The sequence below is a fragment of the Legionella santicrucis genome (assembly GCF_001468135.1).
GTDB lineage: Bacteria > Pseudomonadota > Gammaproteobacteria > Legionellales > Legionellaceae > Legionella > Legionella santicrucis.
Genome location: NZ_LNYU01000085.1, coordinates 42,919 through 155,397, shown reverse-complemented (window position 1 = coordinate 155,397; position 112,479 = coordinate 42,919). Strand labels below are relative to the sequence as shown.

The window sequence follows — 112,479 nt, the reverse complement described above, 5'->3', positions numbered from 1 at the left end:
TATATGAAATACATTTAAAATCAGCGAGTTATTTCTTATCCTTTCTTCCTTTATTTATTTTTTCAAAGTTTTTTGTCCCGTACAAAGGCGTCGTATTTTGTATTGGAAGACTGATAATACTTACTTAAGGTATTTGAATTATAATTGGTATTATAAGTAATTTTTTATTCATTTATAAAGTACTTTTGCGTTGGGTAAAATTAAGTTAATAAGTTAATAAGTTAATAAGTTAATAAGTTAATAAGTTAATAAGTTAATAAGTTAATAAGTTAAAAGGATTAAATATGTTTGATAAAACAAGTCCTATAAGTGATAAGGGTTTTCAAAAATATAAACAGGATTTTCAACAAAAATTTCTTTTAAATTTGGAAAATCATCTAAAGTTGCCATATGATCCCAAAGGCGCGGACAATCAACCGTATAAAGTCATAGAAAAAACCAAGGGTACAGCAGCTATTTTTTCTCGTATATTTGATGAATACAAAGTTCCTTTACCTTCTTATGATGAGTTTAAAAAATATATAAAAGCACCAAGTTGTATTGGGGCGTATATGCAATCTTTAATAGATGAACTTTTACCTGAGCTTTTAAATGAAGATAAAACGGCTTTAAATCCCAGAATAATTGACGCAATTAATCACAATAATAAAGAAAATTACCGCCTCATGCTGCAAAAAGCAAATAATGACCCTCAACAACTTGCAAGATTCTTTATACAAGCAATAGTTGTTGGTTATAGTCAGCAAATGTTAGACAAAGTTAAGAAAGACCCGGACCCAGAAGTACAAATGGCATGGTTCAATAATGAGGGTGCTGAGTTTACAATAGTAAGTGGACTAGTGACTATTGATGGACTTAGTGAGTTTGCGCAGAAACCCTTACCCATAGATGAAGAAGAACAAAGATCCCGTATGCAGAAGTTAATGAATGTATATGGAGGGAATGAGAATGCTCCTCAGGGACTCAAGAATAAGTTTGAGAGATTTAATGATTCTTGTGAAATTAGTAAGATAAAAGCTCTTGAAGCTTATTTAGATGCATTAAACTGGGCATTAAAAGAAGAGAATTTAAAAGGATTATCTGAAGAAAAAGTCCAAGAATTATATAAGCTAGTTGAAGAAAATATTTCCCTTGTTCCATTGGATGAGAATTTAGAAGCTCGAGTCAATTTCAACAAGGCTTATAAGGATTTAGAAAAAATTAGTTCATCTGATAAAAGAGTTGGAAACCTTTTAAGTGCTGTTAAAAATGTTGATTTGAGTACAGAGGATTTGCAAAGAATAACTACCTACCTTAATGATACAAAAGCTTTTATCGAGAATCCTACCAAGGAAACCCGTGAAAAGCAGCATAATAATATAAGAGATGCAATTGGAAAAAACCAATCGTGGGGACCCATTATTGGTGGCGCACTACTCTTGGATAAAGTAGTTTATCACTCTCTGGATTTTGATGGATGTTATAGCAACGAGGCCTCAAGCTTTAAGCTTGGTAGAAACTGGATTACAGAACGCACACTTGAAGAATCCAATAAAGCCTACCTAGAGGCAAATCGTAAATTTCTAGATTCTTTGAAAACAGAAGATAAAACAGTTCTTTTCATTGGCTCTAATCGCCAAACACCTGATATAGATTTTAAAAATGGAACTGGCACGGACTATCCTCCTGGCTCCGTTTACCCGAGAATGGCCGCTATTGCTAAAGAATTGGGAGAAAATGCTACATTTAATCCTTTTCTACTTCCGGATTTAGAGAGTGATGTAGTTGTGGCAGGAGAAACGTTTGAAAAATTCAAGGAGAAGGGATACTTAAATGAGAATGGGAGTTATAAAGAGGAAATAATATCAACTAAATTTAATGAGGATGGATTTTTAGAGTTAATAGATGATGAAAGTAAGGTCTCCTTGGCTCTGGCTCAAATGCATTATGCTGCCATGGAAAATCCTGATGATATCATTGAATTTAATTTTTACGACGATCGTAAAGACATCGTCGAAAGTATGGAACATTTTTTTAAAGAACATCCCGAATTAATTCCTAAGAATGTAATCTTAAACTTAAGGGGATATTCCGGCCCCCAATTAACTCAAGAACAAGCCAATGAGAATCTCCTTAATTTTCTAACACACACAACAACAGATCTTGAAAGTGAAGAAACAAAGAAGGCAATATCAGAAGCCCAAAAACATAATATTCCTATCCTCATTAAAATTCCAGGTGAGGAGGAAAAATTTAAAATATATTGCCGTGATGCTAATGGAAATTGGGACTTCGCTGACTTTAATAGAAATATAGAGGGATTAGAGGCTTCTAAATTTGATGACGTTTTTCCGGAGCTTAAAGGGATTAAAGGACATAATACATCAAAAAACATGGAAATTTTTGATGAGTTAAAAAAGCATCATTTCTTGCCTATCCCAGTAACAAGAAGAGATAAAGTCTATAATTATGGAAGCCCAACATTAATAGCTTCAATACCAGGCGAGGGTAGTATTCCAAAAGACGTAGCTGATTGGAAACCTCTTTATAGAGCAGTTCGAGAAGCTTCGATGAGTCCCGATGCGAAGCAATGGAAAGCAATGAAGGTTGCTAGTGAGTTCAGTTTTACAGAACTTATATCGCAATCCTACTCCGAAAATCGCTTACCTGCTAAAAGGGTGAAAGAATTTATTGATCACAATCTTTCAAAAATGGGAAATAAAGAGATTGCTGAAGTACTTTCTAAGAGCAAAATAAGTAGCCAAGCAGTAGTTCAAATCCTTAATGGGAATGAAAATAAAGATAATATAATTAAACAAATCATAGAGAACAAAATCAATCAGCTTAAAGAAGAATTAAGTAAGGAAGAACGTCAGCAGATAGAATCTTTTCTTAAAGGGTTTAAAAAGACTATTAATACCATAATAACTGAAAAATTATTGGAATTGCGCAATGAGAATGATCTTGAAAAGAGAACTGCAATAGAGTCTTATTTAATTGATCTTTATAAGCTAAAAATTCGCGATGGCAATCAATCTTTAGCCGAGATGAAAATAAATCCCGAGATAAAACAACCAAGAGATGCACTGTGTAGCACCATTAGTGATGCATTGAACTCACCTATATCACTACAAGATTGTCAAAAATTGAATAGTTTAGTAGGAAATGCGAGAATTGCTGCGGATCCTAATGGAGACCCTAGAACTCAATCAAAATCCCTTTGCGCACTTGCCTATCTTTCAGACGAGCTTGTTGGAGCAAAATCTGAGAAGTTGCAGGCAGCCTCTTTAGCATGTGGATTATTTGCTGTTATTGCGACAATAGCAGCATTTGCTCTTGCTCCTACAGGTATTGGGTTTATTGTTGGTATGGCTGTAGCTGGGGCACTGGCAGCGGCTAGCATTGGAACGGGAATAGCGGCAAAAGTTAAAAAATCCGATTTGTCGGAAAAAACTCAGGACTTCAAGAAGGCGCTCGAGGAAACGAGAGAAGCTCAAGTGAAAGAGGAGCCAGAGCATTCTCAATTTAACTTTTCGTGACCTAAGAAAGAGCCTTAGTCGAAATTTAGATGCAAAGAAGCCGGGCTGTAGCAACGTGCCAAATTGCTTTTTGAAATTGGATTCGTTGTTGTGATGCTGAGTTGGTGTAATGTCCGACTGCTAAGCGAAGAGGTTTCTAGTTTTTCCTATGACCTTGGAGATTCATTGTAGCCTGGGTTTCGCTATGCTGCACCCAGGTTACCAATTCATTTAATTAATGATCTATTCGTGACTAGTAAACTTCATCTCTTCATCTTGGTAAGTCACATCAATTGTTTCACCTGATTTAAATCTTCCGGTTAAGATTGCTTGAGCCAGAGGGTTTTCCAATTGTTGCTGTATGGTTCGCTTCAAAGGTCTAGCACCATATACTGGATCAAATCCTGCTTCAGCTAAATGCGTTAATGCCTCTTGAGTCACTTCAAGATGAATGTCTTGTTGTTTTAGGCGTTTTTGTAAATAGCTAATTTGTATGGCAGCAATTTTTGCGATTTGCTCTTTAACCAAAGCATGGAAGACAACTGTATCATCAATTCGGTTAATAAATTCAGGACGAAAATGTTGTCTAACCATTTCCATGACAGCTTCTTTGATTTGCTCGTATTTGAATTTATTACCCATTTCTTGAATTAGATTCGAGCCAAGATTGGACGTCATGACAATAATCGTGTTGCGAAAATCTACAGTACGACCTTGGCCGTCAGTTAAACGACCATCATCCATTACTTGGAGAAGAATATTAAACACATCAGAATGTGCTTTTTCCACTTCATCCAGTAAAATGACTGAATAGGGTCTGCGACGTACAGCTTCGGTTAAGTAGCCACCTTCTTCATAACCAACATAACCTGGGGGTGCACCAATTAAGCGCGCAACAGAATGTTTTTCCATAAACTCAGACATGTCGATACGTACCATTGCTTCTTCTGTATCAAAAAGAAATGTTGCTAAGGCTTTACACAACTCTGTTTTGCCGACACCAGTAGGCCCCAGAAACAAAAATGATCCAATAGGACGATTAGGATCAGATAGGCCTGCACGTGAACGCCGAATGGCGTTAGATACTGCCTCTATGGCTTCATTTTGTCCTATGAGACGATGATGCAGTACTTCCTCCATCTTTAGTAATTTTTCTTTTTCGCCTTCCATCATTTTAGCTACAGGGATACCCGTCCATTTAGAAACAACTTCTGCAACTTCATCCTCAGTGACTTTATTACGCACGAGTTTGGTTTCATGTGATTCCGCAGTTGCTACTTGGGTTAGGCGTTTTTCAAGTTCTGGAATACGCCCGTATTGTAATTCGGACATCCGACTTAAATCTCCAGCTCGACGTGCGGTTTCCATTTCAAGCTTTGCTTGCTCAAGCGCTTCTTTAATTTGAGTGGCTCCTTGCATGGTTGCTTTTTCAGCTTTCCATACCTCTTCTAAATCGGAATAATTGTGTTCCAATTCGTCAATCGCATGTTGTAAATCTTCAAGTCGTTTTTTAGAGGCTTCATCATGTTCTTTTTTGAGTGCTTCACGTTCAATTTTTAATTGAATCAAACGTCGCTCTAATTTATCCATACTTTCGGGTTTTGAATCGATTTCCATACGTATCAAGCTTCCTGCTTCATCGATTAAATCAATTGCTTTATCAGGTAGCTGCCTGTCTGTAATATACCGGTGTGATAAAGTAGCAGCTGCAACAATCGCAGGATCGGTAATTTCAACACCATGATGAACTTCATAGCGTTCTTTTAATCCACGAAGAATAGCTATGGTGTCTTCAACACTCGGTTCATCAACCAAAACTTTCTGAAAACGTCGCTCTAAGGCCGCATCTTTTTCAATGTATTGTCGGTACTCGTCTAACGTAGTTGCGCCAATGCAATGCAGTTCACCCCGAGCTAAAGCAGGTTTAAGCATGTTTCCTGCATCCATTGCTCCTTCTGCTTTTCCGGCACCAACCATGGTATGGAGCTCGTCTATAAAGAGTATGATTTGACCTTCTTGTTTGGCTAAGTCATTGAGTACTGCTTTAAGTCGTTCTTCGAACTCACCCCGAAATTTTGCTCCGGCAATTAATGCGCCCATATCTAGAGCAAGTAATCGTTTATTTTTTAGGCCTTCAGGAACTTCGCCATTAATAATGCGTTGTGCCAATCCTTCAACGATAGCAGTTTTACCTACTCCAGGTTCACCAATCAAAACTGGGTTGTTTTTAGTGCGTCTTTGCAGGACTTGAATGGTTCTACGGATTTCATCATCGCGTCCTATGACGGGGTCTAATTTACCTTGTTCTGCACGTGCTGTTAAATCTAAAGTATACTTTTCAAGTGCTTGTCGTTGTTCTTCAGCATTAGGATCAGTAACTGTTTCTCCACCTCTTAGCTCATTTATGGCTTTTTCTATGGCTTTAAGTTCACCACCAACTTGTTTGAGCATGCGAGAAAGAACACCCTCTTCACTTATTGCAGCTAAAATAAAAAGCTCACTGGAAATAAAGTTGTCTTTTTTTTGTTGGGCTAATTTATCAGTAAGATTTAATAAGCGATTTAAGGCATTGGAAATATGAACATCTCCTCCCATACCAGCTACTTTAGGAAGTTTATCCAAAGCTTGATCGAGTAAAGTTCTTAATAGAGGGATATTGACTCCAGCTTTACTGAGCAAAGGCCTGCAGCTGCCTCCCTCTTGATCCAAAAGCGCTTTCATTAAATGTTCCGGCTCTATAAAACCATTATCTCTTCCTAAAGCTAGAGACTGTGCATCTGCTAAAGCTATTTGAAACTTTGATGTTAGTTTATCCATTCTCATAACGATTCACCTTATTTAATGGGTGTTAATTTTCTTTTATCTACCGTAAAATGAGGTTTAATTAAATAATTTCAAGTGATTTTAATATGACAAATGATATTTCTTCTAATTCGAGTCAGGATTCACAAGCTTTACTGAATCAAATCATCATTGATTATATGAAAGAAGCGAAAAGAAAGCGTAGATGGAAGTGGTTCATGCGCGTCATTTATTTATTAATTATTGCTTATATTGTTTATCAATTTTCTACGAGCTCCAATGAAGAGGCGGGTACCAATACCAAGCCTCATGTTGGAATTGTTGACATTAATGGTGAAATGGCGGATGCAAAACCTGCTAACTCCGATGATTTTGCGAAGGGCATTGATGCCGCTTATAAAAATTCGGGATTAAAAGCACTAATTGTTCGTATTAATAGTCCTGGAGGTAGTCCGGTACAGGCTGAATATATGTACAACACGATAAAATATTATCAAAAAAAACATCCTGATATAAAAATTTATTCGGTTTGTGTCGATGCTTGTGCTTCTGCTGCTTATTATGTCGCTGTTGCTACTGATGCTATTTATGCAAGCCCTGCAAGTATGGTCGGTTCGATTGGAGTTTTATACAATGGATTTGGAGTAGTTGATTTGATGAATAAAATCGGGGTTTCACGCCGCTTGCAAACATCTGGTGTTAATAAAGGATTTTTAGATCCTTTTTCTCCGCAAACTGATTTTGAAAAACAAAAGTTACAAACGATGCTTGATATAGTGCATCAGCAATTTATTAATCGTGTGAAAGAGGGCAGAGGAAGTCGTTTACACATTGATGATGAAACTTTTTCAGGACTTTTTTGGACTGGTGAGCAAGCCCTAACTATGGGATTAATTGATGGATATGCCAGTAGCGGACAATTAGCTCGTGAAATTATTAATGTTCCAGAGGTTATTGATTACACTCATAAACAAAATATCTTTGATCGCGTCACTAAAAATATTGGTACGGCTATGGCAGATGAGTTACCTTTAAGTTTTGGGGCAAGGCAAGGATTTAAGTAACATGAGTTCGACATAAACGACATAAAATGTCTTTTATGTCGTTAAACAAACGTTATCCCGTAAAATGCGCAGTATTTAATCGACAGTAAAGCTTTCTCCACAACCACATTGACCTGTTTGGTTGGGATTATTAAATACAAATTTATGATTTAATCCTTGTTTTACATAATCAACGTCCATTTTTTTTAAAAATGGATAGCTGGCTTTATCAACACAGACAACGTATTCTTCAGTTAAAGGTAGAATTAAATCTCCTTCTAATGGGGCTAATACATAATCTACTACATAGGATAAACCCGAACACCCCGTTTTTTTTACTGATAGGCGAATTCCTGCATGTCCAGGCTTTTTTTGTAAATAAGATACTACATGTTTTAAAGCTGCATCAGTAAAACTGATTTCAGGTGTTTTATTTTCTGCATGATGCATGATGACGCTCATGATACTTCCTCTCAATTTTATTTATAGACTTCTTCATATCACATTTTTATCTGATTGTTCACAATCAAGCAAAATTTATTGATTATGTAAGAAGTTTATTTTTTATTAAAAACAGGACTTCTTTATAAATATCTATAATCCTTAATGCTATAGGGTATTGGGCAATAGGAATATCCAAGTCGTTAATAATTAGTAGATGATCAATTTCTGGCACGTCATCTATAGTTTTTCCCTCTAATTGTCTGCATAACCATTCTAAACTGGCAATCACGTAGGGATTGCCATTTGTTTTAAAACAAACACGTATAATTGCACCCTTTGAGTCACATTGCATGTAGAGTTCAATAGTCCCCTGATTTTTTTGATTATTTTTTACCATCACTGCGAGAGCATGATTGGTATCAATGATCCCTACATGTTTTGGTAAAAAAAAATAATCTTGTACTATTTTATTATACATCATGATGGTGATATTTCGTGTAATCGAGTGATTTGAGTGCAAATTGTATTAATTGCATATTCAATTTCTTCTTCTTTAGTAAAACGTCCAATAGATAATCTCACCGTACTTTGTGCAAGATCATCACTTAATCCCAATGCTTTAAGCACATAAGAGGGTTGGATGCTTGCAGAGCTACATGCTGATGTAGTAGATACTGCTAATTCATTTAATGCTAAAAGCAAAGAGTCGCCATCCAATCCTGCGAAACTCATATTCAAATTTCCAGCGATTCGTTGATGTTCATCGCCATTAAGCTGGATGCCCGGTAAATGCTTTATACCATTCCATAAGCGTCTGCTGTAACTTAAGATACGTGTCTGTTCTTCTTTACGCAAGAGCTCAGTTAATGCGAATGCCTCTCCCATACCTACTATTTGGTGAGTTGCTAATGTTCCTGAGCGTAGGCCTCCTTCATGTCCTCCGCCAAAACTTTGGGGTTGAAGACGAATTCTAGGTTTATGTCTGACATATAATGCACCGATGCCTTTGGGGCCATAATTTTTATGTGCTGAAAATGCCATTAAATCTACAGATAGCTGGGTTAAATTAATCGGAATTTTTCCTGCACTTTGTGCTGCATCAACATGAAAAATAATTCCTTTATGACGTAATAAAGAACCTATAGCTTCAATATCTTGGACAACTCCAATTTCATTATTCACATGCATAATAGACACTAAAATAGTGTCGCTTCTTAATGTTTGAGCTAATTGTTCAAGATCTAATAAACCATTAGATTTTGGCTGTAGATAGGATACTTCAAAACCATTTTTTTCTAGGCGGTTAAAACTATCGAGTACTGCTTTATGCTCTGTACTCATAGTAATTAGATGTTTTCCTTTGTTTTGGTAAAAATGGGCGGCACCAATGATTGCTAAATTATTTGCTTCAGTTGCTCCCGATGTAAACACAATATCCTGGGGCGACGCATGAATTGTCTCTGCAATTTGTGTACGAGCATGTTCAACAGCACGTGCAGCGACTCTACCGTATTCATGAGTAGTTGATGAAGGGTTACCATAATCTCCATCGGGTCCTAAATAGCAGAGCATACGCTCTACAACACATGGATCAACTGGTGTTGTTGCCATATAATCAAAATAAATTGGTTTTTTAATGATCGTGTTCACTCCTGCCTCTTTTGCTTGCCCATTCAATTGATTTTTGTACTTGACTTAACATCCCTCTTAAAAGATTTACCTCCATTTTCTCTAAGCTCACACGATTAAATAATCGTCGTACGCGTTGCATTAAACGTCGTGGATTAGAAGTTTTTAAAAATTGAATCTCAATAAAAACTTCTTTGAGATGTTCGTAAAATTGTTCGATATCTTCTGCAGTTGCATATTCGTCTTGTCGTAATGCTACTTCTGCTTTAGGTGCTAACAATTTCATACGTAATTCATATGCAATAATTTGTACGGCTTGAGCCAGATTTAGCGAACTGTACTCAGGATTACTTGGAATATTTATATGATAATGACATTTTAGCAGTTCTTCATTAGTAAGGCCTGCATGTTCTCGCCCAAATACAATAGCAATTTGAGTTTTATCGGCTTGCTGATAGACTAAATCAGCACAAGATGAGGGAATTAAACCAGGTAAAGAAATTCCTCTAGGTCTTGCACTGGTGCCTAAAATGAGCTGACATCCCACCAAAGCCTCATCTAAAGACCCTGTAACTATAGCACTTGCTAAAAGATCATCCGCCCCAGCCGCCATTTCTTGTGCGCGCAGATCAGGAAAAGATTTGGGATTAACCAAATAAAGAGATTTTAACCCCATAGTTTTCATTGCTCGAGCTGTTGAACCTATATTACCTGGATGAGAAGTTGCTACTAAAATGATACGAATAGAATTTAGATTCATAAAAAATAATAATTAATGCATTTCGATCATGCGATCATAACATTTAACTCTCTTTGTGCAAAAAAAGTATGATAGAATCGCCAGTTTTGTAGATTACTATAGAGTATATTCATGGAACCACTTTTAAATATAGCAGTTAATGCAGCGCGACAAGCCGGTGATATAATAATTCGTCATATGGAGCAAGTGGATCGTCTTAAAATTACCGCTAAAAATAACCATGAATATTTTAGCGAAGTAGACATCAAAGCAGAACAGACTATTATTAATACCATTTATAAGGCGTATCCAGAGCATGGAATTTTAGCTGAGGAAAGCGGGATACAAGAAGGGGACGGAGAAACAATTTGGATTATTGATCCTTTAGATGGAACATCTAATTATTTACATGGTTTTCCCTTTTTTTCAGTTTCTATTGCAGTACAAATTAAAGGAAGAATAGAGCATGGAATTATTTATGATCCATTACGACATGAATGTTTTGCCGCGAGTCGTGGGCGAGGGGCTCGATTAAATGATCGAAGAATTCGTGTTTCGAAACAAACTCAACTCACGGCCGCATTATTAGGAACAGGATTCCCATCCCGAGATATTAATGTTGCGCAAAGATATTTACCTACATTAGATGCATTGTTGGGTAAGTGTGCTGGAATAAGAAGAACAGGATCTGCTGCCCTTGATTTAGCGTATGTAGCTAGTGGACGGTTGGATGGTTTTTGGGAGTTTGGTTTACGCCCTTGGGATATTGCTGCAGGTTCACTATTAATTAGAGAGGCTGGTGGATTAATTAGCGATTTACAAGGAGGAGATGATTTTATTAAATATGGAGATGTTGTTGCAGGAACACCCAAAGTATTTAAATCTTTGCTGCAAACTATTTCTCCTGCTTTGAAATAAGTGGGAAAGACAAGGTAATATCTCTGAAGCTTTTATACATCCTAATATTTTCTCAGAAGTGACGCAAAATTTGAATGATCTGGCGCACGACAGTGCGCTTTGTTCTTATTTTTTGAGTGAGCATAGAAACTTTAAACATTAAGTCAATCAAAAGGCCTAGCCTCAAGAGCACTAGTATGCTGCCCAGAGTATTTCATTATTTGATCAAAATATCTTTAGGAGATGCGTGTTGAACACGTATTTATGTCTAATGAGCGAACTTCAAACTGTAGTGAATTTAATTAATTAATAAATTCACCTGTCCATTTAACAGTTAAAATGGTAGAATTTTTTAACTTAATATTTCCTTAATAAATGAATATCATTAAAACAATATTTACACTCTTTGAGATGTTTGGTACTATATAGACCATGGTGTTCGGTGAGTGTATGTACTGGGCATAATTTCACTTATTAATTTGTACTAGGAGACTTAAATGAGCACAGAAACAATGGTGCAAAGCAGCGAAGCACTTTCACATCAAGTAGTTCGTGCTGTTAAGGGGTATTTGACGAGTATTAACAATAAAGACTCTAATTTGAATCTATATCAATTAATCGTTGAAGAGGTTGAAGCACCTTTATTTCGAACTGTTATGGAATTAACTCGCTATAATCAATCAAAAGCAGCACGTGTTCTTGGTGTAAGTCGTGGAACTTTACGTACTAAGTTGAAGCGCTATTTTGACGATGAATTTATTGGAACTCGCGATTTTTAATTAATTTAACCTCAAATTTTCAATAGTATTTTTCGATTAATTACCCCCAAATAGTGGTCTTTCGGTAGGCACTCTGCTACTATTGATAACAGAGTTGGTCAGGCAATCGCTCTTTGCTGCTGCAAAGGGAGGAAAGTCCGGGCTCCAAAGGGCAGAGTGCCAGGTAACGCCTGGGAGATGCAAATCTACGGAAAGTGCCACAGAAAATATACCGCCTTTTTAAGGTAAGGGTGAAATGGTGCGGTAAGAGCGCACCGCGCGATTGGTAACAGTCGTGGCAGGGAAAACCCCACTCGGAGCAAGACCAAATAGGAATCCATTTGGCTGTAAGGCTAATACGTGTGGCCCATACGGGATTCGGGTAGGTCGCTTGAGGCGTGTGGTGACACACGTCCCAGATGAATGATTGTCCACGACAGAACCCGGCTTATCGACCGACTCTTTTTCTTCCTAGTTTTCATCTTCAAAATAAAATAAAAGTTTTCATTTTAGTGTTTGCTAGTGTTCATTTTAATTTGGTCATGTATGACTAATTTCATTAATTATGGACTTTCAGCATGAGCTTGCTAGTGTTTTCTTTGTCTTACCTGAAATTATTTCTTCCATAAAATCCCCCTAAAAACAGCAAGATAGCATTTGAGAAAAAAAATCATACCAAATGGCTAAAGAAGTACATGCAATACTTTCAGAATTAGACGATAAATTATCGAAAAAAGATAATATGGCCAGTGCCAATATGAGTTTTAAAGAGCGATTTCAACAGCTTAGAGCACCAGCAATAGAACTCCAAAAAGAAGAAGATGGAATTGCGTCAGAGAGTTTGATGGGTTATAAGCCAAATTAGTATATAAAAATAAAGTAAATAGGCATTTCATAGATAATTAAATTAGGATGTGTTTCCAATTCATCCTCGACCTAATTTAAATTAAATCTGCAACCCCATTTGCAGGGATGATAATTTATCTGCATATTTTTTACTTAGTGTTTTTTTTCAGTATAAAGTAGCTAATGCCTAATACAGCACCATACACAATATGGCCTACCAAAGCAGGTATATTTTGTTTGACGCCTTCAATAGTCCATTTGGCAAATAAAGGTGCACCTGATGAAAGTGCGGGTAGCAGAGTCATAGGACCTCCTATCCACAAAGCAAAACCAAATAGTACACCAAGACCTACAGCAGAAATCCAGGAGTTGATTAACCATCCTAAAATTAAAGCAAAAGCTATCCCACCTCCTATACTTACGACAGTATGGACTAATAAACCACCCGCCATACTAGGAAGATTGATGATATTTCCTAATGTCTCGAGCATTCCAGCATGAACAAGAAAAAAAGCAAACACAATACCTGCAATTATTCCTGCAACGGCTCCTTGCCAAATCCAATTGATATTTCTCATGGAGAATTCCTTATTAAATAAATCTTGAGCAAATATATTTGTGATTTCATCTATGATGAGCTAATGACTCATCGTGCAAATGCATATCGTATAAAACCGCTCCTACGTCTTTGGGTATGGGTTTAAGCCAGGGAGATTTCTTAAGAGCCGTCATTGCTTGTTCGTATCCCATTTCAATACCTTCGCGTATCGAAGTGGGTGAAAAAGCATAATCTTTGGAAGAGAGATCAGTTGATGTATGATGGCGATGAAAACGTACCATCAGCATTGTTGATTTACATCCTAACGCTCTTAATTTTCGAGCATGAGGATCTTCTTTCACTTTATCTGGAAGCATATCATAAAGAGCAGAAATTGCATGTCGCATTTCGTGAGCTTCACTAAAGGACTTTATTACTCGTTTATAATTACTCGCATAACTAATATCTTTATGTCTTAATAAGACTTGGTCTAAATTAGAAGGCAAATCTCCATCAGGATCAAACAGATGTACCATAAAGCACAATGTATTTTTGCGAGGTAGATCATTCAAAATTACCTCAATTGGTGTATTGTTAACAATTCCACCATCCCAATAATATTCTCCATCAATTTTTACTGCTGGAAATCCAGGAGGTAAGGCACCACTTGCCATAATATGTTCGGGATATATCTTTTGGTTTTTTGTATCAAAATGGACTTCTTGTCCATTATCCACTCTTACCGCAGATAAAGTTAGGCGGGTTTTACCACTGTTCAAAAGATCAAAATCGATTAGACGTTCCAGAGTATTACGAAGTATGGATGTGTCATAAAAACTGATCTCCTCGGGAACAGCCTGATGAATAAAATGAGGAGATATCATGCGTGGCTGAAAAAAACCAGGTTGACCTAAAAGTAATGTGGCATGGGCATGCCATTGATTATACAACTTCCGTAGACCTTCTTCTGAACTCAAATGATGCCACCAATTCAAAGATTCAGGGGAGCTAATTATTTGCCAGAATTCTTTTAGTTTCTTCACGCGATCTTCTGGTTTATTTCCAGAAACAATAGCTGCATTAATTGCGCCAATTGATATACCACTCACCCAATCAAAATGATATCCAGCTTGTTGTAAGGCGTCAAAAACTCCAACTTGAAAAGCGCCTAAAGCACCGCCTCCCTGAAACAAGAAGGCGACTCTATCCCATATTGGTTTTCCTTGCATCTTCTTAGTCATCTTAACCTCTATTCCTAAATTAATTACTAATCCATATTAAAAAGATACAGCACTTTCTCTGAAAACTAATTATTTCAATTCATGGTTACTTGTTTTTATCAATTTATTGTTGGGTGGGTAATTAATAATATTTAGTATTAAATTTTTATTATTTCAAGAAAATTACTCGTCATTAGTGTGGATAAAATATTCTAATAATTGTCAATCTACAAGATTATTTTGTTGTTAAAATTTAATCAATAAGATTTTATTTGATAATACATGGTTAATAATCGTTCGACCAATTGGAATAGCGGTAGTATGTAGTAGGAGCCTGAATATGCCAAAGAAATTGAAAAACTATTCTCCAATTCTAGAAAATAAAAAAATACAAGAAAAATTAGATCTAAAATTAATACAAGCTAATGAGTGGGGCGAGGAGCAACTTAAGACAGCAGGTACAAAAGATCATTTGTCTGCTGGCATTATTAATGCTGTAAAAGAGGCTGTTCTAGTTCAAGAAAAATTTAGTGCTGATATGCAGCATGTGAAAAATTTACTAATTACTTTAGCAGGAAATAGCTCAATAAATGACAAAAAACAAAAAATTATTGATAGATATGTCGAAAAAATAGATAAATTAGTTTAATTATACAATGAGTTAAATCATAGTCACTTTTACAAAAGCAAGTAGAGCTCCTAACTGTGGCATTAACGAAGAATGATCCGAAATCGAAAGATGCAGAAAAAAACAATGTGGCTAGTGCCAATACGAGTTTTAAAAAACGACTTCAACAGCTTAGAGCACCAGTAGTAGAACCCAAAGAAAATGTACATGAAATTGTTTCAGAACAAGTTATGTTTTCAAAGCCAAATTAGCATACAAAAAATAAAGACATTTCATAAATAAATTAAGTTGTGTTGACGAATTGTAAACACGACCTAATTTATTTTTTATTGAAAAAAAATCCAAACTGATACTAAGTAAAGGAGACAAAATCTAAGTTAATTTAAATCAAATTTGCATTCAGAACTTGCTTCTTTAGATTCTTTATCAGTGATACTAAAACATTTAAATAAACTAAAGCGCATAGGAGTAAATGGATTTTTATTCGCGTTCCAAGGTACAAATTTTTCCATATTTTTGAAATAAGATAATTGTGGTGCATTCAATGTAATCAATGGATGCTCATCAAAAATGCGTTGAATTTCTTCTTCAAGATATTTTTTGAGTTTTTCTCCATCAGACCCTGTCACCAATTTATATTGATAGGCTAAGGTAATATGCATCTCTTTAGGAATTTTATGGAGAATATTAAAGGATTCTGCAATTCTTTCGATTAATTCTCTTTGTTCTTGAGGTATTTCAACCTGAAGCTGGATTACGCTAGATGCACGAATAGATTTAAGCTTAATCTGGGGATAAATTTTGTTTTCTTCTAAAACAGAATGTAATTGTCTCAATGTACTTAATCGTTCAGTTATAAATTTTCCCCAGTTATCGCCTCCGTCAGCCATTTCGGTATAGAGATCTATTGCAGTCATATGATAACTATTTGGAGGGAGAGGAGCAAAATAGCTAGATACTAAGTTTGAATTAAGAACATTATGAATTTTACTCCAAAAAGCAGCATCGCTTTTTGATGTATTTGCAATTACTGTGACTCCGGGAAATTCCGTATATTGACCTTGGGAATTGATTTTATCTAAATATCTTTTCATCACATTAAATTCCGTTAAAATTGAATATAAAATTATAATACAAAATGCTTAAATATAAAACTATTTTTTGAAATGATAAATGTTTACGAAGCATGTATATCTCGTCTTTGCGAGCATGACCACAGAGATTATCTGCAACAACACTGATGAAGCGAAGCCTATCCAATTAGGCAGATAATAGTTTCTGCGCGCAAATATCCATTCTGCATATTAATCAATTAGTTTAAAGTGGTAAGATAATGAATTAATTTCAATCAACTTCCTATCAAATGCTTCTTCAAAAGAAGATTAATTTGTTCGGGGTTTGCTTTTCCTTTAGTTTGTTTCATTATTTGCCCAATAAAAAAGGCTAATAATTTTTCTTTTCCTGCTCGGTAATCAGCAACTTGCTCGGGGTATTGTTCTATTAATTGAACAATCATATGCTCCCAAAGAGCGGTATTATCTGACTGATGAAAACCTTCACGCTCAATGATTGCTTCAATATCTTTTTCGCCGGCCCATAGTAAAGTAAAAATGGTTCGTGCATTATTTAGAGAAATAATATTGTCATGTAACTTATTAAGTAGACTAGCCATAGTTTTTGCCGGTACGCGAGGGCTATCGAAGGTAAGATTTTCTTCATTTAAAGCAGCTATATATTGTCCTTTTAACCAATTAATGATCATTTTTTCTGTGGCATGGCTTTGTCTCTTTATTTCTTTATAAAAATAATAGGCTGCTGGCGAAGAAAGAATAAAATGAATGTCTTCCTCATTTAATGAGGGTATATTTTGTAACTCCAGATGGATTTTATCAGGGAGATCAGGTAGGTTATTTTTAACTTCAGAGATGAGAGAAGCGGTGATTTGAATGGGTAATAAATCAGGATCGGGAAAATAACGGTAATCGTTTTCATTTTCTTTGCTACGCATCGCATGAGTAGTATGTGTGTCGGGATTATACAGACGAGTTTCTTGAATTACTTGTTGTCCATTTTCCAATAAATCCATATGGCGTGCTTTTTCATACGCGATTGCTTTTTCAATAAAACGAAAAGAGTTTAAGTTTTTTAATTCAGTTCGTGTCCCTAATGCAGCAGAGCCCTTGGGTTTTAATGAAAGATTCACATCGCAGCGAAAATTACCTTCTTGCATGTTCCCATCACAAATATCCAAAAACTGAACCAATTGATGTAATTTTTTGAGATAGCTAACCACTTCATGGCTGGAAAATAAGCAGGGGGTTGTTACTATTTCTAGCAATGGGGTGCCCGCACGGTTCAGATCAATACCACTATAGCCAGAATGTACACCATGCAATGATTTACCTGCATCCTCTTCCAAATGGGCACGTACAATCAAAACTTCTTTTTCACTACCATCATTCAAAGTAATGGTTAATTTACCGTTACTGATAATTGGTTTTTGAAATTGACTGATTTGGTATCCTTTGGGTAAGTCTGGGTAAAAATAATTTTTGCGTTCAAAAATGGATTGATCCTGGATTTCTGCCTGGATGGCTAAACCAAATCGAATTGCCATAATTACAGCCTCTCGGTTTAATACGGGCAAGACTCCAGGAAAGCCTGCATCAATAAAGCATGTTTGTGAATTAGGAGTGGCGCCAAATGTGGTGGATGCACCGGAAAAAAGCTTAGATTTTGTTTTAAGCTGAATATGTACTTCAAGCCCAATGACTGTATCCCATTCCATAGTTCACCCTTATTGATTTGGATTGGCTAAATGCCAGTTAGTCTGTTGTTGATAATGATGAGCAACCTGAAGCAAACGGTGTTCGCTAAAATGTTTGCCCATAAGTTGCAGTCCTATGGGTAATCCTTGAGCAAATCCTGCTGGTATGGAAATTGCAGGTAGTCCAGCAAGGTTGGCAGCTACAGTAAAGACATCAGCTAAGTAATTTTTAATGGGATCCGCAATTTTTTCCCCGATTTTAAAGGCGCATGTTGGAGTGGTTGGTCCTAAAATTACATCTACCGTTTTTAAGGTAGTGACAAGTTCTTCTTGGATTAAGCGACGAATTTTTTGTGCTTGCAAATAATAAGCGTCAAAATAACCCGAAGAAAGTACATGCGTTCCAGTAAGAATACGGCGTTTTACTTCAATACCAAATCCTTCACTACGTGTATTGCGAATAAGATCTGTTAAGCTTGTTGCTTTATTACTGTGATAACCAAAACGTAGCCCATCATAACGTGATAAGTTAGACGATGCTTCAGCGCAAGCAACTACATAATAACAAGGCACCCATAATGGTTGTAGTTGCAAATCCAACTCAATAATTTCTGCGCCCATTCCCTCAAAAACGCTCACTGCTGTACGAATTGCCTGTTGTACTTCTGGTTCTACTTGGGGTTGAAAGAAACATGAAGGTAGGCCAATTTTTAGTTTGGTTAAGGGCTTATTGAGTTCTTCATAATAATTAGGGATTGCAGCTTCAACGGAGGTTGAATCTTTAGGATCATGTCCGGTCATAGATTGGATCACCAGAGCTAGATCTTCAGCACTTCGGGCCAGAGGTCCTGCTTGATCAAGGCTGGATGCATAGGCAATCATTCCATAACGCGAAATAAGGCCATATGTGGGTTTTATTCCACTGATTCCACATAAAGCAGCGGGTTGTCTTATCGATCCACCCGTATCGGAGCCTATCGCAAAAGGGACTAGACCTGCAGCTACGGCTGCTGCGGAACCTCCAGAAGAGCCTCCTGGAACTCGTTCTTTATCCCATGGATTTTTGACGATACCAAAGTAACTGTTTTCATTGGATGAACCCATGGCGAATTCATCCATATTGGTTTTACCAAGAAGAATGGAGCCATGTTCTAAAAGTTTATTCACCAGAGTTGCTTCATAAGGAGCTCGAAAATCAGCAAGCATTTTAGAAGCACAGGTCGTTGTCATTCTTTTAGTACAAAATAAATCCTTCAGGGCCATTGGAATTCCAGTGAGTGTTTTTCCTTGGCCATTTTTTAATTCCTGATCGGCTTTTTGGGCTGCAAGCAGGGCGTATTCTTCATCAATACTAATAAATGCATTTAAATCGCTTTGTTTTGCAATTTGTGTCAGACAGTGTTGTGTTAATTCAACGCTAGAAAGTTTGCCTTGACGCAAAGCATGGGAGCATTGTTTTAGAGATAAGATGTCCATAGTTATTTACTCTGTTCTATCACTTGAGGTACTAGATAAAGTTCATTTTCAAATTTGGGTGCAAGTACTGCTAATTCAGTCACGCAAGTTTCTTCCGTAACCCGATCAGGTCTAAGATATTGATTTAGAGCAAGGGGATGAAAAAGTGGTTCTATTCCTTGAGTATTAACAGCACGCAATTGATCTACAAAGTTCATAATGGCATTCATATCTTCGATAAGCTTAGGTGAATGTTCTATATCTGTATCGAGATAGGCTAGTTGAGAAATCTTTTCTAACTCTTTTACTGAGATGGTCATAGATTAGGTACCTTACAAGTTGAATCCTTATTATATCTAGGATGTAGTAACTTACAAATATTATTGTATTTTGGGTGAAGCGGGCTAAGTAATGTAATGGTAAGGTATATCCACTCATCTTTTTAAATAAGGAAACTCATCGTATAACAATTGGACTACATTAGGTAGCAGCTCCTTATTTTTTACAATAAGAAGCACTGTATCATCACCCGCAATAGTCCCCAAAATGCCGGGGTTTTGTGTATTCTGAAGCGAAAAAGAAACATATTTTCTATCAATGTAAAAAGCAAGACTGTTTGCGTTTCCGGGATGGGTATGGAGTATTATTAGCCCATAATCCGAAATTTGCATGTTCAAAACTAAGGGTAAATTGGGTAGATTAAAATCGATTACTTGATAAGTGCCGCCAATTTTCGCAATTTTTAGTTTTTTGAGTCGACGCGATAAAGTTGCCTGGGGAATCGTGTAGCCTCGTTTTTTTAAAGCGTTTTGTAAATCAATTTGTTCTTCAATTTGTTCTGTCTGCACAATATTTAATATATGTCCATCCAGAGCTGGATCTTGGCTCATTAATATCTCCCTTTTACTTGATATTTTGAATACATAATCACTTTTAAGAAATTATATTCACAATTCCTTGACAAAACAATAGTGTGTTGTTAAATTTAAAAAACGCATAAAAACTGGATTTAAATTCAAATGAAAATCATATATTCTATTATTTTGGCAAGCTTAGCTTTTGTTATATCTTTAAGCTATGCAGATATATCTGAGGAAAATACAAATACAATTCATTTTGCCACAGCCGCAGAATATCCACCATTTGAATATAATGATTATGGGGAAATTAAAGGGTTTGATATTGATCTTGCTCGTTTGATTGCTAAAAAACTAGGTAAAGAAGCTTATTTTGATGCCATGCAATTCAGCGGTATTTTACCTGCATTAAGCTTGGGGCAGGTTGATGCAGCGATTTCTACAATGACGATTACTGAACAGCGAAAAAAGAACTTTGATTTTACCGAGCCTTATTATTTCGAAAGCATGGCGGCAGTATTTCCAAAAGAAAAACCAATTAAGAATACAAAAGAATTAATTGATAAAAAAATAGCAGTCCAATTGGGGACTACTATGGAAATTTGGTTAAAAAAGAATGTGCCTAATACCAATATATTAGTGATGGATAATAACAATCAAACTATAGCGGCATTAAAAGCAGGGCATGTGGATTTAGTATTGGTAGACGGGATACAAGGGGCTGTTTATAGTCAAAAAAATCCCGGATTATCTTTTGCGGTTATTGCTCAATCAGCAGATGGTTACGGTATTGCACTAAAAAAAGGCTCACCTTTGACTCAGCAACTCAATAATGTTTTACACGATTTGGAGCAAAGTGGTGAGTTATCCAAACTGAAGAAAAAATGGTTGGGAGACGCCCAATGGCAGAATTAAATCAAGATATTCTTTATATTGGTGAAGGGATTTTAGTGACGTTAATCCTGTTGTTTGGTGGTTTGTTGATAGGAACCTTCTTGGGAACCTTGCTGGCATTATTACGTTATCAAGGAATAATGAAACCTCTTATTAATGGATTTATTTCGATTATGCGAGGTACTCCAGTAATTTTACAGTTGAGTTTTATTTATTTTGCAGCGCCAGCATTAATTGGAATTAAAGCAAATATTATGGTAGCGGGACTAATCACGTTTGGTTTGAACAGTTCTGCATATATAGCTGAAATTTTGCGAGCAGGTATCGACCATTTACCAAAGGGGCAGTTTGAGGCGGCAAAAACACTACACATCCCTAATTTTTATTTATGGAAGGATATTGTTCTACCACAAGTAATTAAAAATGTTTTGCCTGCTTTTATTAATGAAATGATCGCGTTACTCAAAGAAACTGCTTTAATCGCGACTATTGGGGGTATGGATTTGATGCGTAGAGCCCAGTCTGTTGCCGCTGAGCAATTTACCTATTTCATCCCTCTTTGCATTGCGGGTTGTTATTACTATGCGTTGGTTCTCTTAATTGAATCTTTAGGTAAAAAAATAGAACAGAGGGGGCTTTATGTTAACCATTAATAAAGCATGCAAGTACTTTGGTGAGTTATCGGTATTAAACAATTTAGATCTTCATATTAAAGCACACACAGTACTTGGTTTGGCGGGACCATCAGGAAGTGGAAAATCTACATTATTGCGTTGTATCCAACAATTAGAAACTTTGGATTCTGGGACAATTGAAGTAGTAGGTAAAAGTGGTTTCATGTTCCAAGATTTTCAACTTTTTCCGCATATGACTGTAATGAAAAATTTAGTATATGCGCCACAATTACACCACAAAAACGTAAACCATGAGGGGCAAGCACATGCTCTTTTAAAGAGTTTGGGTATTAGCGATAAGGCATATGTTTCTCCCCAAAAGTTATCGGGAGGACAAAAGCAGCGTGTTGCCTTAGCACGAAGTTTGATGATGAAACCCCAGCTTCTACTTTGTGATGAACCTACATCAGGTCTTGATTTAGCAACGATTGATGAGGTGATTAGTTTATTAAATTCAGTAAAATCTTTAGGTGTTACGATGATCATTGCGTCGCATGATCTTGATTTCTTAAGCAAGATGGCTGATCGATTAATTATTCTTAAAAATGGCCAATTAGTCGCAGATGTAGTTCCTAAAGAATTAGCTGAACCAATAGCACATTTAAAACAATATTATCAGGAGTAAACGATGACTGAATCCATAAAAAAAATTGTTCTTGCTTATTCAGGTGGCCTTGATACATCAGTGATGATTCCCTGGCTTAAAGAACATTATCAACAAGCAGAAATTATCGCGATGGTTTGTGATTTAGGACAAAATGAAGATTTATCTGCAATTAAAGAGAAGGCAATTAAAAGTGGTGCTGCAAAAGCCTATGTGATGAATGTTCAAGAGGAGTTTGTCAGTAATTATCTATGGCCTTTAGTAAAATCAGGAGCGCTTTATGAAAATCAATATGTTTTAGGCACTATTTCCCGACCTTTAATCGCGCAAAAATTAGTTGAAATTGCATTACAAGAAAATGCAGATGCAATAGCTCATGGAGCAACTGGCAAGGGTAATGATCAGGTACGCTTTGAATATACGATAAAAGCTTTGGCCCCAGAACTTAAAATTATTGCTCCATGGCGAATTTGGAAGATTAAGTCAAGACAAGAAGCGATAGAATATGCCCAATTGCATGGAATAGAAGTACCGGTAACGCCTAAATCTCCTTATTCACGAGATCATAATCTTTGGTATATTTCGCACGAAGGAGGTATGTTGGAGGATCCAGGACAACCCAAGCCGAATGATTTGTTGTTAATGACAACTGCTTTGGAGCATACACCCAATCATTCAGAGCTCGTACATATTGATTTTGAACAGGGTATCCCTGTTGCTCTAAATTCTAAAAAAAGATCCCCAGTTGAATTGCTGAACGAATTAAATCAAATAGCAGGTGCACATGGAATAGGTGTGGCTGATATTGTAGAAAATCGATTAGTTGGGATGAAAATCAGAGGCGTGTACGAAGCTCCTGCAGCAGCAGTGCTTTATAAAGCACATCAAATGCTAGAAAGTTTATGCTTAGATAGAGCAACATTGCATTTAAAACAATCTTTACAACACACTTATGCCAATTTTGTATATGAAGGACGTTGGTTCTCTCATGCTAAAAAAGCATTGGATGCGCTAATCGATGTGACCCAACAGCATATTACAGGCACAGTGACATTGCAGTTATTTAAAGGGAATATAATTCCTGAGAGTATGCATTCACCTTACAGTCTTCATGATCCTGCTTTAGCTACTTTTGAAGAGGATAGTGTTTATAATCAAAAAGATGCAGAAGGGTTTATTAATTTATTTTCTCTGTCAGCACAAGTCTATGGCAAGGTACATAAAAACAAGGAGAATTGTAATGAGTCATAAAACTTGGGGCGGAAGATTTAAGAAAGCACTGGATCCTAGAGTAATGCATTTTAATGCCTCATTGCCTTTTGACAAGATACTTTTTAAGCATGATATATTGGGAAGTCAGATACATGCAAAAATGCTTGCTCGCCAAGGGCTTGTTACTCAGAATGAGGCGGACTGTATTTGTAATGCTTTAACAGAAATTGGTCATGAGCTCGAAAACAAAAACCACGAGTTTGATGAGTCTTGTGAAGACATCCATATGCTCATTGAACAATTATTGATTGCTAAAATTGGTGAAGTTGGTAAAAAGCTGCATACAGGCCGCAGTCGTAATGATCAAGTTGCTTTGGATCTAAGGTTGTATTCTCGTGAGGTAGGGGAGCACATCAGTCAGCTTTTAAATCATTTGCTCCATGTTTTAGAAGACCTCGCAAAATGCCATGCTCAGGATAAAATGCCTGGTTATACCCACTTGCAACAAGCTCAGCCTATTTATCTAGGACAATTTTTTGCCGCTTATCGTGCGATGTTTCATCGAGATTTGGAACGTTTGCACGATTGGCAAGAAAGGATGAATTATTCCCCTTTAGGGGCTGGAGCTTTGGCAGGAAGCTCTTTACCGCTTGACAGAGCATGGGTGGCACAAACTTTGGGATTTAAAGGGATTATTGAAAATACATTGGATGCGGTAAGTGATAGAGATTTTATTATTGAGTTTTGTTCTGTTGCCGCAATAATAATGATGCATTTATCGCGTTTGGCTGAAGACTTAATTCTTTGGTCGACACAGGAATTCGGTTTTATCACACTTGATGATGCATTTGCTACAGGCTCTTCTTTGATGCCCAATAAAAAAAATCCGGATGTTTTAGAACTTATTAGAGGAAAAAGTGGCCGGGTTTATGGGCACCTAATGGGCATTTTAACCGTAATGAAAAGTTTGCCTTTGGCTTATAATAAAGACATGCAAGAAGACAAAGAATGTTTGTTTGATACTGTAGATACATTGAGTGCTTGTTTGGAAATCATGACTCCTTTTTTACAGAGTGTGCAATTTAATACAAATGTGATGAAAGAAAGGGTGGGAAGTGGTTATTTAGATGCTACGGCACTTTTAGAATCATTGGTATTGCAAGGAATACCTTTTAGGGACGCGCACCATCAAGTTGGATTGTGGGTCAAAGAAGCAATAGAGAATAACTGTTCTTTGAGTGAAATTATTAAAAATCAATGAGATGCTGTTTGAATAAATCTTCGTCTTATTTATATGAGAAGCGATGATCTGCCTGTATATCGCGCCTAGTGCGTGATATACAGGCTCTAGATGTTCTGAAAAATGGTTCTATTAGGTTCGCGCTTTTGAGAATGGGTTACTGAAATCTTGGTTGAATGAATTGAGGTAGTTTCCTTCATATCTTCTTCGACCACTTTTTATATTTTTATAGTCTTTATTAAGGATATTTCAATGCACCAATGCTGAGCGGATGATGCAGAGAGGTTCTACAAAGTATGCCAGACTGAGCTGCACGAAGATAAATTGAGGGAATAAAAGAAATGAATAATTGGATGATTTATGGAGCAAATGGATATACTGGGGAATTAATTGCAAGAGAAGCAAAAGTTAGAGGGCTGAATCCCATTCTCGCAGGGCGTAACGAGAAAGCAATCCGATTATTAGCAAAAGAACTGAGGTTTAATAGTCGTGTTTTTAACCTAAGTGATCAGAAAAATATAATAAGTCAGCTTTCTGATGTTCAATTGGTTTTAAATTGTGCTGGACCTTTTTCTACCACAAGTCAGCAAATGATAACAGCATGTATTCGGTCTGGTACCCACTACATCGATATTACTGGCGAAATTTCAATTTTTGAATACGCCCATAATCAAAATCTGCTAGCAGAAGAGGCTAACATTGTTCTTTGCCCAGGAGTTGGATTTGATGTCACACCAACGGACTGTATTGCAGCTCAATTAAAACAAATGCTTCCTGATGCCAATTATTTGGCTCTTGGATTTGATTCGAACTCAGCCATGTCCCCTGGTACAGCAAAAACAGCAGTAGAAGGTTTGGTTCTTGGAGGAAAAGTTCGCATTAACAGTCAAATAAAAACAGTCCCTCTGGCCTGGAAAACCCGCGTCATTGACTTTGGTAGGGGAGAAAAATTAGCCACTACTATTCCTTGGGGAGATATAAGTACTGCTTTTTACACCACGGGCATACCTAATATTGAAGTATATATCCCAATAAGCCCTAAAAGATTATCTATTTTGAAACGAGTCAATTATATACGATGGCTTTTAGGTTGGAGTTTTATACAAAATTTTCTTAAAAAGAAAGCTGCTGAGCAAAAGGGGCCTAATATAGAACAATTTAAAAGCCAGCTAACGTATGTCTGGGGTGAGGCAAAGAACGCTCAAGGCAAAAGCAAAACAGTTCGGATTATAACAGCTAATGGTTATGCTCTCACTGTAGCCAGTAGCCTAGAAATTGTTGAGCATTTGCTAAAAAACAAAGAAAAAGGTGGTTATAGAACACCTTCGCAATTAATGGGATCAGATTTCATTACTAGACTACAGATAAATAAATTCAATTCTGAGAGTCTTAATAACCGTGCTGCCGACTTATGATGATAACCATGCGTTTCGCAAAATTCATCAATATACGTCAGCACGATTGCCACGGAGATAACGCAAACACCGTGTTTTAAATATAAATCCATTCTCAACTCCCCCATGCTGGTTCCCTTTTTTCGGCAACAGCAATATTGAGGCAACGATGCAATTTACATACTTAGTTGGGCATGGCTTCGGCAACAGGTAATTTGAGGCCATTCGGAATAGAATGGTTTTAAAACTTATTAATCTTTATTTAATCTTCATGACCTATAATTAATCAATAGCATTAAATACAGGCCTGAATATGAACATACACGCATACGTAGATGGTAAATACTTATTTACAATTAAAAGTGATGTAGCCCATGAAAATGTGCAAAATAAGAAAGATACTAGAGATTATATAGGCGTTCGTGGTTCCGAAGAAATTGTATCGATTTACAAAGAGGTAGAAAAGAGACTCTCTGGCGGCAATTATGGGATAACTCCCAGCACTCAAGATGAGCTTGATAGTAAGTCTTTGGACAAGACAAACATCAGTGAATATTTAGCAAAAAAATATCCTAATTTGGAGCGATTAGAACTTAGAGCAGATGACGATAGTTACACCTCTAAAATATCAAACACGATGGGAAAACAATATGGTTATCCTTTAGTATGGTTAAATTGTAATAAATATAATTTTAATAACCCTAATGGGATGCAAGAACATCAGTGGGAGCGCTGTCTTTTTCAAACTACAAATGATTTAGATAAAATGAGTTCTTTAATTGAGTATTTTAAAGAACATAAGCAAGAAAATGAACAAGTTTTATATCAAGGAGGACTTTCTTCAGTTCTAGACAGCTTGAAAAATTCAGCAACAGATAATCTATTACTTAAAACCCGAAGAATTCCTACAACGGTACCCTATGAAATAAGGCTTATGGAAAAATACGACAGTCAAAAAGGGTTCGCATTTTATGAGAGCTCCTCACAAGATACTTATATAACAAATAATATAGAGTCTTGTTTAAATGATATTATAGAACAGGGACTTTTTGATGATCACATACTTCAACATTTTGGTGAAGATGGTGAAGTAACTGGCGGAGTATCAAAAACCATAAAAATTTTATCCCCGGTTACAGTAAGAAATCCCAACTACAGCCACGTAACCATGCAAGCCATTACCTTGAGCATGGTGGATAATAAAATAAACTGTGATGTCACTTTGTATGAAGGATTATTAAGTGCCCCCTTTAAAGATCAAGAACTAGAATGTGTAGCAGAAACGAAACAAAGTATTAGCGATTTCTTCGCTAAAAAAGGCTTACAGATGGAACCTATTTCAACCAATGTTCATAACTTAAAACTTCAATTACCCTTACAGACTCATTGTGGACGATTTGTAATGACTTGGATGGCTGCAGAGGTAGCCGGCGTTGATATTACCAAGTTAAGTAATTACAGCGAGCCATTTAACCAAATTTTTGGAAAAATTGATAAAGATGGCGACAAGATTTTTCGTTCTGGAGATACGCGGGTTCCTCCAGAAAAAGCGTTTAGCCATTTTCGCGAAAATTTAGAAAATTTTTTACAAGTGCGACAAGAAGAATTTAAAAAACAATACCTTAATACAGGAAAAGAAGAGATTGCACTCACTAAAGAATTAATTGCCTTAGTCGATAAATTACAAAATGCCAGTACACCCGACAACTTACTGGCAATAGAACAAAAAATGTCGTATTTGAGCGACAGTCGCTTGAAAAAAATCATTAATGAAGGAATGGCGAATCTTGGCTATGGATCGCTACAAACTCTAATAACTCAGAATAAATTCCCGGAGAATCTTGAAATTGTTGAAATTGAAGATGACTTTTTCCTCGTAGAGGATATCACTGGCGATCAACTGGCGCAAAACAGACAGTATGCAATGAATAATCCAGTAACAACCCAAGACATGAAAGATAGATTAACAGAAATCAAAAAAGAACAAGAAGAAGTGAATCTTACAGTCATACCAGTGAGTACAGGGAAATAAGTGTTATTGTTGTATCAAGACTAATTTCTTGAAGAAGCCAGAGGCGTATTAGGTTGTAATTTACTGTAGTAAATCTTAAGAGTAGGGGCAGGTTTTCCAGAACCCCGCCTACGTCCCATTTCGCTAGAAAAACCCTACTTAGTAAAACTTTTTCAAGCATAGCGAAGAGGCAAATTTCTCCAATTTAACTCATTTTTGGAGTAGTAGTTTTTTCAAAACTTTGTTTCAACATCTCTTCGAGAACATCTTTTGCTTTCTCGGGTGAATCAAGACCAAAAGAATTGCTAAAACCTAGCCCTTGACCAAAACTGGCGTTATGAATTGAATATTGACTTTTATCTAAATATTTTGTGGCATTATCGCAAGAAGCAATAGCTGCTTGTAACGCACGACGATAGGTAGTAATACTTTCATGCTCTTGGGCCCATTGAGCATATTGATAATATGCTTCAGCCAATAACATATACGCATAACTCCCATAAAGTTCCAATAGAGATTTGGCTTGTTTAATGGCCTCCATGAGCAATTCTTTAGCGCTCTCTCCCTCTTCTAATTGCCCATGAGTCACTTTATCGAATAAAACAATATTATATCGTTGTACTGCATGAACCGAATTAAAGCGCATAGCTTCCTTCAAAAAGCGAAGTTCACTGAATGAAAGTTCATTTGGCAATGCAGCTTTTACTTGTTGAGACAGATAGAAAAAATAAGTGCCTCGCAGCAAATCAAAACTATTAATATTCTCATGCTCGTAAAAAGTGATTCGTTTTCCGGTAAAAGCAGATACAGAAAACCCGAGTTGAGAATATAAATTACTCCATAATTGTCGATATAGATCTTTTTTACACATTGTCGCAAATTCAGAACTTGCATACGACATTTTGGTGATAAAACCAATATCTGCTACAGATTTTGTCGAGGAGAAAAAAACTGACTCTTCAAACGAACCCTGTTTAATCTTCTTAAGAGTCATTTCTTCTAAAAAATTCAACTTTAAAAAATCACTTAAAGTAAGAAGAGTAAAAATAGTTGTTCGTGCATGGCTCATACTGTATTCGTATTTTATTTAATCATATAGTACTTTATCAAGTCAGTGCGAAAAAATCAACATCATTTGTTATGAAAAAGAGATAATTGATCAAACTTTTTTTAACCTAGAAAAAACAATTGAATTATTCAGTTTTTTCTAGGTTTACGATTTGAGTACCATAAGCATTCAAATTCGATTTTGTAATTATGGAAAACATTTCATATCATCACTAACTCGCTCTAAAGGAGTGGTATCTTTAATTTGCTGATGTGGAGAAGTAAAAAATCGACTACCATGACTTGCTGTACCTACAGAGGGACTTACTTGTGAATCTACAGACGGTAGAGAAGCTACGAATCTTTTGACAAGTGCGCGTTCAATAACCTGCTCATAATTTGATGGCAACAGAGTCACTGAACTGAGATTCTCTCGGGGTTCAGTACGAAAACGGTATATAGGATATTCACAGGGCGCTTTTCCCCAAAGGATGTCTAAATCTTTTTGCCAATTAAATAAACCACATCCCGTTGCTGATGGTGCAAATGGATTGAGTTCTATCACCATGAGGATATAAGTGCTTTCGCCTATTTCAATTTTATTTTCATCGGTTACTTCACCATGATATTCGCTTATAGGAATTAGAGCTAAATCAACAATATATTCACGAGTACAATTTATCGAATTATCATCATCTTGTTCACTTGAAAAGTTTAAAAATTTCGCAACGGCAGGATCGATGGACTTAAGAACATAATTTTGAAATTTTAAAATAAGACTCTTCTTGATCGCCTCATCTAAAAAATTAAAGCAATCTCCAGGTGCTTTATCAAAATACAAAAAGTGAAAATATTGGGATATAGCAGTAACAATACTTTCTTGACGACAACGTCTTGATACAAAAAGCCTAAACTCATGATCGGGACGAATATTATACCATTCACGCAAAACAATATTCGTTTTACAATCAGGAGGTGACTCTGAATTAAGAAGTGCAAATAAATCATTTTGGACTCTAGGACTTTCTTGGATCATTTGAATTATTTTTTTGCCGCTGGTAATTTTCATTGATTTTGCCATCGAGGCAACAAAAGAAACGAGTTGTTGATTCTTGTTGTCGGTATTTTTCCAATAAGAGTAATCATTACTCATCATGGTTTCTGCTTCATCAAATAAATATCTAGAATCTTTAGGGCTTCGAGTAGACAACCTCATAAATACTTCTTGATTCTTGAATTGAGAAAGGAGCTTATCAAACGTTTGTTCTAACTTGATACTCTGGTATTCTGAGGAGCTGTTACCGATTAAAAATTGAATGTCTTCATGGTCGAGTGAGAAAAAGCAAGATTCGAATGTATACTTTTTCAAATGAGGATACCAATTTTCTACTGAAAACTTATCTACTGCTTCCCATCTAGTTGATGAGGTCGGATTAGTGGTTTGAGTTGCGGGAAAATACAAGGGATGGTTTGGATCCAACCACGGATAGCTTTCGTAATCAATCTCTTCACCTTGCTCACCATTGCTGTCGATGAGGATAAAATCATCAATGTCAGTAAAATCTTCATCCGCTTCATCGAGTAACGTACTTATTTGCTCAGGGTTTTGTATTTCAGTCTTATTTGGGGTGAAACTTTTCACGTACTCTTCAAATTGAGGAAAAATTGTCTCCGATAGGAATTGATCACTCAGCTCTATTCTGTTTTCGATTGGCACAGTACTCTCTGGAAGATTAAAAAATAACAACAGCTTCTTTAGATCAGTTTCTGATAAGTGACTCACATTCAATAATATTTTATGAGATGCTTGCTCAGCAGTCATAGCATTTTCATCAAGTTCCAATTGAACCTGTTTCATAACCCAATGCATAAAAAGATTCTGATCCTTAATTCCGGCATCTTTTAAAAGTAAGTCTAATTTATCAAAAAAGTTCATTATTGCCTGCCTCTCAAAAAAGTATAAATCAGCGTTCATATCATGAGCCACCTATTTGTATGGCCAGACTCGACTAATGATTCGGTCTTTAAACTTTATAACAGAAAAAAATCTGACTTACAATTTTTTAATCTATGTGGCCTTTATTTGCACTCGAGTGCAGCTAAAACTTCAGGCAGAGTTGGGGAAAATTTTTGCATATAAGTGATTAAATTAGATACAACATTGAGATTCTTGCAGAACAGCATTTTTAAAGTACAATGATAAGTCATCCTAATCATTCTTTGAGTTTGCTATTTATGTTGCAACAATATAAAACCCAAGGCGGTGTTGAGATTGAGTGTACTCAACAAAGCTTAGATTACGCCCAAGGTATAGGAAATCTTCTTGAACACTTAGATACGCAACGAGGCGCTTTATTTGCTTCAAGTTTTGAATATCCTGGACGTTATACTTGTTGGGATATAGGTTTTTATAACCCTCCCTTGGCTCTTGTATGTCGAAAAAATTTGGTGCAAATCGATGCATTGAATCAACGGGGTCATGTATTGTTGGCTTTTATTAGTCCTTTGTTGGAAAAAGAAAGCTCTTTGGAACTCGTGACGCAAAATGATTCTTCCCTTCAAATTAAAATTAAAACCTCTGAGCAGGTGTTTCGTGAAGAAGAGCGCAGTCATCAACCCTCTGTTTTTACAGTTATTCGTTTACTATTGGCTTTTTTTAAAATGGAAAATGAATCTTATTTGGGATTATATGGATCTTTGGGTTTTGATTTAATTTTTCAATTTGAAGACTTGCAAAAACATAAAGAGCGAGAGTTATCGCAACGAGATATGGTTCTTTATTTTCCTGATGAAATTTTTGTTGTCAATCATCAAAAAGAAGAGGCCTTTGTACGTCGTTATGAGTTTCAATTTCAAAACTTATCTACTCAGTCCTTAGCCAGAGAAGGGAGGGCTGTAGCGTATGAAGCCCTTCATAAACCCGAAAAAACTTGTGATCATTTGCCTGGAGAATACGCAAAAATAGTTAATATTGCTAAAAGTCGTTTTGCTTGTGGTGATTTATTTGAAGTAGTGCCAAGTCAAACTTTTTATACCCATTACACAGAGTTGCCTTCTACTTTATTCAAACAAATGAAGCAATTAAATCCTTCTCCTTATGGTTTTTTTATTAATTTAGGCGAAGGAGAGTATTTAGTTGGTGCTTCTCCAGAAATGTATGTGCGTGTGCAAGGAAGAAGAGTGGAAACATGCCCTATTTCTGGAACCATTAAGCGTGGTGCTGATGCGATTGAAGACGCTCAGAATATTCAGGCCTTACTCGATTCAAAAAAAGAAGAATCTGAATTGACGATGTGCACCGATGTGGATAGAAATGATAAGTCGCGGATTTGTGAGGCAGGTTCAGTGAGGGTCATTGGACGAAGACAAATTGAAATGTATTCTCGGCTCATTCATACTGTAGATCATGTGGAAGGGGTTTTAAGACAAGGTTTTGATGCTGTTGATGCTTTTTTAACTCATATGTGGGTGGTAACGGTTACAGGTGCACCTAAAATTTGGGCGCTTAATTTTATTGAAGAACATGAAAAATCACCACGCAAATGGTACGCGGGGGCGGTGGGATGGTTTGGTTTTGATGGCAACTTAAATACAGGCTTGGTATTACGAACCGTTCGCATTGAAAAAGGAATTGCAGAAATTCGTGTAGGTGCTACTTTGCTTTATGATTCAGTACCTGAAGCCGAGGAACAAGAAACTCGTTTGAAGGCATCCGCTTTTTTAGATATCTTGCAAAAAAAAGGAATCAGTTCACAAGGTAAACCTTCTTTACCTTTAACGGGAAAAGGTAAGCGTGTTTTGCTTATTGATCATCAAGATTCTTTTGTTCATACTTTGGCAAATTACATTCGTCAAACGGGAGCTGAAGTAAGTACCATTCGGTTTGATAAGGCCTTACACTATTTACAAGAGCAAAAATATGACCTTGTTGTTTTGTCTCCTGGCCCAGGTAAACCCTGTGATTTTCATGTTTCAGAAACAATAGCCGCAGTAATTTCTCGAGGTATTCCTTTATTTGGTGTTTGTTTAGGCTTACAAGGTATTGTTGAACACTTTGGCGGTATTTTAGATGTACTTGATTATCCTATGCATGGTAAACCTTCAATCGTTAAGGTGACACATGCTACTCGTTTATTTTCTGGTTTAGGTGAGCGTTTCAAAGCGGGTAGGTATCACTCACTTTATGCACGTTTAAAAACTATGCCTGAAGTGTTGAATGTTACGGCAGTAAGTGATGATGGTATTGTGATGGCAGTTTCTCATCAGAGTTTGCCAATTCATGCAGTGCAGTTCCATCCTGAAACAATATTATCTTTAGTAAACCAAGCAGGAATAAAAATTATAACAAATTTGATGGGGATGATTTAGAAGGATGCGCAATAAAATATTGATACTCTATATTGTATCTGTTGTATTGGGTATTGTCGTTGGTTTAGTGGGATCAACTTTTCGTTTATCCATCGATGTATTGAGTGCATTATTAGATAACTTTTATCATTTTCTAAGTCTCAATGGATGGCCATCAGGACTTATTTCTGGATTAGTCTCTATGATTATGGTTTATGCTGCTTATCTTGCAGTGAAACATTTTTCCCCCGAGGCCTCAGGAAGTGGAGTTCCAGAAATAGAAGGAGCATTACTCCACGTAAGACCTATATTTTGGCGACGTTTATTACCTGTAAAATTCTTTTTTGGTATTTTAGCACTTGGTGCAAAAATGATTTTAGGTCGAGAAGGACCTACTATTCATATTGGTGGTAATTTAGGAGAAATGCTTGGTAGTTTATTTAATTTGGCTCGACGTAGAAAAGATAGTTTGATTGCAGCAGGAGCTGCTGCGGGTTTGGCTGTTGCGTTTAATGCTCCGTTAGCAGGAGTAATTTTTGTTATGGAAGAAATGCGTAACCAATTTAACTATTCTTTCACAAGTTTTAGTATGGTGGTTATTTGTTGTATTACAGCCACAGTAATTTTAGATTTTATGATTGGACCACAGCCAACTATTCCAATGAATGTTTTCGAATTTCCACAACTTGATGCTTTATGGTTATTCGCTTTATTTGGTATTGTGGTTGGTTTGCTAGGACTTTTGTTTAATCTTTCTTTAATAAAGACTCTAAAACTTTTAGATAAATTAACCTCAAGACAGAAATCATATTATGTTTTAATTGTTGGGTTTTTAGTTGGTTTTTTGGCAGTACATCATCCTGCATCAGTGGGTGGTGGAATGGACATTATTCATCAGGCAATAACATTATCCCCCAGTTTTGGTCTTTTGTGTTTTTTATTGATTGTCCGATTTATAGGTATGATGGCTTGTTATGGGACTGCTGTACCAGGAGGAATTTTTGCCCCCATCCTTTCTTTGGGTACACTTCTTGGATTAGCGATGTTTCGTATATTAGAGTTTATGCACATTGATTTTTTAACTCAACCAGGTATGTTTGCTATCGCAGGAATGGCCGCACTTTTTGCTGCATCGACTCGTTCGCCTATCACTGGGGCAGTATTAGTAGTTGAAATGACTCATAATTATTATCTCATATTTCCTGTAATGATGGCGTGTATTACTGCAACAATTGTGCTGCAGCTTGCTCCCAATGGCCCAATCTATGAGCAGTTACTGTATCGGACTCTTGCAAATAAAAAGTTAAGATAGCATCTGTTTAAGGAGCTGCGATAATTTTAATTTATAAGCACAATAATTTTACCAAAGTGGGTGCTTGATTGCATGTGTTGATGAGCTTCCTCAATTTGTTCCAGATTAAATTTAGAATCAATAATTGGGGTGAGTTGTTTTAATTTGAGAGGTTCAAACCACATTTTATGGGCATCATTCCACAGTTTTGTTTTTTCTTCGATACTTTGAGCACGAAGCACAAACCCAATAATTTTCAGTCTCTTACGCATAATCAGTGCAAGATTGCATTCAACAGTACTGCCTTTAAGACAAGCAATCTGAATTAATTTACCTTGGGGTTTGAGCAGATGCAGATGCTTATTAAAATAATCGCCGCCAATAAAATCAATGACTAAATCAAGACTGTGATCGGCAATTAAATCTTCGAAATCGTGTTTATTATAGTTGATGACTTGATTTGCACCTAATGTGACTGCTTTTTCTACTTTGTCATCAGTTCCTACAGTCGTGATTATATTTCCATGAGCAAGTTTTGCCATTTGAATTGCGAGTGAGGCAATACCACTTCCTGCTCCATGAATAAGTAAATTTTGTCCAGATTGAAAATTTCCTAGATCAAATAGGGTGGCATAAGCGGTTGTTAAGGCTTCAGGAAGGGCAGCGGCGAGTGTGTAATCCCAATTCTCAGGAATGTGTTGTGCAAGCGAGGCTTCCACAGGACAAAACTCAGCATATGCCCCACTACCTACTAAGCCATAGATTTTATCCCCAGGTTTGAATTGGCTCACTTTTGCGCCTACATCGATTACATCTCCGGCTAATTCCAAGCCAGGAATTTCAGATTCTCCAGGAGGAGGCGGGTATTTTCCATATCGTTGCATAATATCAGCTCGATTCAGAGCGGTTGCTTGAACTCGCACCAGAATTTGTGAGTCGCTGTATTTAGGTACGATGCTATTTTCAATAATTAAACGATTGTGTGACCCAGGATTTTCTATGTGTACGTAGCGCATATGTTCCTTTTTATTATAACCCGGGTGCAGTGAAGCGAATTCCGGGAGTTCTATGCCAATTAAGCCTAGGTTTTGTGTGCTACACCTAGGTGACGAGTTATTTATTAGCTTGTAAATTGTATTAATTTACTGGCGCTGTTTCTATTTTATTATCTCCGCAAAAATGAGCAGGTTTTTGATGTTCCAATTCTCGCATAGTGTGTCTTGCTGTGCGTCGGTGTTCGAAAATCAACCCATTTTGATTAGGGCCAGCGAAATGTAAACAGCCCCTACTTTACTTCAATAACTATCCCTATATAATGCTTGCACCTACCCTTTTATTTGTTGGGCAATGGCTAAATTCAATCATCAACGTCTTTATGCTTGGTTTTTTATAATTCCTCAACTGATTGTAACCCTGATGTTTTTTATTTGGCCTGCATGCAATGCATTACTGCACTCTTTTTTTTATACGGATGCTTTTGGCCTACACAAACGATTCGCAGGTCTTGCCAATTTTTTAGATCTTTTTCGAGATCCAAGTTACAGCAAAGCAATTGGGGTTACGTTTAGTATCGCTTTTAGTGTCACTTTTCTTACTATGAGTTTAGGTCTTTTTATTGCCATATTAGTGAATAATCGAGGTAAGACGCAAGGGGTTTATAAATCTTTGTTAATTTGGCCTTATGCTGTTGCTCCAGCAGTTGCTGCAATTTTATGGCGTTTTTTATGTCACCCTACCTTGGGTTGGGTGACTCATTTTTTACAATCAATGGGAATAAATTTTGATTATATCAATCACGTAAACCAGGCGCTTTTAGTAGTTATAATTACAGCGAGCTGGCAGCAATTTAGTTATAATTTTTTATTTTATTTTGCAGCCCTAAAAGCGATACCGTCATCATTAGTTGATGCAGCAATTATTGATGGTGCTTCTGTATGGCAACGCTTCTGGCAGATTATTTTTCCGCTTTTATCGCCAACAACATTTTTTCTACTCATTATGAACTTAATGTATGGTTTTTTTGAGACTTTTGGCATTATTCAAGTGATGACTCATGGTGGTCCTGGTAATAGTACGACTAATTTAATTTATAAAGTATATCAAGACGGATTTGAAGGAATGGATTTGGGAAGTTCATCTGCACAGTCGGTACTACTAATGGTTATTGTCATCATTATTTCTTTACTGCAATTCAAATACCTTGAAAAGAAGGTTCATTACGCATGAAACGTTACTTCGCATGTGTTTTATCTCATGGATTTTTATGTATTTTTGTTCTTTTAATGTTATTGCCTGTGTATTTGGCACTTGTAGCTGCCAGTAATGACGGCAGTATCATGATGCAATCTCATATTCCTATGGTTCCTGGGTCTTTATTATTTAAAAATCTAAAGGCAGTAATGACCGAAGGTCTATCCGTTACAGGGGGGGAACCAATTACCTTCATGTTGCTTAATAGCTTATCTATGGCTTTAGCTATTGCTTTTGGCAAAATTATTTTTGCTTTGGGGTCTGCGTTTGCTTTGGTTTATTTTGATTTTCCCTTTAAAAAACTTTGTTTTGCATTAATCTTTACAACAATGATGTTACCCATTGAGGTCAGGATAGTACCAACATTCCAGGTAGTGGCTTCTTTTGGATTGTTAAATTCATTTACAGGATTAACTTTGCCCTTATTCGTTTCTGCAACAGGTACATTTTTATTTCGTCAATTTTTTAAAACCATCCCTTCTGAACTAGTTGATGCGGCAAAATTGGATGGAGCAGGGGCGATGCGTTTCTTTTTTGATATTGTTTTACCTTTATCCAAAACTCAAATCGCATCCTTATTTGTGATTTTATTTGTGTATGGTTGGAATCAATATCTTTGGCCATTAGTGATTACTACAGAAACGAAAATGGCTACTGTAGTCATGGGTATTCGTTATCTTGCTGGAGTAGCAGACCAAATTCCTCAATGGCATTATATTATGGCTATTGCATTAATTGCTTTAATTCCACCATGTTTGGTTGTGATATTGATGCAACGCTGGTTTGAAAAAGGGTTAAAATAAATATGGCAACAGTCAATTTGATTGAGGTATCAAAACGTGTTGGACAAACAACTATCTTAAATCACGTCAATGCAAGTATTAAGAAAGGTGAATTTATGGCAATTGTTGGTCCTTCCGGATGTGGAAAAACAACCTTACTGCGTTTAATTGCTGGTTTAGATGATGTAAGCTTCGGAAAAATATTAATTAATAATCAATGTGTTAATGAAATACCTGCTGCTAAACGAGATATGGCTATGGTTTTTCAAAATTATGCACTTTATCCGCATATGACTGTATTCGAAAATATGGCTTATGGGTTAAAAATGAGAGGATTTAAGAAAACAGAGATTCAAAAAAGGGTTATCGAAGCAGCTCAATTATTGCATTTAACTTCTTATTTAGATCGTAAACCACAAGCACTCTCTGGAGGGCAAAAACAAAGGGTTGCGATGGGACGTGCGATGGTTCGATCTCCTGCTGTTTTTTTATTTGATGAACCTTTATCTAATTTGGATGCAAAATTGCGCACTGAAATGCGACATGAAATTCGGCGGTTACATCAACAGTTAAATACAACGAGTTTATATGTGACGCATGATCAAACTGAGGCTATGACTATGGCTGAACGGGTGATGGTGCTCAATCAAGGACTCGTTGAGCAAATAGGAACACCACAGGAGTTGTATCAAAATCCTGCAACATTGTTTGTAGCAGGATTTACAGGCCATTATCCTATGAATATTGTACCTGGTTGTTATGATAAGAACAGTCATTGCGTACAAACAGAACTAGGATTGAGTGTTCCTGTTCCAGATTTAGCTTCGAATTTGCAAGATAAAGAAGAGGTTATTTTAGCGATTCGTGCGGAACATGTATTACTTTGCTCGGAAAAAAAACCACAAGCCATATCAATCCAGACTGAGTTTGTGGATGATATGGGCGCTGATAAATTAATAAGAGCTAAAGCGAATAAAAATGGATTGATTTTGAATTTACGCATTACAGCAGATCAATCTCTTCCTAGTGGACAATTGCATGTGGAGCTACCTAAAATAAAGATACATCTATTTCAGCATCAATCGGGAAAACGAATTGGAGATGTAGTATGAGTAAAGAAAAAAACAAATTAAAATCAATTGATACGCCTAATTATCGTTATTGGTCTGCATTGTATATGTCTTTTTACTCTAGACTTCTTTATGTTGATGTAGGAAAGCGTTGGCGAGGACTAGGTCTTCTTTATCTTTTATTGGCTATCGCTTTATTCTCAATTCCATTTGTTATAAGAATGGATTTAAGTTTCAATAACTCTTTTAAGGAACAGCTTATTAAGCCTTTAGAAGAAATCCCGGTTTTTTATATACAGGATGGAAATGTTGTTTTTGACAAACCTATGCCTTATTTAGTAAAAAATGACAAAGGACAAGTGAATATTATTATTGATACTACAGGACAAGTTAATGACTTTTCTAAATATCCTTCGCTTGCTATTTTGGTCAATAAAAATAAAATTTCTTTAAAAATACCCAACTTACAATTATTTAATATGCCTCAAGCTCAATTTAGCAATGGCCCTCCGATGGTGCAAAAGTTTAATAAAGAAGATAATGCTGTGTTTGATGGTAAAGTCATTGCAAAAGAAAAGACCATAACTAATATGAAATATTTTGCACAAATATTGATGTATCCCATGATTGTTGCGATATTTTTTTCAATGTTTATTACGGTTTTTTTAGTATTTGGATTTTTAGGGCAAGTTTTTTCTAGTGTATTCTTTTCTTTTAGTGTTACCTTCAAGCAATCTTGTCGGCTTTTAATTGTTGCAGGAACACCAATGTTGTTATTAACGATGCTTTTATTAACATCTAATTATATATTCCTTGGCTCGGGATTCATTTTATTATTTTTGCTTATTGGATATTTCAGTTATGCTCTATATGCCTTGCGTGCGGAGAGCAAGAAAGTTGTCAAGACATGATTGAGTTAAAATGGTTCCACAAGAATAATTGTTGCGTTTTAGAGGAACAGTAACTTAACGTCGGTTATAGATAAGCGATCGACTTATGTCTCGGTTCGTAGTAAAACCATGCTCTCTTATCCGTTAGAGAGTTTGCGTTGAACTAAGAATAAGGGTGACTTTATGAAAGAGTTGATTCATTTTGCTCATGGAAATGGCTTCCCAGCTTTATGTTATAAGCAAATGCTGGATTGTCTAGAGAATCAATTTGATTATTGCTATATAGATAGAATTGGACACAATCCATTATTTCCAGTCAGTGAAAATTGGTACAATCTGGTACTGGAAGTTATTGCTAGTGTTAAAGCACAGTCCACTCGCCCTGTGATTGCAGTTGGCCATTCTTTAGGTGGTGTTTTAAGCTTATTAGCTGCGATAGAACAACCCGAATTATTTAAAGCAGTAATTATGTTAGACTCACCACTAATTGGTACTTTTAAATCAAGTATGGTTCGTCTTGCAAAAGCGTTGGGGATTATTGATCGGATAACACCAGCACATAGAACTCGAGGACGTCGTATGTACTGGAAAGATCATGAACAATTAATTAGCTATTTAAAAACAAGAGACTTATTTAAAACGTTTACTGATGATTGTTTAAATGATTATATTAGTTATGGACTGGAACATACGGACGATGGCTATTATTTACGCTTCGACAGACATATTGAATATCAAATTTATCGTACGATTCCTCATGTCATTCCTAATTTTGAAGGCAAGTTATTCATTCCAACAGCATTAATTTATGGTGACAAAAGTACTGTGGTTGGTAAAATGGATGTGCGTTACATGAAAAAATATTTCAATGTAATCAGCCATAGGATTCAAGGGACTCATTTGTTTCCTATGGAGTATCCTGAATTGGCGGCAAAGCAAATTATAAAAATTGTTTCTTGTTTTAATAGACCTTTACATGTGCCAAATAAAATCAGTTTGGTATAAAAGCAGCATGTTATTTTTATATCAAACGTTACATTCATTAAGGAGAATACTGTGCTACATGCTATTTTAGTGCTCATAATCATTGGAGCAGCAGGAATTTTACTCACGAGACAGGCAGCCATTTCGGTTTGGGCTATTAGTTTTGCTCTATTTAGTGCCCTTATTTTCTCCTATGGTTCTCCAAGTTTATTCACTAAAATTGTTCTTGTTCTCATTGAACTCATTTTAATTGTCAGTTCTATAAAGCCTTTAAGAAGAGAATTATTATCTAAGTATTTTTTTAGAACAGTCAGCAAAGCAATGCCTTCTATGTCTGCAACAGAAAGGGAGGCTCTAGAAGCCGGTACCGTGAGTTGGGAGGGTGATTTGTTTAGTGGTACTCCTAATTTTTCGTCACTTAGAAATGCTCCAATTGTGCATTTGACTGATGAGGAGCAAGCATTTCTTGATGGGCCTGTGAATACTTTATGTTCCATGATTGATGATTGGAATATAACACATAATCTTACCGATTTACCTCCTGAAATTTGGCAATTTATTAAAGAAAATCGTTTTTTAGGTATGATCATTCCTAAGAGTTATGGTGGTCTTGAGTTTTCTGCCACAGCACAAATGTCAGTTTTAGTAAAAATCTATGGGCGTTCGATCACTGCAGCGACAACTATTTCTGTTCCTAACTCGCTGGGTCCAGGTGAGCTGTTACTTAAATATGGAACCGACGAACAAAAAAATTATTATTTACCGCGCTTGGCTGATGGACGAGAAATTCCATGTTTTGCTTTGACTGGCCCTAATGCAGGCTCAGATGCAGCATCGATTCCAGATAAAGGGGTTGTTTGTCATCAGGAATTGAATGGTCAAAAAGTATTGGGAATACGCTTAAATTGGGATAAGCGTTATATTACTTTATGTCCAGTAGCTACAGTAATAGGTTTAGCTTTTCGATTATTCGATCCTGAAAACTTGTTAGGCCGTGGTGAAGATGTGGGAATTAGTTGTGCATTAATACCAGCAAATACACCAGGAATTACTAAAGGACGCAGGCACTTTCCATTAAATACCGGGTTTTTAAATGGACCAACTCAAGGTAAAGATGTATTCATACCTATGGATTACCTAATTGGTGGCGCAACTATGGCAGGATGTGGTTGGCGTATGCTTATGGAGTGTTTAAGTGCCGGAAGAGCAATATCCTTGCCTTCAAGTGCTAATGGCGGTGCTCAGGCAGTTGCTTTGGTCTCAGGAGCATATGCACGTATACGGAAACAATTTAATCAACCTATAGGAAAATTTGAAGGAATCGAAGAACCTTTAGCGCGCATTGCCGCGAATACTTATATTATTGATGCTGCATTAACAATGGCTGCCGCAGCGATTGATCATGGAGCTAAGCCATCTGTAGCTGGAGCTATATTAAAATATCATACAACCGAGCGCGCAAGACAGGTTGCATTCGATGCTATGGACATTCATGGTGGTAAAGGAATTTGTCTTGGTCCTAATAATTATTTAGGTCGAGGTTATCAAGGATCTCCTATAGGGATTACTGTTGAAGGTGCAAATATATTAACTCGTAGTTTAATTATTTTTGGTCAGGGCGCGATACGCTGCCATCCTTATGTGTATCATGAGCTTGAAAGTATTAGAAATAATAATCTCGTTGATTTTGATCAGGCTTTTTTTGCACATGCAGGTTTTTTCCTGGCTAATTTTACTAAGTCTATTATTTTTGGCTGGACGGATGCTTATTTATCCAAAGCACCTGTAAGTAGTGCAAAGCGATATTATCAATTAGTCCATAGGTACAGTACTCATTTGGCGTTTCTTGCGGATTTTTCAATGACCGTTTTAGGTGGAGCATTAAAACGTAAAGAAAAATTATCTTCGCGTCTTGGTGATATGCTTAGTAATTTGTATCTTGCTTCTGCTGTTTTGAAACGCTTTCATGAGGATGGAGAACCGGAAGCTGATTTTCCTTTGGTTGAATGGAGTTGTCAGCAATTATTGTATGATTGTGAGACAGCAATGCAAGGAGTGATTGTTAATTTTCCTGCGCGTTGGGCAAGAGTTATTTTACGATTGATTATCAAACCATTAGGTAATCGTAGAAATAAACCCGATGATCAATTAGGTCATAAGTTAGCGCGAATTTTAATAGAGCCCAATGAAACCCGGTCGCGTTTAACTCGTTTAGTTTATAAAAAATCAGGGGAGAATTGTCCCTTAGGCCGTACGGAGGAAGCATTCCTTAAAATTTGTGCTGCAGAAGAGTTAGAAAGAAAAGTAATGCGTGCGGTCAAAGAAAATGTTTTAAAATCACTTACCTTGCTTGAACAGATCGATGAGGCTTTGACTTGTGGTTTACTCAGTGATAAAGAAGCAAAACAATTAAAAGAAGCTGAATTGGCCCGCCAAGAAGTAATCAAAGTAGACGATTTTAATGATGAAGATCTTCGTCGGCCTATACCAACAAAATCAGTAAAAAGTAAAAAGATTAAGGATGGCATAGAGTCAGAAATAATTTAAGCTACTTTTGCCTGACTTGTTAAAGTGACAGAAAATTTTTTGTAGATTTTCTAAGGTGTGTTAGCGATTGTAACACACCTTAATCCTTCCCACTTATATCCTTTCATAACTATCAAACTGTTTAATCCTCTTGAGAAAACAATTCATCAATAAATGAGGTAATTATGACTAAATTTACAAGAGCCATGGGCACTTATTGGGTGATGTAATTATAAAATTTCCCTGTTATTGTGCCCATCATTATCCATTTCCAGCTTGAGTTTTCGGCAAGTGTAATACGGAAAATCAATTTCGTACCGATAATTAGGATATCTAAGTTCATGCTTGATGTTATGGGGGTAACGATGCCTAAAGACCATTCTCGAATTATATCCAGAAAATCAACGTTTAGAGACGGTGATGCTTCAAAACAAATATGGCACTACAGTATTTCATGATGCTGCTAGGAATGCTGAAAGCTTAAAGACTATTCTAGCGTTATTGCCGAAAAATCAACGTCTAGAGGTGGTGATGGTTCAAGACAAAGATGGTACTACAGTACTTGATCGTGCTGCTAGGAATGCTGAAAGCTTAAAGATTATTCTCGAATTATTACCAGTAAATCAGCGCTTAGAGGTGGTGATGACTCAAGACAAAGATGACAATACAGTGCTGCATTATGTTGCTTCTAGCCCTGCAATACAGAAAATAATTCGGGAGTTATTGCCTGCAAAAACGGATTATAATAGTGAAAATATGCAGCCAACTGTATTGTCTTCAAATAAGAATATTTCAAGAGCATCCCAAAATAGGCACTCATTTTTCTTGACTGCTAAAGAAAATAATACTGACAAAGATGTGCTGCATAACCCAGCTCCTATCAAGGAAATAGATTCTTTATCCGAAGCTTGTGTGAATTTAAGCTATAATTAATGGATAAAGGATAGATCAGTCTCGAGTCATGTTGCTTCAGGAGGATAGCATGGAAAAGAGATCAACAAAAAGCACTACCATGCTAGCCATTCTCCTAGGTTGTTTTATCTATTGTGTATCCACTTTTATTTTTGCAGATCCTCCCTCTCAAGTAGCAAGGCTTAGTTATATTAATGGAACGGTAAGCTTTTTGCCTGCCGGAGAAACTCAATGGGTAGATGCGACACTGAATCGGCCTTTAGTTATAAATGATCAAATATGGTCTGATCCCAGTTCACGAGTTGAAATGCAGCTTCCCGGGGCTGATATACGTATAGGAAATAACAGTGATCTAAAAATCTTAAATCTTGATAACGATATAGCACAATTTCAAATGACACAGGGGAGCCTAGTATTAATCATTAAGAGGGTAAACTCTGATGTTTATGAAGTTGATACCCCAAATTTGGCTTTTACTATTAGTGAGCCAGGGTACTATCGTTTCGATGTGTCGGCTGAAAATAATACTACTGTAGTTAGTGTACGTGTAGGAGAGGGAATGGCTTATGGAGAAAGTACATCTAATGTTATTAATGCCGGTCAATCGTGTCGTGCTACAGGAACAGATTTAGATAATTATCAATGTAATGAAACAAGCGCACCCGATGATTTTGATGCCTGGAGTTTAGAACGTGATAAAAATTTAAATGCACATGCTACTCAATATGTATCACCAGATACTATAGGATATGAAGATCTAGGTAGCTATGGTACATGGATGGAAGATGATCAATATGGTCAAGTTTGGTTGCCTAATAATATTGAGCCGGATTGGGCTCCTTATCAAAATGGACAGTGGGTTTGGCTGAGTGAGTGGGGGTGGACTTGGGTGGATAGTCAGCCTTGGGGGTTTGCACCTTTTCACTATGGAAGATGGGCTTTTATTAAGAGTCATTGGTGTTGGATTCCAGGCCCAGTTGATGTGCGACCTATATATGCTCCGGCATTAACTGTATTCATTGGTGGTGATAACTCACAGCTAATAATTAATGGCGGTGGTTATGGTATTGCATGGTTCCCACTTGCTCCTGGGGAGATATACATTCCTCCTTATTATGTGAGTAAACAATATTTTACGGCACTAAATATAAGCAACACTGAGGTTAATGTTGCTTATATTAACAATATCTACACTCATAAGAACATGAAAATTAATTATAAAAATGTTCAGATGGCAAATGCAGTGACTGTAGTGCCTATTGCAGATTTTACTAATTCTATGATGGTGAACAACAAGAGTACTCTTGTTTCCAAGCAAGTGCTACTTAGTGCTCCAAAAAACTATACCGCATCTGTGGTGCCTAAGCCTGTTAGTGTCTTTGGTGGTAAAAAATTTACAGGAACAATACCGCCTGAAAAAATTACATCAAAATTAGTCGTGATGAAGACAAAACCATCGGCACCTACACCTTCTTTTAAAGAAGGGCAACAGCTTCTTTTAAAAAATGGGAATAATCCTTGGAGTCCTTTGCAAATTCATAAAATAAATACTAAAAAAAGTATTAACGATGTCTTTCAACCCGTTGCGCCAAAAACTAAAAAAAATATCAACGATATATTTCAACCCGTTGCGCCTAAAAATACAAAAAATATCAACGATATATTTCAACCCGTTGCGCCTAAAAATACAAAAAATATCAATGATATATTTCAACCTGTTGAACCTAAAAATACAAAAAATATCAACAATATGTATCAAAAAGTTGAGCCAAATAATCCTATTCAACAAACACCACCTATCATAAAACAAACGCCACCAGTGGTTGTCCATCCTTTACCCGGTGCTCCTCAAGTCCCAAGTGTATCACCTAAACCTAAAGTGGTACCGAGTACCAATGTGACTCCAACGCCTGCTACTCAGCCAGGTTCCAATATTTATCACCATCAACAAGGGAATCCTAAGCCTAATGTTCAGCCTGAGGTAATCCAAACGGCGCCTACTACTCAACCAGGTTCCAATATTTATCACCAACAACAAGGGAGTCCTCAACCTAATGTACAGCCTGGGGCAATTCAAACGACACCTACTACTCAACCCGGTTCCAATATTTATCACCAACAACAAGGGAATCCTCAACCTAATGTACAGCCTGGGGCAATCCAAACGACACCTACCACTCAGCCAGGTTCCAATATTTATCACCAACAACAAGGGAATCCCAAGCCTAATGTTCAGCCTAATCCATAGGTTTATCCTGAACGTAAAGTGAGCTTCTAACGTCCAATCAGACTTGATGGTTGATTTTTTATCACCTAAGGGTGATTTTTATCCTAATAGCGAGATAACGCTTCTAAAGTTTTATACATTAAAGCGGGTGAGTTTGAAAATTCTTTTGAAGACTCATCAGAATTTTGCGTGATAATTATAAATGGTTGTTATACGCTTTCTAAAGCATCATCTGGCATAGTAATATTTAATTCAAGCACGGAATTATCACCCATACGCTCAAGATTGACACTGACCTGATCACGTGTAACATGAACATATTTGGCAATAACCGCTAGAATTTCTTCTTGAAGTTTTGGTAAATAATCAGGCGTATGTCTTTGTGAGCGCTCATGAGAAATGATTATTTGTAACCGCTCTTTAGCAACTGATGCTGTAGCACTCCGTCTACGCAAATAATTAAAAATACTCATACGGTCACTTCCTCCTTGTTTTTACCGAATAAGCGACGCAATAATCCTTTACGATCATTATTTATAAAGCGCATTGGTTTCTCTTCACCGAGAAAACGAGCAATTGCATCTTGATAAGCAATGCCGGCATCGCTGGTTTCGTCAAGTACTACTGGCGTACCTGTATTTGAAGCTTTAAGAACTGATTTTGATTCAGGGATGACGCCAATTAAGGGAATAGCCAATATTTCCTTTACGTCATTAACGGAAAGCATATCACCACGTTCAACGCGTTCTGGATCATAGCGGGTTAGCAATAAATGTTCTTGAATTGGCGTTGTATTTTCAATGGCTCTTTTTGTTTTGCTGGCAAGTATTCCTAAGATTCGATCAGAGTCACGTACGGAAGAAACTTCTGGGTTAGTTACCACAATTGCATGATCAGCAAAGTACATAGCCATTAATGCACCGGCTTCAATTCCAGCAGGGGAGTCGCAAATGATAAAATCAAAATCTTTAGATAGATCATTAAGTATTTTTTCAACGCCCTCAATAGTCAATGCATCTTTATCTCGAGTTTGAGATGCGGGAAGAATGTAAAGGTTTGCGATACGCTTATCTTTAATTAATGCCTGATTAAGACTGGCTTCACCATTGATTACATTAATAAAATCATAAACAACACGGCGTTCACAACCCATAATGATATCAAGATTTCTTAAACCAATATCGAAATCAATGACAACTGTTTTGTGTCCCAAAAGAGCAAGACCTGAAGAAATAGCGGCAGAAGAAGTAGTTTTTCCTACTCCACCTTTACCTGATGTAATAACAATTATCTTAGCCAACGCTGAACCCATCCTATTTTTTGATTCAACACAATATTTAACCAACAGTGTACACGTTAATCAATAACTAATTCAAGTGCTGTAGGGGAATCAATGGGAAAAAACATTTTCCAATGAATGAAGTTAAGACGATCTTATGATCTTAATGATTTTTGTTAGGGCAACTTACACTTTTGAGTTAGGTGGCGTGTTAAATAATACACAAAATGCATCTAAAATGCACCATAAAATAGTGGAGGATAAATCTATTTACTGTAAATTATCTGTTTAATTTGTCTACTATTTATGGTAAACTATTCGGTTAATTTAACTCCGTAGTGATGAGAATAAAATGGCTCTTTCTATTGTGCAACAATCATTAACCTTTGATGATGTTCTTCTTGTTCCCGCCCATTCTTTAGTGCTTCCTAAAGATGTTTCTTTAAAAACGAAACTAACTCATGGACTTGAGCTAAATATCCCCCTTGTTTCAGCAGCTATGGATACTGTAACTGAGGCACGTTTAGCAATTGCTTTGGCCCAAGAAGGGGGGATTGGCATTATTCATAAGAATATGACAATTATGGCTCAGGCTGATGAAGTTCGAAAAGTGAAAAAATTTGAAAGTGGTATGGTTAGAAATCCAATTACTGTTACTCCTAATATCACTGTTAGAGAATTATTGGATGTAATGGAAAGATATAATTTTTCAGGTGTGCCAGTAGTCGATGGTGAGGATTTAGTGGGTATTGTAACCAGCCGCGATATACGTTTTGAAACGAATTTATCTTTGAATGTTGGACAGGTTATGACTCCTAAAGCGAAACTGGTTACTGTTAAAGAAGGGGCCAGCCGTGAAGAGGTTTTGAGTTTACTGCATAAGCATCGTATCGAGAAATTGCTTGTGGTTAATGATGCTTTTCACTTACGAGGATTGATTACAGTAAAAGACATACAAAAAGCCAAAGAAAATCCTTATGCATGCAAAGATGAAGCAGAACAATTGCGTGTTGGTGCTGCTGTTGGAGTGGGGGAAGGAACAAATGAGCGTGTAGAAGCATTAGTCGAAGCGGGTGTTGATGTTCTTGTTGTCGATACTGCACATGGACACTCCCAAGGTGTGCTTGATCGTGTCAAATGGGTAAAAAAGCACTTCCCTAATGTGCAAGTAATTGGTGGTAATATTGCTACTGCTGCTGCTGCGCGAGATTTGTATGCCGCAGGTGTAGATGCTGTAAAAGTAGGCATAGGTCCTGGTTCTATTTGTACCACAAGGATTGTAACAGGAGTTGGTGTTCCTCAGATTAGTGCCATTGCCAATGTCGCGCAAGAACTTAAAGGAAAAATTCCGATTATTGCTGATGGTGGTATCCGTTTTTCCGGAGATGTTTGCAAAGCACTTGCAGCTGGGGCGGATACTGTAATGTTAGGCAGTATGTTTGCTGGAACAGAGGAATCTCCCGGAGAAATTGAATTATATCAAGGCAGAACATACAAAAGTTATAGAGGAATGGGATCAATTGGTGCGATGGCCTTATCACAAGGCTCAAGTGATCGTTATTTTCAGGATGCGTCATTAGGCTCCGAGAAACTGGTTCCAGAAGGAATTGAAGGACGTGTTCCTTATAAAGGATTAGCTCAAGCGATTATTCATCAATTGTTGGGTGGTTTACGTTCTTGTATGGGTTATACAGGATGTGAAAATATCGAACAATTGCATACTAAGGCTGAGTTTGTGCAAGTGACAAGTGCTGGGATGCGAGAGTCGCATGTTCATGACGTCAATATTACAAAACAAGCACCAAATTATCAGGTGGATAATTAATCATGAAAGATTTAAAACAGCATCCTTTATTAATTCTTGACTTCGGTTCTCAATATACACAACTGATTGCACGACGTGTTCGTGAATTGGGTGTTTATTGTGAAATTCATCCCTTTAATATTGAACAAGTAAAATTTATTGCACTAAATCCATGTGGTGTGATCTTATCTGGAGGCCCTGCAACAGTAACCTATGATATGAATCCGCGTGCACCTGAATGGTTATTTACCACCGGGATACCTATCTTAGGCGTTTGCTATGGAATGCAAACAATGGCAGTGCAATTGGGAGGGGAAGTTCAATCTTCTTCGCTTAGAGAGTTTGGTTATGCAGAATTAAAATTACATGGCCATAGTCAGTTATTTTCGCAAATTGAAGATCGTATCAATTCTGATGGTTGTGCTTTATTAGATGTCTGGATGAGTCATGGTGATAAGGTGACGAAATTACCTCCGGGTTTTAAGATTGTTTGTGAAACACGCAATGCCCCTATTGCTGGAATGGCAGATGAAAGTCGTCAAATGTATGGGGTACAATTTCATCCAGAAGTAACACATACCTTGCAAGGATTGCGTATTTTACATCGTTTTGTGGTGGATATTTGTAAAGCTTCGACTAATTGGACTTCTGATCTTATTATTGATGAGGCAATTAGTAAGATAAGAGCTCAAGTAGGCACAGAGAAAGTCTTACTGGGATTATCGGGTGGTGTGGATTCCTCCGTTGTTGCTGCTTTATTACACAAGGCAATTGGAAAGCAATTGATTTGTGTTTTCGTGGATACAGGGTTATTACGTATTCATGAAGCAGATGAAGTTATGAATATGTTTGGCAAGAACATGGGAATACAGATTATTGCTGTGAAAGCTGAAAATAAGTTTTTAAATGCGTTAAAAGGTATCACCTGTCCCGAAGAAAAACGAAAAATTATTGGCCATACCTTTATTGAGGTATTTGATGAAGAAGCCCATAAAATTCCTGGCGTTTCTTGGCTTGCTCAAGGAACTATTTATCCGGATGTTATAGAATCCGCAGCAACAAATACAAATGGTGCTTCAATGGTTATTAAATCTCACCATAATGTGGGGGGATTACCTGAGACCCTAAATCTGAAATTATTAGAGCCTATACGTGAATTATTTAAAGATGAGGTTCGTAATATAGGTCTGGAGTTAGGTTTGCCGCATGATATGATCTATAGACATCCATTTCCAGGTCCTGGTTTAGGCGTGCGCATTCTTGCTGAAGTGAAAAAGGAATATGCTGATATTTTACGTCAAGCAGATGCCATTTTTATCGATGAACTGAGAAAAGCTGATCTTTATTATAAGGTGAGTCAAGCATTTGCAGTATTTTTGCCTGTTAAAAGCGTGGGCGTGATGGGGGATGGCCGTAAATATGATTATGTCATTTGTCTTCGTGCTGTAGAAACAATTGATTTTATGACGGCACATTGGGCACAGTTACCTTGGGATTTTCTTGGTCGGGTCTCTAATCGTATTATAAATGAAGTAGAGGGTGTATCACGTGTCACTTATGATATCTCAGGTAAACCACCGGCTACTATTGAATGGGAATGATATATATACTGTGCGCACACCCATAATTTGCGTTTTTTAAAGTTATCCAAATTGGCTTTATAAAATGAATGATCAATACTGGATGCGTAAGGCTTACGAACAGGCAATTCTCGCTCAAACTGAGGGAGAAATTCCTGTAGGCGCGGTATTAGTGAATAAAGAGAATCAGTTATTAGGAGCAGGACGAAACCTCATCCAAAAGAGCCATGATCCATCGGGTCATGCCGAAATTCATGCCATCAGACAGGCATCACAGCTCATACAGAATCACCGCTTGTTGGATACAACTCTATATGTCACTCTGGAACCTTGTGCTATGTGTGCAGGACTTATAGTTCATGCACGCATTAGAAGATTGGTTTTTGCAACACGTGATTTTAAATCAGGAGCAGCGGGCTCTGTTTATAATCTATTGCAAGGTTATCCGCTAAATCATAAAGTTCAAGTCGATGAAGGAATAATGCAAACTCAATGCGCTTCTTTATTAACTGAATTTTTTAAAACCTGTCGATAATTTATATCTGCTGCGGTCCGTAGAGTGCCGAGATGAGTGGGATTTAGTCAAAACAGGTTTAATTTAGTTAATAAATATTAAAATTCTAAGCCTATACTTAAAATAAAAAGATGTATTCGCGCTTCAAAGTTACTACCATATATTAAATATAATTGGAGCAAATTCTTATGAAGTTTCAATTGATTGTATTATTTTTTCTTATCATTTTCTTTGCATTTATTTTATTATTTTTGTATTTAGGTATTTATAGTGCACAACGTAATGCTAAAAATAAGAAAAAAAGTACTGGGCCGGGTTTACAAATTGTAGAGGGAGCAATTTTTACTTTACTAGGATTAATCGTGGCCTTTACATTTTCTACGGCTAATCAACGATTTGATGATCGGCGCTATGTAATCATTCAAGAAGCAAATGCAATTAGAACGGCATATTTCAGAGTAGATTTAGTAAGCCCAGAAATACAAAAAAGCTTACGCCAAGTACTTAAACAGTATTTATTTTATCAAATCTCTGACTATAGAAACGTATCCGATCTAGGTATTTTTAGAGCAACTCATGAGAAAACCCAAGAGATGCAGCGCAAAATATGGAAATTAGCATCAAAAGGATGTGCCTCTAAAGAGCAACAGTATGGGTGTTCTCTTCTTCTATCTAGTTTAAATAATATGTTTGATGTTGCTAATACTCGATACGAAAATTCCTATATTCATCCACCATTGATTGTTTTTATATTACTTGTGGGACTTGCTTTGCTTGGAGCTTTAATTGCAGGGTATAATATTGGAGAAAAAAATGACGGAAGTATTTTACACTTTATAAGCTATGCATTCGTTATAGCAATCACCGTTTACATTATTATTGATATGGAATTCCCTCGTCTTGGTTTTATACGTGTTGATTCGTTTGATACAGTGTTAACGCAACTTTATCAAGAAATGACTTGAGCAGCTTTAATATGCATTGGAAAGTTCCTCAATAAGCTTTTCACGTAGCACTTCTTTTTCCTCAGGAATTAATGCTTGATTTTTTTGATTTGTAATATAAAACGTATCTTCAGCGCGTTCTCCAGCGGTTACAATTTTAGCATTATGTAAATGAATTTTTAGTGTTGAAAATACTCTGCCAATTGTTGCTAGAAGTCCTGGTCGGTCCCCCGTGACTAAAAATAAGCGAGTTTGGTTATTTGCAATTTCATCGTAGTAATGAATTTGAGTTTTAACATTAAAATGTGCTAAAGCACGAGATAGTCTTCTTTTTACTACAACTGGCAATTGATTGCTTTGAGCTAAATGAATGCATAAGGCTTCTTGGATATCGATGGAACGTTGTGTATCAAAAAATGCCTGATTTTGTTCATCTAAGATAATATAGGTGTCTAAATCGTATTGATTATCACAGGTTAAAATCATTGCCTCTTGAATGGTTACATTGTGATTATTTAAGACTGTTGTTGCAATGGCAAATCGATCCTCGCAATGAGGCATGTAGATAAATACTTCAGTTCCACCCTGACTATGATGAGGCATAATCATGACTAAAGGGAAATGAGTACAAGCCAATATTGCTTTGGTATGACGTGCGATTATTTCAGAAGATTCATGCAAAAAATATTTATCTTTAAATTGAGCCCATAAATGCTCGACTGTTTTAGAGGCTATACCTTCAGCAATTAATGCGGATAATGCATATTGCTTTCGTACTTTAATGAGCATGGATTCATCCATTAATTCCTGCTCTTTATGGAGCATGTGTTTTGCTGCATGGTATAGTTCTTTAAGAAGTGAATCTTTCCATGAATTCCATAAAGTAGGATTAGTACCGCAAATGTCTGCAACCGTAAGTAAATATAAATAATCCAAATAATAGGGTTGGGGTAATAGCTGACAAAAATTTTTTATTGTATTTGGATCGTAAATATCTTGTCGTTGAGCTGTTTGTGACATGATTAAATGATTGCGTACAAGCCAGACAAGTAAATCACAGTCCTCTTTTTCAAGATGATGATTTTGTGCAAAATGAAGTACTTCAACAGCCCCCAATTCTGAATGGTCACCTCCTCTACCCTTAGCAATATCATGAAATAATGCACTTAAATAAAGAAGTTCTGGTTTGTTTAAAGAAGGCATTATTTGAGCACAAAGAGGAAATTGCTTTGCATATTTTTCTTGTTTAAAGCGAGAGAGATTACGGATTACAAACAACGTATGTTGATCAACTGTATAAACATGAAAAAGATCATATTGCATTTGTCCAGTAACCATAGCAAAGCACTCAAGATAATGAGCTAAAACACCATAACGGCTCATTCTATGTAGCGCTTTATAAGGATCATTTTCTGTTTTAAGGATACTCATAAAAAGGTCTGTTGTTTCTTGGGAGGTTTTAAAGCGTTTATTCATAAGATAGAGCGATTCTCTGATTAATCGAATTGTATTTGCTCTAACTCCTTCAATATCAGTTCTTTTGGCAATCCAAAGAAATAATTTTAAAAGTGCTTGGGGGTGTTGGTTGAAGATACGGGAATTTCTTACTTCAATATAATTATTGGAAAGTTGGAATTCATTATCTAAGTGAAACAGTTGTTGCTTAGGGGCATGCATAATCGTTTCATCAAACCATTGTAATAACATTTCATTAAGTTCTCTATTACGTTTAATGATCTTAAAGTAATCTTTCATGAATTGTTCTATAGCTAATGAATGCGATTTATCTTTATAACCAAAAAATTGCGCTAGTTTAATTTGATAATCAAAAGATAAACGTTCTTCTGCTTTTTCAGCCAATACATGTAAAGCAAAACGTACGCGCCAAAGAAAATGTTGGCAATACATTAGATTTTCATATTCTTTATCAGTAATAAATCCGTAGCTTATGCCATCTGCTAATTTTTTAATATTAAAATGACGCTTACCTATACTCAGTAAAATTTGTAAATCGCGTAATCCTCCCGGGCCATATTTAACATTGGGTTCTAAGTTGTATGCTGTTTCACCATATTTAGCATCACGTTTTTCCTGCTCTTGACGTTTTGCTAAAAAATAATCATGACTGGTCCACATATGTAAAGGATGAATTTGATAAATTAATTCCTCCATCAGTGCACCTCGGCCACACAATAAAAACATGTCCATAAGACTAGAGATGACGGTAATATCTTGTCTGGCTAATTCTGCACAATCAGAAACACTCGTAATTTGATGACTTAGATTTAAGCCTACGTCCCAACAATCTTGGATGAAGTTTTGCGCATAGTGCAATTGTGATTTTGAAACTTTATCAGTATGTATTAAAAGTAAATCAATATCGGAATAAAGGAGCAACTCTCGGCGCCCATAACCGCCTAAGGCTAGAAGACAAAAAACATCATGATCCAGTTTGTTTTTAATGAAAAGAGTGATCACCAGCTCATCAATAAAAGCAACCAATTTGCGAATGATTGTAGTAACATTAGTTTTATAATCAAACTCTTCCCTAAGTTTTTCTTTAAATTCCTTAACCGTATTTTTAAGTTGATGTAAATTTACTGACATCCCTGATAAAAAGGGATGGGCAGCATTGGAAAGTTTATTTTCGTTCTTCATTGCGCAGAGTTAAAATTTCTACACCGTTATCTGTTACCAATAAGGTATGTTCCCATTGGGCTGAAAGGCTGTGATCTTTGGTGACTACCGTCCAATGATCAGGCAATAATCGTGTATGATGTTTTCCAACATTGATCATTGGTTCAATTGTAAAGGTCATTCCTGGCTCTAATCTTATTCCAGTTCCAGGTACTCCATAATGTAATACTTGTGGGTCTTCATGAAAAATACGGCCTATGCCATGGCCGCAATAGTCGCGTACAACGGAGCAACGGTTTTTCTCTGCGTATTGTTGAATTGCATGGCCTATATCTCCTAAATGAACGCCTGGTTTTACCATCTCAATTCCAATAAATAGGCAATCATGGGCTACTTGGACTACGTGCTTTGCTTTAACTGCTGGACTGCCAATAAAAAACATTTTACTGGTATCACCATGATAGTCATTTTTGATAACAGTCACATCGATATTAATGATGTCTCCATCTTTTAGAACTTTTTTTCCAGGTATGCCGTGACACACGACGTGATTCACTGAAGTGCAAATGGATTTCGGAAAACCATTATAATTTAAAGGAGCAGGAATGGCTTTTTGTGTATTTACAATGTAGTCATGACATAGAGTATTGAGCTCATCGGTTGTGATCCCCTCTTGAACGTGAGGGCTTATCATTTCAAGAACTTCCGCGGCAAGTTTGCCAGCGATACGCATTTTTTCTATTTCGTCAGGAGTTTTTATTATAACCGCCATTATGCATCCAAAAAGTGTTATTTGTTATGTTCCAAAGTATATAGAGTGGCTAATTAAAGAAAATTTCTGGCATTATCAATCACACATTCACAGGTGGTTTTTTTGTTAATCTTTTATTAAAAAAATGATTTTCCGTAGCTTATTTTATTGCTTCGACAAAAAATACCCTCAATTGTGAAATATGAAATAAATGATGTTTTTTTGGAACGTCATCGATTTTAGCATAATTGATTTTGTATGTCATCGAATTGCTTTTGCAATCAAAGTTAACTATCAATCAATTCGGCTTATACTTAATTAAATAAGGCCCACGCATACTAAGGAAAGAAAATGAAAATATATGTCTCTTCTATCATTTTTTTGTTGTTTTTTTTCTTAAATACCTCCGTTTTTGCTTATGAATATAGTGGTTATCATTATGGTAATGGTTACCATAGCGGTAATTATGAACATAACGGATATTATAATGGCTATCATAATAACGTCTGGTATGGAGGCACTATAGATGTCAATTCATGGGATGATGGAATTTGGTATGATAATAATTTAAATGATGATACAAATGGAGTAATAGGGGTGCCTGATGAGGGGTATTATGATCCTTCATGTCAAACAATCGATGATTGCAGTACAGGTACATGCATGTTAGTAAATACGTGTGAATAAAGACGGATTATGCATAATAATAAATTTCAATGGGCAGTAATAGGGGCAGGACCTGCTGGAATTGCAGCTGTGGGTAAATTATTGGATCATGGTATCTTACCAGAGCATATTCTTTGGTTAGATCCTCATTTTAAAGTGGGCGATCTGGGTCTTTTATGGCCGAACGTTTCGAGTAATACTAAGGTAAAACTCTTTAAGAATTTCTTGTTAGCAGTGAATTCTTTTCATTATAAAGACGCCACTATTGATTTTAAATTAAACCACTTACCAGAGGATGAAACATGTACTTTAGGTTATGTGGTTGAACCACTGCAGTGGGTTACTGATCATCTCCTAAAAAAAGTTCAGAGCATAAAAACCATAGTTCATACTATGTTTTTGTCGGATCGGTTATGGTCTTTAAGCTCAGAAACAGAAACCTATTATGCTAAAAATGTGATTTTAGCTACTGGTGCATTGCCTTCCTCGCTTAATTATCCTGGAGTTAATGTCCTTCCTTTTGATATTGCAATTGATAAAGAAAAATTATCTTCAATGTTTCGTCCTGATGAAACTTATGGGGTATTTGGTTCGTCTCATTCTGCAATCATTATCTTAAAACATCTGGTCGAATTAGGCGCAAAAAAAATCATCAATTTTTATCGTTCACCTTGTTGTTATGCGATTGAAATGGATGATTGGATTCTTTTTGATAATACTGGGCTTAAAGGGCAAAGTGCGGCATGGGCCCGGGAAAATATTGATGGAGTCTTACCTCCTAACCTTGTTCGTTATAATGTTAGTGAACCTAATATTGCACGTTTTTTACCCGAATGTGAGCATGTTATTTATGCAGTAGGTTTCGAGAAGCGTAAAGCGATTGTTATTGGTGATTACGAGTACTCCCATCATAATCCCTATGTGGGTATTATTGGCCCTGGATTATTTGGTTTGGGTATTGCATATCCTGAAACAAAGGCTGATATCTATGGTAATGTGGAATCTCAGGTCGGATTATGGAAGTTTATGGTGTACCTTAATAAAATTATACCTATTTGGTTTAAATATCCTGCTTGAATCATATGAATGTATCTGTGCCTCAGTAAGTGGAAAAATCCTTACTGAGAGTTACGACTTTCATTCTAATCATTAAGTAGTGAGATTGAGGTCGCACAAAACTTACCCCGGTTTTCTTGGTGTAATTGGGTGCTACTATCTAATTAATAAAAAAATTTGTAAACTATGCTCCCTTTTGAGGAGTAAACCATCATATTGAAACGTACTAGTTATTGGTCTAGTGAATTAATCACTTTATTGTGTAGCATTTTTTTTACCTTAGCATGTAATACCTCTTTTTGGACCGAATTATTACGTGATAAGGAATTAGTGAATGCTCATACTTGGTTTGTGATTTTTGGTACAGCAATCGCAATCACTGGTTTACAATGGTTTTTGCTCTTATTAGTGATTAATCGTTGGACTTTTAGGTGGGTTACTATTTGTCTTTTTTTGATCACATCTATTGCAGTTTATTTCATGAGTACTTTTCATGTGTACATTGATTCAACAATGATCACTAATATTGTGAGTACTGATTATCATGAAAGTAGAGAGTTCCTGCAATGGCGAATTCTTCCTTATTTTGTATTATTGGGTGTCCTTCCTTGTTGGATTGTATGGCACATCGAAATTTATAAAAGAAGTCTTACTTCGTATTGGATTGGGCGATTAGGAACAATTTTTTTATCACTATGTATGGTTTTTGGTGGTGGATGGGCAGTGTTTCATGATCTTGGTCCGGTTCATCGCGAGCGAAAGGAAATTGCTTATTTAATTACTCCATTAAATTTAATTTCATCTTCTGTAAAAGCATATTGGAAAACCCATCAAGTTCATGTGAATAAAACAAAAATCAAAATTGGTGAGGATGCCTATCAACTTCCACGCGCAGAAAACAACAAACCTCGGGTTATAGTGCTTGTTGTTGGCGAAACGGTTCGAGCATTAAATTGGGGATTGAATGGTTATCAAAGGCAAACAACACCAGAGCTTGCAAAGCGTCAAGTCGTTAATTTTAGTCAAGTAACTAGTTGTGGCACCACAACTGCGGTTTCACTACCCTGTATGTTTTCTCCTTATGGAATCCATGATTATGACAGTCAAAAAATAAATCAAACAGAGTCATTGTTGCATCTCCTCGATCGAGCTAATATTTCAGTGTTATGGCGAGATAACCAATCAGGTTGCAAGGGGGTATGTGATGGTTTACTCCTTGAAAAATTAGAGACAGATGCTTTATGTAAAAATGGACGTTGCTTTGATGAAATTCTTTTGCATCAACTTCAGCAACGTATTGTCAGTAATAAGAAAGATCAGTTAATAATATTGCATATGCTTGGTAATCATGGTCCCGCATATTACGAGCGATATCCAACACAGTTTAAACATTGGCAACCTACCTGTGAAACCACAGATTTATCCAGTTGCTCGCCAAAAGCCTTGGTGAATACTTACGATAATGCCATTTTATATACCGATACGATGTTAGCTAATACTATTGATTTATTGGCTACGATTAAGTCCCATGATACAGGCTTAATTTATGTATCTGATCATGGAGAATCACTGGGAGAACATAAGTTGTTTCTACATGGATTACCTTATTTTATGGCTCCGGATGAACAGAAAAAGGTCCCAATGATTTTATGGATGTCTCATGGACTTGCGAAGCAGTTAGTAATAGAAGATGATTGTATACGCAATAAACAATCAGATTCCCTATCCCATGACTATTTGTTTTCTACATTATTGGCTTTTTTTGATGTGAAAACAAAAGAATATAATCCAAAATTTGATTTGATTTATTCGTGTCGAAATTTGAATAAGACCGCATAATGTGTTTATTCGGAAACTCTTTTTTTCGTTCGGGATGACTGGAGAGTTACGTTTGCTCTTAATTTTAATTATAAGTTCTTGGAAGGTGCTGTATGAGATTGGTAATGCCAAAATTTAGGTAATAACAAACAGCATGCGGTTACTCCAACAAGGCACAATATACCCCCTGAGATCAATGCTGTAGAAATACCAAATAAAGAGGCGATAAATCCGGCGCGTGTATCACCTAATTTAGGTCCGCTTAAATAACTAATCATTTCAATACCAGCCAACCTGCCTCTGTATTCAGTTGGAATAGTATTATTCCATAGGGTAGTGCGAAAAATACCGCTTATGGCATCAAATGCACCGGATAGTGCTAAGAAAATAAGCGCTAACCAAAGTGAGCTTGCTAACCCAAATCCAATAATTGAGACTCCCCAAAGTAGAGCAGCTATTGCAATTGCTTTACCGTCTTGGTTTATTTTTGAAGTCCACCCACTAAAAAATGAAATAAATAGCGCGCCAATAGCTGGGGCAGAATAGAGCAAACCTAAAGTTTTTGCACCACCAAATGATTGTGCCAGAGCAGGAAGCAATGCATTGGGCCAAGCAAAAATCATCGCAAAAAAATCAACAAAATAACTTCCTATTAATTCTTGTCGGTTAAAAGCAAAAGAAATTCCCTGTTTTAGAGAAGATAAAATGGATGGGTGTTCTTGAATTTCTGGTTTAGGCAAAGCATGCATTCTTACTAAAGTAATTAGTGATAAGAAAAAAGTAATCAAATCAATGAAATAAGTAACCACAATGCCATAATGGGCAATTAGTAGTCCAGCAATTGCAGGTGCACAAATCATACAAAAACTAAATTTAAATGTAGCGAGTGCCCCTACTTTTTTATAATCACTTGGATTTACGATCTGCTGGATAACACTGTCAAAAGCGGGGCGATGTAATCCATTAATGGCTGACATTGCAGCCGAAACAATAAAAATTAGCCATACAGATGGAGCTGCATGATAAGAATTCAAAGCCAGTAAGAAACAGCCAATGGTCAAAAATAGTTCACTGATAATTAATAATCTTTTACGATTATACCGATCAGCAAATACCCCTCCGATCAGTGCAGTGATTAATAGTGGTAGTAATTGCACAAGACTTAATAGTCCAACCATAAAGCTCGAATGGCTTATTTGATAAATCTGGTAGGGTAGGGCAACACTACTGATCATGGTACCAATAAATGAAATAAATTGTCCTGAATAGAGCAATCGAAAGTCACGATTTTTTTTTAGTAGAGAAAAATCTAAGAACTGACTCATTTTGAAATACCCAAAATTGATGAAAAACTTAGGTTTATTGAAAATTATTTGTCACGTGTCGCGAGTTGAGAGATGTTACATCTTTTATTATATTACCTGCAAATTACATTTTATACATGGTTGGATGCTTAATACTAAATTTTATTAGCATTTAAGCATCATCGATAACCATGTTAGCTCCAATTCATAATTTTTGGGGAGAGGAGCATAGGTGAATTATAAACAATCCTTAATAGAACAGTAAACATTAATTTGTGTATTTTTATTTGTTTCATGCAGTGCTTGGTACTATGAAATGAATTTTTTGGTAATAGTGGTAGCTAAGGATTAGTACTAAAAAGGAGTTATAATGATTATAATGCATTGAAAATACATTAATATTCGAAATTTTCGTATAACATATAAAAACAATCAATTGGATATTAATTTAACTTAATGTTTAAATTAAGTGAAAATAAGCCATGGCAAGATAATGGTGAAAATTTGCATCTATTGAAGAAATTGGTGCGTAATTAAGACAAGTTGGGTATAAAAAAATGAGTTGTTTAGATACCTTAAAATACATAATTCAAGAAATAATTAAAGAAAAAAATAAACTGCATCAAGAGTATATAGAGGATAAAGTTTATTTAGAGCGAACATGCTGTACTTTACACGAAAAACAAGTAGTAATTGATAGTCTAATTAAAAACCTCGCTTTTGAGATCGCCGTTAAAAATGAGCTTTTCACAAATAGATTCCAGATCCCAGAGGTCGATATACAACCCTATTTAGAAAGAACAAGCAATAATTTGATAAATATAGCTGTTGCTATGGATACTTTAAATAAAGCATCCAATTCTGGAATTAAATTTTCTGAGAAAGGTCTGGAGGATATACTTTTTAAATTTGGAAAAAAAGCAGAAAGTTATTTAAGTCATCCATTTATAAAACAATATATTGTTCACGATGGAAAGTTTCAGTTATTTATAGGAAGAACTATAAATACGATAAATAAAGTCTTTTTACAAAAATACATCTTCTTGTAGGATTGTATTTTGTTATATATAGATACTTTACTACAGTTTTAAAAATCGCGGTTGTCATTTATGATTTTTTTTAATTTTTGAACCTTTTTCTTTTGCTGGATATACATCTGCTAAGGATACAGAAGTGCCGTGCTCCGAGACAATGCGAGCATGGTGTCTCCTTAATTCACGGGGTTCTTCTACACCACAGGAATGGCAAATGACTCCTACTTCATAAGTGAGGTTTTTTACATAGTGATATACGCGGTTCGCTTTAATTTTGGGATTTAAACCCCTAACAAGCCATTTATTGTGGGTTGTAATTCCTGTAGGGCAAGTATTTTTATGACATTTTAATGCTTGAACACAGCCGAGAGCAAACATAAAACCACGAGCTGAATTTACAAAATCAGCACCGACACAGAGTGCCCATGCAACCATGCCAGGGGTTATTAATTTTCCTGAAGCTATAATTTTAATTCGTTCACGTAAATCATATTCAACAAGTTTATCAACAAGAACAGGGAGACTTTCTGTTAAAGGTAACCCCATATAATCTGCTAAAGTAAGTGGAGTAGCTCCTGTCCCCCCTTCTGCGCCATCGAGGGTAATAAAGTCAGGTGCATATTCAATTCCCCTTTTAATAATTTCTTGGCAAAGTTCATCGAGCCATTCATAATTTCCCAAAACGACTTTAAATCCTGTAGGTTTACCAGTTACTTCTCTTATATGATGAATCATGTTGAGCAATTCAAATGAGTTTGAAATTTCAGGAAAACGGTTAGGGCTTATTGAGTCTTGGTGAGGTTTAATTCCTCGAATTTTAGCAATTTCTTGAGTTACTTTTACTGCAGGTAATAATCCTCCTTTGCCTGGTTTTGCTCCTTGACTTAGTTTAATTTCAAACATTTTAATTTGAGAGTGTGCTGCAGCCTCTTTCAATTTTTCATCAGATAAGTTGCCATGCTCATCAAGATAACCATATTTTGCAGTACCAATCTGGGCTACTAAATCACAACCTCCATCCAAATGATAGGGGGATAATCCACCTTCACCTGTATTAAGCCAGCAACCTGCTTTTTGAGCTCCGTGTGATAATGCTAAAATTGCATTTTTCGAAATGGCTCCATGACTCATTGCGGAAATATTAATTAACGAACTGGTTGTGTAAGGAAATTCACAATGTTCTCCTATTGTAACCGACCTGGCTTTTACGACATCACGCTTAAGTACGGGAAATGGAGAATCTACAAAATATATTGTATTGATCGGCTTGCGATCGCGAGTAGTTCCAAATCCTATAGTAGTGTCTGTGTTTTTGCTTGCTTCATAAACCCATGTACGTTCAGTGCGATTAAAGGGTAATTCTTCTCGATCTTGAGCGTAAAAGTACTGTCTTAGGTATACCCCCAATGCTTCGGCAATATAGCGTATATAACCAATAATAGGAAAATTCCTCAATATGGTATGTTTTTTTTGGAATACATCCCATATCGCTACAAGAATGATTAATGAGATTAAAACAATGACTAATAATTCTAAAAAGCTGGTGTATCCTTTCATAAATGAGCATCCAAGCTAGAAACCTCCTCAGAATACAATACAAAAGTGTTTGTCGGCAAGGTTAGAAGGTAGTAGAACTCAGAATTAAGAAAATCAATTTATACCCTATTAGCGCTTATTGATTGGATGATGACATAAAGATATTGCATATATCATTTTGATCGTATAAATTGCATTTTATGCTAAATAAAAACTAAAGGATTAATGTTGTGTCAACGTGTTTCGATCTCATCATACAAATAGGCACCATGGACGAAAACGTTAACGTTTACTTCACAAGAATCAATGCTCCATTTAATGTCAAAAGAATCTCAGAATTAGAGATACAATGTTACAACCTAATGGCTTATATGACTGATCAATATCAGCATCTCACTATTAAAATAAAATAAACGTCAATACTCATTATTATATCAAGGAGGATAGAAAAAAAATTAGTAACACAGAACAAAATCAAGGATTAGCACTTTGCACCGGACAAACTTTAAACCCTATATGTCTTGTCCATAGCCTTTATAAGTGATCTAGGTACTATGGTTAAGCCGATGTATATCGGGAATTAGTCCAAACACCAAATTGTCTTGTACGAAGGGATTAACAATTTCCAAAAAGGAGTAAATATGTTTCAAGTGGATAATAGTGGTAAAGGCAATTGTATGTATTATGCTTATAGTATTTCTTTAATGTATTTTCTACGAGCCAAGAATATTCCTGATGTAGCTGAAGCTGTTTTTAATACATTAAAACTTGGAGAAGAGGAAAAAGTTCGTCTGCGAGTCCTATTATCTAAGAAGTCAGAGCAAGAGTTTTCCTCTTATGAGATTAAAAACATCATTGAACCCATTCTTGGAAAAGCCGCTCGAAATTTAGCGGCAGAATATACAAAAAAGGAATTTAAATCGTCTCCTCAAGATGCTCCTTTATTTTCTTCTGCTCATTATGGGTTAGAGTTTTGTTTTAAATGCTCTATGCGGATTAATGGCTCAGAATTATCCCATCTTATTGAGCATGAGTTTGATAATCCCGATTATATTGGAGCAGAAATCTATAAGGTCAAAGGCATGGATATAGCAATGCAAGAATATTCTTTAGCTCGATTGCCTTATGTTATTGAAAAATTTAATCGTCAGTGGAGTATTAAAGAACGAGAATGCATAGAACAGAAAAAAGAACTCACTGAACGCGAGATTCAATCTCAAAAAAGAATTCTTTTAGATAATATTCTGAGAAATGAAACAATCGAGTTTTTTTTAGGAGAAGAAGACAAGCATCTGGATCAATATGTTCATCATCTCCAACAAGAAGGCGTTTGGGGCACAGAAGAAACGCTTTTCGTACTACATCGTGCGATTCAGGGAGAACATTTGGTTCGGAATCAAGAGGGGAAAGTTCATATTTTATATGATAGAGAGATTATTTTACATCTGTATCGAAATGATGGAGTTTCCTACGATCAATCTGGAAGTCCAGAAATGATTGTGAATAATAAAGGTAATGCTCATTGGACTTCGATAATACCTGATTCAACATTTGTATTAAAGTATACGCCTCAAGAACAAAAACTTTATCAATTACTTGATGACATGCAGATGGAGTATGAAAGTATACCTCAAGGCTCAGAAAAGCATGTCATTGTTTCAAGCGACTGGATTCATACTTTAAGGGCTCAATTGGGGACCATGAAAGATAACCCTAGTCGAGAAGCGAAAGAGAAAGCAATGGGCGATTCGATGCAAATTCTTGGTAAGATGATGCCAACATTAGGTAACTATCCCTATTGGAGAGTTTTACTCGCTCATTTTTTCTCTGCTTTGCTCGAATGCATTCCCACCTTTATGGCGGAGAAGAAAATAAGTTCGGGATTGAGCCAATGTGAATCATTGCTCACTACACAACAACGTTCTACTCCAGTAACTTCAGAGAGAAAAGAATTATCACCAGTATCTGAGAATAAAGAATTATTACTTTCAGATATTACCAATAATGAAGAAAATTCAAGCCCATCTCAAAAAGGGTTGGTCAGTAAGTTTTCTCAACATACTCTGTTCAAACAACCTTCTACAACAATTCAGAGGGCATATCCTGAGGAAATTACCAAGTATACTCGAGAAAACAAACAAACAGGACCAAGGGTAGCAAAAGCGTTGCGACAAATGTATCAAGAAGGACTTAGCGGGAATGAAGAGTATTCTCCAGAAAAGTGTAGAGAAATAGCTCAACGCTACATTGGTTATGTCAAATATCAAGGACGGCATTTTGTTCTTGATGATGTGGTTAATTTTATAAAAGAAATGGATGAAGTGATAAAACAAAAAGAGGAAAACCTTGAAGAGTTTATTGAGCATGTTGATGGCATGACGTTTAAATAATTCATGAGCTCTATTTAATTAGTTATTAGTATAATTATTCCATCTCGATATTTTGTGGCCCAACCATAATATGCCGAGATGGAAAACTTATTAATTATTCATACTCAACCTTATATCCATAGGTTCTTGAGAATGACGAATGAAATCTGCAATTAATTGCGATTTACCTCCTGCGATATTCTTTTCAACCATGTTGTTTGCAACAAACAGCACAAGGTCATTGACAACATTCTCTTGTTTTTCATTATTGATACTTAAAAAAGTTTCAATCTGAATCATATTTTCTTCAATGGCAGTATTAAAAATACTGATAAATGACCCTTGAGTTGAACTTGAGTATTTAGTGGCTCCAGTATAGTGGCGATGTTCATCGATCATACGTTTATTTGAATGGCTTCTGTTGTAAATTTCACATAATCGAGCATGAGCTATAGAATGTTGTCTATCTAAAAGTAAGACCGTTTCATAAATTTCAAAAGAAATTAAGGGAATATTTTTGAAAGGTAATGAGCGCGATTTGTAATAAAAATCACCTATAAGTGATAATAGATTAGCTAAGAATTTAGGATCTCTATAATGGTTAGATATTTCTTGCATCACTTTGACAAATGCGTCAGTAGGATTTCTCTGCGGCAAAATCGTCAATGTATTTGGCGTTGATGGAGGAGCAAAAAAAGTTGCCTTGTTTGACATTGAAAAATTTGAGGATGGTGATGATGTTGGTACCAAAGGATTAAAATGAGGCGCTACTGTATGGAGCTGTTGGCTTATTGTCGATGTTTGAATTTCATCAATATTCATATCAGAAAGGAGTGAATCTTCACTTAAGGACATATCCATATCCTCACCAATTTCGTCTATTCTTTTGGGGATCGTAGAAACGTCCATCGATGTTGCTTCTAATTCCTCGTCCGATTCTTCGATGATTATTTGTAGAGGTTTTCTTGAGCGGTTTTTTAAGTTCTTTGTTTGAGTAGAGTTTGTTAGTTTACTGATTAATGTGTTAATGTCCTCAATAATTAAGCTTTCATGATCTATATGATCGGAGTCTTCCATAAGTTTTTTACAGCGTTTCACATATTTTGCAGCACTATCCTCATCTTTATTTTCAGTCGCTACTAAAAGTTGATAACTTAAAATTTCAAGTTCTTGCATAGGCCATAATTCTTGGTGGATTAGCCTGTTTTCTTGGATGTATGCAGTAATTTGCGTAAGAAATTGTTTCTCATGATTACATTTATATGCCCTTTCTAAGAGATTTAAATATCCTACATGTAAATCCATTGCGATCGGTAATTTTGCGTTCTTACGATAATTTATCGCCTGTGTCAGCCAGGTCAACGCAGAGGTAACTTGCTCAAAAATGGGAGCCTCGTTTTCATTAAGAGAGTCAATTAATGCATCACTTATTGATTCACAACAATTCGCTACGGCTTTGTAAGTAATGTTAATTTTTTCTTTTTTGGTTTCTCTTAGCTCAAAAAAACGAATTTTTTCATAAATAATATTCATTTCATGAAGCAGACTTGGAATGTCTTCCCATAAGTTTTGTATGTGATTATAGCTAAATGGATCATCAAGTGATGCCATGATGTGATCTGCTTTTGTGATAGTAATTTCACTAAGAACATAGGCCAGTGCATCATAAAAAGGTTTATTGGGCTTAAAATTTCTTTGTGATGCAATTTGATTTAATAGGGATAATGCTTTTTTGTAATGAACAAGTGCTTGTTCAAAATTTTTTTCATTGTATGCTTCATCACCTTGTATTTGTTCTAAAGTATTAAAGTAATATTTCATGTTCGTTTTAGGCAAAAGGCAAGATAGTAGCATAGCCTATTTTTTGCGCAACCTTTTTCTTAACTATTCAATACATTTTTGCTGAAGTATCGATTTTAATTATCAAATGGAGTTACATTTTAAGTAAAAAAATGATTATTTTTCGATGCTATTATTCACTGTTTATTCCCCATAGAAGGTGATACCATCATCAACGATTAAGCATGAGCTAAGGACAGTAGTACTTATGAATAAGGGAGTAAATTCATTTATTTTTTTTGTCGCCTCGATTGCTGGGTTTGGAGGCTTTTTATTTGGATTTGATTCCAGTGTCATCGCAGATGTTAAAGATCAGGTTATGGTGCAATTGTCTCTTTCAGAGTGGCAATGGTCTCAGGTAGTCAGCATTAGTTTAATTGGATGTATTCTTGGTATTCCAGTAAGTGGTTTTTTTGCGGATAAGATAAGTCGACGCTGTCTTTTAAAAACAGTTGCCTTGGGCTTTATTATAGGAACGATCTTATGTGCTTTGACCAATTCTTTAATCGTATTATTAGCAGGACGGTTTATTATTGGAATTTGTATCGGCATTGCTTCTTATGTAGCTCCATTATTTATTGCAGAAATCGCTCCCCCTAACAGAAGGGGAACATTAGTTTTGATCAATGGCTTAACGATTACCTTCGGCCAGGCTATAGCGTATTTAATTGGCTATTTTCTTCATGATTATTCTATAAACAGCTGGAGATTTTTATTCGCAATAGGTGGTATTCCTGCATTGGTATTATTTATAGGAATGTATTTTGTGCCTCATTCACCTCGTTGGATAATGAAAAAATATGGAATAGATGAAACAATAAAAATTTTAAAACGCATTCGTCCATCAGGTTATAACATTCAACAAGAAATAGAAGAAATTTATAGTCACCTAAAGAAAACTCAGCCAGGCTATAGTTTATTACTTAAACCACCAATTGTTTGCGTTTTAGCAATTGGGATTATTTTAGGAGTATTCCAGCAACTTTCAGGTATTAACGCCGTAATGTACTATGGGCCAGTTATCTTTGAATCAGCTGGTTTTTATCCAGTTTCTAAGGCCATTTTGGCAACTTTTTGTATGGGAGTGGTTAATTTTTTATTTACAGTACTGACTTTGTTATGTGTCGATAAATTAGGACGACGTTTTTTATTATTAAGTGGTACTCTGATTGCTGCATTTAGTCTCTTTATCGTTGCCTTATTATTTAGTTCAGTCATACCAGGGCAAAAGTTCTGGGTATTAGGTTTCTTATCAGTCTACATCATGGGTTACTGTATTAGTGTAGGATCTTTATTCTGGGTTTTAATCTCTGAAATTTACCCCTTGCATGTACGTGGCTTAGCTATGAGTATTGCTACAGTAGTGCAGTGGGGTGCTAATTTTTTAGTTTCCATATCTTTTTTAGCTATTTACCAAAATTTAGGGCAAATGCTTACTTTTGCTTTATTTGGTTCATTATGCTTATGCGCTTTTTTCTTTATTTACCATTTTATACCGGAAACCACCGGTGTTTCTTTGGAGAAAATAGAAAAAAATTTGATGTCAGGTAAAAAAATGAGGGCTATTGGCAAACAATTATCGCACCCAATAAAAACTAAAAAATTTGAATTAATGAGAGAGTAAAATGGATTGTATCAATCAGCAAAGAAGATGTCGTATTGGTATCATTGGCGCAGGACGTATTGGAAAATTACATGCAGAAAATATTAAATATCATTTACCAGAATATGAATTGTCCGCCATCGCAGACCCTTATTTAGACAGAGAATGGGCAAATCAACTGTCAATCCAAGGTCAGTATAATCATGCTGAAGAAGTAATTTTTCATCAAGATATAGATGCTGTTCTTATTGCTTCCCCCGCGAATTTACATGTAGCGCAAATTAAAGCAGCTAGTGAAGCAGATAAGGCAGTATTTTGTGAAAAACCTATAGGCTTGAGTGAAGCAGAAATTGTAGATGCCTTAAAGACAATTGAGGCTAACAATACTTTATTGCAGATTGGTTTTAACCGGCGCTTTGATCCAAATTTTTCTTATCTGCAGAAACAGGTGCAAGCGGGTGAAATTGGTGCTGTTCATGTAGTTAAAATTACCTCTCGTGATCCTGCATGTCCTACTCAGGAGTATTGTAAAAACTCAGGTGGTATATTTATGGATATGAGCATTCATGATTTTGATATGGCGCGTTTTTTAACACAATCAGAAGTTGTTGAAGTCTATGCCACAGGTGCAGTGCTTATTAATCCTGATTTTGAAGCCTTGGATGATGTGGATACTGCAATAATACAAATGCGGTTTGCGAACGGTGCCATGGGGGTTATTGATAATAGTCGTCAGGCTGTTTATGGCTATGATCAACGTATAGAGGTATTTGGTAATGAAGGAATGTTATTAGCTACGAATCAATTAAAACACTCCGTATTTTATTATTCCAATACGGGTACCGAACAAGCGAATCCAAAATATTTTTTTCTTGAACGTTATCATCAAGCTTTTATAGCAGAGTTACGTTCGTTTTATGATGCCTGGTTGAATAATAAACCCAGTCCGGCTTCTGGAAAAGATGGCTTGCAGGCTTTGCGAATAGCGCGAGCAGCAAAGCAATCTTTAGCGACTAAATTGCCTGTTTTTTTGAGTTGAGGATAGATATGACTTACCCACCATTTTATTTTGATGCTGAACGACCAATAGATTTGATTTGTATGGGCCGTGTTGCAGTCGATCTTTATTCAGAACAAATTGGGGCTGCATTAAGCGATGCAGAAAGTTTTAAAAAATATTTAGGCGGTTGTGCTGGGAATATCGCTGTGGGTGGAGCTCGTCTTGGCCTTAAATGCATGATGTTTTCTTGTATTGGTAAAGATGAGATGGGATATTTTCTGAAAAAGGAATTAGAAGCTGAAGGGGTAAATACAGATTTACTCCAAGAAACTGAAAATCATTTAACCGGACTTGTACTATTAGGTATAAAGCCCCCTAAAGAATTTCCTTTAATGTTTTATCGTACTGATTGTGCGGATATGCAAATTAAGGCGCATCATATAAACAGTGAGGTACTCCAGAAAGCAAAAGCCATTTTAGTGACTGGAACAGGCTTATCTACAGCCGCTATGTTACAGACAACTGAAGAAGTGATCCAACGTGCCAAACACGCTGAAACAGCCGTAATTTTTGATCTGGATTATCGTCCTGTTCTTTGGGGCTTAATGCAGGTAGGTGATGGGGAAACGAGATATGTTCAGAATCAAAGGGTAAGTACTACTTATCAACGTATTTTAGCGTTTTGTGATTTAATCGTAGGCACCGAAGAGGAGATTTGTATCGCAGGTGGTTGTGATGAGGTTGTAAAGGCATTAGAGAAAATAAGAGCATTGACTCAGGCACCTATAGTTGTAAAGCTAGGTGAAAAAGGTTGTGACGTTTATTTTGCAAATTATATTCAACCTTTAAAGACTAAACCATTTCCGGTGGAAGTACTTAATGTACTTGGTGCAGGAGATGGTTTTATGGCTGGTCTTTTATCCGCTCTTTTGTATGGTAAGGCTTGGGAGATTGCTACTACTTATGCAAATGCAAGTGGGGCATTAGTAGTGACGCGTCATGGCTGTGCTCCTGCTATTCCCTATAAAGAAGAGTTGGACTATTTCATTCAACATTTTGATGAACAGCCGCAGCTTTGGAAGAGTGCTTATTTGATGCAAATGCATCAAATAAGAGAGGCGCAAAACACACATTGTCTAATTAAGAATTCACAAGGTTTTAATCAAGGATGTAATACTATTGTGGCTATGGATCACTTAGCGCAGGACAGCATGAGTTTTAGTGCTTTAAAACTGATTGCTGGGGAAAAGTATTCATTTAATGAACATTATGAATTCGCTGCTTTATTAATGACTGGGAAGGTAGTATTTCGTTATGCCGAACAAAGCCAAGAAGTGTATCGATATGATTATTTTCTTCAGGAGCCTATAGTTTTACATTGCGCTGCAGGTCAAATAGCTTCAGTTGAGGCCCTGACTGATTGTGAGATTTTATTGATCGAAACAGAAAATAATGCTTCATTTGCTCCTTTATTATTTGATAAATCGAACCTTCTGGAGTTAGATAATCGAGGAAAAAATCTTTTAAATGACAGTTCATATCGTATTGTGAGAACGGTATTCGATAAACGTAATAGACCAGAGTCTAATTTAGTCGTTGGAGAAATTATTACTTTTCAGGGGCGCTGGTCAAGTTATCCCTCCCATTATCATGATCAACCTGAAATTTATCACTATCGTTTCTCAGAGCCACAAGGTTACGCGTTTGGTGAAAATGGGAAAGAGGTTTTGCGTATTGAGCATTATGATACGTATCAAATTGCTCCTGGTCAGACTCATGCCCATTGTACGGCGCCAGGATATACTCTTTATACGCTTTGGTTTATTCGTCATTTAACAGATAATCCTTATAGTACTCCAACTTTTCTAAAAGAGCATGAATGGACAAGAACAAGTAAAGCAAATAATAGGGTATGGAAAAATAAGGATTAGCATTGATGAAAATTCGATTAACTATGGCTCAGGCATTATTGCGATTTTTGGCCAATCAATACGTAGTAATGGATGGCAAAGAACATCAGTTTATTGCAGGAGTATTTGGAATTTTTGGGCATGGCAATGTGACTGGTTTAGGTGAGGCTCTTGAATATGACAGTTATGGTTTGACTTATTATCAAGGCCATAATGAACAAGGAATGGCACATGCAGCAACAGCTTATGCAAAACAGAAAAATAGATTAAGCATTTTTGCCTGCACTTCATCTATAGGTCCTGGTGCTACCAATATGATTACTGCTGCGGCAACGGCAACCACAAATAGAATCCCTTTATTACTACTGCCGGGAGATGTATTTAGCTGCAGACAACCGGATCCCGTCTTACAACAACTTGAGATATCACATGATTATACCTTATCGGTTAATGATTGTTTTAAACCAGTGAGTCAATATTGGGATAGAATTGTTCGACCAGAGCAATTAATGACTGCTTGCATGAATGCGATGAGGGTGTTAACCGATCCGGTCGAAACAGGTACGGTTACTTTATGTTTACCCCAGGATGTACAATCAGAAGCATATGATTACGAAAATTCCTTTTTTGAAAAACGTTTTTGGCACATTGATAGAGAGCCAGTCAGTGAGCGTGCGTTAGATGATGCGACTCAACTTATTCTTAAAGCAAAAAAGCCATTAATTATAGCAGGAGGCGGAGTCCATTATTCTTTTGCTACAGATGTTTTATCGCAATTTGCGCAACACCATAAGATTCCAGTAGCTGAAACACAGGCTGGTAAAAGTGCTTTGCCAGAAAGTCATCCCATGAATGTAGGAGGAATAGGGGTTACTGGTTCTGAAGTAGCAAATATTCTTGCCTCACAAGCTGATGTAATTTTAGTAATAGGTTCTCGTTTACAGGATTTTACTACAGCGTCCAAATGGGGTTTTAAAAATGAAGAATGTCAGATCATTCATCTTAATGTTTCCCGTTTTGATGCACTAAAAATGAATGGTTTCATGTTGAAAGGGGATGCAAAAATAGGTTTAGAACAATTAGGAAAAAAATTGGGAAGTTATCAATCATCCAAGGACTATCAACAATTGGTATGGCATTATCAAAATGAATGGCAGAAAGAATTAAAACGTATTTGTGCGGCTTCCCCTGTTTCAGAAAGTGGTTTATCTCAAATGAAGGTTATTAGTCTGTTAAATGAAATGGTGACTGAAGAGGATGTCATTATTTGTGCAGCAGGGAGTTTACCAGGCGATTTGCATCGATTTTGGCACTCCAAAACCCCTAAAGATTATCATCTGGAATACGCTTATTCCTGTATGGGCTATGAAGTTGCTGCGGGTTTAGGAGTGAGATTAGCTAAAGAAAATAATCCAGGCGAGGTTTATGTTCTAGTGGGTGATGGTAGTTTTGTGATGATGCATTCGGAGCTACTTACTAGCATTCAAGAGCACAAGAAAATAATTATTATTATTTTTAATAACCATGGTTTTCAATGCATTAGAAATTTACAAGAAAGTCATGGTAGTCAAGGTTTTGGTAATGAGTTTCGTTTCCGAGAGGATAAAACGAATCGGCTATCAGGAGAATATTTACCTATAGATTTTTGTAAGTATGCTGAAGGATTAGGCGCTCGGTCTTTCCATGTGAACTCTTATGAACAGTTGGGTGTTGCTATGGGGGCTGCTAAAAATGAAAAAAATTCTGCAGTTATTGTGTTACCGATATTACCTAAAACCATGAGTAATGGTTATCAATCTTGGTGGCGGGTAGCGGTTGCAGAAATATCAAATTCTGAAGAAGTGACTAGGGCACATCAAGTGATGTGCGATCAATTGAAAGAGATCCGGGAATATTGAAGAAACTGTACGACAATGTTGTGAAGGTGCTTTGCCATTGAGTTAAGGAGCTTATTGTCGTCCTCGCGAAATCGGGGACCACTGCTTCTTCAGTACGAGCGACCTAAATAGCAAATGGATCAGAAGTATTTTTTAGTTTAAATTTTTTGAGAGTCTCTCAATCAAATTATTTTGATTTTTAATAGAGGAATTATTGATGCACATCAAATTGGGAATAGCACCAATTAATTGGTGTAATGATGATGATCCAGAATTGGGTAAAGAGATTAGTTTCGAGCAATGTATTCGTGAGATGTCAGAGGCGGGTTATAGTGGTACAGAACTAGGTAATAAATATCCTCGTGATGTGTCCGTTTTAAAAAATGCACTCAATAATTATGGGTTACAATTATCCAGTTCCTGGTTTAGTACTTTTTTTACTGAGTCAGAACAACAGTATGAAAATACTTTATCACGGTTTATGGAGCATTTAAGCTTTATGAAAGCCATGGGAGCATCCTTTATTAATGTATGTGAATGTGGACATGCAATTCAAGGAACAGAATTACCTATTTTAGGTCCTGACAAACCTAAGTTTAATGAAATGCAGTGGGAGAGATTAATTCAGGGGCTCCATGCTATTGGACGTATTGCCTATGATTTTAATATGCGCCTTGTTTATCATTATCATGCAGGAACAGGGGTTTTTTATGAGCATGAAATTGATTTTTTAATGGAGAATACTAGCCCCCAATTAATTTCTTTATTAATGGATACCGGGCATGCTGTATTTGCTGATGTTAATCCAGTGGATTTAATTAATAAATACAGTGAGCGTATTTTATATGTTCATTTGAAAGATATTCGCATAGATGTTCTGCACAAAGTTGATAGGGAACGCCTGAGTTTCATGAATGCGGTACGCAAAGGTGTTTTTACAGTGCCAGGTGATGGTTCTCTTGAATTTGCATCCATATTTAAAGTCTTACAAAAACATCAATATACTGGATGGATGATCGTTGAGGCAGAACAGGATCCAGCTAAAGCTCCTCCACTTGAGTATGCTAAAAAAGCCTATGACTTTTTGTTACAGTACATTATTTAACTTGAGTGCGACATAAAAGGTATAGAATCTCTTTTATGTCGTTAAGCAAACGTTTTTAGAGCCTTATTTCTAGGGAATAAGGCTGAAAACTCAATTTTCTTTATTGCCATTAGCATTCAATTAAATGCTATTCCCGCCGGAGACCAATTTGGTGCCCCTGTTATTGGGGTCGCAGTACATGCATTAAAAGAGCCATCTGCCTCTATAGTGCATTGGTACATGTTTCCAAGATTCGGGAGTAAGATGTTGTCAGCTACATACGCATATTGCGCGCCATTATAAGAGAGAAATGCTATTTGTTCTGGAAGCCAGATCGGCGCTCCAGCTATTGGAGTTACGCTACATGTATTAAAAGTGCCATTCGTATTTAAGGTACAACGGTACACGTTTCTATTGTAGTCAGCCACGTATGCATACTGTATTCCTTGAACGCTAGTAAATGATACCCCATCCGGAAGCCAACTAGGTGCTCCAACTGTAGGAGTGACAGTGCATCCATTTAAAGTGCCATCCGTATTTAAAGTGCAACGATACATGCTTCCATTGAAGTCAGCCACATACGCGTATTGTATTCCTTGAACAGTAGCAAATGCTATCCCAAGAGGATTCCAACTGGGGGCTCCAGTTGCTGGGGTTTCAATACAGGTATTAAAAGTGCCATTCGTATTTAAAGTACATTGAAATACGTTTTTGTTACCAGGTAGTCCATATGAACCGGAAGTAACATATGCGTATTGTACCCCTTGAACGGTAGCAAATGCTATTCCAACAGGGTTCCAACTAGGTGCCCCGGATGTTGGTGTTTCAATACAACTATTAAAAGAACCATCTGTATTTAAAGTACAGTAGTACATGTTTCCAACATTCGGAAATGGGCCATTATTAGCTACATATGCGTATTGTGTTCCCCGAACAGTAGCAAATGCAATATTCTCAAAATCACCGCTTGTATTTGTTGCAAGAATACAGTTTTCAAAACCAGCAGTCGATGTTAAGTCACATTTATAAACTGAAGCAGCATCTGCACGTCCTGAATTAAAACTACTCACATAAGCAAACAACTCAGTTAACTTAATATTCAATTCATTGCCTGGACTGGGCCGGTAACATTGTAGCGGATTCCCTTGTTCACATAATATTGGGCCATCTGTAATATTTTTTGTTAAGGCACTTCCCGTAATTGTTAATGTTAACAGGCATGATTGATGTCCTGGGAGCGTACTGCAACCGGTTACAGTGACACCTGGGATAGGTTTCATTTGCAGTGAATGTGACTTTGAAGATTGGTTAGTTACAGTATATTGCACTGTTATAGAGTCTGCTGCGCTGATCTTCTGTTTTGGTGGATAGTTTAAATTGGGCGTAAACGTCCATAATGGCGTTCCAATGTGCCTTTCTTTTGAATGACTCGCATTATTGGTCAGTTGGCTTGCGTTTGTTAAGCCTAACTCTAATAACAGTAAGCCTCCTAATAAATACCGAATCATTCGCTACTCCTATTCCTTTAAGATTTATTTATTGTATCGATTTATTAATTTAGTGCAATGATTACCAATGATGGATGGTGATTTAAATGAGGTGACTTGCTATTTAATTTAGGACTTTTATGATTAAAAGTAATTTAGTGTTTTTGCTAGGTATTAATTCTTAACCATAGAGTGATTTTTGTTTTTTTTGACATCAGTGAGTACTTCATGTGCAACTCTAATCCCAGATAAATAGGCCCCGTGTACAGTACTTAGATCCGTTGTAGAAGTTGCTTCTCCAGCAAAATAGAGCTTTCCTGCAACGGGCTTGGCTAATAGCGCAATCATTTTTTTATCGATATCTTTAGGTAAATAAGAATAACTACCCAGAGTGTATGGATCGCTCGCCCAATGAGTCCTTTTTGTTTTGATCGGCTCAGGAATATGATTTCCATAAATCTGTCGTAGATGGTGCATAACCCATTGGGTGAGCGGACCTTTTTCCATATCGCGGGCCAGCTTACCACTAGTAAATACGATAAGGATTGGTTTTTGAGTGTATTTGTAAAGATTGAAGATGTTATAAGCTTCTTCTTTATGATGAGGTAACATACCAATCCATTCTTTATCTTTATCCCAAAAGACTTTATCAAATAATAAATAAAGTTTTTCATAATTACCCATTTTCAATTGAGCAATTGCATCGCGTTTCTCTTTAGGCAAATTAGGACGAAAGATGATTTTATTGGATTTGAGTACCCCTAAGGAGACGGTGATGACGACTCGTTTGGCATGATAGGTATCATTTTGGGTGATAATTGTAACTCCATCTGCATCATAATCAATTTCTCGGACAATTTGATTCAAATATAGGGGAATATGCCGCGAAAATTGTTGGAAAATCTGGAAGTAGCCTTCTGGAATAATGGCGTTTTTTCCGGTTGCAATTGATTTTTCAGAAACAAAATAGGAGTTAAGGGATAATTGTGGCAAATTATCTGCAAATTCGTAAGTATAAATATTATCCAAAGCATAATATAATAAGGAGCTTTGTTTCAGAGTTAATTGTTTTTGTTTCACGAATTCAGTGAAATTTTGCTCAAAGGTGATTAATTTATTACGAGTTTGGCAATACTGTAAAAACTCATAGGTTAAACTCGAAAATAGGTGTAAGTCGTATTCCGATACAGGTTTTCCCTTGCTATCATACAAAGCAAAATCCTTAAGCATGGCTATTAGATTAGAGTTATCATAGCTTGTAGGCGCAATAGCTCGTTTTCCTAGCAGAGGGATTAATGGGTTGTGATCAATGCCATGAATCCAAGAAGCACCTAATTCAATGGCGAACCCCCAGCCATAATTCGTATCTACTCTGCCGCCGGTACGATTTTTTGCTTCAAGAATGAGTACATCTTGTTGTGCCTGATGTAATTGTTTTGCTGCGGTTAGTCCAGACACTCCCGCACCAATTACTATAGTATCGTAGCGATGTTCTGCCCATGTGATTTGAAACAGGAATAATAAAAAAATAGAATAGATAAATCGTTTTGTAACCTGAAAAAAACTCTTCCTCATTATCTAGTCAAACCTATTTCTTTATAAAAATTTTGCTCAATTAAATAAGCACCAAGAGTTGCTCATATTAATATCATTTGTCTGTTTTATTCAATATGCTTTTAATATAAAAAGGACGGTTTATTAACGGCTTGATATTTTGTTTCTCTCAACTAAGTACAACAAATTGCCTACCTTTGACCAAATACAATAAAATTGTAGAACAGAGTTTTATTTTGCAGATGATGAATTTAAACTCAGAAAGAGTATTTTTAGTTCACTTTGAAGTGGGGTTCAGGTAAACCCTTAAAAGAAGTGTTCATTGCAAATAGATTCCCAGACAAGGGACTATGCTGTAATTGTTCTTCACTAAGCCCCATTCGTGCTGAGGTAATAAAAAGTGTCGAAAGATTACGATCACCAAATGCAACGCTAGTTGGTCTAGGAATAGGTAGCTTGATAGAGTCCACTTTCCTCCCTTGTGGATCATAACGATTAATACTCCACCCATCCCACATGGCAACCCATAAAAAACCATGAGCATCAACAGTCATACCGTCGGGTAGTCCTTCGGAATCGGGGATGCTGATAAATAATTTTTTATTTGCAATTGCTCCAGAGGATAAATCAAAATCATAACGATATATTGTATGAGTTAATGAATCTGAAAAATATAAATATTTATTATCAGGGCTAAAGCCTATACCATTTGACAAGATAAAGCCTTTGTCCATAGGTTTAAATGCTAAATCAGCGGATAATTGAAAAAGCACTCCTATAGGAGATTGCCAATCTTTGGCTGCAGTACCCGACCAAAAACGTCCCTCACGGTCACACTTACCATCATTAAAAATTACTGCTTGATGGGCATAAGGGTTGCCGATGGGTGTTAATGAACCGGTTAAAAGATTTGCAAAAGCATATCCTTCTTCAACAGTAACCAATAAGCTATTTGCAGAATACAAAGAGATACTCGTTACAATTTGGTTTAAGACAATAAAATTATCAGTAGCTGTTTGAGGATTAAAACAATGTATCGCCGGTTGTAAACAATCCAACCAATACAACACACCCTCATGTGGCGACCATAAAGGACTCTCTCCCAAGATCGCTTGGGAACTTAAAACAACAGTAGGATGAAACGTATTCATAATAATTATATTATTATCCATAATGACTCAAAAATCCAAAATCATAAGATTATTGAAAATCATGCAATGGAGCCTAAAAATGATGCTATTTCTTTGGAGGCATAATAATCAGACGTATGTATATTTTCTATTTTCTGTAATTGCAGGAAAAATTAATAATTCTAGCTTATCAACAATATAGAATAGAGTAGGGAGAAATAAATGGCATTAAAAATTGTAGATTCCCATTTTCATTTTTATGATAAGAAAATAAATCATCATCCTTTTTTGGCAAATTATGATGAGAATCTTGCATTATTATGGGGAAAAGATTATCAGCAAAAACTACCAGAATCCTATCTTCCGGCTGATTATTTTAGGGATATGAACGAATTTCAAATCGATGGTTTAGTAATGGCTGAATTGGTTTCAACTGATCCACTCAAAGAAATGCAATTTGCCCAGGATATTGCTAATCAGAATCCACAGCTGTCAGCAGCAATTGCTAATATTAGTCTACGTGATGAAAATCTTTCGCAACTTCTGGATGAGTATCTTAAAATCCCTTTGATACGTTCCGTTCGTGATCATTTGCTTTGGGATCCCAATAATCCTAATCGATGTTATACAGATAAGGCGGGGATTCTTCTAGAGCCTATTATAAAAGAATCTTTTGCAATTCTTAAAAACTATCCTTTTAATTTTGAATTTGAAGTTTATGCACACGAAATACCCTCGGTACTTCATTATGCAGAACAATTTCCTACAATTAAATTCGCGTTACATTGCCTGGGTTGGCCATTAGATCAAACTCAAACTGGTTTTTCAAAATGGAAAAAAGACATGCAACGCTTAAGTCAATGTCACAATGTTTCTGTGAAAATTACTGCTATTGAGTGTATTTTTGGTCTTGAATGGTCTTTCACTCAAATTGCTCCTTGGATAAAAACAACAATCGATATTTTTCGTCCAATGCGATGTATGTTTGGCAGCCATTTACCTATTACTAAATGTTCAAAAGGAGCCTCGGCTCTTTATGAGACATATCAAGCCATTGTTAAAGAGTTTTCACTCCAGGAACAACAATCTCTTTTCGCAGATACTGCAAAGAATTTTTATAATATTTCCTAAGTGAAACATCGTCTTATCTATATGTTTGTTTAAAGCAACGAGTGATCCAATTAAAAATTGGATTCGGATAGGATTATTTCTTTTGTGGCTGATTACCGTGCGTGAGGCTGCACAACGCAAATTACCTCGTTTTTTATTCGATTATAGCCGCAAGAAGGAAAGCAGATGTTGAGCATCTGCTGATGTAATTAAAAACTTAAGGATCTTGTAGTTGTCCTCGCACAATGCTTAGAAATAGATTCCCGTTTCGCGAAAACTCTTAAGTCAATGGCAGTGGGGGGAACTCATCTGATCCATCCCATCTCTGTACTTTATTGTGAAAAAATACATCTAACCTTAGATGATGTATTGTAATAGCGTTCTCACATTTAGTTAAAGAGATAGTTAAAGATTAATAATACTGAAGAGTGTTTACCATAGATCGTTCATTAAACTCCTTTATCAAGAAATCGATTTTTTCTCCTAACTGACTTTTCCCCATTATTGTTTCACTGGCTTTATAAAATGTTTGCGAAAAATAAGAATACACCGAGTTTGTACTTTGTTGCGATTTACGTCGTTGGATATCATTTTCATCTGTTTGCATTTTTTGCAGCAACATTTTTGTAAGTTCTTTGTATTCACTATCTTCTTCATTATTTTCAAAACGTGAATACAGGCTCGCGGCATTTTGAACATACTTCTGAATCAATTGTATCTTTGTATCGAAGATATCTCTACCATTTTTATTAGTAGCAAGTTCGAATTCTTTTTCAAGAATATATTCATATAATACAAAAGAAAATTGATAAATCCAGGGCACACTTCTATTATTGTTAAACGATGAATTATCCTGAATGCTCTTGATGATTTCAGGGCTTTTTTGATATAGGTCGCTTAAAGCATTAATAAAATTTTTCAAGCTGGATGTAAAAAATGAGTCATACAGATCGGATGTAAATGCTGTACTGTGTTTGCTATTATAATCAATAACAGTAGTATTAACATGCTCTAATGCAGTGGAAATTTCATTCAAAAGTTGTTGAAAATACTGATTGTAATCCTCATTCAATTCCTTTGATCTTATTGTTTTAATGAGACATCGAGCAAACTCATTTCTTTCGATTAATAATTCAGCTTCCTTACCTTTATAGGTTTTTTCATCTGCCTGTAACTTGTAGGCATCATATATTTTTTCACAATAACGGATTGCAATCTCTTTAAAAATGCCCATTGTACCTCCCTTTAGTTCTCTAGGCGTAGTGTCTTTTTATGCAATATGGAAATAAATCATTTTTTTAAGAACAATGTCTTCTTTTTTCCTATTGTGATGCACAATATTGTAATTACAAAAACATATAACTTCCAGATTGTTCGTTATGTTAACTCACTGTAAGCTTTAGGAAAAGTAACTTTAGGCTATTTTAGAGTTTATATATTGATTAAAGAGATAAAAATGAATATCTAACTCTAAGTGAGTAGTAGATTTCTAATTGGTATTCAAGAATACTTCGGGGAACAAATCTAACTTTCAACGTATAACACGAGCCAGTTATGTATGTAGTTGGGTAATCATGCGATCCAAGTGGTTTGAAAAATGTTGAATTTCTTTGGGGCTTAACGTATCTAATCCTCCACGAATTAAACCGCTTTCTCTTAGAGATTCATTTAAATGACGCATAGTGAGAACTTGTTTTATGTTATCAGTAGAATAAAGGGTGCCCCGGGGGTTAAGAGCAAATGCTTGTTTTGTAATAATATGATCCGCCAAAATAATGTCCGCAGTAATTACCAGATCTTGGCTTTGTACCTGAGCGAGGATGTATTTATCAGCCCCATCAAACCCTGATTCAACTTTAACTCTTTTAATAAACGGTGAAGGTGGAATGGTTGCTAGGTGGTTTGCGACAATAATTACCAAAATATGGCGTTTCATGGCTGCACGAAATAAAATTTGTTTAATTACCTTAGGACAGGCATCACCATCAATCCAAATTTTCATTAATTGTCATTCACCTAAGCTAGTTAATAAAATAGTGTTCATTTATGATTTAATTTGAAACAGATTACGTGGGTACTTTAACTTAAATGATTTAAAGAAAGCAATGGAACAATAACCAATAAGGTATTTTTGGGGTTGGTTATTTAGCAAGGCCAACCCCAATTTCATTAAATAAGCTCAAACTTAGTTGATTCTTCCATAGGCTTTTGGGGGGCTTCCACTGACATTTTTTTATTATGTATTGATCTAAAAAAAGACTGTAACGTACATGCATGACGGTAGACACTGTCAGATACAAAGTGGCTTGGTTTTCCTTCCTGATCCGTTTTTAAAAGATAACCTTTTTCACGTGCTTCTTGTGCTTTCATAAAGGAGACTACGCATTTATTAGTTTTTTCATTGATCTCATATACGGCTGCATTATGCCAAGGTGTGCCACCGGTGGCATGATCTTCATTAAACCATATACCAATTTTGTCGGTAGCTATTGTTTTAGGATGGCATGACAAGCGTAGTGCTTCTGGCTCAATGATTGATAAATATTTGCTAAGCGCATTACTCATACGTGCAACACCGCGAGAAATGATTTCAGCTTCTTTTTTAACTTTTGATTTTGACTTTTCTGGATAGCCCATACTGAGTTCTGTTGTAAAAAATTGAATTTGTCCTCTATATAAATTAAGGCTATTTATATCATCATCATTCTTAGGTTTTGAAACTCTTTGTCTGAAGCTCGTTTCGGTTTCTGCGTATTTATTTAAATCAACAGTACCAGCTAAGTTAATGATTTTAATATTTTTTAAATCATTTTTTTCTATCATTTCATTTAATTTTTCGAGATAACTTTCACGTTTTTCTTTGGTATGAATATCAGGAAATACCTCAGCAAAAGCAAATCCGTCTGTATAGATTACAATTTCTGCTCCAGGGCCATAAACAGCCTCTATTTTCTTGCAGATATTATTTAAGTGTTGCAAGGAGACTAATTCGGCCATATCAGGCGTATCGCCTAAAGTTTTTCCTCGTACAGGTGCTTTTTCTGGGAAGGCAGGTGCCACAAGTCGTATTTTCTTTCCATCAACTACCATATTATCTACTTTATTGATGATTGCTTCTGAAAATTCTTTGACTGTATGACCTTCTTTTTCGTTGTCAGGAATTTTTCGATGTTCCGATAATATATTTAAAATCTCACTTGTCAGGGGGTGCGGCATAATTGTACTCCAATTAATTTTTTGATTTTTCTATTTAATCTCCTGACTTTTATTTATTCACAAATTCGTATTGAGGCAAAACAAATCATAAAGATCAAATGTTGAGCTAGTATGATATATTCTAAACATTAAGAAATCCTTAAGGGCGTATTAATTTAATTCATTTGGAATGATAAATTTTCTTATTGGTTTTAATTGTTTCATTTTGGTTGTAGATAGAAGGTGGGATGATAATGATAAAACTAAATGGGTTATGTTGAGTATTTTTAGCTACACGTTATAGAAACTTGACTTTATTTAACGTTTGCTTAGCTAGGGTCTGTTAACAATTCAGTTCCCGACGTCCGCTTGTCCGCGGGATACAGCGAGATCTGTATTTGAGCAATAGACTTTTATATTCATCAAGATTACTGGATACTGCGGACAAGCCACGGGACGTCGGGTATTAGAAGACGAATAGTCAACAGTCCTTAGCCTGTTATGTCCAATATTGATGTTTCTACATACGATCTATTGCATATTGTCCTCATCCCATAAAATGGATAATGGCATTTTCATATCTTATACTTTTAATATTATTCAGCTCAGTTTTCTTACTCTTAAATAGCTTTAATGAATTGGCTTAGTCTTAATGCTTCAGGTTGATAGTTAAAGCATTTGGATTAGGTAATGTTGTTACTCTTTTTATAGATGTCTTTTTTAGTACCAGTCGTTTCAATAATGGAGCTGGTATTTACCTAAATGGCAAGGTTGTGTATTACCCAAATGATAAGGACAAGGGATATCAAAATGGATAATAAAAATACAATACCCAGTAGGTTTGAGGCATATACAGCTCAATTCCCTCATCATATTGCTGCAATTCATGGCCAACAGACTCTTACTTATGCTCAATTAAATCAACAGGCGAATCAACTTGCGTATTATTTACAAAGCATAGGGCTTAATGCTGATACACCAGTTGCTCTGTGTCTTGAGCGTTCTTTTGATTTTTTAATCGCAATAATGGCTATTTTAAAAGCTGGTGGCGCTTACTTGCCTATCGATGCTTTACAACCTGAAGAGCGCCTTTTATTTCTTTTAAATGATAGCCAAGCCCCGATTTTAATCACCAAAGCCGCTTCTGCTCATAAATTTTCACAGTACCAGGGTAAAATGATTTTATTAGATAAAAGTCGAGTACTGCTCAGTCAACAACCTGGCAACAATCAAACAACTTTTATTTCTGAGAAGCAACTTGCTTATATTATTTATACGTCAGGCTCCACAGGTGTACCTAAAGGCGTGCTCATCGAGCACCGCTCTATTATAAATTATTGTCAATGGTTTGGAGAATATACTCAAAGCAAGATGCAACAACGAGTGGATTTTTCTGCTAGCCCTATTTTTGATATGGCAGTTTCCGTTTCTTTAGTACCACTTCTGTTAGGCTTAACTATTGTCATTTGTGATACAGAAATAAAAAAAGATCCTAAAACTTATTTAACTTATTTGGCAGGTTCACAAATTGATGTGATTAAATTAACTCCAAGTTATTTTAAACTCTTAGTTCAAGAAACTAAAAACAATCTTATTGCCTTACCCCACTTAAAGTCGATTATTTTAGGTGGTGAAAACCTTGCTGCTGCTGAATGTAAAGCCTGGTTGAGCTTATATCCTGCACATATATTATATAATGAATATGGACCGACAGAAGCAACTGTTGCGGTTTCAGTATATAAAGTGCAACGAGACAGCGTTACTAATTTTGATGTCCATATACCTATTGGTACAGTTGGACCGCAGATTTCATATCATATTCTTGATAAATACCATCAACCAGTAGCTGATGGTGAGAAAGGGGAACTGGCTATTGGTGGAGTTTGTCTTGCACGTGGTTATTTAAATCGTCCGGATTTAACTCAAAAGCAATTTATTGAGAATTTTTGCAACCAGGAACCCAAAGCTCGTTTTTATAAAACGGGGGATTTATGTCGAAAGCGTACAGATGGCGTGATTGAATATTTTGGGCGAATCGATGATCAAGTCAAAATACGAGGTTTTCGTGTGGAACCAAGAGAGGTTGAAAATTGCCTCGCAGCCCATTCTTTAATTAAGTCAGTTGCAGTGGTGACGCAAGAAAATGAACAAAAAGAACAGCAACTCGTAGCCTATTATGTTTTAGACAATAAAAATACCGAATTAAATGCCGTACAAGTACGTCAATTTTTAGAAAAACAAATTCCTGATTATATGATCCCCTCAGCTTTTATAAGAGTGGATTTTTTACCATTAACGGCAAATGGAAAGTTAGATAAATCAGCCTTATTCATACCTAAAATGCGTACAAGTCATGATTATATTGAACCTGTAACCGCTTTAGAAAAACAGCTTGCACGTATTTGGTCTGAAGAATTAGGGGTGAAATTAGTCGGCTTAAAAGATAATTTTTTTGAGCTTGGTGGGCATTCTCTTTCTGCTGCACGTTTGGTATCTAAAATTAATCATACCCTAAAAAGAAATATTACACTTTATGATTTTTATAAAACTACGTGTATTGCTGATTTAATCCCAGTATTGCAACACACAAAAGGAATTACAAAAATTATTGTGAATGAAAAGACATTAGAAACAACACCGTTAAGTGATTTTCAATTTGTGCTGTGGATGGCTGATACTTTTGAGCCTAAAGCAAAAAGATTAAATATTATTGCTAGAAAGCGCGTGAAAGGCCATTTTGATAAAGAAGCTTTAGATTTTGCTTTTCAAGCCGTTTTAAAAAAGCATGAGGTACTTATTTATCGTGTCTTTAAGTTACAACCTAAACAAAAAGCAAGTAAAAATTTGTCCATTGAGCTGGTTACAAAAGATCTTAGTACTTTATCCGTTGCAAAAAAAGAGCAAAGTATTGAAAAGTCGATGCGAGAGCTGGAATATTTTAAACGTTGGTCTAAAAATGCGCCTTTGATCCTTGCTCGTCTTTTTTACTTAAACAAACAAGAATCAGAGTTACAGATTTGTATGCCGCATCTGATTTCTGATAATGCATCAGTGGATATTTTATTTAATGATTTGTCTAAATTTTATCTACAGAAACTTAAGGAAATAGAGCACCCAACTACCTCCAGAACAAATGAGCTATTATCAGCAATAGAAGTTGATAGACAATTTAAAAAATATATTCTTACGGAGCAGCAATTACTTGAAAGTTCTTTAGAGAAAGACAGTCAATTTTGGGAAAAATATTTGCGAAATGCCTCTTTTTTCGCTTTTCCTCAAAAGCACATCGTTCGTAATATGAAAAAAGAAAAACTAGCTTATTCAACATATATGCCAATATCCATTGAAATAGTGAATAAGCTAAAACATTTTTGCGAGCAACATCATATTAGCGTGAATAATGGTTTATGCACTGTACTCGCATTGGCCTTACGTAATTGTTGCAACAATTCTAGAAATGATAAGCCTTTCATGGTTATGAACATTATTAAATCAACACGAGATAATCCGACTTATGATAATTCTATTGGTTGCTTTTTAAGAGTTGAGCCCATTAAAATTGCTTTAGATAATAATGAGACTTTAGAACGTTTATCGCAGCAAATTCAACAATCAATCATTGAAACCAGTAACCATCAACATTGTTCCAATCTTATCAAACTGAGTGCAGTGAGTACCTTAAATACAAAAAAGAAAAAAGTTCAAAGTTCTTTAATTAAGTTGGTAACCCCAGTTTTTACTAAAATTCTGCAAACACCGCTTATTTATCGCAAAATATTACAACGTTGTATCAGTCGTTTAATGTTGTTTAAACGTAATCATTATTTTGTTATAAATCTTAATGTCAGAAATAATTTTCTAGCTCATGATGAAAACCAAACTCAGTTATTTGGTTTTAAAAACCAGGGTGCCAATCTGCAGCAGAGAGACTTATTGGCCATCGATTATATTTTTGAAGCATGTTTTTTATATGATGAAGATCAAAAAACCTATTATTTGGTAATTTCAGCAAATTTAACACCAGAGTTCAAAAAGAAAATAGCGCAAGAATTTGTGCAGGTAATGGGGGAGATATCATTAAATCTATCATTAGCAGTACAAAGCAATCAATGAGTTAGGGCCAAGAGTATAAAAAATTTAGCTTCTCTTTTTCTTATTTTTAAAAATCAAAGGATCAAAATATGCACAATATTAATCTGTCGGTTTGGCAGTCATTGAGGCGCCTAAAGTTTCTGTCATTCGCTCAGTAGCGACTATGATACCTGACGCGGAAGAATAATAATTCATATGCAAAGGATTACAAATCATTGCTCGAATCAATCGAGGGCCTAATCCTGGCATTCCTGCATGCATTACCTTTTTATTATCAATCAGCAATACATCTCCTTTTTTCCAGATGCATGAAGAATAATAATGACGCATTGTTTGTGCAAGCGTTTTCACTTCTTGATGACTAAAACAGCTCCCTACCTTTTTCTTATTGGATGATCTAAGTTTATTTTTTCTTTCTGCTTGAAAATTATAAAATTTGGTGCGCAAAATTTTATAAGAATTCTTTGGTGAATTAAAAAAAGAAATAAAAAGAATAGCCAGAAACTCTATCGAATTAAAAATAGGCGTGGGCAGTTTCCAAAAGAAACGATGCCAAAGCCATTTTTTACCTTTATAGTCGTCCATAAAACACTTTCTTAATTCATAATTCAAAGTTGCAAGTTCAAACAGGTTAATTTGCAAGGCTTTTTCTTGAGTCAAAGGATGTTCTAAAACGCTTGGTTTATACATTACGGCAAAAGACTCATTTCCTTCACCTTCAATAGGAAGAGCAAATTGTTCGCATTTTTTTTGGGCTTCATCTTCAGTAATTTGATATCTTTCTGCGATCTCTTTCATTGACCATTGGCATACAAAAAACGAATTTTTTTCTAATTTTTCTTTTAATTCTTTAGGTAAATGCTCGTAAATTTTTTGTGTATTGATTAAACCGGTTTCTCCGCCTAATGCTGAAGGCTGAAAACAGCAAAAACATAAATAACTAGGGACGTCGGTGGAATAATAATTTTCAGTATGAAATCCTCCTAGATATAATGTTCCTCCGGTTTTATAAATGGAGTTGGTATGTAAAACATAGTTAAGATCACCAACATGAACGCGACCATTTTCAGACATAAATGCTTCACTAATACCACGAAACTCAGAAATACTTAAAATAATATTTTCAAATTGCTCTTCGGTATCAATATTAAATCCTCTTAAAAGCACGGCGCCATATTGAGCCATATCCTGAATGATTTGACAGGAATAAGATTTAAGAAATTGCTGCAAAAATTCGAGATCAGCCACTTTATCTGCCTCGATAACCAACGGCATTTGTTGTTCTTCAGATAAAATAAGTCGTTCATCTTTACGAAGAAACCGCGTAATAACACCTTGATATTCCTTGTGCATGACTAAGTTTCTCTAACGAATTAGGATATGAAAACTATAGCATAAAGAGTAAACTTATTTGAGCGTTTTACAGAGTATCCGTTTTAACTTCTGCCGGTGGAACTACGATAGCAAAAGGTTCGATAGAATTACCATCTATGGATTTGCTTAGCAACTTAACTCGTATTAAAACCTCGGTAGTATGGCTGTCCTCAGAACATTTTATGTCATGCAATTCGCGTTTACAATTTGCAACCTGATGAACTGTATCTATAGGGCTGTTGTCTTTATCAATCACTTTTTGATTTTTCAAATCGAAAACGGTTAATTCTAGGTGGCTGAGTTGCCACTCGTATCCTTCAGGAGTATATCCTACTCGTCGTTCATGTACTAAAGTAACTTTTTGTCCCTTTTGAAGTACAGTATGGTATTCCCATACTGGATTTTCTACAGTGAGTTCACTTTCTACAATATTGTTTCTTTGTTGAAACGCTTTTTCCATATTGAGATAACCCCAGCCGTAAGTTCTATTCCAGGCTGAGCCCATGATTTTTGAATGGTTGGAGTCAGCAGTCCCTGCATCAGTCCATGTATCGGCACTATTGATAAGTAATGCTTTAATTGCCATAGGATTTTGAATTCCGGCATCTTGTAATAATAGTGCGGATGCACCTACGTGTGGTGCCGCAGAGCTAGTCCCACCCATGAGACGATAACCATCTTTATAATTCATCGTATTGGGATAAATAAAACCATAAACTTTGGGATCTGGAGCACAAGTCATGGTGTCATGGCCGGGTGCAGTTAAATCAGGTTTACGCCTGCCAAAAGGGGTAGGGCCTCGACTGCTGGTATTTCTTATACGATGTTTTTCCCTATCAGCAGTTTTAACCACCATATTATTTTCAATGACAAGAGTATTTATATTAGCTATAGTCAGTCCATTATAATTGTCGCCAGGAACAGTCAGTGTGGAAGCATAAGGAAATTGTGGAGTCGCTTCTACATATCCAGCATTTCCAGCTGATTTTACCCAGAGGATTTTTTTTGTATTTACGACATAGTCAATGACTTTTGCAAGACCACTCCACTCGGGACAAGACGGACAATTTAAATCCAATCTGCCATTTCCCATGCTGTAATTAATGAGGGTAGGTTTCACTTCAGAACGGTTCAACATCCAATTTAATGTTTCCATAGTGAGTAAAATACTGGCTGGATCCGCAGTTTCCTCTCCTGCTAATCCAGAAATAATAGTCGATGCTCCGTATGCTATACCTTTGTATTTTTCATGGGTACTTGCATAGATACAAGCTACACCTGTTGCATGGGGCTCTTTTACACCGTTAATATGATTAGAATACCCTGAACCTGCATCTTGGCGAACAATTAACCTTTTATTGGATAAAGCAGAATGTAATGGATCTACCCCTGTATCAATAATACCAATAACTCCTTTTTGTCCTGTATAACCATGAGCCCACCAATTATCTACATTAGGATAAAAAGGAGAGGGCGCTAGTTTTAAAGCTTGAACAGTAATATCTAATTCGGTTTCAGCTGCTTTATGAGAAGAGATTTGCGCGGCGGCATCAAAATTAGCGATTTGCTCGAGCAAATTACGCTCCTTGGGGATTTGTATTGCCACAGCAGGCATGAAACTTAAATCTTGTACTCGTACTCCTTGAATTTTTTTAATTTCCTCAATAAAGGATTCTTTTTCTGAAAGATTATGTAAAAAAACGAGGAGTGATAAAGGAGCTTGATTTACTTCTAATCTTTTGGAATGTTTTACAGTATTGAGAACATCAATATCAATGATTGCTTTTGCAAAAAGAATAGGGTTTACGGCTAATAAAAAGATTGTTGCAAAAAATCTTTTAGGTATGTACCGTATCCAGAGTCTCATTTTGGGATTCTCACTTAATGAATTTCTTATTTATTTAAATGTAAATAATTCATAGTAAATTAAGTAATTGCAAGTGAAAAGCTATTCTTGCATTTTAAATGTCATAAATCTGGATCCCGCGAACAAGCCGCTGGACGTCGGAATAAGGATAGATTCCTTAGGTTGATGGCAGTGTGGTTGTGGAGGCATGATCCTTTCGGATATGGTCGCAAGCATGAGCTCCTCTAATAATGATTGTGTAGGAACTTGTGTAGAGCATTTTAAAAAATTTTTTTACACCCAAACATAAAAGGTCACACAAATGAAAAGCCGTTACGAATCAGGACCAAAAGAAACTATCAATTTCTCAAAAAAAGTCACGACACAACAAAATAACGAGAAACCTAAAAAAGTTCAAAGAGATTTGCTTCCAACCCAACTCCATGTCACCAATATCACCAATATTGAGCAGGCTTTTACTAATAGCGTGTATCTTTCCAACCAATATCAAATGTCAGGGAAAGAGTTAATCGCTGAGCTCCTTAATACTAAAACTAAAACCACTTATTATTACCCAGTCAACTTTGATGAAAAAATTTCGGAAGACAGTATGGGGGTCTCTGGCCCATTTAGAGTAGAAATGGACCTGGTGAAAACAAAGGACCTGAAACTAGATCCCAAACAAATCAAACTAACTCCCATGGAAGAATATCAAACAGAAACCTTAGCTTCACTTGGTATCGAAATTCAATCGATTAAATCACCTGGGCACAATGGAAAACTTAAAATTGATTCGGAAACCCTCTCTCAATCACTTATTTCTAAATTTAAAAATTACCCTCTATTTCCAGGACAACTCTTGCTTGTGAAAGAGGGTGAGATCACGCTATACCTAAAGATTGTACAGACAAATGATCCTAATCTATCTGATCTCAATACTGGCAAATTTTTATCCTTATTAAATGAAAATACAATAATTAACATCACTGCTTCACCTAGAGTAAACAACCTTGTTTTGATTTCACCAAAATCAACCAGTCTGCCCAAAACCTTTACGTTAGATTTTTCACAATCTGGGGTAGGCGGACTCAAGAAAGAAATCTCAGAAATGATACGCAATGTTTTTATGCCGCGTGCGATGCCTATTAAAATGGCTGAACAATATGGTGAAAAACATAATTCTAAAGGTATTTTGCTGTACGGCCCTCCAGGAACAGGTAAAACATTAATCGCAAGAACAATAGGCAATTTTTTCACTAAAGATAAAGTGAAAGTCATTAGCGCAGCAGAATTAATGGATAAATATGTAGGTGAATCGCAAAGAAAATTACGCGAGATCTTTCAGGATGCCAAGAATGAATGGGATGAAAAAGGCCTGAATAGCCAACTCTATGTTTATATTTTTGATGAAATCGATGCCCTCGCACCAAAAAGAGGAATGAAATCGGATAGTTCTGGCGTAAAAGATGATATGGTTGCTACCTTGTTGACAATACTAGATGGGGTTGATTCACCTAAGAATATTATCGTGATAGGCACTACCAATCGACTTGATTTAATTGACCCAGCCCTGATTAGGCCAGGCCGTTTGGATAACGTAATTGAAATTGGCTTGCCAAATGAAGAAGCACGATATGAAATTTTGAAGATACACACTAAAACAATTGCTGTTCTTGATAGTGGTGTAGATTTGAAATACTGGGCTGAGCAAACAACAAACTATACCGGTGCAGAAATTGAAGAGCTGGTAAATAAGGCACGTCACTATGCGGAGACAGAGAATTTTTTATCAACACCAGGCAGCAATGAATTGACCTTAAAAGATAATATGGACAAGGTTGAGAATTATCAAAAAGTAACAAATGAGCATTTTGCTAAAGCATTTCAAGATATCAAACCTATGTTTGGTGTTGATAAAAAATTCGCACAATTCAAAAAAGATGGTTTCGTTATTTATAATAGCGAAATAGCAAATATTGTGAACGATTGTAATTGCTCAATGCATGGATTTAATACTGATCTCATTACAAATAAACCGCTCATACTCATTAATGGTGAAAGCGGCGTTGGAAAAACTCATCTTGCCATGTATCTTGCAAAGTCAACCGGAACAAAATACATTAAAATACTATCACCTGATTTGTTGTTATCATTGTCCCTGGAAAAACAAATTAACTTAATTGATGAAGAATTTGATAATCTGCAACGTGCTGAGTCTGGTGTACTGATCCTTGATGACCTTGAAAGTTTGGTTGGTGCCAATGCTGAGTATACAAATTACAATAATACATTAAGGCTTAAGCTGATATCCATGTTAAAAAACATCATGGAATCGGATAGTCGATCCATTGTAATGGCAACTTCAACTGATATTGACTTTTTGAAGCGAATTAAACTTTATGATTTATTTAATGAAGTAAACCAGATGAATCCCATTACTCTAACCCATTCCCTACAGTCCAGAGAGACCCTACAACAACTTTGTAAGTCACTTGGATATAATGTAAAAGAAGATAATGGTGATCAGTCATCTCATAACGAATTTGAACTAATACTACCCATTCGTGACTTAATTTATCAAATCAAAAAATTCTGTTCGCTTGAAGAAAATAAAAAAACATTGGATGTGAATGAGTTTTATCATTTTCTTGAATGTAAGGGAAAAAAACGTCCGACTTCATTGTATAAGGAATCAATAACGATGCCGTTGTTCTTTAGCAAACGTGAAAATAATTTCACTATTTCCCAACCAGAAGAGAAAAAATACAATTTTTAAAAAGGAATTAAATGATTGTTGATAAATCCCGAAAATACTTCTTTATAGCCGTTAGGCAAGCATTGTTTTTATAAAATTAATTTAAAATGTCAGCAAGTTAACCATCGCCCTGCGGTGGTTAACTCTCAGTTCAGTTTTACGCACTTTGATTGTTATCTCGGCAGTATATTTTATTTGGAACAGTATTTTTAATTTTGCCAAAGCAGAAATAGACAATGGAATGGTTGATGATTATGGCTTTAGCAGTGAAACAATCTAATTCCTTTAAAAAAGCAATTAAAAAATTACCCAAAAAATATAAAACTATTCTTGATGAAGAAATTAAAAAATTAATGCAACATCCATTTTTAGACGAACGCAAAAAAGATGATTTAGATTTCTTAAGAGTACATAAATTGAAACTTACCAACCAGGAGGTTTTGCTAGGCTATGTGTACGAAGAAGAGAGATTAATTTTAACTTTATTGAAATTCGGTGCCCATGAAAATTTTTATCGGGGTATTAAAAACAAATGAATCACTTCGACTGTTCAAGTTATCTGTAATCCGTATAACTTGCTTCACAGTAACGCAAGCGGAGACCCATGTAGATGAAGGCGCCATGTTCCTATAGAAATAGATTTCCGCTTTCGCGAAAATGACGAAACCTTTAAGTCAATGGCAGTAGGGCCTAGGACATGCCAAGGCACCTAGGTAGTGGCGATCAATTGTTAATGCATTCTATTGAGAAATTGTTGATCATCTTTGGTTTCAATCGAGGCCGACATATGATTATCTATTGCTGTTTTAGCTTTAATTAGACTTGCTGTTATATCCCCTTTTTTATTTGGATCATAAGCTATTTTTTCAAGATATTGATTAAATTCTTCACTAACATCGCTGGCAGGTTTTTTTTGTAATTTTGATGCCAAAATTTCTAAACTTTCTGCTGCACGTAGGTGAAGTGAAAAGAAACCAGCAATCTTGCTTCCAAAGTGTATTGAGCGAGAATTGCTACGTATTTCAGCGGCTATTTTATTAAATATATGAGAAAGTTCCATATTATCTACTTGGTGAATTAAGCCTGCAAAAAATTGCTCTGATTTTTCCAGATAAATGTTATGGGTCGCGTGGATAGTGGGAATCCCTTTTGTCTGCGCCGCCTCTATTTCTGTATGATCATCATCGATAAATACTTTTATTTTATTACCAGTCATTTTTTGGACATATAAAATGAAACTTGCTTTATCAAGAAAGTTTGTTTCACCATACCTAGTAAATAACAAACGAGTATCATTCTCGTCAAATGCGAAATTGTCTAATGGCAAAATAGAAGACTCTAGACCATAACTTTGTAATTGGAGTTGTCTTAATCTATTTAACTCTCCTCGCGAACTGACGATCACAACATGATATTTTTCTTGTAGTTGTTTAAGTGCTTCCACTGCTCCAATGAACATAGGAGATACGTGATAAAGGTTATTGTTTTCGTCTGTTATCGATTCAAAATCCTCTGCATTCTCTTTATTGACTAATGTATCATCCCAATCAATAAAAATTAATTCTTTGTTCATAGTTAACTCCTGTGAATAATGTTAAACAATATAATTTAACGGCAACCAAAAGATCATAAAGATTAATTTTTTATCAATTGTACGCGAGTATAATAAGATAAATAACTGTCATTTTTTAACAGTAGAGTAGGCGGAGTCTCAGTGTAAAAAGAATAGGACCAACTGATTAGTTCAGGTTTTATCTTAAGACAAAACCTGAACTAATCAATAAGTTAGAGCTTTAGTAGTATTTATAGAGCTAGGGACGGAGTCATTTCAACTTTTTCTAAATTATCCTGACGTGCAGCTAACGTTAAATTTAACTTATCAGTTTGTGCAATAGTGACATGAAATGGAATTTCCTTTTTCTGACTGTTCCAAATTTTAAATCCTTCACCAAATACACAAGAAAGTTTATTAGAAAGCATCTCCTGAATATTCTGGCCGGGCAAAAGATTCACAATAGTATCTCTACCATTACCCACAACTGGTGCAAAAGTTACGTTAGCTTCAGTGTTTATTTTTTTGAATGCGTTACTTGTTGAGACGATTTGGAAAGGGCATCCATCGATTTCAAAGGATACTTCCTGTCCATCTAATTCTTTATATGCGGCTTTTATCTTTTGTTCATCAAGATCGTTATCCGTATTTCTTTCTATTCTAAAATCGCCAAAATAAGCAAGAGAAAGGTGGCATACATCGGTCATTCCTGCAGCCAATTTATATGTTTCAAACAAATCACTCACCTCTTCATTATTAACTTGAACTGAGGGGAACTTAGGCTTTAACGTATTGAAAACACTTGCTAAAGTTGAAATAGGACTTCCATCAATATCAGTAATTTCAAGTGCTAAGAAATAATCATTTGGTAGTTGCTTTTTCACAAACCTATCTGTTCGTCCAGGTGTTTGGATCATCTTGATTGTTCCAGTAATTTTCATATATTAAGTCCTATAGTTTAAAAATGATAAAAGCAGAAATTTGCTGCCGGCGTGATTATAGGCAAAAAGAATAAGTATTAGAACTGTTGGATTTCAACAGTTACTTTTTTGGGTCAAAATGGTTAAAATTTGATTACTTTTCTCAATTTAGAAGAGATAACAACTGCCATTAGTAGCTATTTTGGAGTAATTAAAACATGCTTGATAGTAATATAAACGAAATAATCAATGAATTACAAGGACAGGACGTACTTCCTCAGACTGGAACAATTATCGGTGGCCCACGAAATCAATTTGATAAGAAAGGACAGAAAAAACAAGGACATCTTTTTTCAGTTATTGACGAAAAACCAATAGGAAAAGGTGGGTTCGCTTCTGTTTATCCTGTTACTCTGTATCGACAAGATGAAACTGGAATAGCTAAAAAATCCATCAATAATAAGAGCTTTGTAACAAAAGAATTTAATTTAAATAAACTTAAAAAAAAATATAGTGACATAAATGTAGAAAATTTAATTGAAAAAGAGTTTGATTTTTGTCGAACAGCAGGGCACTTAAGTATAAAACCACCTGTCTATGATAATAATAAATGTTATCTTACGATGAAACGAATGCCTGGGAGGAGTTTAGGAGATATCTTTATTGAATTAATGGGTGATCCTAATTCTCTTACAAATAATCAACGAATTAAGATAACCTATGCTTTATTGTGGGCTTTGAAAAACCAGGTGATTGATAGAGGAATTATTCATCGGGATATAAAGCCTGAGAATATCCATGTTAAAATAGCTGATCCTGTTGAAGTGAATATTTTTGACTATGGGCTTGCAAAAAAAGCAGACGAAGAAGATGAGTTATTCCCTGGAAGCGAATTTTGGGCAGCGCCTGAAGTATTTGTTCGCTTAAGACATGATAATAAAGCTGATATTTTTTCAATGGGGAGAGTAATTGCTTTCTTATGGGGCGAAAATAATAACAACTATTTAGATGGTGATCCTTTTCTCAACAGCAGATATGCAGCAAAAAAGCTTAATTTGCCTGAAAATGCTAAATGGGTAGAACCCTTTTTGAAGCAAATGTTAGCAGAAATGCAAGAGGATAGAACAGATATTGATTCTGCAATAAAACAATTTAAGCAACTTGTGTCTATTAACGCACCTATGCTTAAATTACCTCGGTACTCCATAGCGAACCACTCCAATGTTAATAATCCCCGTTTTTTTCAAAATCCAATTAAAAAAGCTAATAAACAATTAGATATTCAACAGGATATCAAAAGAGAGTTTCAGGACTTATTAGAGTATCTTCCTTCTCAATATTCTCATTATCGTGATAATAAAATTTTTAAAAAAACGATTGGTCGCTTTACAACGATACAAAAAATGATGAATGAATTAGAACAAATAATGAATGAAAAGGAATCCCGAGATATACCCCAAGCATTAAATAATTTTATTAGTCATCACCAGAATAAACCTTTGCACGCAAGCGAAGCTAATATTATAAGAAAAATAAAGGATTTCTTAGAAGATGTAGAATATCAAAACTTAACGCTCAGGCTATAAATTATAATTATTCATTTCTGGGATTGTTAGGAACGCATTGCTAGCAAATCCCAGATAATTGTAAGATTCTTAAAGCCTTTTTCAATGGATTTAGTGTATATATCTTCTTTATTGTAACAGCCCCATTTGCTTTTTATATTATTAAGATGAAAAATAACTGTTCTTTCAGTAATATGAAGCAAGGGTGCAATAAACTTGGTGGTTTTTCCTTGTAAAAAATAATACAGAACCTCCATCTCTCTTCGAGACAAATTAATCGTTGTTTTTAACAAATCATCAACATTAATATTGATTTTAAGATTAGGTGCTAAAAAAGTATTTTTTGAATTGATATTACTAATCAGCTCATGGAAATTCATAAATTTTGTAAAGCCAATGATGCCATGCGTTTTTCCATCCTCATCCTTAAGTGGTAATTTGTGAGATAAGGCAAAGATTTTTTCGCCATTTTTAGTAATACAATCATCCAATTGAAAATAAACAATCCCTTTCATTGCGGAGTAATCATGACTATTATAAAAATCCGCATACATCCTAAAGGGAAGTGCTTTAGCTGACATGCAGAGAATATCTTTTTCTTGTAATTGCAATCGCTTGAGCCCGTTATTATTCATATACTGGTAATGGCAATTTTTATCTTTGATGTATACGGTACTATGAGAATATTCAAAAATTGTTTTTGTATAAGTTAAGAGTTTTTCAGGAATCATAAAAGCTACTGTTATATCAACTTACAAGGTGCTAAAATTATACCACTAGATTAAAAATAAATCAATTTGATTTGTTTGTACCGAGTTGCCTCAAAAGAAATGTTACCGAACCTAGGAAATTTTAGATTCGTTGCCTCATAACTAATGTTACCGAAGAAGAAAAACAAAAAGGGACAATTTTTATGAAAAAGTTATTACTTAGACTGATTGAGAAGTGATGTTATATATCAGAATAATTAATGAAACTTTTTTTAATAGGACTCACCATTTTTACGAGAAAATTGCCATTGCCCATTAGTATCAAAAATTGCGACTAAATCATCATGGGGATAATTTACCTTATCCCCCTCAGTTCGATCCCCAATTTCAAGATAAATAACATCGTCTGACGTCCGGTTTACTAATTTATGCGCTACGCCGTCAGGAGTAAATCCGGCGCACATTCCCGGTTGTAATTGAAGCTCATCAATATCAGTCACTAATAATGGTTGTCCTTCTAATATAAAAATAAATTCTTCTTGTAATGAATGTCGATGAAGTAACGCGGATTGTGCACCTGGGGCAAGTCGAGTTAAATTTATACCAAATTTTTTTATTCCGAATAGATCGCCTAATGGATGTTTTTCTCGCCCAGTCATCATTGAAGCGAATGGCTCTGGATACACAGAGGGTTTCTTACGTGCAGGCGTATTCTCTGCCACCACAGCAATTGGACTCTTGTTCTTTCTATTCATATATTTCCTACATGATTAGGTATGATTTTAAAAGCTGATTAAAAAATTAAGTTAGCATAAGCAGATGGTATGAATAATACAAGGGTTTTATCTGCCTTAATTAAAGAGGTACAATGGAAGAAATGTTCACGCAACATAAAACTGTTCAATTGGAGTATTTGTTGCCTGTTGTAAAAATGCTAACAGACCTTAGTATTAATTGCTATTGTTTGAATTCCATTAATCCTTTAACCTTGATATCAATATGGCGAATATAACGCTGTATCAGTTGATTTGCCTGTTCGAGAGTGAGCGGTTTGCGGAGGATGCCATCCATTTCTGCGTCTTCACAATTAAAACCAACATCCATTGGGTCATGTCCTGTTAATGCAATAATAGGAACTCTAAAATGTGTTCCTTGTTCTTTTTTTCTTAATGTTGCTGTCAAATTATAGCCGTCTCCTTCCTCTAGAGTTAAGTCCATTAAAATCAAATCATATTTTGCTGGTTTAAAAATCTCACATGCTTGACTGGCTGTGGCAACGACATCCGTTAAGCATTTGCAATTCATTAAAATTGCCTTTTCTACTTTTTGTGCAATAAGATTATCTTCGATAAGCAAGATTTTTAATTTATTGATTTGTCCTGTTTTTTCAGAGAAATAATGATTTGTAACTGTTTTATGATTGTAATTAGCTTGTGATTTTAAATTTTTTACTTGCTCTGTTAATTGTTTTTGCTTGGATATATCTCGGATAGTAACAGCAAGACCTAGTGCATTTCCTGATTTATCTGCTAAGGGAGTTCGCGAAATTTCAAAATAAAGAATAATGCCATTGTTGTTGATAATTGCCTGTTGTTCCACTTCATTTTTCCCCGAGATGATAGCGGCAATATCCTGTTGCTGAAAATGGTGAATTTGTTCGGAAGTCCATAAGCCTTGTTTCCGCATCATTTCGTAAATTGAGCCTATGGAGTTATCTTCACTATAACTGTAACCTAAAAAACGTAATAAATTAGCATTACAGTCAATAAGAAAACCATTTTTATCAATGAGATAAACCATGTTATCTATTTTTGTAAATGCTCTAGCATAAATCTGCGAAGTAGGTGGGTTTTCCATAGAAGGCTATGCTAATAATTTGTTTTAGTATAACATAGCCAATTTTTTTAGGATAAATATTGACCAATATTGACGATTTTTTTTCATTTAAATTGATGTAGTAATGGAACAGTCAAAAAGATTTGACTGAAAATGTATATACTTTATGAAATAACTAATTTCGCCTCCATGTTTCGAATTTTTTCGTAATCTAATAAAATTGATTCGCGGTCACCAGCTAGTCCAATAATTCCAATACTTGAGAGATAATCTACAGTCTGAGGTACCAGATCCCCATTTTTAAACCAAATATGTTCACTGAGAAAGGTCGGTAATTTAGAAATTTCAGCAAGGGCTTCAACATTTGATATTATTCCTTCCGCGAATGCTTTCAAAAAAACAGGTATCACTGATTTTTTGAATACATATTTTTTAGTGAGTACATCACCATCAACATAGATTTCAACTAATTTATCAGCTTGACTACTACCGGTTGCTGCTCGTGCAAACCTCACAACTGGACCGCCACACATTCGAGCACTTGTTTCTATAAGGCGTGGCCCTTGCTTCGTAAGCATAATTTCAGTGTGCGTCGCACCCCAACGAATTCCCAAAGCATCCAGCGCCTTTTGGGTATAATCAAATAATTCTCCATGCACTTTTTCACTATAGGGCACAAATTCAACATAGTCGTAAACAGTATTGCGATTATTAAATGGGATTTTATTATATTTAATTAAATGCGCTAAATAGTGTTTTCCATGAGCGCTTACAGTTCCGACGGCAAATTCTGTACCAATAGCTTGTTCTTGCACGACAACGGTTTCGCTAAACGCTCCAGTAATTTGAGATGGCTCAGTCATAACTCGATTGAAGGCCATTTTCCAATCTCCTTTTGCTGGAATGTGAAAGACCTTATCACTGCCGGCAGACATTGGCGGTTTAATTACAAGTGGAGCATCAACTAATCCATTTTCCTTAATCCAAGTATCCACTTCATGTTCCGATGACGTATTGAGTGTTTTAAGAACAGGAACATCAGCCTCTTTTAAAGCATTTTGCATGAGAGCCTTGTGTAATCGATTAAGCGATTTTTTGGAGTCATTGGCGAATTGAGGCGTTAAAATCTCAGTCAGGCGTTCTGCCACAGAAATCCCTAACTCGTCCCCAGGAATAATCGCAATAGGATTATACTTTCTAAGATCCTCAGCCAGGTTTGGATGGTCGGGAATAATTTCGATAAAATCTGAAGTTTGAACTTTTAATCCAAATCCAATTTCTTCTAAGGATTTAAAAGTGACTGCAATAACAGGTATTCCTCGAGCTTTAAAAGCAGGAGCTAAATCTATTCCTGATGATAATGGATTAACAATGACGACGGGTCTATTCACCTACTGCCTCCTTATTTAAATTTTTCATTAACATGATTGGCGTTTTGTCAAAACTCCAATCAAATAGAGATTCGACTTTATCTAACGGCGTGGACGATTCAATGTAGGAGTCCGGCCTGACCAAAATTACATGGTCTCTATATTGAGTGTCATGGGTCCAATAGTTTGCCTGCTGTTCATAGGAATAAATTTGAATAACTTTTATAAATTCAGGTACGTTTAGCTCAACTGCACAATCATTAAAAATTAACAAGGTAAATTTGGTATAATCTAAAAGAGAATAAAGTCGGGTTTTAATGATCCCATTAAAAATTTCAAAGTCAAAAAGTCGAGAGCCATTGAGCTCTTGATGACCATAACAAATTCCCATCCCAGTAATATTCCCCGCGCGTTTTTGTACAATCTTTACATAATCCTGGGCATGGGTTCCGTTCTGTGAATACTTAGTAGAACGAACAAGTTCTCCTGAGGTTTCGATCACACTTTGAGCAACCGGTTTACGCTCGTTTTCATAACTTTGCAAAAGTTTTGGAGAGGCACCAAAATTGAGCACCATATTAAACTTCCATATAAGATTGAATGCGTCTGCAAGACCTGTATTCAGACCTTGTCCTCCGTTTACTGAATGAATATGACATGCATCGCCAGCAAGAAAAATACGGTCTTGCACGCAAAATTTCTCGGCTAAAGATTCTTTGACTGAAAATTGTGAAAACCACACGATTTCTTTAAAACGGAGGGTATGAGGCTGTATTGCATAATTAATTTTGTCAATTGCCTCTTCTAGGGTAAAATTCTTAGTATCCATTCTTACGTAAAACCTATCAATTTCTCCCTCTCTTGGAATCCATGCTACGTCTGATGTTTCTGCTTGAAAAACGATGATTTCAGGAACTTTTAGAAAATCTGTATCTATAATGCCGTCAATTACAGCCCATATAATTTGTGGTCTTATGATCTCAAAAGGTATTTTAAAGTGATTTCTAACGAAAGAACGAGATCCATCCGCACCAATGACATAGCGTGATTGAATACTTTCTTTATTTGAAAGTGTTGTGAGACATCCTTCTTTATTAAGCTCAATGTTCTCAGCTGCAGCGGAGCGTTTTACAGATGCGCCAATCTCTTTAAGCTTCCTATCCAACAGCTTTTCAACATAGGACTGACCAAGCATAAGGAAATGCTTATGGAGACAACCTTGGAGTTCGTCCCACCAAGAAGATTGACGTGAAATGAATTTCCCATGCGCCCATACGGCACTGGTGTTGCATGTCTTTCCCAAAGGATAAAGCTCATCAAATAAATCAACTAGTTCAAGAAGTTGTAATGTACGGGCATTAAGAGCATCAGCTCTCCCAACTTCTAAAGGTCCATCAGATTTATCGACAATAACAGTTTGCATACCACAAAGTTGCCCTAAGTAAGCACACATGAGTCCTACTGGGCCTGCCCCAACTATTACAATATCTGCTACTTGAATACTCATTCGTAAGATTCCAAACCTGGGTTATCAAAAGGAGGGTTACTCAAAACATGAACTCGTTGAATATGACGAGGAGACTTAGAGGTAAATTCTTCTCGACCATGTAAGAGTGAAAAATTATCTGCAATGACTATATCTCCAGTTTGCCATTCATGAGCATAGAAATTACCAGGAGAATAAAGCGCTTTTTCTAAACTGCTATGAAAGACATCTAATTCTTCATCACTAATGCCCGTAAATTCAAGTTCTGGTGGGTTTACGAAATGGCCTTTATCTTGAGCGGGTGGCTCATTATAGCGAATGACAGGAAACCCTTTTTGAGGGTGCTTAGTAATAATTGGCGATGTTGTTTTGCTATTATAAAATTTCATTTTTCTTTGATAGGTGCCAGTTACTTTATTCCAAAGTTCCCTTGTTTCAGAGGACGTATGTTTTAAAACCAAAATGGTGTTTGAAAAAGTCGTTTTTCCTCCTTGGCCGGGCAAAGGTGCTTTGACACAATGAAAAATCTGATATTCAGGAACTTGGGGGCGATACATGCCATCCCAATGTAATGGCATGTAACTATGATCGAAAATGTGATCTTCTGGGATATCTTGCTCAATTAACTCAAGTACCTTTCCAAATGGCCAGACACTAACTTCTCCCCATAGTTCGCAATAGTTAGAAAAATCTTCCGCATTTTGAAATGTCTCAAAGCCTCTCAATACAACGAGTTGATTCTTCCAAAATAAATGACGTAAATTTTCTATATGGAGGTCTTCCACATTCTTTTTTTCGCTCAGAGGCTCTAAGAGCACACCAAATGGTTTAAGATCAGTAACTTTATAATTCATACTATATCCTTTCTATCGATAAGCATTAATCTGCAATTAGTTTATAATGGCTTGGACGTCCATCAGTTGCATAAATTAATTGGGCACCTAAGGCTTCAGCTTCTGAACGTTTTAGCAAGATATAACCTTTCCTGCTTTCAATGACAACCCCATGCCATGGAGTCATCCAGCTTTCATTTCCAATTAAACGGATCCCTAATTTTTTTGCACCACAAGTTTGCGGGTGAATAGACAGTCGAACAGCCCCAGGAAAATGCTCTGCAATTAATTGGCTCCAGGCATTACTTCTTCTTATGACCTCGTATGCTTTGGAACGGGATTCTTTTTGGATAGCCGTACGACTTTTAGTTTGGCCTGGAAATTTGGAGTCTTCAAATAAAAAGCGAGTGATGCCACAGTACATACGATTTGATTCTTGTTCATCTGGACTTGCTGTAGATTTTGCACCATTACGAATCTTATATTGAAGAAAATCTAATGATTGTCCATAACTTTTCATGAGTTCGTCACGCATTTGGATAAAGTTAAGTCCCCTATAAAAGTCATCAAGATTAAATGTTGATAGATCTGGTAGGGACATTTCCTGTATTAGTTTATCTAATTCAACTTGGTAATCGGTCACATTACTTTCTTTCATTCCTACCACATCACTAAATACTCTTCCATCGGAGCACAGAATGATTTTAATTCCAGGTTGATAAAATTTTTTAATTTTTTGACAAAGATTTCCAAGAAAATTAAGCGCAATTTTTTCAGCATGATCAGGAAAATGACTAAGTACTTTTTCGAGGTTTGGAGACTTTCCAGGGAAAGCTGGCAATACAAAAGTCACTGGTTCATTTTTTCTTACTGCTGAGATTATTTTGGGTAAATGTGGTAAAGAACACTTTTGGCAATTTATATCGCTACATGTATCAATAGACTTTGGAACACGACGGAAAATCATAAACTCGGCTAATATTTTTTTAGCCGTTTCCATCATAGAGTCGCTATCTAATGATTTTCTAAGTTCAAAATTGTTAATCGAATGATTCTGAATTGTATTTAAATTTAATGTTTTATTTTTCATATTTTCTCTCCTGAATTTAGATTACTTATTTTCATGAGATAAATAAAATGACTTATTTTATTTGCTGTGATAAAATTTATTTATGGCTTTACTATTAGATGACATAAAATATTTTATAATTGTTAGTGAAACCCTTAACATAACAAGGGCTTCGGAAATTATAGGAATATCTCAACCTGCGCTCAGTTATGCTGTGAAAAGATTAGAGAATAAACTGGGTGGGCAGCTTCTCATTCGTCTTAAAACGGGTATCCAGCTAACGAAGCTTGGAGAGGAGTTTAAGCGACGTTCTTATCGCTTGTTATATGAATGGGAGCAGGCTCAAAACCTAGCTAATTCTGAATCAGGTCTTATTCAGGCAAACTACACTATTGCGATTCATCCATCAGTTGCTCTTCATACGCTTGAATACTTTATGCCACAACTTCAGGTTAACTTTCCAAAGCTTAATTTTAATTTTATTCATGGTCTTTCTAGAGAGATGACTGAAAAAATTATTAGTTGGGAGGCTGATTTTGGGATCGTTGTTAACCCTATAAAACATCCTGATCTTGTTATTAACAAGTTACGTGAAGATGAAGTCACCGTCTTTTATGCTCAGAATGCTCAAGATAAGCTGATTTATGATCAAAACCTCGCCCAATCACAATACATACTTAAAAAATTAGGTAAGAAAATAATTTTTAATGGTGTACTTAACTCGGCAAACCTTGAGGTTGTTGCTAAATTAACGTCATTAGGCCTTGGATACGGTTTTTTACCTTCAAGAGTTGCATCTCAATATGCTCATCTTAAAAAATTAAAAGATGCTCCGGTATTTCACGATGAAATTTGTTTAGTCTATAGACCTGAAAAACATAAAAATCCTGTGAGTAAAAAAATAATTCAAATTATCAAGGCGTCCTTAAGTATTGGATGAAATAACGACGTTATACTATCAGTAATCGGTTTGGCAACATATCTCTGGCTTCTCCTATACTTAAATAATATATTTGGAGATACATTCTTATGACTCTACCAATATTTGATTATAATCAATTTATAGGTCCTAACCCCCAAAAAGCCCATGCAGCTACTCATATGTTTACAGAAGGGGCATTTCCTGGACATTCCAGTAACTGGATAGTTAAGATAGCTGATGATCCTATAATAGCTAGGCATGAGGTTTTGGCACAAGAATTGTTTCGATTGTTTATTCCTCACCAACCACAAACACGTATTGCTAAAGACGAAAAAGACTACTTTGTCTGCTCAGAAAAGGTAGAGTCCTATAAATCTTTGCCTTATGGGGAAGGCAAGCGGTTTGAAGATGGAACTTATACCGGTTTAGGACAGGCGATTCTAGTAGCAGTTTTTTTACAAGAAGTTGACTTAAAAAATGGAAATATAGGCTTAGACAAAGACAATAGAGTAATTAAGATAGATGGCGATCAATGTCTTGCATCAGTTTTAGAGGGAAGACTTCATTTTGCCCTAACACCAGAAGTAATTGCAACTTTACCAAGGAAGGGCGATTTTGCTGCAAATAATTGGTTAGATGATAAAAGCACAAGCACCTCTTTTTCTACCTCAAAAATTCTTAATCACACAACTATATCGAAAAATGAACTATTTAGAGGGGAAATAAATCAAGCGATGTTAAAAATTTGTCTTTTGCCTGATGAATATATTGAAAGATTTGTTGCGCTCTATATACCCGAGGAAAATGGAATTAGTAGAAATTCATATATTGATTTAATTAAAAATCGTCGCGATACTCTAAAATTATCTGCAGTGCAAAATGATTCATTTAGACACTATTTATACAAACCTGAAGCTCAGGATGATGCGAGAAATTTTTTGGAGCATATGAGAAGTTTTCAAGTCGGTGGAGAGTCTGTTATACCAATGGATTATGCTCTTGAAGTGAATAGCACCCTGACAGAATTACAAAAAGCATCAGCTTTGCCAATGCTGGCCCTGTTAAACGAACAATTAGAAAAAGTAAAAAATCTAGAGGAGCAACCAGAAGTTGGTCCGACTCCTCTTGAAAAACTGGAACTGTCAATTGTTCAGCTAGGTGAGTTAAAGAAGACTTTAGAGCAAGAGTTAAGTGAACTAGTAAAGAGAAAAAAAACGGAATTAAATCACATTTTCAATATATACATCCAAATAAAAAAACAAGAGCTATTTGCTCTTGAGGCTCCGAGTACTCAGGTTCAAGCATACAAAGTGTTTCTCAAGCAAAAAATTATCCCTATATTAGAAGAATACATTTTACATTTACAAGAATCTAATGCTCCATTTCATGGAGCATTCCCTGAAGAGAGCGAGTGGACTGATTTTAACTTTACGGAAGCTGGTATAGCTAAAGAGAGCATAAATATAATTAAATTGATGATTAAGAATGAAGTGGCACTTGAGGAAGCAAGGGCATGTATCGCTGAAGCTGAGGCTCTTGCTAAGTTTCGAGAGTTCTCACAATTTAATTATCTTTCAGAGCAGAGTAAACAAATTAAAGGTGTAATTGATACTGATCTAAAAGATAGAATCGAACAGGCATCGGTTACGCTGGCATCACTTAGTACTATTAAATTACCAAATCAGAAGGAGGAAGTAGCTGAGAAAATAAATATGAAACAACTTTTAGCTGACATAACTAAGCAAGTTGCTGTTCTGGAAAACAACACCCAGATCATCTCATCTCAATCAGAAGAGTATTTAGCTATTCTAGAACGATGTTTAGAAACATTAAAGACTCTAAAAGAGAGAAGCAATGAACAGAATAAGGCACAAAAAAATCTTGATTCCTCTGTTGTTAATGATTTAGAAAGTAGATTACAAAAGATTAAAGATAATATAGCAAAATTGAGTGCTCCTTCCGTTACGAATAGCCCCTCTGAACTGAAAAATTCCTTGCCCCCTGATGCGAATATCCCCCCTCAAGAAAAGAGTTTAGTAACAGAAAGTGCATTGCCAAGTAAGTTTAAGGTGAAAAATAGGGTGATAAGGATACCTACGAATGAAAGAGAAGAGAATATTTTTGCGGTGGGTGTTGTATTAAATGATGATGATTTAATGAAGGGGACAGATAATGCTGTCCCAAGCCTCATTCAAGATATACGCAATATAGTAAATGCCATTGATTGTACAAATGAAGATAATATATCTGAGTCGATTATTTCAATTCAAGAAAGAATTCGTAAATCGCATGAAAATCAGTACCCTGAGAACATTAAGTGGGTTATTGATGCATTTAATCATGCGAATCACCTAAGTTTTAGAGAAATTCGACTTAAATTGGAAGAAAATAGTTCTATGAAAGAAATAATGGATCCTATTAAAGTTGGAATGAGTTTGAATTGAGTTTGATATCAAATTTGCGATATAACTGCACAAAAAGTAAGACACCCAAGCTGGAGCTCGCCAAAACTGCAGCAAAAGGAAAGCCGTAATCGCTAATAAATAATCATATAATGAGAAAATAGCGCTTGACCAAACCGATTGATAAAACGCAGTTAATAATAGTCCTACAACCGAAGCATTGATCCCAGGGATTGCTCTTTGCATCGATGGATGTTGTCGTAGATTTTTCCATAAGGGTAATGTGCCGATTATTAATAAAAAAGATGGCAAAAAGATAGCAACTAATGCAATGACTGCTCCAAGCCATCTATGGGGGATATTCGTTGATACCGCCCCTAAAAATACTGCAAAAGTAAAAAGAGGGCCTGGCAATGCTTGTACTGCACCATAACCAGCTAGAAAAAGCGATTATTAAATGCACTGCGTTAAGGGGCTCTTAATATCTAGGCTATATAATATTCCCCTAATTGATCATTAGGGAATGTTTAGATGAGCATAGAAAAATATATTGAAGCATTAAAAGCTAGCACGGTTGATTCTGCTGATTCTGTTTTAATTACTATTCGCATCATTGAACATGAGCTAGGGCATTCACAAGAATTGAATTTAGTAAAGCAAGCTTTTGCCCAAAATGATTATAAGCGCACATTTGATTTAATAGAATCACTTATTAATCCAACTTTACTTGAAAAGAATGAGGAACTATTTGCGCTAATTTGTGAAAAAATAGCTACCGCCTTCGAACATGATAATCCCCATAAGAATTGGAGTAGAAGATACTTTGATACTCGTCTTTCTCAAGAACTTTGGAATATCCAAAATGCAAATTACTTTTCCAGCATAGAAAAGCTCGCCTCTCTCATGATTGAAAAAAACAGACAATTTACACCATCAACCCAAGTAAAATCACTTGATGAAGCTGAGGATGTGATTAAGCTTGTTAGGGATTTTGGTGAAAAAACTCATGAAATAAATACATTAATGGGTGAGTTACGTTCCATGAAAACCAGTATTTCTAATTCTAAAGATCGTGGCCCCAAGCGAAAATTATCTGAGGGACTCATAAGTCAAAATCCAGGAATAGTGAAATCGATTTCGCCCATGCCAGTCGATGAGCTATTGACCACTGCAATGTGCAATAAGGTCGCAGATGTTTTCGAAATTGATCCTTCAGTAGTAAGAGGATATTCAAAAACAAATACCCAAGTACCTTATGTGAATTCTGTATCAGGAACAACCTTTGTGCTGGTGGCTGTTTTGACAAATTATATTGAAAAATATAAAAATGATCCTAATTTGGAAAATGACACTAATCACATCATTCAAGCATTTTTTTCTTTTACCTGTAAATGCGGCTATCATAGTCTGGCTGAAATGCAAGATGTTTTAAATGATCCTGCGGTTAGGGAAATTTTTGCTAACAATAACATTACAATCCATGATATCCCACAAAAAGCATTAGATGCTGCTATTGCTGCCTCATGCCACTACGCAACCAGAATTACCTTACAACATAAGCTTCATGAAGACATAAGTGAAGGGAGTCCATCTTTAACACATGTTGAATCTAATGATCGAAGCAAGCCTTCCTTATCTTTTTTCCGCAAAAGCTATCCAACAGAATTGTCAATATATGGTGTGCGCGAAAATAAAGCCACTGGCCCTCGAGTGACAGAGGCTATTAAAAAAATCAAAGAAGAAAAAGGAAATGTTCCTGCCTTGAAGGTAGCATTTAATTTCATGCATTGGGCCAGACAAAAGCATCGGCATTTTAATACCACTGAATTAAAAGAACTTATTGGTAAGATGCGCACAGAAATACACCAAGAGATTTGTAATAATCATCTCGACAACTGTATTATCATCTAAACATAGTCTCATCGAAAATAATGGTTATTCAAAACCGAGCCGATCAATTAATCGCTGAGGAAATGATTTTACGAGATGCATCTAGCACTTGAGAAAACTTAAGAAGACCTTGGTGAAATTTTGCATATGAAGCAAGATGGAATTTCTCGTTTGGAAAAGCGTTCTGATATGTTAATTTCAACTTTGAATAAATATATTTCAGCTATAGGGGGATCATTAAAATTAATGCTGAATTCCCTGATAGAGCTCCAGTAGAAATTCATGGAATTGCTGAAATTAGATCTCATTGAAATGAAAAAGCAGAGAAGACAGTAAGCTCTCAATAGTAATTAATAAGACTGGGATGGGAATTGCTTCCAAATATCATTAAGAAATAGTAAACATGTTTTTAATCATAAAAATCAATCGGTTATTTCTTAACTTAATGGCAGTTCCTTTTCGGATGCCCCCTTATCGGTTAAAATAGGACATTGAATCGGCTCAGTATATTATTGTGTCACAGAAATAAATGATTAAACCATATAACGCCATAACAATGCATGAAATCGGTTTAAATTTTACTTCATTCTCAAAATTTATTGGAAATGAAGGCTCAGTGAGATTTACTGAGAACATATTATGCAATTTTCAGTGCATTAAAAACATGTCATTTCGGATAAACAATGCAATGAATCAAATGGAGAAACAGTCATGTTGAAGAATGATCAGTTGGCGGGAAAAGTGGCACTCGTTACCGGTGGATCGCGGGGTATTGGCGCAGCTATAGCAAAGCGTTTAGCTTCCAATGGAGCCCGAATAGCCATCACATATTTAATGGACGCGAGCGCGGCTTCAGCCGTGGTCGAGCAAATTGAGCATAGCGGCGGAAAAGCTATTGCCATCAATGCTGATGCGGCTAATGCGAAAGCGATTCAAGGAGCAGTCGAAAAAATCGTTGCTACCTTCGGACGATTGGATATACTTGTGAACAATGCCGGAACGGCTATTTCGAAACCATTTGAAGAGTCCACGTTAGAAGAGATAGATCGTGTGATCGATGTCAACGTTCGAGGTGTTTTTGCCACAACCCACGCGGCCTTAAAGCACATGAATGAGGGAGGTCGCATTATTATGATCGGTTCTGCTGTCGGTGAGCGTGCCGCAATATCAGGTTTGGTGCCCTACGCTGGGACGAAGGGAGCCGTTAAGATGTTCACTCAGGCATTAGCTAGGGAAATCGGACCACGCGGAATTACGGTCAATAACGTGCAGCCCGGTCCAATTGAAACAGAATTAAATCCAGCCACGGGTGATTGGGCAGTGCCACAAAAGGCTGTCACGGCTCTCAACCGTTATGGCAGTGTTGATGATATCGCTGCGATGGTAGCATTCGTTGCCGGGCCAGAGGCATCTTATATTACGGGCGCGAATCTGACAGTTGATGGTGGCATGAGTGCCTAATAAAGCACGCGTATCAATTCCGCCTTCTGCTTTTTGCTGCGGTATTGCCTTGCTTTCATTGCTGGATTAAGGTGGTGGCTAAATAAGTCATTTATGCTTGGTACAATAAATTTTGTAATTCAGAGTTTTGAGAGATTATGCATGACAATCCTGCGGCAATAAAACCGCAATTAATTCCAGCTAGTTTAAATGATTATCCAATAATTAGAAATATGACCCAATTTTATTTTTATGATTTATCACGAAATTGTGGGCGTGATTCCGCTGATTGGGCTGTGCTTTCCGATGGACTTTATGACGCGTTTGATTGTAAAAATTATTTTGAAGAAGCGAACAGAAAAGCATTTTTAATCAAAATATTAGATGAGTTGGCAGGTTTTGTGCTTTTGAATCAAGTTGCTACTTCTTCCGATGTTAATTGGAATATCGGCGAATTTTTTATTCTTGCACGATTTCAGAGGCAGGGTATAGGCCAATTAGTGGCTCATGAACTTTGGAACACCTATCCTGGACGTTGGGAAGTTTCTATTCTCCCCGAAAATAAGGATGGATTATTATTTTGGCGTAAAATAATATCTGTATATACTAATGGAAAATATAGCGAGATAGTAAAAGAAATCGATTATGATCTGCATCAGCCAAAACGAATTATTTTAAATTTTGAAACAAAAATTCATGAATCTCAAGATCTAAAGCAGAAGGCCTCTCAAAACATTACTTTTGTCGATCAACTCGGCGAAGCGCTTGAAAAATACATGACCGACGATTTAATTGCTTATGAAAGAAATCATGGAATTGATGTGAATTATAAGCGCTTTTCGGTAGTGCTTGCTAATGAAG

The 112,479-nt window shown here is 36.0% G+C and carries 88 protein-coding genes and 1 other RNA gene; 49 read left to right on the top strand and 40 right to left on the bottom strand.

The features are described from left to right. Window positions 1-284: 284 nt before the first annotated feature. Complete coding sequence (locus Lsan_RS21310; protein ID WP_065236321.1) at window positions 285-3,518, top strand: hypothetical protein; 3,234 nt, start codon at window positions 285-287, stop codon at window positions 3,516-3,518. A gap of 222 nt (window positions 3,519-3,740) precedes the next feature. Here the strand turns inward: Lsan_RS21310 and clpB are convergent, their stop codons facing one another. Further along, the gene (clpB, locus tag Lsan_RS16095) at window positions 3,741-6,320 is read right to left on the bottom strand and encodes an ATP-dependent chaperone ClpB (RefSeq protein WP_058515152.1); all 2,580 of its coding nucleotides are present in this window, start codon (window positions 6,318-6,320) and stop codon (window positions 3,741-3,743) included. 86 nt (window positions 6,321-6,406) lie between these two features. On the opposite strand from clpB, the gene Lsan_RS16090 reads away from it, so the two are divergent. Next, window positions 6,407-7,363 (top strand): S49 family peptidase, encoded by a 957-nt coding sequence (locus tag Lsan_RS16090; RefSeq protein ID WP_058515151.1) that lies wholly within the window; start codon window positions 6,407-6,409, stop codon window positions 7,361-7,363. Between the two features lie 75 nt (window positions 7,364-7,438). Here the strand turns inward: Lsan_RS16090 and Lsan_RS16085 are convergent, their stop codons facing one another. The 4 genes from Lsan_RS16085 to trmJ all read right to left on the bottom strand — a co-directional run bounded on the left by Lsan_RS16085 (window position 7,439) and on the right by trmJ (window position 10,175). Further along, complete coding sequence (locus Lsan_RS16085; RefSeq protein ID WP_058515150.1) at window positions 7,439-7,804, bottom strand: HesB/IscA family protein; 366 nt, start codon at window positions 7,802-7,804, stop codon at window positions 7,439-7,441. Window positions 7,805-7,886: 82 nt separating this feature from the next. Continuing rightward, entirely contained in the window at window positions 7,887-8,267 is a 381-nt protein-coding gene (locus Lsan_RS16080) for an iron-sulfur cluster assembly scaffold protein (protein WP_133134257.1), read from the bottom strand. Continuing rightward, entirely contained in the window at window positions 8,264-9,436 is a 1,173-nt protein-coding gene (locus Lsan_RS16075; RefSeq protein WP_083505167.1) for an IscS subfamily cysteine desulfurase, read from the bottom strand. Before Lsan_RS16075 ends, Lsan_RS16080 begins: the two co-directional genes overlap by 4 nt. Beyond that, window positions 9,420-10,175 (bottom strand): tRNA (cytosine(32)/uridine(32)-2'-O)-methyltransferase TrmJ, encoded by a 756-nt coding sequence (trmJ, locus tag Lsan_RS16070; protein ID WP_058515149.1) that lies wholly within the window; start codon window positions 10,173-10,175, stop codon window positions 9,420-9,422. The genes Lsan_RS16075 and trmJ overlap by 17 nt, the downstream gene beginning before the upstream one ends. A gap of 111 nt (window positions 10,176-10,286) precedes the next feature. Between trmJ and Lsan_RS16065 the strand changes: the two genes are divergently transcribed. The 4 genes from Lsan_RS16065 to Lsan_RS16055 all read left to right on the top strand — a co-directional run bounded on the left by Lsan_RS16065 (window position 10,287) and on the right by Lsan_RS16055 (window position 12,674). Next, the gene (locus Lsan_RS16065; protein ID WP_058515148.1) at window positions 10,287-11,072 is read left to right on the top strand and encodes an inositol monophosphatase family protein; all 786 of its coding nucleotides are present in this window, start codon (window positions 10,287-10,289) and stop codon (window positions 11,070-11,072) included. 476 nt (window positions 11,073-11,548) lie between these two features. After that, the gene (locus Lsan_RS16060) at window positions 11,549-11,830 is read left to right on the top strand and encodes a helix-turn-helix domain-containing protein (protein ID WP_058515147.1); all 282 of its coding nucleotides are present in this window, start codon (window positions 11,549-11,551) and stop codon (window positions 11,828-11,830) included. 90 nt (window positions 11,831-11,920) lie between these two features. Beyond that, window positions 11,921-12,276: RNase P RNA component class A (rnpB, locus tag Lsan_RS17250), an RNA gene on the top strand. A 212-nt stretch (window positions 12,277-12,488) separates the two neighbouring features. Further along, window positions 12,489-12,674 carry a hypothetical protein gene (locus Lsan_RS16055; protein ID WP_058515146.1) on the top strand — a complete coding sequence of 62 codons (186 nt, stop codon included), beginning with the start codon at window positions 12,489-12,491 and terminating at the stop codon, window positions 12,672-12,674. 130 nt (window positions 12,675-12,804) lie between these two features. Here Lsan_RS16055 and Lsan_RS16050 read toward each other — a convergent pair whose 3' ends face one another. Further along, window positions 12,805-13,233 carry a hypothetical protein gene (locus tag Lsan_RS16050; protein ID WP_058515145.1) on the bottom strand — a complete coding sequence of 143 codons (429 nt, stop codon included), beginning with the start codon at window positions 13,231-13,233 and terminating at the stop codon, window positions 12,805-12,807. A 46-nt stretch (window positions 13,234-13,279) separates the two neighbouring features. Beyond that, window positions 13,280-14,434 (bottom strand): patatin-like phospholipase family protein, encoded by a 1,155-nt coding sequence (locus Lsan_RS16045; RefSeq protein WP_058515144.1) that lies wholly within the window; start codon window positions 14,432-14,434, stop codon window positions 13,280-13,282. Between the two features lie 319 nt (window positions 14,435-14,753). Here Lsan_RS16045 and Lsan_RS23130 point away from each other — a divergent pair, with 319 nt between their 5' ends. Together Lsan_RS23130 and Lsan_RS22225 are read left to right on the top strand one after the other, a co-directional pair. After that, the gene (locus Lsan_RS23130; RefSeq protein WP_237762165.1) at window positions 14,754-15,062 is read left to right on the top strand and encodes a hypothetical protein; all 309 of its coding nucleotides are present in this window, start codon (window positions 14,754-14,756) and stop codon (window positions 15,060-15,062) included. Between the two features lie 56 nt (window positions 15,063-15,118). Further along, complete coding sequence (locus Lsan_RS22225) at window positions 15,119-15,292, top strand: hypothetical protein (protein ID WP_157068317.1); 174 nt, start codon at window positions 15,119-15,121, stop codon at window positions 15,290-15,292. A gap of 126 nt (window positions 15,293-15,418) precedes the next feature. Here Lsan_RS22225 and Lsan_RS16035 read toward each other — a convergent pair whose 3' ends face one another. From Lsan_RS16035 to Lsan_RS16015, 5 genes are all read right to left on the bottom strand, one after another. Next, window positions 15,419-16,135, bottom strand: a complete 717-nt coding sequence (locus tag Lsan_RS16035) for a DUF1868 domain-containing protein (RefSeq protein WP_058515143.1) — start codon at window positions 16,133-16,135, stop codon at window positions 15,419-15,421. Window positions 16,136-16,389: 254 nt separating this feature from the next. Beyond that, entirely contained in the window at window positions 16,390-17,829 is a 1,440-nt protein-coding gene (gene gatB, locus Lsan_RS16030; protein WP_058515142.1) for an Asp-tRNA(Asn)/Glu-tRNA(Gln) amidotransferase subunit GatB, read from the bottom strand. A gap of 9 nt (window positions 17,830-17,838) precedes the next feature. After that, window positions 17,839-19,284, bottom strand: a complete 1,446-nt coding sequence (gatA, locus tag Lsan_RS16025) for an Asp-tRNA(Asn)/Glu-tRNA(Gln) amidotransferase subunit GatA (RefSeq protein ID WP_058515141.1) — start codon at window positions 19,282-19,284, stop codon at window positions 17,839-17,841. Window positions 19,285-19,286: 2 nt separating this feature from the next. Continuing rightward, on the bottom strand, window positions 19,287-19,583 hold the full coding sequence (gene gatC / locus Lsan_RS16020; RefSeq protein ID WP_058515140.1) for an Asp-tRNA(Asn)/Glu-tRNA(Gln) amidotransferase subunit GatC: 297 nt from the start codon (window positions 19,581-19,583) through the stop codon (window positions 19,287-19,289). A 114-nt stretch (window positions 19,584-19,697) separates the two neighbouring features. After that, window positions 19,698-20,153, bottom strand: a complete 456-nt coding sequence (locus Lsan_RS16015; RefSeq protein WP_058515139.1) for an arginine repressor — start codon at window positions 20,151-20,153, stop codon at window positions 19,698-19,700. 129 nt (window positions 20,154-20,282) lie between these two features. On the opposite strand from Lsan_RS16015, the gene Lsan_RS16010 reads away from it, so the two are divergent. The 7 genes from Lsan_RS16010 (at window position 20,283) to Lsan_RS15980 (ending at window position 28,170) form a co-directional block, all read left to right on the top strand. Next, on the top strand, window positions 20,283-21,035 hold the full coding sequence (locus Lsan_RS16010; protein ID WP_058515138.1) for a substrate-binding periplasmic protein: 753 nt from the start codon (window positions 20,283-20,285) through the stop codon (window positions 21,033-21,035). Beyond that, on the top strand, window positions 21,023-21,667 hold the full coding sequence (locus tag Lsan_RS16005) for an amino acid ABC transporter permease (RefSeq protein WP_058515137.1): 645 nt from the start codon (window positions 21,023-21,025) through the stop codon (window positions 21,665-21,667). The genes Lsan_RS16010 and Lsan_RS16005 overlap by 13 nt, the downstream gene beginning before the upstream one ends. Further along, window positions 21,654-22,313 carry an amino acid ABC transporter ATP-binding protein gene (locus Lsan_RS16000; protein WP_058515136.1) on the top strand — a complete coding sequence of 220 codons (660 nt, stop codon included), beginning with the start codon at window positions 21,654-21,656 and terminating at the stop codon, window positions 22,311-22,313. Before Lsan_RS16005 ends, Lsan_RS16000 begins: the two co-directional genes overlap by 14 nt. Window positions 22,314-22,316: 3 nt before the next feature. Next, window positions 22,317-23,543, top strand: a complete 1,227-nt coding sequence (locus Lsan_RS15995) for an argininosuccinate synthase (RefSeq protein ID WP_058515135.1) — start codon at window positions 22,317-22,319, stop codon at window positions 23,541-23,543. Continuing rightward, on the top strand, window positions 23,533-24,765 hold the full coding sequence (gene argH, locus Lsan_RS15990) for an argininosuccinate lyase (RefSeq protein ID WP_058515134.1): 1,233 nt from the start codon (window positions 23,533-23,535) through the stop codon (window positions 24,763-24,765). Before Lsan_RS15995 ends, argH begins: the two co-directional genes overlap by 11 nt. Before the next feature lie 320 nt (window positions 24,766-25,085). Continuing rightward, complete coding sequence (locus Lsan_RS15985) at window positions 25,086-26,159, top strand: saccharopine dehydrogenase family protein (RefSeq protein WP_058515133.1); 1,074 nt, start codon at window positions 25,086-25,088, stop codon at window positions 26,157-26,159. A gap of 292 nt (window positions 26,160-26,451) precedes the next feature. Further along, a complete protein-coding gene (locus tag Lsan_RS15980; RefSeq protein ID WP_058515132.1) occupies window positions 26,452-28,170 on the top strand; it encodes a hypothetical protein in 1,719 nt (572 codons plus the stop codon). 184 nt (window positions 28,171-28,354) lie between these two features. Here Lsan_RS15980 and Lsan_RS15975 read toward each other — a convergent pair whose 3' ends face one another. Continuing rightward, the gene (locus Lsan_RS15975; RefSeq protein ID WP_058515131.1) at window positions 28,355-29,218 is read right to left on the bottom strand and encodes a DUF5630 domain-containing protein; all 864 of its coding nucleotides are present in this window, start codon (window positions 29,216-29,218) and stop codon (window positions 28,355-28,357) included. Window positions 29,219-29,404: 186 nt separating this feature from the next. After that, window positions 29,405-31,132, bottom strand: a complete 1,728-nt coding sequence (locus Lsan_RS15970) for a cell division cycle protein 123 family protein (protein ID WP_058515361.1) — start codon at window positions 31,130-31,132, stop codon at window positions 29,405-29,407. A 299-nt stretch (window positions 31,133-31,431) separates the two neighbouring features. Here Lsan_RS15970 and Lsan_RS15965 point away from each other — a divergent pair, with 299 nt between their 5' ends. Together Lsan_RS15965 and clcA are read left to right on the top strand one after the other, a co-directional pair. Next, the gene (locus Lsan_RS15965; RefSeq protein WP_058515130.1) at window positions 31,432-33,564 is read left to right on the top strand and encodes an anthranilate synthase component I; all 2,133 of its coding nucleotides are present in this window, start codon (window positions 31,432-31,434) and stop codon (window positions 33,562-33,564) included. Window positions 33,565-33,568: 4 nt separating this feature from the next. Continuing rightward, window positions 33,569-34,855 carry a H(+)/Cl(-) exchange transporter ClcA gene (gene clcA, locus Lsan_RS15960; RefSeq protein WP_058515129.1) on the top strand — a complete coding sequence of 429 codons (1,287 nt, stop codon included), beginning with the start codon at window positions 33,569-33,571 and terminating at the stop codon, window positions 34,853-34,855. 26 nt (window positions 34,856-34,881) lie between these two features. Here clcA and Lsan_RS15955 read toward each other — a convergent pair whose 3' ends face one another. After that, complete coding sequence (locus Lsan_RS15955) at window positions 34,882-35,850, bottom strand: NAD(P)H-quinone oxidoreductase (protein WP_058515128.1); 969 nt, start codon at window positions 35,848-35,850, stop codon at window positions 34,882-34,884. 331 nt (window positions 35,851-36,181) lie between these two features. Here Lsan_RS15955 and Lsan_RS15950 point away from each other — a divergent pair, with 331 nt between their 5' ends. The 8 genes from Lsan_RS15950 (at window position 36,182) to Lsan_RS15915 (ending at window position 46,496) form a co-directional block, all read left to right on the top strand. Then, window positions 36,182-37,060 carry an ABC transporter permease subunit gene (locus tag Lsan_RS15950; protein WP_058515127.1) on the top strand — a complete coding sequence of 293 codons (879 nt, stop codon included), beginning with the start codon at window positions 36,182-36,184 and terminating at the stop codon, window positions 37,058-37,060. Then, a complete protein-coding gene (ugpE, locus tag Lsan_RS15945; RefSeq protein ID WP_058515126.1) occupies window positions 37,057-37,887 on the top strand; it encodes a sn-glycerol-3-phosphate ABC transporter permease UgpE in 831 nt (276 codons plus the stop codon). Before Lsan_RS15950 ends, ugpE begins: the two co-directional genes overlap by 4 nt. 2 nt (window positions 37,888-37,889) lie before the next feature. Continuing rightward, entirely contained in the window at window positions 37,890-38,978 is a 1,089-nt protein-coding gene (locus Lsan_RS15940) for an ABC transporter ATP-binding protein (protein WP_058515125.1), read from the top strand. After that, window positions 38,975-39,847 carry a DUF1189 family protein gene (locus tag Lsan_RS15935; RefSeq protein WP_058515124.1) on the top strand — a complete coding sequence of 291 codons (873 nt, stop codon included), beginning with the start codon at window positions 38,975-38,977 and terminating at the stop codon, window positions 39,845-39,847. The genes Lsan_RS15940 and Lsan_RS15935 overlap by 4 nt, the downstream gene beginning before the upstream one ends. Before the next feature lie 162 nt (window positions 39,848-40,009). Beyond that, complete coding sequence (locus Lsan_RS15930; protein WP_058515123.1) at window positions 40,010-40,831, top strand: alpha/beta fold hydrolase; 822 nt, start codon at window positions 40,010-40,012, stop codon at window positions 40,829-40,831. Window positions 40,832-40,882: 51 nt separating this feature from the next. Beyond that, complete coding sequence (locus Lsan_RS15925) at window positions 40,883-43,357, top strand: acyl-CoA dehydrogenase (RefSeq protein WP_058515122.1); 2,475 nt, start codon at window positions 40,883-40,885, stop codon at window positions 43,355-43,357. Window positions 43,358-43,756: 399 nt separating this feature from the next. Then, window positions 43,757-44,269: an ankyrin repeat domain-containing protein gene (locus tag Lsan_RS15920; RefSeq protein ID WP_058515121.1), complete on the top strand. Its 513-nt coding sequence runs from the start codon at window positions 43,757-43,759 to the stop codon at window positions 44,267-44,269. Between the two features lie 49 nt (window positions 44,270-44,318). Next, entirely contained in the window at window positions 44,319-46,496 is a 2,178-nt protein-coding gene (locus tag Lsan_RS15915; protein WP_237762164.1) for a DUF6600 domain-containing protein, read from the top strand. Window positions 46,497-46,684: 188 nt separating this feature from the next. Here the strand turns inward: Lsan_RS15915 and minE are convergent, their stop codons facing one another. Then, entirely contained in the window at window positions 46,685-46,948 is a 264-nt protein-coding gene (minE, locus tag Lsan_RS15910) for a cell division topological specificity factor MinE (protein WP_058515120.1), read from the bottom strand. Next, complete coding sequence (minD, locus tag Lsan_RS15905) at window positions 46,945-47,775, bottom strand: septum site-determining protein MinD (protein ID WP_058515360.1); 831 nt, start codon at window positions 47,773-47,775, stop codon at window positions 46,945-46,947. Before minD ends, minE begins: the two co-directional genes overlap by 4 nt. Before the next feature lie 331 nt (window positions 47,776-48,106). Here minD and guaB point away from each other — a divergent pair, with 331 nt between their 5' ends. From guaB to Lsan_RS15885, 4 genes are all read left to right on the top strand, one after another. Continuing rightward, complete coding sequence (gene guaB, locus Lsan_RS15900) at window positions 48,107-49,579, top strand: IMP dehydrogenase (protein ID WP_058515119.1); 1,473 nt, start codon at window positions 48,107-48,109, stop codon at window positions 49,577-49,579. Between the two features lie 2 nt (window positions 49,580-49,581). Next, entirely contained in the window at window positions 49,582-51,159 is a 1,578-nt protein-coding gene (gene guaA / locus Lsan_RS15895; protein ID WP_058515118.1) for a glutamine-hydrolyzing GMP synthase, read from the top strand. Between the two features lie 64 nt (window positions 51,160-51,223). Continuing rightward, on the top strand, window positions 51,224-51,673 hold the full coding sequence (tadA, locus tag Lsan_RS15890; RefSeq protein ID WP_058515117.1) for a tRNA adenosine(34) deaminase TadA: 450 nt from the start codon (window positions 51,224-51,226) through the stop codon (window positions 51,671-51,673). 167 nt (window positions 51,674-51,840) lie between these two features. Further along, a complete protein-coding gene (locus tag Lsan_RS15885; protein ID WP_058515116.1) occupies window positions 51,841-52,617 on the top strand; it encodes a bestrophin-like domain in 777 nt (258 codons plus the stop codon). 6 nt (window positions 52,618-52,623) lie between these two features. Here the strand turns inward: Lsan_RS15885 and glnD are convergent, their stop codons facing one another. Together glnD and map are read right to left on the bottom strand one after the other, a co-directional pair. Next, the gene (glnD, locus tag Lsan_RS15880) at window positions 52,624-55,203 is read right to left on the bottom strand and encodes a [protein-PII] uridylyltransferase (protein WP_193392742.1); all 2,580 of its coding nucleotides are present in this window, start codon (window positions 55,201-55,203) and stop codon (window positions 52,624-52,626) included. A gap of 34 nt (window positions 55,204-55,237) precedes the next feature. Continuing rightward, window positions 55,238-56,005, bottom strand: coding sequence for a type I methionyl aminopeptidase (gene map / locus Lsan_RS15875; protein WP_058515114.1), 768 nt, complete (start codon window positions 56,003-56,005; stop codon window positions 55,238-55,240). A 330-nt stretch (window positions 56,006-56,335) separates the two neighbouring features. On the opposite strand from map, the gene Lsan_RS15870 reads away from it, so the two are divergent. From Lsan_RS15870 to Lsan_RS15860, 3 genes are all read left to right on the top strand, one after another. Then, complete coding sequence (locus Lsan_RS15870) at window positions 56,336-56,671, top strand: hypothetical protein (protein ID WP_058515113.1); 336 nt, start codon at window positions 56,336-56,338, stop codon at window positions 56,669-56,671. Between the two features lie 9 nt (window positions 56,672-56,680). Continuing rightward, a complete protein-coding gene (locus Lsan_RS15865) occupies window positions 56,681-57,727 on the top strand; it encodes an FAD-dependent oxidoreductase (protein ID WP_058515112.1) in 1,047 nt (348 codons plus the stop codon). 195 nt (window positions 57,728-57,922) lie between these two features. Next, window positions 57,923-59,545 (top strand): phosphoethanolamine transferase, encoded by a 1,623-nt coding sequence (locus Lsan_RS15860; protein WP_065236320.1) that lies wholly within the window; start codon window positions 57,923-57,925, stop codon window positions 59,543-59,545. A gap of 68 nt (window positions 59,546-59,613) precedes the next feature. Here Lsan_RS15860 and Lsan_RS15855 read toward each other — a convergent pair whose 3' ends face one another. Further along, the gene (locus Lsan_RS15855; RefSeq protein WP_058515111.1) at window positions 59,614-60,849 is read right to left on the bottom strand and encodes an MFS transporter; all 1,236 of its coding nucleotides are present in this window, start codon (window positions 60,847-60,849) and stop codon (window positions 59,614-59,616) included. Window positions 60,850-61,385: 536 nt separating this feature from the next. Between Lsan_RS15855 and Lsan_RS15850 the strand changes: the two genes are divergently transcribed. Further along, window positions 61,386-61,877 carry a hypothetical protein gene (locus Lsan_RS15850; RefSeq protein ID WP_058515110.1) on the top strand — a complete coding sequence of 164 codons (492 nt, stop codon included), beginning with the start codon at window positions 61,386-61,388 and terminating at the stop codon, window positions 61,875-61,877. Between the two features lie 54 nt (window positions 61,878-61,931). Here the strand turns inward: Lsan_RS15850 and Lsan_RS15845 are convergent, their stop codons facing one another. Beyond that, window positions 61,932-63,419, bottom strand: coding sequence for an FMN-binding glutamate synthase family protein (locus tag Lsan_RS15845; protein WP_058515109.1), 1,488 nt, complete (start codon window positions 63,417-63,419; stop codon window positions 61,932-61,934). A gap of 620 nt (window positions 63,420-64,039) precedes the next feature. On the opposite strand from Lsan_RS15845, the gene Lsan_RS15840 reads away from it, so the two are divergent. Continuing rightward, complete coding sequence (locus Lsan_RS15840) at window positions 64,040-65,788, top strand: OTU domain-containing protein (RefSeq protein WP_058515108.1); 1,749 nt, start codon at window positions 64,040-64,042, stop codon at window positions 65,786-65,788. A 90-nt stretch (window positions 65,789-65,878) separates the two neighbouring features. Here the strand turns inward: Lsan_RS15840 and Lsan_RS15835 are convergent, their stop codons facing one another. After that, window positions 65,879-67,588, bottom strand: a complete 1,710-nt coding sequence (locus Lsan_RS15835; protein WP_058515107.1) for a hypothetical protein — start codon at window positions 67,586-67,588, stop codon at window positions 65,879-65,881. A gap of 196 nt (window positions 67,589-67,784) precedes the next feature. Between Lsan_RS15835 and Lsan_RS15830 the strand changes: the two genes are divergently transcribed. The 5 genes from Lsan_RS15830 (at window position 67,785) to iolE (ending at window position 75,101) form a co-directional block, all read left to right on the top strand. Then, on the top strand, window positions 67,785-69,230 hold the full coding sequence (locus Lsan_RS15830) for a sugar porter family MFS transporter (RefSeq protein WP_337589280.1): 1,446 nt from the start codon (window positions 67,785-67,787) through the stop codon (window positions 69,228-69,230). Between the two features lies 1 nt (window position 69,231). Next, window positions 69,232-70,248 carry an inositol 2-dehydrogenase gene (gene iolG, locus Lsan_RS15825; RefSeq protein ID WP_058515105.1) on the top strand — a complete coding sequence of 339 codons (1,017 nt, stop codon included), beginning with the start codon at window positions 69,232-69,234 and terminating at the stop codon, window positions 70,246-70,248. Between the two features lie 8 nt (window positions 70,249-70,256). Then, window positions 70,257-72,140 (top strand): 5-dehydro-2-deoxygluconokinase, encoded by a 1,884-nt coding sequence (iolC, locus tag Lsan_RS15820; RefSeq protein ID WP_058515104.1) that lies wholly within the window; start codon window positions 70,257-70,259, stop codon window positions 72,138-72,140. 5 nt (window positions 72,141-72,145) lie between these two features. Beyond that, window positions 72,146-74,017: a 3D-(3,5/4)-trihydroxycyclohexane-1,2-dione acylhydrolase (decyclizing) gene (gene iolD, locus Lsan_RS15815; RefSeq protein WP_058515103.1), complete on the top strand. Its 1,872-nt coding sequence runs from the start codon at window positions 72,146-72,148 to the stop codon at window positions 74,015-74,017. 196 nt (window positions 74,018-74,213) lie between these two features. After that, window positions 74,214-75,101, top strand: a complete 888-nt coding sequence (iolE, locus tag Lsan_RS15810) for a myo-inosose-2 dehydratase (protein ID WP_058515102.1) — start codon at window positions 74,214-74,216, stop codon at window positions 75,099-75,101. Window positions 75,102-75,217: 116 nt separating this feature from the next. On the opposite strand, the gene Lsan_RS15805 is transcribed toward iolE, so the two are convergent. The 3 genes from Lsan_RS15805 to Lsan_RS15795 form a co-directional block, all read right to left on the bottom strand. After that, the gene (locus Lsan_RS15805) at window positions 75,218-76,588 is read right to left on the bottom strand and encodes a hypothetical protein (protein ID WP_058515101.1); all 1,371 of its coding nucleotides are present in this window, start codon (window positions 76,586-76,588) and stop codon (window positions 75,218-75,220) included. 153 nt (window positions 76,589-76,741) lie between these two features. Next, the gene (locus Lsan_RS15800) at window positions 76,742-78,142 is read right to left on the bottom strand and encodes a flavin monoamine oxidase family protein (protein WP_058515100.1); all 1,401 of its coding nucleotides are present in this window, start codon (window positions 78,140-78,142) and stop codon (window positions 76,742-76,744) included. 251 nt (window positions 78,143-78,393) lie between these two features. Beyond that, window positions 78,394-79,293: an SMP-30/gluconolactonase/LRE family protein gene (locus Lsan_RS15795; protein WP_237762163.1), complete on the bottom strand. Its 900-nt coding sequence runs from the start codon at window positions 79,291-79,293 to the stop codon at window positions 78,394-78,396. A gap of 180 nt (window positions 79,294-79,473) precedes the next feature. On the opposite strand from Lsan_RS15795, the gene Lsan_RS15790 reads away from it, so the two are divergent. Continuing rightward, window positions 79,474-80,382: an amidohydrolase family protein gene (locus tag Lsan_RS15790; RefSeq protein ID WP_058515098.1), complete on the top strand. Its 909-nt coding sequence runs from the start codon at window positions 79,474-79,476 to the stop codon at window positions 80,380-80,382. A 391-nt stretch (window positions 80,383-80,773) separates the two neighbouring features. Here Lsan_RS15790 and Lsan_RS15785 read toward each other — a convergent pair whose 3' ends face one another. From Lsan_RS15785 to Lsan_RS15775, 3 genes are all read right to left on the bottom strand, one after another. Beyond that, window positions 80,774-81,595: a hypothetical protein gene (locus Lsan_RS15785; RefSeq protein WP_058515097.1), complete on the bottom strand. Its 822-nt coding sequence runs from the start codon at window positions 81,593-81,595 to the stop codon at window positions 80,774-80,776. A 318-nt stretch (window positions 81,596-81,913) separates the two neighbouring features. Further along, window positions 81,914-82,363 (bottom strand): YaiI/YqxD family protein, encoded by a 450-nt coding sequence (locus tag Lsan_RS15780; RefSeq protein WP_058515096.1) that lies wholly within the window; start codon window positions 82,361-82,363, stop codon window positions 81,914-81,916. A 167-nt stretch (window positions 82,364-82,530) separates the two neighbouring features. Continuing rightward, on the bottom strand, window positions 82,531-83,577 hold the full coding sequence (locus tag Lsan_RS15775; RefSeq protein ID WP_058515095.1) for an L-tyrosine/L-tryptophan isonitrile synthase family protein: 1,047 nt from the start codon (window positions 83,575-83,577) through the stop codon (window positions 82,531-82,533). Between the two features lie 789 nt (window positions 83,578-84,366). Between Lsan_RS15775 and Lsan_RS15770 the strand changes: the two genes are divergently transcribed. Continuing rightward, entirely contained in the window at window positions 84,367-87,669 is a 3,303-nt protein-coding gene (locus tag Lsan_RS15770) for a non-ribosomal peptide synthetase (RefSeq protein ID WP_237762162.1), read from the top strand. A 78-nt stretch (window positions 87,670-87,747) separates the two neighbouring features. On the opposite strand, the gene Lsan_RS15765 is transcribed toward Lsan_RS15770, so the two are convergent. Both Lsan_RS15765 and Lsan_RS15760 read right to left on the bottom strand, forming a co-directional pair. Continuing rightward, window positions 87,748-89,001 (bottom strand): TauD/TfdA family dioxygenase, encoded by a 1,254-nt coding sequence (locus tag Lsan_RS15765; RefSeq protein ID WP_058515093.1) that lies wholly within the window; start codon window positions 88,999-89,001, stop codon window positions 87,748-87,750. Window positions 89,002-89,068: 67 nt separating this feature from the next. Then, complete coding sequence (locus Lsan_RS15760) at window positions 89,069-90,889, bottom strand: S8 family serine peptidase (protein WP_193392733.1); 1,821 nt, start codon at window positions 90,887-90,889, stop codon at window positions 89,069-89,071. A 301-nt stretch (window positions 90,890-91,190) separates the two neighbouring features. Here Lsan_RS15760 and Lsan_RS15755 point away from each other — a divergent pair, with 301 nt between their 5' ends. Together Lsan_RS15755 and Lsan_RS15750 are read left to right on the top strand one after the other, a co-directional pair. Next, window positions 91,191-93,644 (top strand): AAA family ATPase, encoded by a 2,454-nt coding sequence (locus tag Lsan_RS15755; RefSeq protein ID WP_058515092.1) that lies wholly within the window; start codon window positions 91,191-91,193, stop codon window positions 93,642-93,644. A 227-nt stretch (window positions 93,645-93,871) separates the two neighbouring features. Then, a complete protein-coding gene (locus tag Lsan_RS15750; RefSeq protein ID WP_058515091.1) occupies window positions 93,872-94,159 on the top strand; it encodes a type II toxin-antitoxin system RelE/ParE family toxin in 288 nt (95 codons plus the stop codon). Between the two features lie 194 nt (window positions 94,160-94,353). Here the strand turns inward: Lsan_RS15750 and Lsan_RS15745 are convergent, their stop codons facing one another. Then, entirely contained in the window at window positions 94,354-95,196 is an 843-nt protein-coding gene (locus tag Lsan_RS15745) for an HAD family hydrolase (RefSeq protein WP_058515090.1), read from the bottom strand. A 230-nt stretch (window positions 95,197-95,426) separates the two neighbouring features. After that, a complete protein-coding gene (locus Lsan_RS15740) occupies window positions 95,427-96,116 on the bottom strand; it encodes a hypothetical protein (protein ID WP_058515089.1) in 690 nt (229 codons plus the stop codon). Between the two features lie 197 nt (window positions 96,117-96,313). Here Lsan_RS15740 and Lsan_RS15735 point away from each other — a divergent pair, with 197 nt between their 5' ends. Further along, window positions 96,314-97,681 carry a protein kinase domain-containing protein gene (locus Lsan_RS15735; protein ID WP_058515088.1) on the top strand — a complete coding sequence of 456 codons (1,368 nt, stop codon included), beginning with the start codon at window positions 96,314-96,316 and terminating at the stop codon, window positions 97,679-97,681. Between the two features lie 26 nt (window positions 97,682-97,707). Here the strand turns inward: Lsan_RS15735 and Lsan_RS15730 are convergent, their stop codons facing one another. The 7 genes from Lsan_RS15730 to Lsan_RS15700 form a co-directional block, all read right to left on the bottom strand. After that, window positions 97,708-98,391, bottom strand: a complete 684-nt coding sequence (locus Lsan_RS15730; RefSeq protein WP_058515087.1) for a LuxR C-terminal-related transcriptional regulator — start codon at window positions 98,389-98,391, stop codon at window positions 97,708-97,710. A 251-nt stretch (window positions 98,392-98,642) separates the two neighbouring features. Then, window positions 98,643-99,125, bottom strand: coding sequence for a cupin domain-containing protein (locus Lsan_RS15725; RefSeq protein WP_058515086.1), 483 nt, complete (start codon window positions 99,123-99,125; stop codon window positions 98,643-98,645). A gap of 202 nt (window positions 99,126-99,327) precedes the next feature. Further along, window positions 99,328-100,227: a response regulator gene (locus Lsan_RS15720; RefSeq protein ID WP_058515085.1), complete on the bottom strand. Its 900-nt coding sequence runs from the start codon at window positions 100,225-100,227 to the stop codon at window positions 99,328-99,330. Window positions 100,228-100,370: 143 nt separating this feature from the next. Further along, window positions 100,371-101,597, bottom strand: a complete 1,227-nt coding sequence (locus Lsan_RS15715) for an ATP-grasp domain-containing protein (protein WP_058515084.1) — start codon at window positions 101,595-101,597, stop codon at window positions 100,371-100,373. Continuing rightward, window positions 101,590-103,083, bottom strand: a complete 1,494-nt coding sequence (locus Lsan_RS15710; protein WP_058515083.1) for an FAD-binding protein — start codon at window positions 103,081-103,083, stop codon at window positions 101,590-101,592. Before Lsan_RS15710 ends, Lsan_RS15715 begins: the two co-directional genes overlap by 8 nt. Continuing rightward, window positions 103,080-103,916: a TauD/TfdA dioxygenase family protein gene (locus Lsan_RS15705; RefSeq protein ID WP_058515082.1), complete on the bottom strand. Its 837-nt coding sequence runs from the start codon at window positions 103,914-103,916 to the stop codon at window positions 103,080-103,082. The genes Lsan_RS15710 and Lsan_RS15705 overlap by 4 nt, the downstream gene beginning before the upstream one ends. Before the next feature lie 25 nt (window positions 103,917-103,941). Next, the gene (locus Lsan_RS15700; protein ID WP_058515081.1) at window positions 103,942-104,985 is read right to left on the bottom strand and encodes an L-tyrosine/L-tryptophan isonitrile synthase family protein; all 1,044 of its coding nucleotides are present in this window, start codon (window positions 104,983-104,985) and stop codon (window positions 103,942-103,944) included. Between the two features lie 82 nt (window positions 104,986-105,067). Between Lsan_RS15700 and Lsan_RS15695 the strand changes: the two genes are divergently transcribed. Both Lsan_RS15695 and Lsan_RS15690 read left to right on the top strand, forming a co-directional pair. Beyond that, entirely contained in the window at window positions 105,068-105,904 is an 837-nt protein-coding gene (locus Lsan_RS15695; protein ID WP_058515080.1) for a LysR family transcriptional regulator, read from the top strand. Between the two features lie 89 nt (window positions 105,905-105,993). Then, entirely contained in the window at window positions 105,994-108,330 is a 2,337-nt protein-coding gene (locus Lsan_RS15690) for a SidE phosphodiesterase domain-containing protein (RefSeq protein ID WP_058515079.1), read from the top strand. On the opposite strand, the gene Lsan_RS21815 is transcribed toward Lsan_RS15690, so the two are convergent. Beyond that, the gene (locus tag Lsan_RS21815) at window positions 108,238-108,702 is read right to left on the bottom strand and encodes a chromate transporter (protein ID WP_237762161.1); all 465 of its coding nucleotides are present in this window, start codon (window positions 108,700-108,702) and stop codon (window positions 108,238-108,240) included. The genes Lsan_RS15690 and Lsan_RS21815 overlap by 93 nt on opposite strands. Before the next feature lie 117 nt (window positions 108,703-108,819). On the opposite strand from Lsan_RS21815, the gene Lsan_RS15685 reads away from it, so the two are divergent. The 3 genes from Lsan_RS15685 to Lsan_RS15670 form a co-directional block, all read left to right on the top strand. Beyond that, window positions 108,820-110,199, top strand: a complete 1,380-nt coding sequence (locus Lsan_RS15685; RefSeq protein WP_058515078.1) for a hypothetical protein — start codon at window positions 108,820-108,822, stop codon at window positions 110,197-110,199. Between the two features lie 690 nt (window positions 110,200-110,889). Further along, on the top strand, window positions 110,890-111,639 hold the full coding sequence (locus Lsan_RS15675; RefSeq protein WP_058515077.1) for an SDR family NAD(P)-dependent oxidoreductase: 750 nt from the start codon (window positions 110,890-110,892) through the stop codon (window positions 111,637-111,639). Between the two features lie 137 nt (window positions 111,640-111,776). Further along, on the top strand, window positions 111,777-112,479 hold a 703-nt coding region (locus Lsan_RS15670; protein WP_058515358.1), incomplete at its 3' end, for a GNAT family N-acetyltransferase.

Coding starts and splice junctions, on each gene's coding strand:
- Lsan_RS21310 (WP_065236321.1), top strand. CDS start 285: ATGTTTGATAAAACAAGTCCTATAAGTGATAAGGGTTTTCAAAAATAT.
- clpB (WP_058515152.1), bottom strand. CDS start 6,320: ATGAGAATGGATAAACTAACATCAAAGTTTCAAATAGCTTTAGCAGAT.
- Lsan_RS16090 (WP_058515151.1), top strand. CDS start 6,407: ATGACAAATGATATTTCTTCTAATTCGAGTCAGGATTCACAAGCTTTA.
- Lsan_RS16085 (WP_058515150.1), bottom strand. CDS start 7,804: ATGAGCGTCATCATGCATCATGCAGAAAATAAAACACCTGAAATCAGT.
- Lsan_RS16080 (WP_133134257.1), bottom strand. CDS start 8,267: ATGATGTATAATAAAATAGTACAAGATTATTTTTTTTTACCAAAACAT.
- trmJ (WP_058515149.1), bottom strand. CDS start 10,175: ATGAATCTAAATTCTATTCGTATCATTTTAGTAGCAACTTCTCATCCA.
- Lsan_RS16065 (WP_058515148.1), top strand. CDS start 10,287: ATGGAACCACTTTTAAATATAGCAGTTAATGCAGCGCGACAAGCCGGT.
- Lsan_RS16060 (WP_058515147.1), top strand. CDS start 11,549: ATGAGCACAGAAACAATGGTGCAAAGCAGCGAAGCACTTTCACATCAA.
- Lsan_RS16055 (WP_058515146.1), top strand. CDS start 12,489: ATGGCTAAAGAAGTACATGCAATACTTTCAGAATTAGACGATAAATTA.
- Lsan_RS16050 (WP_058515145.1), bottom strand. CDS start 13,233: ATGAGAAATATCAATTGGATTTGGCAAGGAGCCGTTGCAGGAATAATT.
- Lsan_RS16045 (WP_058515144.1), bottom strand. CDS start 14,434: ATGACTAAGAAGATGCAAGGAAAACCAATATGGGATAGAGTCGCCTTC.
- Lsan_RS23130 (WP_237762165.1), top strand. CDS start 14,754: ATGCCAAAGAAATTGAAAAACTATTCTCCAATTCTAGAAAATAAAAAA.
- Lsan_RS16035 (WP_058515143.1), bottom strand. CDS start 16,135: ATGAAAAGATATTTAGATAAAATCAATTCCCAAGGTCAATATACGGAA.
- gatB (WP_058515142.1), bottom strand. CDS start 17,829: ATGGAATGGGATACAGTCATTGGGCTTGAAGTACATATTCAGCTTAAA.
- gatA (WP_058515141.1), bottom strand. CDS start 19,284: ATGGACATCTTATCTCTAAAACAATGCTCCCATGCTTTGCGTCAAGGC.
- gatC (WP_058515140.1), bottom strand. CDS start 19,583: ATGACCATCTCAGTAAAAGAGTTAGAAAAGATTTCTCAACTAGCCTAT.
- Lsan_RS16015 (WP_058515139.1), bottom strand. CDS start 20,153: ATGAGCCAAGATCCAGCTCTGGATGGACATATATTAAATATTGTGCAG.
- Lsan_RS16010 (WP_058515138.1), top strand. CDS start 20,283: ATGAAAATCATATATTCTATTATTTTGGCAAGCTTAGCTTTTGTTATA.
- Lsan_RS16005 (WP_058515137.1), top strand. CDS start 21,023: ATGGCAGAATTAAATCAAGATATTCTTTATATTGGTGAAGGGATTTTA.
- Lsan_RS16000 (WP_058515136.1), top strand. CDS start 21,654: ATGTTAACCATTAATAAAGCATGCAAGTACTTTGGTGAGTTATCGGTA.
- Lsan_RS15995 (WP_058515135.1), top strand. CDS start 22,317: ATGACTGAATCCATAAAAAAAATTGTTCTTGCTTATTCAGGTGGCCTT.
- argH (WP_058515134.1), top strand. CDS start 23,533: ATGAGTCATAAAACTTGGGGCGGAAGATTTAAGAAAGCACTGGATCCT.
- Lsan_RS15985 (WP_058515133.1), top strand. CDS start 25,086: ATGAATAATTGGATGATTTATGGAGCAAATGGATATACTGGGGAATTA.
- Lsan_RS15980 (WP_058515132.1), top strand. CDS start 26,452: ATGAACATACACGCATACGTAGATGGTAAATACTTATTTACAATTAAA.
- Lsan_RS15975 (WP_058515131.1), bottom strand. CDS start 29,218: ATGAGCCATGCACGAACAACTATTTTTACTCTTCTTACTTTAAGTGAT.
- Lsan_RS15970 (WP_058515361.1), bottom strand. CDS start 31,132: ATGAACTTTTTTGATAAATTAGACTTACTTTTAAAAGATGCCGGAATT.
- Lsan_RS15965 (WP_058515130.1), top strand. CDS start 31,432: ATGTTGCAACAATATAAAACCCAAGGCGGTGTTGAGATTGAGTGTACT.
- clcA (WP_058515129.1), top strand. CDS start 33,569: ATGCGCAATAAAATATTGATACTCTATATTGTATCTGTTGTATTGGGT.
- Lsan_RS15955 (WP_058515128.1), bottom strand. CDS start 35,850: ATGCGCTACGTACACATAGAAAATCCTGGGTCACACAATCGTTTAATT.
- Lsan_RS15950 (WP_058515127.1), top strand. CDS start 36,182: ATGGCTAAATTCAATCATCAACGTCTTTATGCTTGGTTTTTTATAATT.
- ugpE (WP_058515126.1), top strand. CDS start 37,057: ATGAAACGTTACTTCGCATGTGTTTTATCTCATGGATTTTTATGTATT.
- Lsan_RS15940 (WP_058515125.1), top strand. CDS start 37,890: ATGGCAACAGTCAATTTGATTGAGGTATCAAAACGTGTTGGACAAACA.
- Lsan_RS15935 (WP_058515124.1), top strand. CDS start 38,975: ATGAGTAAAGAAAAAAACAAATTAAAATCAATTGATACGCCTAATTAT.
- Lsan_RS15930 (WP_058515123.1), top strand. CDS start 40,010: ATGAAAGAGTTGATTCATTTTGCTCATGGAAATGGCTTCCCAGCTTTA.
- Lsan_RS15920 (WP_058515121.1), top strand. CDS start 43,757: ATGCTTCAAAACAAATATGGCACTACAGTATTTCATGATGCTGCTAGG.
- Lsan_RS15915 (WP_237762164.1), top strand. CDS start 44,319: ATGGAAAAGAGATCAACAAAAAGCACTACCATGCTAGCCATTCTCCTA.
- minE (WP_058515120.1), bottom strand. CDS start 46,948: ATGAGTATTTTTAATTATTTGCGTAGACGGAGTGCTACAGCATCAGTT.
- guaB (WP_058515119.1), top strand. CDS start 48,107: ATGGCTCTTTCTATTGTGCAACAATCATTAACCTTTGATGATGTTCTT.
- guaA (WP_058515118.1), top strand. CDS start 49,582: ATGAAAGATTTAAAACAGCATCCTTTATTAATTCTTGACTTCGGTTCT.
- tadA (WP_058515117.1), top strand. CDS start 51,224: ATGAATGATCAATACTGGATGCGTAAGGCTTACGAACAGGCAATTCTC.
- Lsan_RS15885 (WP_058515116.1), top strand. CDS start 51,841: ATGAAGTTTCAATTGATTGTATTATTTTTTCTTATCATTTTCTTTGCA.
- glnD (WP_193392742.1), bottom strand. CDS start 55,203: ATGTCAGTAAATTTACATCAACTTAAAAATACGGTTAAGGAATTTAAA.
- map (WP_058515114.1), bottom strand. CDS start 56,005: ATGGCGGTTATAATAAAAACTCCTGACGAAATAGAAAAAATGCGTATC.
- Lsan_RS15870 (WP_058515113.1), top strand. CDS start 56,336: ATGAAAATATATGTCTCTTCTATCATTTTTTTGTTGTTTTTTTTCTTA.
- Lsan_RS15865 (WP_058515112.1), top strand. CDS start 56,681: ATGCATAATAATAAATTTCAATGGGCAGTAATAGGGGCAGGACCTGCT.
- Lsan_RS15855 (WP_058515111.1), bottom strand. CDS start 60,849: ATGAGTCAGTTCTTAGATTTTTCTCTACTAAAAAAAAATCGTGACTTT.
- Lsan_RS15850 (WP_058515110.1), top strand. CDS start 61,386: ATGAGTTGTTTAGATACCTTAAAATACATAATTCAAGAAATAATTAAA.
- Lsan_RS15845 (WP_058515109.1), bottom strand. CDS start 63,419: ATGAAAGGATACACCAGCTTTTTAGAATTATTAGTCATTGTTTTAATC.
- Lsan_RS15840 (WP_058515108.1), top strand. CDS start 64,040: ATGTTTCAAGTGGATAATAGTGGTAAAGGCAATTGTATGTATTATGCT.
- Lsan_RS15835 (WP_058515107.1), bottom strand. CDS start 67,588: ATGAAATATTACTTTAATACTTTAGAACAAATACAAGGTGATGAAGCA.
- iolG (WP_058515105.1), top strand. CDS start 69,232: ATGGATTGTATCAATCAGCAAAGAAGATGTCGTATTGGTATCATTGGC.
- iolC (WP_058515104.1), top strand. CDS start 70,257: ATGACTTACCCACCATTTTATTTTGATGCTGAACGACCAATAGATTTG.
- iolD (WP_058515103.1), top strand. CDS start 72,146: ATGAAAATTCGATTAACTATGGCTCAGGCATTATTGCGATTTTTGGCC.
- iolE (WP_058515102.1), top strand. CDS start 74,214: ATGCACATCAAATTGGGAATAGCACCAATTAATTGGTGTAATGATGAT.
- Lsan_RS15805 (WP_058515101.1), bottom strand. CDS start 76,588: ATGATTCGGTATTTATTAGGAGGCTTACTGTTATTAGAGTTAGGCTTA.
- Lsan_RS15800 (WP_058515100.1), bottom strand. CDS start 78,142: ATGAGGAAGAGTTTTTTTCAGGTTACAAAACGATTTATCTATTCTATT.
- Lsan_RS15795 (WP_237762163.1), bottom strand. CDS start 79,293: ATGGATAATAATATAATTATTATGAATACGTTTCATCCTACTGTTGTT.
- Lsan_RS15790 (WP_058515098.1), top strand. CDS start 79,474: ATGGCATTAAAAATTGTAGATTCCCATTTTCATTTTTATGATAAGAAA.
- Lsan_RS15785 (WP_058515097.1), bottom strand. CDS start 81,595: ATGGGCATTTTTAAAGAGATTGCAATCCGTTATTGTGAAAAAATATAT.
- Lsan_RS15780 (WP_058515096.1), bottom strand. CDS start 82,363: ATGAAAATTTGGATTGATGGTGATGCCTGTCCTAAGGTAATTAAACAA.
- Lsan_RS15775 (WP_058515095.1), bottom strand. CDS start 83,577: ATGCCGCACCCCCTGACAAGTGAGATTTTAAATATATTATCGGAACAT.
- Lsan_RS15770 (WP_237762162.1), top strand. CDS start 84,367: ATGGATAATAAAAATACAATACCCAGTAGGTTTGAGGCATATACAGCT.
- Lsan_RS15765 (WP_058515093.1), bottom strand. CDS start 89,001: ATGCACAAGGAATATCAAGGTGTTATTACGCGGTTTCTTCGTAAAGAT.
- Lsan_RS15760 (WP_193392733.1), bottom strand. CDS start 90,889: ATGAGACTCTGGATACGGTACATACCTAAAAGATTTTTTGCAACAATC.
- Lsan_RS15755 (WP_058515092.1), top strand. CDS start 91,191: ATGAAAAGCCGTTACGAATCAGGACCAAAAGAAACTATCAATTTCTCA.
- Lsan_RS15750 (WP_058515091.1), top strand. CDS start 93,872: ATGATTATGGCTTTAGCAGTGAAACAATCTAATTCCTTTAAAAAAGCA.
- Lsan_RS15745 (WP_058515090.1), bottom strand. CDS start 95,196: ATGAACAAAGAATTAATTTTTATTGATTGGGATGATACATTAGTCAAT.
- Lsan_RS15740 (WP_058515089.1), bottom strand. CDS start 96,116: ATGAAAATTACTGGAACAATCAAGATGATCCAAACACCTGGACGAACA.
- Lsan_RS15735 (WP_058515088.1), top strand. CDS start 96,314: ATGCTTGATAGTAATATAAACGAAATAATCAATGAATTACAAGGACAG.
- Lsan_RS15730 (WP_058515087.1), bottom strand. CDS start 98,391: ATGATTCCTGAAAAACTCTTAACTTATACAAAAACAATTTTTGAATAT.
- Lsan_RS15725 (WP_058515086.1), bottom strand. CDS start 99,125: ATGAATAGAAAGAACAAGAGTCCAATTGCTGTGGTGGCAGAGAATACG.
- Lsan_RS15720 (WP_058515085.1), bottom strand. CDS start 100,227: ATGGAAAACCCACCTACTTCGCAGATTTATGCTAGAGCATTTACAAAA.
- Lsan_RS15710 (WP_058515083.1), bottom strand. CDS start 103,083: ATGAGTATTCAAGTAGCAGATATTGTAATAGTTGGGGCAGGCCCAGTA.
- Lsan_RS15705 (WP_058515082.1), bottom strand. CDS start 103,916: ATGAATTATAAAGTTACTGATCTTAAACCATTTGGTGTGCTCTTAGAG.
- Lsan_RS15700 (WP_058515081.1), bottom strand. CDS start 104,985: ATGAAAAATAAAACATTAAATTTAAATACAATTCAGAATCATTCGATT.
- Lsan_RS15695 (WP_058515080.1), top strand. CDS start 105,068: ATGGCTTTACTATTAGATGACATAAAATATTTTATAATTGTTAGTGAA.
- Lsan_RS15690 (WP_058515079.1), top strand. CDS start 105,994: ATGACTCTACCAATATTTGATTATAATCAATTTATAGGTCCTAACCCC.
- Lsan_RS15685 (WP_058515078.1), top strand. CDS start 108,820: ATGAGCATAGAAAAATATATTGAAGCATTAAAAGCTAGCACGGTTGAT.
- Lsan_RS15675 (WP_058515077.1), top strand. CDS start 110,890: ATGTTGAAGAATGATCAGTTGGCGGGAAAAGTGGCACTCGTTACCGGT.